At 54.7% G+C, this 114838-nt stretch carries 107 protein-coding genes, 2 tRNA genes, 1 other RNA gene and 2 pseudogenes (2 of these 112 only partly in view); 61 read left to right on the top strand and 51 right to left on the bottom strand.

The window, feature by feature from the left end:
• Positions 1-3, bottom strand: the start of a protein-coding gene (locus PUZ33_RS04360) for a ShlB/FhaC/HecB family hemolysin secretion/activation protein (protein ID WP_274205303.1). 1671 nt of this gene lie to the left of the window's left edge; the window shows 3 of its 1674 coding nt (coding positions 1-3); it begins with the start codon at positions 1-3; its stop codon lies beyond the left edge, outside the window.
• Positions 4-263: 260 nt separating this feature from the next.
• Between PUZ33_RS04360 and PUZ33_RS04355 the strand changes: the two genes are divergently transcribed.
• Positions 264-1433: a DNA repair protein gene (locus tag PUZ33_RS04355; protein WP_045293638.1), complete on the top strand. Its 1170-nt coding sequence runs from the start codon at positions 264-266 to the stop codon at positions 1431-1433.
• On the opposite strand, the gene PUZ33_RS04350 is transcribed toward PUZ33_RS04355, so the two are convergent.
• Positions 1434-2198 (bottom strand): siderophore-interacting protein, encoded by a 765-nt coding sequence (locus PUZ33_RS04350; protein WP_058680993.1) that lies wholly within the window; start codon positions 2196-2198, stop codon positions 1434-1436.
• A gap of 146 nt (positions 2199-2344) precedes the next feature.
• Between PUZ33_RS04350 and PUZ33_RS04345 the strand changes: the two genes are divergently transcribed.
• The gene (locus tag PUZ33_RS04345) at positions 2345-2839 is read left to right on the top strand and encodes a PadR family transcriptional regulator (RefSeq protein ID WP_013098824.1); all 495 of its coding nucleotides are present in this window, start codon (positions 2345-2347) and stop codon (positions 2837-2839) included.
• Here PUZ33_RS04345 and PUZ33_RS04340 read toward each other — a convergent pair.
• Both PUZ33_RS04340 and PUZ33_RS04335 read right to left on the bottom strand, forming a co-directional pair.
• A complete protein-coding gene (locus PUZ33_RS04340) occupies positions 2836-4395 on the bottom strand; it encodes a methyl-accepting chemotaxis protein (RefSeq protein ID WP_058680994.1) in 1560 nt (519 codons plus the stop codon). The two genes, PUZ33_RS04345 and PUZ33_RS04340, sit on opposite strands and share 4 nt — an antisense overlap.
• 336 nt (positions 4396-4731) lie before the next feature.
• A complete protein-coding gene (locus PUZ33_RS04335; protein ID WP_058680995.1) occupies positions 4732-6252 on the bottom strand; it encodes a methyl-accepting chemotaxis protein in 1521 nt (506 codons plus the stop codon).
• A 434-nt stretch (positions 6253-6686) separates the two neighbouring features.
• Here PUZ33_RS04335 and ygjG point away from each other — a divergent pair, with 434 nt between their 5' ends.
• A complete protein-coding gene (gene ygjG, locus PUZ33_RS04330) occupies positions 6687-8066 on the top strand; it encodes a putrescine aminotransferase (RefSeq protein ID WP_013098827.1) in 1380 nt (459 codons plus the stop codon).
• A gap of 38 nt (positions 8067-8104) precedes the next feature.
• Here the strand turns inward: ygjG and PUZ33_RS04325 are convergent, their stop codons facing one another.
• Positions 8105-8707 carry a helix-turn-helix domain-containing protein gene (locus PUZ33_RS04325; protein ID WP_058680996.1) on the bottom strand — a complete coding sequence of 201 codons (603 nt, stop codon included), beginning with the start codon at positions 8705-8707 and terminating at the stop codon, positions 8105-8107.
• 42 nt (positions 8708-8749) lie between these two features.
• On the opposite strand from PUZ33_RS04325, the gene PUZ33_RS04320 reads away from it, so the two are divergent.
• The 10 genes from PUZ33_RS04320 (at position 8750) to pagP (ending at position 17460) form a co-directional block, all read left to right on the top strand.
• Positions 8750-9436 (top strand): B3/B4 domain-containing protein, encoded by a 687-nt coding sequence (locus tag PUZ33_RS04320; protein ID WP_058680997.1) that lies wholly within the window; start codon positions 8750-8752, stop codon positions 9434-9436.
• A gap of 11 nt (positions 9437-9447) precedes the next feature.
• Positions 9448-10296 carry a dihydrodipicolinate synthase family protein gene (locus tag PUZ33_RS04315; RefSeq protein WP_058680998.1) on the top strand — a complete coding sequence of 283 codons (849 nt, stop codon included), beginning with the start codon at positions 9448-9450 and terminating at the stop codon, positions 10294-10296.
• Between the two features lie 232 nt (positions 10297-10528).
• Positions 10529-11254, top strand: a complete 726-nt coding sequence (locus PUZ33_RS04310; protein WP_062676734.1) for a winged helix-turn-helix domain-containing protein — start codon at positions 10529-10531, stop codon at positions 11252-11254.
• Positions 11217-11717, top strand: coding sequence for a hypothetical protein (locus PUZ33_RS04305; protein ID WP_062676733.1), 501 nt, complete (start codon positions 11217-11219; stop codon positions 11715-11717). Before PUZ33_RS04310 ends, PUZ33_RS04305 begins: the two co-directional genes overlap by 38 nt.
• A 440-nt stretch (positions 11718-12157) precedes the next feature.
• Complete coding sequence (locus PUZ33_RS04300; protein WP_013098832.1) at positions 12158-12835, top strand: winged helix-turn-helix domain-containing protein; 678 nt, start codon at positions 12158-12160, stop codon at positions 12833-12835.
• Positions 12836-12955: 120 nt separating this feature from the next.
• Complete coding sequence (locus PUZ33_RS04295; RefSeq protein ID WP_038420667.1) at positions 12956-14395, top strand: basic amino acid/polyamine antiporter; 1440 nt, start codon at positions 12956-12958, stop codon at positions 14393-14395.
• Between the two features lie 21 nt (positions 14396-14416).
• On the top strand, positions 14417-15679 hold the full coding sequence (locus PUZ33_RS04290) for an arginine deiminase (protein ID WP_045293622.1): 1263 nt from the start codon (positions 14417-14419) through the stop codon (positions 15677-15679).
• A 9-nt stretch (positions 15680-15688) separates the two neighbouring features.
• Positions 15689-16159 (top strand): glycine zipper 2TM domain-containing protein, encoded by a 471-nt coding sequence (locus PUZ33_RS04285; protein WP_058681000.1) that lies wholly within the window; start codon positions 15689-15691, stop codon positions 16157-16159.
• Positions 16160-16285: 126 nt separating this feature from the next.
• Positions 16286-16663, top strand: a complete 378-nt coding sequence (locus PUZ33_RS04280; protein ID WP_029883828.1) for a zinc metalloprotease HtpX family protein — start codon at positions 16286-16288, stop codon at positions 16661-16663.
• Positions 16664-16818: 155 nt separating this feature from the next.
• A complete protein-coding gene (gene pagP, locus PUZ33_RS04275) occupies positions 16819-17460 on the top strand; it encodes a lipid IV(A) palmitoyltransferase PagP (protein ID WP_020689405.1) in 642 nt (213 codons plus the stop codon).
• A 171-nt stretch (positions 17461-17631) separates the two neighbouring features.
• Here the strand turns inward: pagP and PUZ33_RS04270 are convergent, their stop codons facing one another.
• A complete protein-coding gene (locus PUZ33_RS04270; protein ID WP_062676732.1) occupies positions 17632-18177 on the bottom strand; it encodes a YfaZ family outer membrane protein in 546 nt (181 codons plus the stop codon).
• A 247-nt stretch (positions 18178-18424) separates the two neighbouring features.
• Here PUZ33_RS04270 and PUZ33_RS04265 point away from each other — a divergent pair, with 247 nt between their 5' ends.
• The 3 genes from PUZ33_RS04265 to PUZ33_RS04255 all read left to right on the top strand — a co-directional run bounded on the left by PUZ33_RS04265 (position 18425) and on the right by PUZ33_RS04255 (position 20545).
• Complete coding sequence (locus tag PUZ33_RS04265; RefSeq protein ID WP_023622126.1) at positions 18425-18682, top strand: hypothetical protein; 258 nt, start codon at positions 18425-18427, stop codon at positions 18680-18682.
• A 12-nt stretch (positions 18683-18694) separates the two neighbouring features.
• Positions 18695-18988 carry a hypothetical protein gene (locus tag PUZ33_RS04260; protein ID WP_020689402.1) on the top strand — a complete coding sequence of 98 codons (294 nt, stop codon included), beginning with the start codon at positions 18695-18697 and terminating at the stop codon, positions 18986-18988.
• 108 nt (positions 18989-19096) lie between these two features.
• Positions 19097-20545 (top strand): alpha/beta hydrolase, encoded by a 1449-nt coding sequence (locus PUZ33_RS04255; RefSeq protein ID WP_058681007.1) that lies wholly within the window; start codon positions 19097-19099, stop codon positions 20543-20545.
• A gap of 139 nt (positions 20546-20684) precedes the next feature.
• Here the strand turns inward: PUZ33_RS04255 and lsrG are convergent, their stop codons facing one another.
• The 6 genes from lsrG to lsrA are packed head-to-tail and all read right to left on the bottom strand — an operon-like array spanning position 20685 to position 26370.
• Positions 20685-20978 (bottom strand): (4S)-4-hydroxy-5-phosphonooxypentane-2,3-dione isomerase, encoded by a 294-nt coding sequence (gene lsrG / locus PUZ33_RS04250; protein WP_045902633.1) that lies wholly within the window; start codon positions 20976-20978, stop codon positions 20685-20687.
• Positions 20975-21862: a 3-hydroxy-5-phosphonooxypentane-2,4-dione thiolase gene (gene lsrF, locus PUZ33_RS04245; protein WP_045902632.1), complete on the bottom strand. Its 888-nt coding sequence runs from the start codon at positions 21860-21862 to the stop codon at positions 20975-20977. The genes lsrG and lsrF overlap by 4 nt, the downstream gene beginning before the upstream one ends.
• Positions 21863-21873: 11 nt before the next feature.
• A complete protein-coding gene (gene lsrB / locus PUZ33_RS04240) occupies positions 21874-22875 on the bottom strand; it encodes an autoinducer 2 ABC transporter substrate-binding protein LsrB (RefSeq protein WP_020689399.1) in 1002 nt (333 codons plus the stop codon).
• Position 22876: 1 nt separating this feature from the next.
• Positions 22877-23854 carry an autoinducer 2 ABC transporter permease LsrD gene (lsrD, locus tag PUZ33_RS04235; protein ID WP_252107674.1) on the bottom strand — a complete coding sequence of 326 codons (978 nt, stop codon included), beginning with the start codon at positions 23852-23854 and terminating at the stop codon, positions 22877-22879.
• The gene (gene lsrC, locus PUZ33_RS04230; RefSeq protein WP_045293618.1) at positions 23855-24886 is read right to left on the bottom strand and encodes an autoinducer 2 ABC transporter permease LsrC; all 1032 of its coding nucleotides are present in this window, start codon (positions 24884-24886) and stop codon (positions 23855-23857) included.
• A complete protein-coding gene (gene lsrA / locus PUZ33_RS04225) occupies positions 24883-26370 on the bottom strand; it encodes an autoinducer 2 ABC transporter ATP-binding protein LsrA (protein ID WP_047361246.1) in 1488 nt (495 codons plus the stop codon). The genes lsrC and lsrA overlap by 4 nt, the downstream gene beginning before the upstream one ends.
• 215 nt (positions 26371-26585) lie before the next feature.
• Here lsrA and lsrR point away from each other — a divergent pair, with 215 nt between their 5' ends.
• The 3 genes from lsrR to PUZ33_RS04210 all read left to right on the top strand — a co-directional run bounded on the left by lsrR (position 26586) and on the right by PUZ33_RS04210 (position 31377).
• Entirely contained in the window at positions 26586-27554 is a 969-nt protein-coding gene (lsrR, locus tag PUZ33_RS04220) for a transcriptional regulator LsrR (protein WP_013098851.1), read from the top strand.
• A 35-nt stretch (positions 27555-27589) separates the two neighbouring features.
• Positions 27590-29170 carry an autoinducer-2 kinase gene (lsrK, locus tag PUZ33_RS04215; RefSeq protein WP_058681003.1) on the top strand — a complete coding sequence of 527 codons (1581 nt, stop codon included), beginning with the start codon at positions 27590-27592 and terminating at the stop codon, positions 29168-29170.
• Positions 29171-29355: 185 nt separating this feature from the next.
• Positions 29356-31377, top strand: a complete 2022-nt coding sequence (locus PUZ33_RS04210; protein ID WP_058681004.1) for an NADPH-dependent 2,4-dienoyl-CoA reductase — start codon at positions 29356-29358, stop codon at positions 31375-31377.
• On the opposite strand, the gene rlmG is transcribed toward PUZ33_RS04210, so the two are convergent.
• A complete protein-coding gene (gene rlmG, locus PUZ33_RS04205) occupies positions 31374-32510 on the bottom strand; it encodes a 23S rRNA (guanine(1835)-N(2))-methyltransferase RlmG (protein ID WP_013098854.1) in 1137 nt (378 codons plus the stop codon). The genes PUZ33_RS04210 and rlmG overlap by 4 nt on opposite strands.
• A gap of 84 nt (positions 32511-32594) precedes the next feature.
• Here rlmG and PUZ33_RS04200 point away from each other — a divergent pair, with 84 nt between their 5' ends.
• The 4 genes from PUZ33_RS04200 (at position 32595) to sstT (ending at position 36836) form a co-directional block, all read left to right on the top strand.
• Positions 32595-33098 carry a YgjP-like metallopeptidase domain-containing protein gene (locus PUZ33_RS04200; protein WP_013098855.1) on the top strand — a complete coding sequence of 168 codons (504 nt, stop codon included), beginning with the start codon at positions 32595-32597 and terminating at the stop codon, positions 33096-33098.
• A 70-nt stretch (positions 33099-33168) separates the two neighbouring features.
• Positions 33169-34167, top strand: a complete 999-nt coding sequence (locus PUZ33_RS04195) for a Gfo/Idh/MocA family protein (protein ID WP_013098856.1) — start codon at positions 33169-33171, stop codon at positions 34165-34167.
• Positions 34168-34418: 251 nt separating this feature from the next.
• Positions 34419-35384, top strand: a complete 966-nt coding sequence (locus PUZ33_RS04190) for a TerC family protein (RefSeq protein WP_013098857.1) — start codon at positions 34419-34421, stop codon at positions 35382-35384.
• 210 nt (positions 35385-35594) lie between these two features.
• Complete coding sequence (gene sstT, locus PUZ33_RS04185; protein WP_038985779.1) at positions 35595-36836, top strand: serine/threonine transporter SstT; 1242 nt, start codon at positions 35595-35597, stop codon at positions 36834-36836.
• Between the two features lie 93 nt (positions 36837-36929).
• On the opposite strand, the gene PUZ33_RS04180 is transcribed toward sstT, so the two are convergent.
• On the bottom strand, positions 36930-38417 hold the full coding sequence (locus PUZ33_RS04180) for a UxaA family hydrolase (protein ID WP_013098859.1): 1488 nt from the start codon (positions 38415-38417) through the stop codon (positions 36930-36932).
• Positions 38418-38434: 17 nt separating this feature from the next.
• Positions 38435-39847 carry a glucuronate isomerase gene (uxaC, locus tag PUZ33_RS04175; RefSeq protein WP_058681005.1) on the bottom strand — a complete coding sequence of 471 codons (1413 nt, stop codon included), beginning with the start codon at positions 39845-39847 and terminating at the stop codon, positions 38435-38437.
• A gap of 473 nt (positions 39848-40320) precedes the next feature.
• On the opposite strand from uxaC, the gene PUZ33_RS04170 reads away from it, so the two are divergent.
• From PUZ33_RS04170 to PUZ33_RS04120, 11 genes are all read left to right on the top strand, one after another.
• Complete coding sequence (locus tag PUZ33_RS04170) at positions 40321-41619, top strand: MFS transporter (RefSeq protein WP_013098861.1); 1299 nt, start codon at positions 40321-40323, stop codon at positions 41617-41619.
• Positions 41620-41760: 141 nt separating this feature from the next.
• On the top strand, positions 41761-42537 hold the full coding sequence (gene exuR, locus PUZ33_RS04165) for a transcriptional regulator ExuR (RefSeq protein ID WP_013098862.1): 777 nt from the start codon (positions 41761-41763) through the stop codon (positions 42535-42537).
• Between the two features lie 343 nt (positions 42538-42880).
• Positions 42881-43543 carry a DedA family general envelope maintenance protein YqjA gene (yqjA, locus tag PUZ33_RS04160; protein WP_013098863.1) on the top strand — a complete coding sequence of 221 codons (663 nt, stop codon included), beginning with the start codon at positions 42881-42883 and terminating at the stop codon, positions 43541-43543.
• A 2-nt stretch (positions 43544-43545) separates the two neighbouring features.
• Positions 43546-43929 carry an EnvZ/OmpR regulon moderator MzrA gene (gene mzrA, locus PUZ33_RS04155; protein ID WP_020689389.1) on the top strand — a complete coding sequence of 128 codons (384 nt, stop codon included), beginning with the start codon at positions 43546-43548 and terminating at the stop codon, positions 43927-43929.
• A 142-nt stretch (positions 43930-44071) separates the two neighbouring features.
• Complete coding sequence (locus PUZ33_RS04150) at positions 44072-44440, top strand: DUF1090 domain-containing protein (RefSeq protein WP_013098865.1); 369 nt, start codon at positions 44072-44074, stop codon at positions 44438-44440.
• Between the two features lie 29 nt (positions 44441-44469).
• On the top strand, positions 44470-44775 hold the full coding sequence (locus PUZ33_RS04145) for a DUF883 family protein (RefSeq protein WP_013098866.1): 306 nt from the start codon (positions 44470-44472) through the stop codon (positions 44773-44775).
• Position 44776: 1 nt separating this feature from the next.
• Complete coding sequence (locus PUZ33_RS04140; protein WP_013098867.1) at positions 44777-45175, top strand: phage holin family protein; 399 nt, start codon at positions 44777-44779, stop codon at positions 45173-45175.
• Positions 45172-45468, top strand: a complete 297-nt coding sequence (locus PUZ33_RS04135) for a YqjK-like family protein (RefSeq protein WP_013098868.1) — start codon at positions 45172-45174, stop codon at positions 45466-45468. Before PUZ33_RS04140 ends, PUZ33_RS04135 begins: the two co-directional genes overlap by 4 nt.
• Positions 45469-45721: 253 nt before the next feature.
• Positions 45722-46114 carry a DoxX family protein gene (locus PUZ33_RS04130; protein WP_013098869.1) on the top strand — a complete coding sequence of 131 codons (393 nt, stop codon included), beginning with the start codon at positions 45722-45724 and terminating at the stop codon, positions 46112-46114.
• A gap of 72 nt (positions 46115-46186) precedes the next feature.
• Positions 46187-47173, top strand: coding sequence for a glutathione S-transferase family protein (locus tag PUZ33_RS04125; RefSeq protein WP_029883513.1), 987 nt, complete (start codon positions 46187-46189; stop codon positions 47171-47173).
• Between the two features lie 105 nt (positions 47174-47278).
• Positions 47279-47644, top strand: coding sequence for a DUF805 domain-containing protein (locus PUZ33_RS04120; protein WP_013098871.1), 366 nt, complete (start codon positions 47279-47281; stop codon positions 47642-47644).
• A 41-nt stretch (positions 47645-47685) separates the two neighbouring features.
• Here PUZ33_RS04120 and PUZ33_RS04115 read toward each other — a convergent pair whose 3' ends face one another.
• On the bottom strand, positions 47686-48588 hold the full coding sequence (locus PUZ33_RS04115; protein WP_014885334.1) for a LysR family transcriptional regulator: 903 nt from the start codon (positions 48586-48588) through the stop codon (positions 47686-47688).
• 104 nt (positions 48589-48692) lie between these two features.
• On the opposite strand from PUZ33_RS04115, the gene PUZ33_RS04110 reads away from it, so the two are divergent.
• Positions 48693-49394: a pirin family protein gene (locus PUZ33_RS04110; RefSeq protein WP_013098873.1), complete on the top strand. Its 702-nt coding sequence runs from the start codon at positions 48693-48695 to the stop codon at positions 49392-49394.
• Between the two features lie 62 nt (positions 49395-49456).
• On the opposite strand, the gene PUZ33_RS04105 is transcribed toward PUZ33_RS04110, so the two are convergent.
• The 3 genes from PUZ33_RS04105 to PUZ33_RS04095 form a co-directional block, all read right to left on the bottom strand.
• Complete coding sequence (locus tag PUZ33_RS04105; RefSeq protein WP_058681006.1) at positions 49457-50758, bottom strand: L-cysteine desulfidase family protein; 1302 nt, start codon at positions 50756-50758, stop codon at positions 49457-49459.
• A 21-nt stretch (positions 50759-50779) separates the two neighbouring features.
• Entirely contained in the window at positions 50780-52111 is a 1332-nt protein-coding gene (locus PUZ33_RS04100; protein ID WP_023621437.1) for an amino acid permease, read from the bottom strand.
• 260 nt (positions 52112-52371) lie between these two features.
• Positions 52372-52782, bottom strand: coding sequence for a Spy/CpxP family protein refolding chaperone (locus tag PUZ33_RS04095; protein ID WP_020689383.1), 411 nt, complete (start codon positions 52780-52782; stop codon positions 52372-52374).
• Positions 52783-53016: 234 nt separating this feature from the next.
• Here PUZ33_RS04095 and PUZ33_RS04090 point away from each other — a divergent pair, with 234 nt between their 5' ends.
• From PUZ33_RS04090 to PUZ33_RS04065, 6 genes and pseudogenes are all read left to right on the top strand, one after another.
• Complete coding sequence (locus PUZ33_RS04090; RefSeq protein ID WP_274205298.1) at positions 53017-55569, top strand: type VI secretion system Vgr family protein; 2553 nt, start codon at positions 53017-53019, stop codon at positions 55567-55569.
• Positions 55566-57113 carry a hypothetical protein gene (locus PUZ33_RS04085; RefSeq protein WP_058680272.1) on the top strand — a complete coding sequence of 516 codons (1548 nt, stop codon included), beginning with the start codon at positions 55566-55568 and terminating at the stop codon, positions 57111-57113. Before PUZ33_RS04090 ends, PUZ33_RS04085 begins: the two co-directional genes overlap by 4 nt.
• Positions 57110-58246, top strand: a complete 1137-nt coding sequence (locus PUZ33_RS04080; RefSeq protein ID WP_058680271.1) for an Imm72 family immunity protein — start codon at positions 57110-57112, stop codon at positions 58244-58246. The genes PUZ33_RS04085 and PUZ33_RS04080 overlap by 4 nt, the downstream gene beginning before the upstream one ends.
• A 15-nt stretch (positions 58247-58261) precedes the next feature.
• Positions 58262-59781, top strand: a pseudogene (gene vgrG / locus PUZ33_RS04075) (type VI secretion system tip protein VgrG).
• Positions 59781-61061, top strand: coding sequence for a VRR-NUC domain-containing protein (locus PUZ33_RS04070; RefSeq protein ID WP_058680268.1), 1281 nt, complete (start codon positions 59781-59783; stop codon positions 61059-61061). Before vgrG ends, PUZ33_RS04070 begins: the two are co-directional and overlap by 1 nt.
• A gap of 12 nt (positions 61062-61073) precedes the next feature.
• A pseudogene (locus tag PUZ33_RS04065) lies at positions 61074-62051 on the top strand (DUF3396 domain-containing protein); the annotation flags it as partial.
• Positions 62052-62093: 42 nt separating this feature from the next.
• Here the strand turns inward: PUZ33_RS04065 and pflB are convergent.
• The 8 genes from pflB to garL form a co-directional block, all read right to left on the bottom strand.
• Positions 62094-64388 carry a formate C-acetyltransferase gene (gene pflB / locus PUZ33_RS04060; protein ID WP_058680266.1) on the bottom strand — a complete coding sequence of 765 codons (2295 nt, stop codon included), beginning with the start codon at positions 64386-64388 and terminating at the stop codon, positions 62094-62096.
• A 15-nt stretch (positions 64389-64403) separates the two neighbouring features.
• Positions 64404-65612: a propionate kinase gene (gene tdcD / locus PUZ33_RS04055; protein WP_058680265.1), complete on the bottom strand. Its 1209-nt coding sequence runs from the start codon at positions 65610-65612 to the stop codon at positions 64404-64406.
• Positions 65613-65642: 30 nt separating this feature from the next.
• On the bottom strand, positions 65643-66974 hold the full coding sequence (gene tdcC / locus PUZ33_RS04050; protein WP_013098878.1) for a threonine/serine transporter TdcC: 1332 nt from the start codon (positions 66972-66974) through the stop codon (positions 65643-65645).
• A 9-nt stretch (positions 66975-66983) separates the two neighbouring features.
• Positions 66984-67973 carry a bifunctional threonine ammonia-lyase/L-serine ammonia-lyase TdcB gene (tdcB, locus tag PUZ33_RS04045; RefSeq protein ID WP_038983796.1) on the bottom strand — a complete coding sequence of 330 codons (990 nt, stop codon included), beginning with the start codon at positions 67971-67973 and terminating at the stop codon, positions 66984-66986.
• Positions 67974-68092: 119 nt separating this feature from the next.
• Positions 68093-69013: a transcriptional regulator TdcA gene (tdcA, locus tag PUZ33_RS04040; protein WP_038983586.1), complete on the bottom strand. Its 921-nt coding sequence runs from the start codon at positions 69011-69013 to the stop codon at positions 68093-68095.
• A gap of 797 nt (positions 69014-69810) precedes the next feature.
• Positions 69811-70189, bottom strand: an RNA gene (gene rnpB / locus PUZ33_RS04035) — RNase P RNA component class A.
• 59 nt (positions 70190-70248) lie between these two features.
• Entirely contained in the window at positions 70249-71139 is an 891-nt protein-coding gene (gene garR, locus PUZ33_RS04030) for a 2-hydroxy-3-oxopropionate reductase (RefSeq protein ID WP_013098882.1), read from the bottom strand.
• Between the two features lie 21 nt (positions 71140-71160).
• The gene (garL, locus tag PUZ33_RS04025; protein WP_013098883.1) at positions 71161-71931 is read right to left on the bottom strand and encodes a 2-dehydro-3-deoxyglucarate aldolase; all 771 of its coding nucleotides are present in this window, start codon (positions 71929-71931) and stop codon (positions 71161-71163) included.
• Positions 71932-72283: 352 nt separating this feature from the next.
• On the opposite strand from garL, the gene garD reads away from it, so the two are divergent.
• Entirely contained in the window at positions 72284-73855 is a 1572-nt protein-coding gene (garD, locus tag PUZ33_RS04020) for a galactarate dehydratase (protein WP_058680264.1), read from the top strand.
• A gap of 98 nt (positions 73856-73953) precedes the next feature.
• Here the strand turns inward: garD and PUZ33_RS04015 are convergent, their stop codons facing one another.
• Positions 73954-74763 carry a DeoR family transcriptional regulator gene (locus PUZ33_RS04015; protein WP_013098886.1) on the bottom strand — a complete coding sequence of 270 codons (810 nt, stop codon included), beginning with the start codon at positions 74761-74763 and terminating at the stop codon, positions 73954-73956.
• A gap of 239 nt (positions 74764-75002) precedes the next feature.
• Between PUZ33_RS04015 and kbaZ the strand changes: the two genes are divergently transcribed.
• From kbaZ to PUZ33_RS03970, 9 genes are all read left to right on the top strand, one after another.
• The gene (gene kbaZ, locus PUZ33_RS04010; RefSeq protein WP_058680263.1) at positions 75003-76310 is read left to right on the top strand and encodes a tagatose-bisphosphate aldolase subunit KbaZ; all 1308 of its coding nucleotides are present in this window, start codon (positions 75003-75005) and stop codon (positions 76308-76310) included.
• A gap of 19 nt (positions 76311-76329) precedes the next feature.
• Complete coding sequence (gene agaV, locus PUZ33_RS04005) at positions 76330-76803, top strand: PTS N-acetylgalactosamine transporter subunit IIB (RefSeq protein ID WP_013098888.1); 474 nt, start codon at positions 76330-76332, stop codon at positions 76801-76803.
• A gap of 10 nt (positions 76804-76813) precedes the next feature.
• Entirely contained in the window at positions 76814-77593 is a 780-nt protein-coding gene (gene agaW / locus PUZ33_RS04000; RefSeq protein ID WP_038983591.1) for a PTS N-acetylgalactosamine transporter subunit IIC, read from the top strand.
• Positions 77583-78461 carry a PTS N-acetylgalactosamine transporter subunit IID gene (gene agaE, locus PUZ33_RS03995; RefSeq protein WP_058680262.1) on the top strand — a complete coding sequence of 293 codons (879 nt, stop codon included), beginning with the start codon at positions 77583-77585 and terminating at the stop codon, positions 78459-78461. Before agaW ends, agaE begins: the two co-directional genes overlap by 11 nt.
• 16 nt (positions 78462-78477) lie before the next feature.
• On the top strand, positions 78478-78912 hold the full coding sequence (gene agaF / locus PUZ33_RS03990) for a PTS galactosamine/N-acetylgalactosamine transporter subunit IIA (RefSeq protein ID WP_029883376.1): 435 nt from the start codon (positions 78478-78480) through the stop codon (positions 78910-78912).
• The gene (nagA, locus tag PUZ33_RS03985) at positions 78909-80042 is read left to right on the top strand and encodes an N-acetylglucosamine-6-phosphate deacetylase (protein WP_062676611.1); all 1134 of its coding nucleotides are present in this window, start codon (positions 78909-78911) and stop codon (positions 80040-80042) included. Before agaF ends, nagA begins: the two co-directional genes overlap by 4 nt.
• Before the next feature lie 246 nt (positions 80043-80288).
• Positions 80289-81437 carry an SIS domain-containing protein gene (locus PUZ33_RS03980; protein ID WP_046887346.1) on the top strand — a complete coding sequence of 383 codons (1149 nt, stop codon included), beginning with the start codon at positions 80289-80291 and terminating at the stop codon, positions 81435-81437.
• 12 nt (positions 81438-81449) lie between these two features.
• On the top strand, positions 81450-82322 hold the full coding sequence (gene kbaY / locus PUZ33_RS03975; protein ID WP_029883379.1) for a tagatose-bisphosphate aldolase subunit KbaY: 873 nt from the start codon (positions 81450-81452) through the stop codon (positions 82320-82322).
• Between the two features lie 20 nt (positions 82323-82342).
• A complete protein-coding gene (locus PUZ33_RS03970) occupies positions 82343-84232 on the top strand; it encodes an enterotoxin (RefSeq protein WP_252107761.1) in 1890 nt (629 codons plus the stop codon).
• A 20-nt stretch (positions 84233-84252) separates the two neighbouring features.
• Here the strand turns inward: PUZ33_RS03970 and PUZ33_RS03965 are convergent, their stop codons facing one another.
• A complete protein-coding gene (locus tag PUZ33_RS03965; protein ID WP_058680260.1) occupies positions 84253-85233 on the bottom strand; it encodes a Fic family protein in 981 nt (326 codons plus the stop codon).
• Between the two features lie 5 nt (positions 85234-85238).
• Entirely contained in the window at positions 85239-86102 is an 864-nt protein-coding gene (gene rsmI, locus PUZ33_RS03960; protein WP_058680259.1) for a 16S rRNA (cytidine(1402)-2'-O)-methyltransferase, read from the bottom strand.
• Positions 86103-86164: 62 nt separating this feature from the next.
• On the opposite strand from rsmI, the gene PUZ33_RS03955 reads away from it, so the two are divergent.
• The 4 genes from PUZ33_RS03955 to dolP are packed head-to-tail and all read left to right on the top strand — an operon-like array spanning position 86165 to position 89874.
• The gene (locus PUZ33_RS03955; protein ID WP_058680258.1) at positions 86165-88324 is read left to right on the top strand and encodes a penicillin-binding protein activator; all 2160 of its coding nucleotides are present in this window, start codon (positions 86165-86167) and stop codon (positions 88322-88324) included.
• Positions 88282-88677, top strand: a complete 396-nt coding sequence (locus PUZ33_RS03950; RefSeq protein ID WP_013098898.1) for a YraN family protein — start codon at positions 88282-88284, stop codon at positions 88675-88677. The genes PUZ33_RS03955 and PUZ33_RS03950 overlap by 43 nt, the downstream gene beginning before the upstream one ends.
• 21 nt (positions 88678-88698) lie before the next feature.
• The gene (diaA, locus tag PUZ33_RS03945) at positions 88699-89289 is read left to right on the top strand and encodes a DnaA initiator-associating protein DiaA (RefSeq protein ID WP_003861754.1); all 591 of its coding nucleotides are present in this window, start codon (positions 88699-88701) and stop codon (positions 89287-89289) included.
• Between the two features lie 9 nt (positions 89290-89298).
• Positions 89299-89874, top strand: coding sequence for a division/outer membrane stress-associated lipid-binding lipoprotein (gene dolP / locus PUZ33_RS03940; protein ID WP_058680257.1), 576 nt, complete (start codon positions 89299-89301; stop codon positions 89872-89874).
• A gap of 49 nt (positions 89875-89923) precedes the next feature.
• On the opposite strand, the gene PUZ33_RS03935 is transcribed toward dolP, so the two are convergent.
• On the bottom strand, positions 89924-90961 hold the full coding sequence (locus PUZ33_RS03935; RefSeq protein ID WP_038420692.1) for a permease: 1038 nt from the start codon (positions 90959-90961) through the stop codon (positions 89924-89926).
• Positions 90962-91001: 40 nt separating this feature from the next.
• The gene (locus PUZ33_RS03930; RefSeq protein WP_013098901.1) at positions 91002-91646 is read right to left on the bottom strand and encodes an NAD(P)H-binding protein; all 645 of its coding nucleotides are present in this window, start codon (positions 91644-91646) and stop codon (positions 91002-91004) included.
• A 128-nt stretch (positions 91647-91774) separates the two neighbouring features.
• Between PUZ33_RS03930 and PUZ33_RS03925 the strand changes: the two genes are divergently transcribed.
• Positions 91775-92293, top strand: coding sequence for a type 1 glutamine amidotransferase domain-containing protein (locus PUZ33_RS03925; RefSeq protein ID WP_013098902.1), 519 nt, complete (start codon positions 91775-91777; stop codon positions 92291-92293).
• On the opposite strand, the gene PUZ33_RS03920 is transcribed toward PUZ33_RS03925, so the two are convergent.
• Entirely contained in the window at positions 92273-92707 is a 435-nt protein-coding gene (locus PUZ33_RS03920) for a YhbP family protein (RefSeq protein WP_013098903.1), read from the bottom strand. The genes PUZ33_RS03925 and PUZ33_RS03920 overlap by 21 nt on opposite strands.
• A 14-nt stretch (positions 92708-92721) precedes the next feature.
• Between PUZ33_RS03920 and PUZ33_RS03915 the strand changes: the two genes are divergently transcribed.
• Entirely contained in the window at positions 92722-93051 is a 330-nt protein-coding gene (locus tag PUZ33_RS03915; protein ID WP_020687335.1) for a GIY-YIG nuclease family protein, read from the top strand.
• Here PUZ33_RS03915 and PUZ33_RS03910 read toward each other — a convergent pair.
• Both PUZ33_RS03910 and ubiT read right to left on the bottom strand, forming a co-directional pair.
• Positions 93038-93541, bottom strand: coding sequence for a GNAT family N-acetyltransferase (locus tag PUZ33_RS03910; RefSeq protein WP_020687336.1), 504 nt, complete (start codon positions 93539-93541; stop codon positions 93038-93040). The genes PUZ33_RS03915 and PUZ33_RS03910 overlap by 14 nt on opposite strands.
• The gene (gene ubiT / locus PUZ33_RS03905; RefSeq protein WP_038420959.1) at positions 93535-94059 is read right to left on the bottom strand and encodes a ubiquinone anaerobic biosynthesis accessory factor UbiT; all 525 of its coding nucleotides are present in this window, start codon (positions 94057-94059) and stop codon (positions 93535-93537) included. The genes PUZ33_RS03910 and ubiT overlap by 7 nt, the downstream gene beginning before the upstream one ends.
• Positions 94060-94270: 211 nt before the next feature.
• Here ubiT and ubiU point away from each other — a divergent pair, with 211 nt between their 5' ends.
• The 3 genes from ubiU (at position 94271) to PUZ33_RS03890 (ending at position 97238) form a co-directional block, all read left to right on the top strand.
• Positions 94271-95266, top strand: coding sequence for a ubiquinone anaerobic biosynthesis protein UbiU (ubiU, locus tag PUZ33_RS03900; RefSeq protein WP_020687338.1), 996 nt, complete (start codon positions 94271-94273; stop codon positions 95264-95266).
• A 7-nt stretch (positions 95267-95273) separates the two neighbouring features.
• Positions 95274-96152: a U32 family peptidase gene (locus PUZ33_RS03895; protein WP_038420694.1), complete on the top strand. Its 879-nt coding sequence runs from the start codon at positions 95274-95276 to the stop codon at positions 96150-96152.
• A gap of 78 nt (positions 96153-96230) precedes the next feature.
• A complete protein-coding gene (locus tag PUZ33_RS03890; protein WP_023621081.1) occupies positions 96231-97238 on the top strand; it encodes a luciferase-like monooxygenase in 1008 nt (335 codons plus the stop codon).
• An 85-nt stretch (positions 97239-97323) separates the two neighbouring features.
• Here PUZ33_RS03890 and mtr read toward each other — a convergent pair whose 3' ends face one another.
• From mtr to PUZ33_RS03830, 12 genes are all read right to left on the bottom strand, one after another.
• Positions 97324-98568, bottom strand: coding sequence for a tryptophan permease (gene mtr, locus PUZ33_RS03885; RefSeq protein ID WP_058680255.1), 1245 nt, complete (start codon positions 98566-98568; stop codon positions 97324-97326).
• A gap of 141 nt (positions 98569-98709) precedes the next feature.
• The gene (locus PUZ33_RS03880) at positions 98710-100605 is read right to left on the bottom strand and encodes a DEAD/DEAH family ATP-dependent RNA helicase (protein ID WP_013098911.1); all 1896 of its coding nucleotides are present in this window, start codon (positions 100603-100605) and stop codon (positions 98710-98712) included.
• Positions 100598-100678: a protein YrbN gene (yrbN, locus tag PUZ33_RS03875; RefSeq protein ID WP_097533792.1), complete on the bottom strand. Its 81-nt coding sequence runs from the start codon at positions 100676-100678 to the stop codon at positions 100598-100600. Before yrbN ends, PUZ33_RS03880 begins: the two co-directional genes overlap by 8 nt.
• A gap of 108 nt (positions 100679-100786) precedes the next feature.
• Complete coding sequence (gene nlpI / locus PUZ33_RS03870; protein ID WP_013098912.1) at positions 100787-101671, bottom strand: lipoprotein NlpI; 885 nt, start codon at positions 101669-101671, stop codon at positions 100787-100789.
• Between the two features lie 108 nt (positions 101672-101779).
• A complete protein-coding gene (pnp, locus tag PUZ33_RS03865) occupies positions 101780-103918 on the bottom strand; it encodes a polyribonucleotide nucleotidyltransferase (RefSeq protein ID WP_013098913.1) in 2139 nt (712 codons plus the stop codon).
• 242 nt (positions 103919-104160) lie between these two features.
• Complete coding sequence (gene rpsO / locus PUZ33_RS03860) at positions 104161-104430, bottom strand: 30S ribosomal protein S15 (RefSeq protein WP_013098914.1); 270 nt, start codon at positions 104428-104430, stop codon at positions 104161-104163.
• 156 nt (positions 104431-104586) lie between these two features.
• A complete protein-coding gene (gene truB / locus PUZ33_RS03855; protein ID WP_013098915.1) occupies positions 104587-105537 on the bottom strand; it encodes a tRNA pseudouridine(55) synthase TruB in 951 nt (316 codons plus the stop codon).
• Positions 105537-105941 carry a 30S ribosome-binding factor RbfA gene (rbfA, locus tag PUZ33_RS03850; RefSeq protein ID WP_003024988.1) on the bottom strand — a complete coding sequence of 135 codons (405 nt, stop codon included), beginning with the start codon at positions 105939-105941 and terminating at the stop codon, positions 105537-105539. The genes truB and rbfA overlap by 1 nt, the downstream gene beginning before the upstream one ends.
• 102 nt (positions 105942-106043) lie before the next feature.
• Positions 106044-108734 carry a translation initiation factor IF-2 gene (infB, locus tag PUZ33_RS03845; RefSeq protein ID WP_013098916.1) on the bottom strand — a complete coding sequence of 897 codons (2691 nt, stop codon included), beginning with the start codon at positions 108732-108734 and terminating at the stop codon, positions 106044-106046.
• A 24-nt stretch (positions 108735-108758) separates the two neighbouring features.
• Entirely contained in the window at positions 108759-110261 is a 1503-nt protein-coding gene (gene nusA, locus PUZ33_RS03840) for a transcription termination factor NusA (RefSeq protein WP_013098917.1), read from the bottom strand.
• A 28-nt stretch (positions 110262-110289) separates the two neighbouring features.
• Positions 110290-110742 (bottom strand): ribosome maturation factor RimP, encoded by a 453-nt coding sequence (rimP, locus tag PUZ33_RS03835; RefSeq protein ID WP_014833432.1) that lies wholly within the window; start codon positions 110740-110742, stop codon positions 110290-110292.
• A 207-nt stretch (positions 110743-110949) separates the two neighbouring features.
• A tRNA-Met gene (locus PUZ33_RS03830) sits at positions 110950-111026 on the bottom strand.
• Positions 111027-111312: 286 nt separating this feature from the next.
• Here PUZ33_RS03830 and argG point away from each other — a divergent pair.
• Positions 111313-112659, top strand: coding sequence for an argininosuccinate synthase (argG, locus tag PUZ33_RS03825; RefSeq protein WP_029883387.1), 1347 nt, complete (start codon positions 111313-111315; stop codon positions 112657-112659).
• 177 nt (positions 112660-112836) lie between these two features.
• On the opposite strand, the gene PUZ33_RS03820 is transcribed toward argG, so the two are convergent.
• The 4 genes from PUZ33_RS03820 to folP all read right to left on the bottom strand — a co-directional run.
• Positions 112837-112923 (bottom strand) — tRNA-Leu (locus tag PUZ33_RS03820).
• Between the two features lie 9 nt (positions 112924-112932).
• The gene (secG, locus tag PUZ33_RS03815; RefSeq protein WP_003861803.1) at positions 112933-113265 is read right to left on the bottom strand and encodes a preprotein translocase subunit SecG; all 333 of its coding nucleotides are present in this window, start codon (positions 113263-113265) and stop codon (positions 112933-112935) included.
• A 223-nt stretch (positions 113266-113488) separates the two neighbouring features.
• Complete coding sequence (glmM, locus tag PUZ33_RS03810; RefSeq protein ID WP_013098919.1) at positions 113489-114826, bottom strand: phosphoglucosamine mutase; 1338 nt, start codon at positions 114824-114826, stop codon at positions 113489-113491.
• Positions 114819-114838 carry the end of a dihydropteroate synthase gene (folP, locus tag PUZ33_RS03805; RefSeq protein WP_020687345.1) on the bottom strand. The gene runs 829 nt beyond the window's last position, so 20 of the gene's 849 nt are visible here — the last part of the coding sequence; its start codon lies off the right edge, out of view — the gene reads right to left on this strand; its stop codon occupies positions 114819-114821. Before folP ends, glmM begins: the two co-directional genes overlap by 8 nt.

Here is a 114838-nt window from a genome sequence, read left to right as displayed (position 1 = left end):
CATCACTGCCACTCCTTGCTAAAAGTCCGTTTTCAGACTTACCTGTCAAAAAACGCGCAACTTATGTCAAAAAGTAAACAGTGTAAATACACACATTTAATTTAAGGTCTATTTTGCTGCATTTTCAGAATTTAGCGGGTGACACTGCGTAAATCTAAAGAAATCCCCCATCGCGCCGATCATCATCCGTGTGTATTATTTCTTGTAGCGTTTCCAACAACTAACCTTAACTCAAATACTTAAGCGCCAAAGCGAAAGGCATCATGAGCACACCGATCAAACGGCTAGAAATCATTAAAAATGCCATTGAACTGGAAGATGACGACATCATTCAGAGCCAGCTGACCCGGCTGAAAAATGAAGCGTTTGACGATGAGCTACAGGCAATCGTCGTGGCGCTTGAGCAGAAAAACTACACTGCGGCCATCGCCGCGATCGTCGCGTGGCTACAAAGCCAGCGTGCCGTGACGCCATGGCGCGATCCGCAGGTCGCCGCGAGCAAACTGGAACTGAAAGCGCTGGAAGAGCGACTGCGCGATCTGATTGACCGCCGTAACGCGCGCGTGCAGCAGCTTGATGAGTTCAACGATCTCTATTTCTCCCGCCTGGGCCCGCTGATGCAGCAGATCCTCGCCCTGCGTAAAACGCTGGCCGAGCTGAACCTGCGCCGTCAGCAGGCTGAGGCGCGTCGTCGCGAGGAAGACTACCGCCGCTGTCAGCGCTACATGGCCCAGGCCGTGGAGGTGCTGGCAACACTCACCCAGCGCTGGCGCGAACTTCCTGCCGATTCCGTACAGGCAGCCGAGGCGCGTAAGCATCTGCAGCAGCAAAGTAACCTGATTGCCAACCTGCTTGCCGAGGCGCTGGAGCTGGAGAGCGGCTTAACGCGTGAGGAAGAGCCTGCGCGTCAGGCGCGTGACGAGGCCAACGAAGAGTACGAGAAATACCGCGAGCAGCATCAGGATGCCGAAGTGCGTCTGCGTAAAGGGAAAGATCTTTCACAAGAGGATCGGGACGAGCTGAAACGGCTCTGGCGGCAGGCGAGCAAGCTGTGTCACCCGGATCTGGTGGCAGACGATTTGAAAGAAGAAGCCAACGCGATGATGGTGCAGCTCAACCAGGCCAAACAGCGTGGAGACGTCAAAACCATTCGTTCTCTGGTGGCGCGCCTGCAGCAGGGCTTCGAGCCGCTGATGGCCAGCGACAGGCTGAACGATCTGGAGCGCATCCGCAAAAAAATGGCTCAGGTTCGCGAGCAGATCGACACCTTAGTGAACGAGCTGGCAGAACTGGAGAAAGAAGAATCCTGGCTGCTGGTGTCGTCGCTCAGCAATATGGAAGCGTACTTCGCGCAGCAGGAAAAGGCGCTGAACGAGGTCCGCGCCTCGCTCGAACATCAGGTGAGCGAAGCGCAGCTCGATTCAGCAGCGTAATTATTTCGCGTGCCAGTACGCGCTGGCACGCACCAGCTGCTGATCGATAGCCTCACTCTCAAACAGTCGGCTCAGGTTTTTAACCACCTTCCCTTCCCCGGTCAGCCAGATAAAGTAATCTTCCGCCGGAACGTTCAGCGACGCCAGCAGCTCAGCCACCGCCTGCTCGCTGTGGCCGATCACCCAGGTGATGTTGAACGCGCTCAGGTGCGCCAGATAATCCTTGTATGATTCATCCCCGACGGTGACCACCGCGTGAATTTCCGGGCGTTTCGGCAAGCTGGCGATGCCTTCCAGGCGGCGACGCAACGCCGGCATCCCGGACTCATCGCACACATACAGCTGCCAGGCGTAATCCTCCGGTACCACCAGCGAACCGCGCGGGCCACCAATCGTCAGCCTGTCGCCCACTTTCGCCTCTAGCGCCCACTGGCTGGCAACCCCGCCGTCATGCACGAAGAAATCAAGCGCCAGCTCGTGCTTCGCGGCGTCGTACAGCGGTGTGTAATCCCGGCTTTGCGGGCGCACGCCGTCGCCCCAGTCAATGCCCTCGTCGGTGACCACCGGTGGCACAAACGTCGTTCCCGGGGCCGGGAAAAACACTTTGGTGTGATCGTCGAAACCGCGGGAGCTAAAGCCCTCCAGCGCCTCGCCGCCTAAAACTATGCGCTGAAAACCAGCGCTTACGGGCTCAACACGGAGCACGGTCAGTTCACGAAAACGCAGTTCGTTACGCACGCGTTGTGGATAGCGGGTGGTTGCCATGTTAAGACCCTTCTCAGGTGAATACGATATATCTAAATTGATTTTAAATGATAATGATTGCTAATCAGCAAGAATGCAAGATCTTTTAGATTGCATCTGAATATATCTTAGATATAGTTTAGATATATCAATTTACGAGGCACACTATGCGACACGAACATGATGGCGGCGGACGTCGACCACGCTTTTTTGGTCACGGCGATCTGCGGCTGGTGATTCTGGATATTCTGACCCGCAACGCGAGCCACGGTTATGAGCTGATCAAAGAGATTGAGAACCTGACCCAAGGGAACTACACCCCGAGTCCTGGCGTGATTTACCCGACGCTGGATTATCTTCAGGATCAGGCATTTATCACCATTACGGAAGAAGAGAATGGGCGTAAGCGCATTGCCATCAATGCGGCAGGACAGCAGTGGCTGGAGGAAAACCAGGAACAGCTTGAGCAGATTCAGGCGCGTATCAAAGCCCGCGCGGTTGGTTTCCAGCTACGCAAAAACCCGCAGATGAAGCGGGCACTGGATAACTTCAAAGCGGTGTTAGATCTGAAGGTGAATCAGGGAGCGCTCAGCGACGCGCAGCTTAAGCAGATCGTTGGCGTGATCGACCGCGCGGCGCTGGAGATCTCCCAGCTGGATTAAGCCGGTGCGTGCTCGCTCACGCGGAAGACGCGTACCAGCTCTTTCAGGTGCATCGCCTGCTCGTTGAGGGAGGCCGCCGCGGCAACAGACTCCTCCACCAGCGCGGAGTTTTGCTGGGTAGTGGCATCAATCAGGCCAATCGCGCTGTTAATCTGCGAGATCCCCTCCGTCTGCTCGTGGCTGGCCTGGCGGATCTCACGCAGGATCACATCCATCTCTTCCACGTTGCCCACCATGCCATTGATAAGCTCGCTCGCCTTCTCGACCAGGTTCATCCCGTCCTGCGTCTGGCTGGTGGAGCTTTCAATCAGCTCACGGATCTCACTGGCTGACGAAGCACTCTTCTGCGCGAGCTGGCGCACTTCACCAGCCACCACCGCAAAGCCACGACCGTGCTCGCCCGCCCGGGCCGCTTCCACCGCCGCGTTCAGCGCCAGAATATTGGTCTGGAAGGCAATGGCATCGATCAGGTCGATGATGTCGGACATCCGGTTCGAGGTCTCGTTAATCAGGCGCATTTTGCTGGTCACCTGCTTCATCATCTCACCGTTGTTTTTGACCACCTTCGCGGCATCTGCCGACAGGTTGGTCGCTTCTCCGGTATGCGAAGCGGTGTTTTTCACCGTCGCGGTGATCTGCTCCATCGAGGCGGCGGTCTGCTCCACAGAGCTGGCCTGCTCTTCCGTGCGCGCGGCCAGATCCTGGTTCCCGGCGACAATCTGCGCGGCGGCGCTGGAGATATTCTCCGAGCCGGTCTGCACCTGCTGCACAATGTCCAGCAGACGCGTTTTCATCTCCATCAGGGCATGCAGCAACAGGCCGGTTTCGTCTTTACCGTGCGAGGTGATACTGCCGGTGAGATCGCCATCCGCAATCGCCGCCGCAAAATCCACGGCCTGGCCCAGCGGACGGGTAATGGAACGCACGATAAACCAGCCAATCAGGCTGCCTGCCGCCACGCTGAAGAGAGTAATGAGGATGAGCAGCAGACGGTTGCTCCTGAAATCACTTTCCACCTGCACCCCGGCGTTCTGCATCTCAGTGTTCTGAATCGCAATCAGCTGCTGCACTTTGGCTTTATAGGCCTGCTGCAGTTTTAGCGTGTTGGTCATCATCTCCTGAACGGCACCGGCGCGATCGTGGTTCTGCACCGCCTGCAAAATACGATACCGCGAGTCCAGATACTGCTGGCGCACGCCGCGTATCTCGGCGAGAACCTGCTGCGATTGTTGATCCTGCAGTGCCTTGTTCAGCTCGCCGAGGATCACCGTGATGTGCTCGCTAATCTCTTTGAGATGCTGCTGCGACTGCGCCGTGTACGTCCCCTGTTCATCCAGCAGCATGAGTTGCTGAGTGCTAATAAATTCCTGGAAGTTGTCGATTAACTGGTTCGCTTTTACCGTGGTCGGATAATCACTGGTAATGATGGATTGCATCCCGTTGTTTGCCCGGTTCAGACTCATTAAAGACAAACTCGCGCTCACCACCATCAGGACAATAAAGAATCCAAACGCCAGAAATAATTTCGTGCCGATTTTTACGTCATGTAAGAACATATTTACTCCATCGATGTGATTATTTCTCAGACGATCACCGTTATCGGTAACGAAACTGCTAACTTTATGACTTTGATCGTTTTTTTATTTCATAACCATCACAATGGATAGGCAGAGGCTATTAATATGGCCGTATCGATCGTTACTCAACTACCAGACGGGGCATTTCTGAAATAGCATCGGGAAAAAATGACTTAGGCAGGGATAAATAACTGAGGCACTTTCTTTAGTTACTTAATATAAAATTAACAATAAATCGCAAGAATAATTACAAATGAAGCGAAGGAAGCCGTTTAATCCTGACAGAATAAACGGCTTTTCTGGAACATTACAGACTCAATGGAGTACCGTCACCGCATCCTGAAGACGTCCGGCACGGTGTTTTACCATCGCGGAGATCTGCGCACTCTCTTCAACCAGATCGGCGTTTTTCTGCGTGATGCTGTCCAGTTCAGCCACCGCGCGGGTTAACTCCGAAAGCCCGGTAGCCTGTTCAGAGGTGGCATGGCTAATCTGCGCGATCAGCTGCGTGACGTTTTTCACCTGCTCAACGATATCATCCATGGTGCGTCCTGCGGCGTGTACCTGCTCGGAGCCGGACTGTACCTTGCTGGCGCTGGCATCAATCAGCTTACGGATATCGTTGGCGGCATTAGCGCTGCGGCTGGCAAGATGGCGAACTTCCCCTGCCACCACCGCAAAGCCTTTGCCCTGCTCACCGGCTCGTGCCGCTTCTACCGCCGCATTCAGGGCGAGGATATTGGTCTGGAAGGCAATATCGTTGATCAGGGTAGTAATGGAGCCGATACGCTGGGTACTGTCGGCGATATCGTCCATGGTTTTGACCACCGTCTGCATCGCGTTCCCGCCTTTGGTCGCCGCACTGCTGGCGGCTACGGAGAGCTTATCCACTTCGGTGGCGGTTTCAGAGTTACTTTGAACGGAGGCCGCCATCTGGTTCATCGTCGCCACGGTCTGCTGCACGTTTGCAACGGTCTGACGCGTGCGGTCGTTCAGATCCTCATTACCCTGCGCCAGCTTGTCGCTGCCGTCGCGCACGCTCACCACCTGGCTTGATACGTCATTGATTAACCAGCGACACATCAGCCCCAGTTGCCCCACCGCGCGAAGGGTCAGGCCCAGTTCGTCGCTGCGGTTCAGGTGCTGCACGCTATTGCACTCGCCGGTTGCCACCTTCAGCGCCTGTCGCGCCACATTCTCTACCGGGCGAACAATCTGCTGTTCAAACAACAACGTGCCCAGCAGCATCATTATCGCTGCTGCGGCCAACGACACCCAGCCAGCTGAGGTTGCCACCAGCGTGGCGGCGAGCGCGCCAAAGAGCACCGCCATCACGCCGCGTACCCGCCAGCGCAGCGGCATTGCCGGTAGTTTTCCGAACCAGCCCTGACGCACCACCAGCCCTTTATGGATCCGTTTGGTACAGCGTCCGGCATTCAGGGCCTTATAGAGTGGCTCCACGGTAGCGATCTCTTCTGCCGTCGCTTTGGTGCGAATCGACATATAGCCGGTGACCTTCCCGTGGCGCACCATCGGCACCGCGTTGGCGCGCACCCAGTAGTGATCGCCATTTTTACGGCGGTTTTTGACAATTCCGCTCCACGGCTCGCCCTGTTGCAGGGTGTACCACATATCGGCAAAAGCGGCTTTAGGCATATCAGGATGGCGCACCAGATTATGCGGCTGACCCATCAGCTCATTAAGCTGATAGCCACTCACCTGAACAAAGGTGTCGTTAGCATGAGTCAGATAGCTGTGGACGTCTGTGGTAGACATTAAGGTGGTGTCATCGTCCAGAAGATATTCATTCTGGGTGACATAGGTTGGAGAGGACATCGTGAGCATCCCTTGCAGGTTATTTGAATGTTAATTTTGTGGTTTATTGTTTTTTCGGCGGTAAACAATTTATCTTTAGTTGTTAAACTTGATGGAGATCGCAGATTTCACTTAAACCGCACTTTTTGTGAGATTTTATAATTGATTGATTTTAAATACTTTCACAATGAAATTATCTGCAAAGGATGATCTGTTAACGCCCACTTAAGTCGCACCGCCTGCACCCCCCTGGTGCAATTGACCCCATCCACGTCTTCCTGCCCCCGTTTTACGTACCGCTAAATCCCGTCTGGAAAACATCGGCATGATTAAATATTGCGCAACATTATTTTAACCTGGCGTTTATCCCGATTTTCGTTAAGTCCGCTGAAGTGGCGTAATCCCTGCAATACTTAACGCAGTATCATGTGATACGCGATCCCCGGGAGCATATTTTGAACAGGTTACCTTCCAGCGCCTCGGCTCTTGCCTGTACCGCGCACGCACTGAATCTCATTGAGAAGCGAACGCTTGATCATGAGGAGATGAAACAACTTAACCGAGAGGTCATCGATTACTTTAAAGAGCACGTCAATCCAGGTTTTCTGGAGTATCGCAAATCTGTTACCGCCGGCGGGGATTACGGAGCCGTAGAGTGGCAAGCGGGAAGTCTGAATACGCTTGTCGACACCCAGGGACAGGAGTTTATTGATTGCCTGGGTGGTTTTGGCATTTTCAACGTGGGGCACCGTAATCCAGTAGTGGTTTCCGCCGTACAGAATCAACTCGCGAAACAACCTCTCCATAGCCAGGAACTGCTCGACCCGCTTCGCGCCATGCTCGCGAAAACGCTGGCAGCCTTAACGCCCGGCAAACTGAAATACAGCTTCTTCAGCAACAGCGGCACGGAATCGGTCGAAGCGGCGCTTAAGCTCGCCAAAGCGTACCAGTCGCCGCGCGGGAAATTCACTTTTGTCGCCACCAGCGGCGCGTTCCATGGTAAATCCCTGGGCGCCCTGTCTGCGACCGCCAAATCCACCTTCCGCAAACCGTTTATGCCGCTGCTGCCGGGCTTCCGCCACGTGCCGTTCGGCGACATTAATGCCATGCGCACCGTGCTCAGCGAATGCCGTAAAACCGGCGATGACGTAGCCGCGGTGATCCTGGAGCCAATTCAGGGCGAAGGCGGCGTGATCCTGCCTCCACAGGGCTATCTGCCTGCCGTACGTCAGCTGTGCGATGAGTTTGGCGCGCTGCTGATCTTCGACGAAGTGCAGACCGGCATGGGGCGTACCGGCAAGATGTTCGCCTGCGAGCACGAGAATGTTCAGCCGGACATTTTGTGTCTGGCGAAAGCGCTCGGCGGCGGCGTAATGCCGATTGGTGCGACGGTTGCCACCGAAGAGGTCTTCTCGGTGCTGTTCGACAACCCGTTCCTGCATACCACCACCTTTGGCGGTAACCCGCTGGCCTGTGCGGCCGCGCTGGCCACCATCAACGTGCTGCTGGAGCAAAACCTGCCTGCGCAGGCGGAGCAGAAAGGCGACATGCTGCTGGACGGTTTCCGTCAGCTGGGACGTGAATACCCGGATCTGATCCAGGAGGCACGAGGTAAAGGGATGCTGATGGCCATTGAGTTTGTTGATAACGAAATTGGCTATAGCTTCGCGAGCGAGATGTTCCGCCAGCGGGTGCTGGTGGCCGGCACGCTCAACAATTCCAAAACCATCCGCATTGAGCCACCGCTGACGCTGACCATTGAGCAGTGTGAGCAGGTGCTGAAGGCGGCACGTAAAGCGCTGGCGGCACTGCGCGTGAGTGTGGAAGAGGCGTAAAAAAAGCCGGGTGGCGCTGCGCTTACCCGGCCTGCTTTTTATCGGTGAAACTCCGCTACCGTCATGGTAAAGCGCAGCACCTTTTTTCCCTCATTGGCATAGCCGTGCGCGGCTTCCGTTTTCGCCACCGCCGATGCCCCGGCAGCAACCTGCGTAACCGTCTCGTCCACCGTCAGGGTTAATATGCCTTCGTTCACGTGCAGCAGCTCAAAGGTGCCCGCCGGATGCCCCGAAGAGGTAAAACGCTCTCCCGGCTGCATCTCCCACTGCCATAGCTCAATCATATCCGGGCCCGCGGTTCCTGCCAGCAGTCTGGCGCGTCCGCCCTTTTCCCCCTGCCACAGCACCGGGATCGCGGCTTCTTCGATAACGTGCACCAGCGGCTCGCTGGAGACGTTAACGATATCCGCCACTGAGATACCGAGCGCGGCAGCCAGCTTGCACAAAATGGCGATGCTGGGGTTGGCTGCGCCCTTTTCGATCTCCACCAGCATGCCTTTGCTGACGCTGGCACGCCGCGAGAGTTCATCCAGCGACAGTTTTTTCTCTTTACGCCAGTTGCGTATGCGGTTCGCTACGGCCAGGCTTACCTGGGCGATATCGGCACCCTGTTCAGTCATTATATTGACTTTTCCAGTCATTGGTCACTACCATGGTATAAAACAGTCAATACAGGATTATTTATGTCTCTCGTTACGCCGTCAATAGACCCGCGCCTTGCCGCAATTGCCCCGGGCTTTCGGGCGCTGAGCATTCTGGTGGAAGCTGCGCCGGTTACCCACCCGGAAGTCGCTCCGGCCGTGCTCATGCAAGCCTGCCAGCAGATGCTTAATGATGATGTGCCGTGGGCTGACGCGCACCTTTCCGGCTGGGATGAGGTATTTAAGGCCTTCGGCGCAAAACCGAAACGTACGCCCTGCTCGGCATCCGCCTTACGTAAGCGGGTCTTAAAAGACGGCTCGCTGCCACCGCTCGATCCGGTGGTGGATATCTACAACGCGGTGAGCATTCGCTACGCCATCCCGGTTGGTGGAGAAAATCTTGCGACTTATTCAGGCGCGCCGCGCCTGACTCTGGCGGACGGCAGCGAGCCGTTTGATACCTTCAAAGAGGGGCAGCCGGTGGTGGAATACCCGGAGCCGGGCGAGGTTATCTGGCGCGACGACCTCGGTGTTACCTGCCGTCGCTGGAACTGGCGCCAGGGTATACGGACGCGTCTTGACAGTCAGGCGCAAACCATGTGGTTTATTCTGGAAAGTCTGCCGTCAATGCCGCTTACGGCACTGGAAGAAGCCGGAGCGGATCTGATTGATAACCTGCAATGTCTGATGCCGGGTGCAGTGGTGCACAGGCAGTTACTGACCCTGTAAGAGGATAAAAAATGTTTCGTGGAGTCAGCGCATTTCCGTTAACGCCCCTGAAAAACGGCACGTTTGATGAGCAGGCCTTTACGCATCTGCTCTCTCCTGTGGTTGAGGCAGGCGTGGATTCACTGGGCATTCTTGGCTCGACCGGGAGCTATGCCTATCTGACCGTTGAAGAGCGTGCCCGGGTGACACGCTGTGCGGTGGAACATGCCGGTAACATACCGGTTATCGTCAGCATCGGCGCAATGCGGCTGGACGATATTCTGCGTCTGGCTGACAACGCGCAAACGGCCGGAGTCTCCGGCGTGCTGATGGCACCCGTGTCGTACCAGCGATTAACGGATGAGGAAGTATTTAAGCTCTATGAAACGGTGACCCGCCAGCTCTCCGTACCGCTGTGCATTTACGATAACCCTGCCACGACCGGTTTTGCGTTTAGCGATGAATTGCTGTTTGCCGTCGCGTCTCTGCCAAATGTGGGCTCCATCAAGCTTGGCCGCGTGCCGGAGGACCTGTCGCAGGTACGTGCCCGGCTTCCTGATACGGTCACACTGGGTATCGCCGGTGACTGGCGGGCAGCCTCAGCCCTGCAGGCCGGGTTTGACGTCTGGTATTCGGTTCTCGCGGGGTTGTTCCCAAAAGCGGCGCTGGCGATAGCGCGTTCGGGGAAAAGTACAGAGTCAGAACGGTTAGAGCCGCTATGGGATCTGTTCCGTCGTTACGGTAGCGTAAGGGTCATCGCGGCAGCGGCGGAAATGAGGGGAAAAGTGGCAACACCCGGCTTGCCGTTCCCGTTGCAGGCAATTCAGGGAGAGCCGCGCGAGGCGCTTTCAGCGATCCTTGCGGAATTGGAACTGGCCTGAAAAACGCCGGGTGGCGCTGCGCTTACCCGGCCACACCGCATCATTCATAAAGTAATCATTCTCAGGAATGGTTGAGAAAGCAACGTCCCCACCCTCGCAGTTTGTCCCTCTGTCTACGTGTAATTAACCCGGTAAAAATACGTCTTCTCGACTCTTAATAGAAATCAGAAGATTGAATAATAGTAGCGCTAAAATTATAATGCGTAGATTCATTTGCGAGGACGTTTAAGCTATGCAGTACCTACTTGACGGGATAGTGCATTATAATGATGAATCGCGCATTTTAACCGATAATAAACGCGAAGTTGAGCTTTCACTGGCGACGTCGCGATTATTAAATGCACTTATTGACGCCAATAATTCTCAGGTCAGCCGTACTGAACTCCTTGAAAAAGTCTGGGAAGAACATGGTCTGGTTGCTTCTGATAACAACCTGAACCGAAACATATCTCTGTTGCGAAAAGCATTTCTTGAATTCTCGCTTGAAGACAAAATCGAAACAATACCAAAGCAAGGATTTGTACTGCACTGTCAGTGTACTCGTGTTAGTACTACACGTAGTAGCACGTACGAAAAATTTAAAAAAATCTGTTCCTCCCACAAAGGTTTTTACATTAGCACAATAGCATTAACCGTTTTAATGGTGAGCACCATCACTGCCTTTTATTTGTACCATTTAAACGATAGCACTATGCATAAATATAAGTCAGTCGGATTATGCGATGTCTATACTGACGAAAATGGCGTCAAACAAGAGAATATTGACTCATTTTTTAATACAAATTTAGGGCAAAGAATCGCATTAAAATGCCAGCAATATCCCCAAAATATCTATTTTGATGACAACAGAGCGCCTTTAAAAAGCAAGGTGTACTCAACTCACATTGCCCTGTGTGGCAAACAAAATACAGGGAAAGGACATGAATGCGAAAACTTCGTCAATATTAACAACAATTAATATTGTTTTATGCCTGTTGATGCTTCCCTTGCTTGCAATGGGAATATACAAGCTTGTTGGTGTTTATGATTACCTACCGATGAACTGTATGTCGACGGTACATATCAACTATGAAGATTCAAATAATGTCCAGCAAGGGATTAATGGAAATATCAAAATTGTTTTCCACATTACCAACGATGGTCTCGTCACGGTCAGCGAATACGGCACGTTGAACTATTATGGTAAAGAGTACCTTGTCGATCGTACAGGAAACATGACCATTGACACAGACGTGCAAAACGGATTCCATAAAGTTACGAAAGGTAAATTTCTTGCTAATCCGCAGGATAATGCACCTTCTGTGCTGATTGAAAAACTCACCACCAGCCAGCCTGTCCTGCACTATAAGATCCAGAAGCTTGACCCCAAAACCTGGAGAATAAGCGATTTGCAGCGTGCCATATTTATTTGCCGAAAATGAGTTTATTGACGCAAGCACATGACTCATTGTGCTAATGTTATGATTGCAAGACAGATGTATAGATTGTTAAATCAAAAAATAAAACTCGCACTTAACTCTTAACAAAAATCCAACCAGAAAGCAATTGGAGCAACCATACGTTCATCTAAACAAACACTCTACACGCCAAAAAAGCAGAACAAAAACCTTATTAAATGTGATTTTTCTTGATTTAATTCTACTTCCTCTGCTTTTCTCATACTCTTCCCTTCACTTCTTTTATTCTGCATTTTTTTATTTTGTATTTCTAATACCCCTCATAAAAGAATTGTTTGAATTTATTTCGAAAGTATTATTTAGCCAACTTTTTGGTGACGATGCTTTTATCTGTAAAGCATAGAAATCCATTTCATAAAATGTCAAAAACCCTAACAGGCGAAGCAACAAAGTGAGAGGAAGATATGCGCGTGTTAATATTAGATCCTAACATTATAAATCAGCATTATTTGAAAACCCAAATTGAAGAGGCAGGTATTTTAACTGATGTATCTTCGAGTATTGAGGAAGTGGAAATGTTTATGTTTTCAAATAAAGCTGAACTCCTGATTATGGCATCTGAAACGCTTTCCACTGCTGAGTTACAGGCGATTCGTAAGTGGCGACGCGAAGGGCGCACTATCCGCATCATGATCCTTAACAGCAGCAACGATATTGAACACAAGGTGAAAGCGTTTGAAAGCGGCGCTGACGATTATGTTGTCAAGTCTAGTCATATTGAAGAGATTATCATCAGAATTTGGGTTTTAGTACGCCGGAATTATCTCACCCCTTCCAGCCGTATTACTGCAGGTAATTTAGAACTCGACTTAAACAGCAAGGTACTCTTCATCAACAAGCAAAAAATTCGACTGACCCGTTTTGAATTTGAAATTATGAAGCTACTGGTGAAGAACAAAGGCAAAGCGCTGAGCAAACGTAAAATCATGAAACATCTCTACCACGACTGGATGGGTAAAGAAAACAATACCGTCGAGGTGCTTATTGGTCGTCTGAGAAAGAAATTGGCACCCTACAACAGCGGGCAAATCAGAAATCAAAGAGAAGAGGGTTATTATTACGATCTAAACGGTGCGATCTGAGTTACACCCAGCCCCTGTGCTGCCTTGATGGCATAAAAATTAACTTCATTTAAGTACGGTATATTTAACGCTTTTAAACTCACACTTCATCAATCACAGCTTCATTGTTAAGAAAATTATATGAACAAATCTACGACCAATACGCTATCGCTTTGGTCTTTAACGACGCTTGTCGTCGGAGCGATGATCGGAGCGGGTATATTTTCATTACCTGCTGCATTCGGACGAGCAACCGGTGGGCTTGGTGCAATTATTGCCTGGGTGATTGCCGGTGGCGGTATGCTGATGCTGGCATTTGTATTCCAGAACCTTGCGCAAAGAAAGCCTGAACTCAATGCGGGCGTCTTTAGCTACGCTAAAGCCGGTTTCGGCGAATATCCGGGCTTCATTTCGGCACTCGGTTTCTGGGCGGGTACATGTATCGGCAACGTATCCTATTTTATTTTAATTAAATCAACATTAGGCGCTTTTTTCCCTGCATTTGGCGAAGGTAATACGCTGCTGGCAATCGCTGTCTCATCAGTTGTTTTATGGTCTTTTCATCTCCTGGTATTGCGGGGTATTAAAGAAGCGGCCTTTATCAATACCCTGGCCACCTGTGCCAAGATCATCCCTATTTTTGTATTTATCGCCATTCTGATAATGGCATTCAAAAAAGAGATGTTTATGCTTAATTTCTGGGGCGGGGCCGCCGGAGAGCCACCTCTCTTCAGATCAATCTTTTCCCAGGTCAGAAGCACCATGTTGGTGACCGTATTCGTATTCCTTGGAATCGAAGGGGCAAGTATTTACTCGCGTTATGCAACTAACCGGAAAGACGTTGGCCTGGCGACCGTATTCGGCTTCATCGGGGTGCTGTGCTTACTGATGTTAGTCACCATGCTTTCTTATGGCGTTATGCCCCAGGCCGAGCTGGGAGCCTTACGGCAACCCTCAATGGCCGGTGTTCTCGAAAGCATAGTGGGACGCTGGGGCATGATTTTCATCAGCGTGGGATTAATTATCTCTGTCCTCGGAGCCTATCTTTCCTGGTCATTGCTCGCTGCGGAGGTTATTTATTCCGCGGCGTTGAAAAAGAGCATGCCTGCCGTTTTTGCACGCGAGAATCGCTGGCGCGTTCCCTCTTCAGCCGTATGGTTGACGAATATCTCGATACAGCTGTTCTTAATTATCACTTTTTTCAGCGATTACGCATTCCTGTTAGCCCTTGAGCTAACCAGCGCGATGACGCTTATCCCCTATCTTCTGGTTGCCGCGTATAGCCTGAAGCTGGTTATTACACGAGAAACCTACGAACAGTGCACAAAGGGATATTATAAAGACCTGGTGATCTCTGTCATTGCCACTGCCTATGCCTCGTTGATGATTTATGCCGGCGGATTAACGTATGTGCTGCTGTCCGCCGTTATTTATGCGCCTGGCACACTGCTTTATTACATTGCTAAGCGTGAGCAAAACAAAAAAATATTCTCTGGTACGGAACGAATATTATTTACCGCCATCGTGCTCGCGGCTTTGGCCTGTATTTATGGAATTATAAACGGAAATATTACCATTTAATTACTCTCTTAAGGAGATACTATGCAAGATATACCACTGGGTGTTCACTCCGAGGTCGGCCAGTTACGCAAAGTGATGGTATGCGCCCCTGGGTTAGCACATAGCCGTCTTACGCCGGGCAATTGCGATCGACTGTTATTTGATGATGTCATGTGGGTAGAGCGTGCCCGTCAGGATCATCTCGATTTTATTAACAAAATGCGCGGATGCGGTGTTGACGTTGTTGAGATGCATGATCTGCTCTCCGAAACGCTGGCTAACCGTCAGGCACGCAACTGGCTCATCGAACAGCAGATTACTGCTGATGAAATCCCGTTGGGTTTGCTTAATGAAACACGCTCGTTCCTGGATTCGTTACCCGCAGATCGGCTGGCTGAGTTTATGATCGGCGGGCTTTCAACCTATGATTTGCTGAACAGACACAGGGGCGATAAAGAAGAACTTGAACTCGTCGGAAGAGCGACAGGGCTGCGTGAATATTTGCTCCCGCCGTTGCCGAATACGCTTTATACGCGAGATACCACCAGCTGGATTTATAACGGGGTTACGCTTAATCCCCTTTACTGGCAGGCTCGCCGTGAAGAAACGTTACTGACCACTGCTATCTATAAGTTCCATCCGGACTTCACCCGTCAGACGATCAATACATGGTGGGGAGATCCAACGCGTTATCACGGATCCGCCACCCTTGAAGGCGGCGATGTTATGCCTATTGGCAACAAGACCGTTTTAATCGGTATGAGCGAACGAACGTCCTATCAGGCCATTGCCCAGCTTGCATCTGCCCTGTTTTCGAACCCGTTTAGCCATGTCGAGCGCGTTATTATTGCCGCGATGCCGAAGCTCAGAGCGGCGATGCACCTGGATACCGTATTCACCTTTTGTGACAGAGATTTAGTGACGCTATATCCCGCCATTGTTGATCAAATCGAAGTCTTTTCACTGATTAAGGACGACTCCCCAGGCGGAATGCGTCTGGAGCATTATTCAGAGCCGTTAACAGAGGTGGTAGCCAGGGCACTCAATTTACGCTCGCTCAGGGTCGTTGAAACCGAAGGCAATGTTTACGACACCGAGCGTCAGCAATGGGATAGCGGAAATAACGTGGTCGCCATGTCTCCAGGTGTCGTTATCGCCTATGACCGCAATACCAAAACAAACGACCGTTTGCGTAAAGAAGGCGTTGAGGTCATTGAAATTGTTGGGAGTGAATTAGGGCGTGGACGCGGTGGCGGCCACTGTATGACATGTCCATTAATTCGTGATGCCGTTGATTACTCATAAGGAAGAGAGATGTTTAAACGTTCTGTTTTAATTTTAGCCGGTTTGCTGGCATTGGCTGGCTGTACTGAAAAACCCGTTGGTTCTGCCCATCATGCAAGTGCTGCGCTTTCCGGTCAGGTGATGGCGCTGTCGCACGGCACAATCACAGGGGTGAGATACATCACAATCCAAAACGACACCGGAAGCAGCGCTGCCGGTACAGTCGGGGGCGCGTTGATTGGCGGTGCTGCCGGTAATGCTATTGGTGGCGGAAGCGGCCGTCTGCTGGCGACGGCTGGCGGTACCGTTGCTGGCGCGATGGCAGGACAGTCGATACAACGAGGAATGGCGCGACATAATGCGGCTGAACTCTTTATTCGTCCTGATAACGGGCAAGAGTTCGTCACCGTGCAGCCTGCCCGTGAAGGTGAATTTGTCGTAGGGCAACGTGTAAATATTACCTCGCATCGCGGTCAGGTAACGATCTCTCCAGCTCAATAACACGCTTTATCATATCTGCCACAACAGGATAATTGTCCTTTTCATTAAGGATGAAAATTTTTTGTGGCAGGTTTTTATCTTTTATTCATTCCATGTGACCATTTATATCCTTAAGAGGGCATCATTGTGACGACTCATCTATTACAATTTTGGAATATGGCAGCCACCCTGTTTTCTATATTCTTTTTTATTGCGTATCTGTTTGTTATTTTCCAGATCGTTACTGATTTATTCCGTGACAATACACTCAACGGCTTCTTTAAATCGCTCTGGATAATGCTGTTACTTTTCATCCCGCTGATCACCTCTGTTTTTTATCTCATTCTGAGAGGTAAGGGAATGGCCAAAAGACAACGTGCTTACAGACTGGATGCGAATGCCGCAGCACAATATAGTCTTTGTAAATCACCAGCGGAACAAATATCAGACGCCAAAAAACTATTAGACCAGGACGTTATTAGCCAGGAGGAGTTCGAACTCCTTAAAAAGAAAGCCATAAATTAAATCACAATGACTAAGGATGGCGTAATATCCAACCTTAGTCATTTCGTTTTAGAAAATCAGTCATCTCTGGCGCTATTAACAATTCGTCTCATGTTTTGTTAATGCGCTGGCCTATTTATTATTTTTAACTACTTTTATCCACTGGAGCGTTCGCAATGAAAAGCACTACCCCCTGGCAGCCCTGTAAGGAAAAAATCGACTTTATCGGCGGCTTTTATCATTTATTTTTGTTGATTTGCTCTGTTTTACTCTGGAGCGGGTTACTTCTTTTTGCCACACGTGCCTATGGCCAGACTCATGCTGATGAAAATGCAGCAAGCTGGGGCAGCAGGATTGTTTCCGATATTACGCAAACCTGGACAGATTATGATAGCCACGATATTTATCTTCCTTTTATCAGCTGGCATAACCGGTTCATGTACGATAAAGAAAAGACCGATCGCTATAATGAAATGCCCTGGGGTGCCGGAGTGGGTGTTTCTCGTCATCACAGCAATGGCAACTGGAGTGCACTGTATGGAATGGTGTTTAAAGACTCACATAATGAGTGGCAACCGGTCACCGGCTATGCATGGGAGAAAGGATGGCATCCAGGCCAACAAAAAGATTTCAGGTTGGGATTAGGGGTGACCGCCGGGATAACGGCGCGTAAAGATATGGGCAACTACATTCCCTTACCGATTATATTCCCGCTTTTTTCAGCGAGTTATAAAAATGTGAACATCCAGTTCACCTATATTCCTGGCACCTATAATAACGGAAACGTACTCTTCGGGTGGTTACGTTACAACCTGTAGCAGGGCTCAGCCCTGCATTACACTCTCGGTCTTTTTACTATCAGCGCAGGAAAGGAAATGTTTTAAGAGAAGAAGGAAGAAGAGTATCTGGATAAAAAGGAGGGTAAAGAAAAATGACTGGATTATATGCAACGACTCACCGCGAGCGTAGGGCTCGCGGTGAGTGTTTGTTTAGAATTGAAGTGCGGCGCCCAGGTAAGCACCATCAAGCAGCGTATGATTAGGCGTACCGGATTTACCATGAACGCTAATATGACGGTAACCCGCTTTGAGTTTCACCTCATCTCGTACCTGCCAGGCCAACCCTGCATCAACTTCAACATAGTTTTCGACGGCATTGTTCAGGCCACGTGGCGCGGTATAACCTTCACCATAGGCATACACCTCATCGCTAAAATGGACACGAACCCCGCCACCAATCGGTGCCGCAAATCCATTATCACCTTTCTTAGGCGCCATATAGATGGCCTTGGCACCTGCGTATAGATCGGCTTTACCCAGAGACACCTGATAACCCAGGCCGGCACCGCCAGAATTACGGCCATCATTATAATTGTTAGCCCAGTTTGCAGTATAAAAAATACCGGTCGGCTCAGGCGCAATCAGTGCATTTAACTCCGTATGTTGTGTACCTAACTGAGCGCCAATTTCAGCGGCGTTAGCACCAACAGAAATAGTTGAAAGAATTGCCACTACTGTGAGTGTTTTTTTAAACATTTGTTATCACCTAATTTACATTAAAAAAAAGAAGTCAGAACCTTAAACAAGCTCTGTCTGGTGGCTTATTTTAGGGGGCGATGTTATATGAATTTCAAACAAACAAGAGATCCTCACTCACCATACTCTCATTCATTAATCAGCGAGGTGGCAGCTGCGCACGCTATAAAATGACGTGTGTTTAAGTTCCATCTATCTTTTCGCACTAGAATGCCTCTTTATTTTCACCGAAACCAGTGAGGAAACCATGTTCCCGGAAGAAAATATCAGACGGCCCAAAAAACCAAACTTTATCCGTTATCTTTTTCTGTTCAACCTTTTATTGCTGCCCCTTTTCATGATTGTGGCACGCCTGGTCTGGGGACAGGATTTCTTTTCTGTTTCTCCCAATGGCGCTTTGTTCTGGCCGGGTGCTGTCTCGCACGTTTTGTTGCTGGGCGGGGTTTGGTTGTTTTTAGATGTTCTGTTTATGATTTGGTTTTACCTTACCAACAAAAAAAACTGAGGAGCAACGCTTATGCTGCTATTTATTTCATGGCTTTTTGCATTAGTTGGCAGTGAATTACTGCTGTTACAGATCAACTCAGTAAGCATTATCATGCCTCTCTTATATTTATCTATGGGGATAATGTATTTATATCAAAAGAATAAAATAAGGAATATGTTATGGCTGGATGCAAACTTAAAAAAAACACGCATCCTCAACCTCAAGGTTCTGTTTGTGGCAGCGCTTAGTATTATGTTATCTATCGTCGCGCATATCAATTTCGCCATTAACTCCTTGCTGATCATGCAATGGTTAAAAGCATAGTTTATGCGATGTCCATATCTTTATTCTGTGCCCCCATCATCAACCACGCTGCGCTTTAAAACCTAAATACAGCAGATATCAGGTTGAATATCTATGTTTAGAGGATTTATGCGCAAGAAAAGTATTAGAGTGTTGAAGCGTTGTATTTTTATCCTTTTGGGCTTCACGCTTTGTGCAATGACAGGCCTGTTTTATTGGGTACAGCGTAGCGGCGAACTCCAGCCCTGGCATACTTTTGTCCCTAATGAATTACGCGAAAACGAGATCGATCGGGCCGACTGGGATGACTATATCAATGCTGAAAACGCCCTCTTCATGGAGGTGCATAACAATGTCGTTATGAAGCAAACCGATCAGGATACAACGAGTTTAAATCGTTATAACCCGTCAAGCCCGGTATTTCCGGACACCCTTCCCACAGACTGGAATCGATCCTATATCATGCGCCCACAGGCGGAACCGAGAGGGGCTGTGGTGTTACTGCATGGACTTACGGACTCCCCTTACAGCCTGCAGCATATTGCCCGGCTCTATCAAAAAGAAGGGTTTGTCGCCATCGGGATCCGTCTACCTGCCCATGGAACCGTACCCGGGGCATTAACGGATGTAAAATGGCAGGACTGGCTGGCAGCAACGCGTCTTGCGGTGCGCGAGGCAACAAAAATGACCCATGCGGATGCGCCGCTGCATATTGTTGGTTTTTCCAATGGTGGGGCGCTGGCCATGAAATATGCCATCGATGCCCTTGATGATGAGAGCCTGAAGAAGCCACAACAAATTGTCCTGATTTCTCCCATGATAGGCATAAGCCGCTTTGCTCGGTTTTCGGGAATGGTCGAATGGACAGCCTTTCTCCCGGCCTTTTCTCGTGCGGCCTGGTTAGGTCTGGTACCAGAATTTAATCCTTTTAAATATAACTCTTTTCCCGTGAATGGTGCGCGGCAGGCTTATCTTCTGACTGAGACATTGAAACGGGACCTTACGCGACGCAAGTCATCGGCTGGCTGGAAAGATCTTCCTCATGTGCTTACGTTTCAGTCCGTTCTTGATTCCACAGTCAGTACCCGGGCAGTGCTGGACGTGCTCCATCATAATCTACCGGATAACGATAGCGAACTGGTGTTGTTTGATATTAATCGTGCGGTCAATTTTCGTGCACTGTTTCGCCACTCTTCGGATCGCGCGCTATCACACTTACTGGCAACACCACAGCGTACTTACACGACGACTATCGTCAAAAACGCCTCTTCAGAGAGTATGAACATGGTCGCTTCGACGCACTTAGCACACTCAACAACAGCAGACGTGCAGCCCCTTAATGTGCGCTATCCGAGAGATGTTTTTTCACTCTCTCATGTCGCCCTCCCGTTTCCTGTCCATGACTCTTTATATGGAAGTGAACCCTATGAACCGAATCACTATGGTCTGAGTCTGGGTGTTTTACGCGTCAGAGGGGAGCGAGCGGTACTGCTGGCAGATATGGACTCCTTAATGCGTATCACCTCGAATCCGTTCTATCCCTATCTGATTGAAAGGATTGCTGGCGTCATAAGATAATGGAAGAGGCGTTTTTTAACGTCAGCTCATCGTTGGGGATAGATGAAATAAAAGACAACCGGCGCCAGAGTATAACATTCGTTATTCTTCGCATCTTTCACCACTATCCCCATTGAATCGCTGGCTGCCGGTTAATTTGTCACTCCGGCAGCAGCCCCACAAAACTGCGTTTTTTGCGCGGCTCCGACATCAGCTCTTCGAGCTTATCCACGCAGGCCAGGTAGTGCGGCGTTTTTTTATGCGCCAGCACCGCCTCTTCGTCTTTATAGGCCTCGTAGATAAAGAACCGGGTTTTCACCCGGGGGTCCTGCAATACGTCAAAACGCAGGTTTCCCGGCTCCTGAATCGCGCCCTCGTGGTTGGCGCGAAACACCTTCAGAAACTCGTCCACCCGCTCGGGTTTGATGTTGATCTCCACTAACGTCACGTTCATTCTGCTTCTCCCTGTTTCTCTTCCTGCCAGAACTGGAACGCCTCCCGGGCGCTCAAGTTCTCGTGAACCACTTTCTTCACCGCCTTCAGCATGGCGAGCGGCGCGCTGGACTGGAATATGTTGCGCCCCATGTCCACGCCGGAGGCTCCCTGGTCAATCGCGCGCCAGCACATCTCCAGTGCCTCGTGCTCCGGCAGCTTTTTCCCCCCGGCGATGACGATCGGCACCGGGCAGCTGGCGGTCACTTTTTCGAATCCTTCATCCACATAGTAGGTTTTAACAAACTGCGCCCCCATTTCGGCGGCAATACGGCTGGCGAGCGAGAAGTAACGCGCATCGCGCGCCATCTCCTTGCCGACGCCCGTCACCGCCAGCACGGGCATCCCGTAGCGTGCCCCCGCATCCACCAGCTTGATGATGTTATTGATCGACTGATGCTCGAATTCACTGCCAATGTACACCTGCGCCGCCACCGCACAGACGTTCAGGCGCAGCGCGTCTTCCATTGCCACTGCCACGCACTCGTTCGACAGCTCGCCCAGAATTGAGTTACCGCCGGAGGCGCGCAGGACCACCGGTTTATTGGTGGCGGCCGGTACGGTGCTGCGCAAAATACCGCGGGTACACATCAACACGTCGGTTTCGGCGAACAGCGGCGCGATAGAGAGATCGATACGCTCAAGACCGGTGGTCGGCCCCTGGAAGTAACCGTGGTCAAAGGCCAGCATCACCGTGCGGTTGCTTTTTGGGTTGAAGATGCGCGAAAGCCGGGACTGCATGCCCCAGTCCAGCGAGCCACAGCCCTTCAGGGTGAACGGTACATTTTGCTGCGGTGTACCGATGCCAAAATCCTTACCGTCTTTAATGTCGTCTAAATCAGCCATTTGCTCCCCCGTCAGAAATCGTATTTGTTGATGTTCTCTTTGGTGAACACCACGCGCTCTGGCAGCAGCACGATGCCGTTGCCTTTTGCTTCATACTGGTAGCCCTGGACGCTGTTCGGCTCGACCTTCAGCGTACCGATATCTTTTACCTCCACGCTGTCGCCGACGTTAAGATCGCCTTTTTTCAACAAACGATCGGCGACATTGACCGCAATTTTGCCCTGTTGCACCACATCCCACAGGCCGAAGGCTTTAACCGTGCCGCGCTCGACGTACGGACGCATGACGTTAGGCGTACTGAATCCGACAATCGCCACCCCTTCCCGCTTCAGGTTTTCCGCCGCCTGCGCCGCGGCAGGCAGAGCGTTGGCATCCGGGGCGATGATCGCATCCAGATCCGGGTATGCTTTTAAGATCCCTTCGGCGGTTTGCAGGGATTTGGTGGCGTCGTTATAGCCAAACTGGGTGGTCACTATCTGCCACTGGGGATGATCTTTTTCGATTTTGGCCTTCGCCTCTTTCACCCACTGGTTCTGGTCGGTGACGGTCGGGCTGGAGTAGAAGAACGCCACTTTGGCATTCGGTTTTGTCACCTGCTTCCCGGCCATCTCCACCAGCAGGCCACCGAGCTGCTCCGGGGTACCCTGGTTGATGTAGATGCTGCGGCACTCCGGTTTGGTGTCGGAATCCCAGGTCAGCACTTTGACGCCGCGCTGCATGGCGCGCTTCAGCGCCGGGCAGAGGCCATCCGGCGACACGGCGGAGACGATAATGGCGTTATAGCCCTGGTTGACGAAATTATTGATGAGCTGCACCTGGCCGGAGACGCTCGGCTCGGTTGGGCCGTCGTAGGTGACGTCCACGCCGAGGTCTTTCCCCGCCTCTTTCGCGCCATTGCCGCCGCTGGTGAAGAAGCCCACCCCCACCAGCTTCGGGATAAAGGCGATGCGGTCCGCCGCCTGCGCCGAGGCGAAGCTGAGGGCCATTGCCAGGACTATCAGTTTTGTTTTCATCTTACGCTCCGGATAGTTTTCTAAAGAGAGAACGCACCCATTCACGGTGCAGACTCAGCGAACGTCCCATCACCACCACAACCAACAGCGCCCCTGACAGCGCGCTCGACACCTGGTTGGGGATGCCGACCATCTGTAACCCCTGCTGCAGGTACCCCACCAGCAGCGCTGCCAGTGCCGTACCGATAACCGAACCTGACCCGCCATAAATATTCGCCCCGCCGAGTACGGCAGCGGTGAGGGCTGGCATCAGCAGATCGCGCCCCAGATCCGAGCGCGCGGAACCGAAATAGGAGACCATCACCAGCGCGGCAATGGCCGAGGCGACGCCCACCAGGCCATACAGCGCGTAGGGCATGCCGTTAACCGACAGCGCCGCATAGCGCGCGGCGCGCGGGTTCTGGCCGATTAAGAACAGATGCCGCCCAAAGCGCCCGCGGTGGGTAATCAGCCAGAAGAAGAGCGTAATGAGCGCAAACAGCACCAGCGGAACGGGCAGACCTGACACGGTCAGGTTAGCGAACGCGGTAAAACTGTCCGGGAAGCGGCCGATGCCCTCATAGCCCGTCGCGCCCGCCATGCCGGAGAGCAGCAGCGCCCCGCCGCCGTAGAGGTAGAGCGTGCCGAGAGTGATAACTAAAGGGCTGATACCCGTGTAGTGGATCAGCGCCGCATTCACCAGCCCGCACAGCAGGCCCAGCAGCAGCGTCAGAGGAATGGCGACCGCCATCGGCCAGCCCGATTGCATCATCACCCCCAGCGCAATGGTGCACAGGCCAATGGTTGAACCGAGGGAGATATCGATCCCGCCGCTGATAATCACCAGCGTCAGCGGCAGCGCCACAATGCCGATGCAGATAAAATCGCTGGTGCTGAACAGCAGCATGTTGATGTCGAGCATCCGCGGGTTGATGGCGCCAAAGAGCAGGATCTCCAGCACCAGTAAGATCAGCAGCGCGCTTTCCCAGTTAAGCTTCATTTACGCCACCTCTTTTTTGCGTTTGGGAAATGGGGTGACGTGCTTTCCCCCTCTGTTACCCGGCTGGAAGCGACCGTATTTCAGCGCCCGCTGATGACGCGCCAGCGCCTGGCGCAGACGCCCGTCGAGCACCAGCACGCCCAGCAGCACCAGCCCGGCGATAAAGTCATTCCACCACGCCGGGAGCTTAAACAGCACCAGTACGGTGTCGATTTGCGTCAGGAAAAAGGCCCCAAGCAGTGCGCCAATCAGCGTGCCCGTCCCGCCCAGCAGCGAAATGCCGCCGAGCACGCAGGCGGCGATGGCTTTCATCTCCAGCCCGCTCCCGGTCTGGTTTGGCACAAAGCCAATCTGCGCGGCAAAGACAATCCCGGCGCAGGCCGCCAGCATGCCGTTGAGAGTAAAGGCGATCATCCGCGTGCGGTTGACCGCCACGCCCAGCTGGCGCGCGGCGGCAAGGTTATCGCCCACGGCATAGAAATCGCGTCCAAACGCGGTACGCGAGAGCGTCCACGCGCCGATGGCGGCCAAAAACAGCACCACCATGCCGAGCGGCGAAATGCCCACGGCTATGGGTTCAGAAAGGGATTTCAGCCCCGGCGGTAACCCTTCAATCCACTTTCCACCGGTCCAGAGCAGCATCGCCCCGCGATACAGCCCCAGCGTGCCGAGGGTGGCGACAATCGCCGGGATGCGCAGCGCCACCACCAGCAACCCGTTGAACGCCCCTGCCAGCGCGCCGACAGACAGCGCGAACAGCATCGACACCGGCAGGCTGTAGCCATTGTTCAGCGCCACGCCGACGGCGATGGCGGAGAGCCCCACGGTGGAGCCCACGGAGACGTCAATATTGCGGGTCAGCATCACCAGCGCGGCGCCAAGCGCCAGCAGGATCAGGATTTGCGCGCTGGCGAAGATCATCCCCAGCGTCTGAAGGCTCAGGTACGCCGGATTAAGCGCCACCAGCACGGCAAACAGCGCCAGAATGGCGAGAAACGCGCTCAGCTCGCGGTTTTTCAGTAACGTCTTCATGATTGTCCTCCGAACGCCAGCGCCATCATCCGATCGAGGCTGACGGCATGGCGCGGCAACTCGCCGCTGAGCACGCCCTGGTGCATCACCAGCACGCGATCGGCAAGGCCAGGAAACTCATCGAGATCGCTTGAGATCATCAGCACCGCCACGTTCTGCGCGGCCACGCTTTTGATGAGCTGGTAGATATCAGCACGTGCCGACACATCCACGCCGCGCGTCGGTTCATCGACGATCAGCAGTAACGGGTTGGCTTCCAGACAGCGGGCCAGCAGCACTTTCTGCTGATTCCCGCCGGAGAGGGTGCGCACGGTTTGATCCGCATGGTTGAGTTTGATCCCCAGCGCACGGTGGTAACGCTCCACCACCGCGGACTCCCGCTTGCGCTGCTGCCAGAGAGACGGCTCGTTCAGCGCCACGGTGTTCCAGCGGATGGGTGCATCCAGGAACAGGCCGGACACCTGCCTGTCTTCCGGCAGATAAACCAGGCCTTTGTCCAGCCGGGCGCCCACGCTCTCGTGAGTGATCTCCTGATTCTCCAGCCAGACCCGTCCGCCACGCACCGGACGCAGGCCGTAGAGTGTCTCGGCAAATTCGGTGCGCCCGGATCCGACCAGCCCGGCCAGACCGACGATCTCGCCTGCGTAGATCTCAAGCGAGAGATCGATAAACCCCTCCCCGGTAAGATCGTCCACGCGCAATACCGGAAAATCCTGCGGCTGGGTGCGACGGTTTCCCGGCAGCGCCAGCCAGAGTTTTTGCGCATCGCTTAAGCCTTTCTCCCGGCTCACCGGCGTCATGGCGGCAATCAGCGCGTTATCGTCGAACTGCGCGGTTTCCCCGCTGAGCACTACGGCACCGTCGCGCATCACCGAGACGTGGCTTGCCAGCTGGCGGATCTCCGGCAATTTATGCGAGATAAAGACGATACCGACGCCCAGATCCTGCAGGGCGCGGATCTGGCGAAACAGACGTTCGGTTTCACCCGGCGTAAGGGAGGCCGTGGGTTCGTCGAGGATCAGGATCGTCGCGTTACGCATCAGACCGCGCAGGATCTCCACCATCTGCTGATCCGCCACTTCCAGCGTGCTGGCGATCGCGTCGAGATTTAGCTGGCACTGCAGCTGCTGCAGCTTCTCCGTCAGCCGATTCTCTCTTTCCCGTTCACGCGGCAGGCGGAAAAGGATGTTTTCCCGCACCGTCAGATTGGGGAACAGGAGCGGTTCCTGAGGCACCAGATAGATACCTAACTTATGGGCCTGCACGGGCGTGAGCCGCGCATATGAATGACCTGCTACGGAAAGTTCACCGCTGTCCGGCGTCTCCACCCCGGCGATGATCTTCATCAGCGTCGATTTACCCGCGCCGTTCCCGCCCATCAGCGCATGCACCTGGCCCGCAAGCAGCGTGAAATCAATGCCTTTCAAAACCGGCACCCCGGAAAACTGCTTGCAGATGGCTCGTGCTTCGATAAGTGGGGTCATCATCGCTCCGCTATTGAACAAATGATTTTTAGATTTAATAATGTTCAAAAGCGTAGACGGTGAACTATATTTACAACCGTGCAGGGATCACAGTTTTATCGATTAAGATCCAACTGAACCAGAAACTATCTAAAAGATCCGTTTTGCCGCGTGGCTCACATTTTCGACCTGCGCCGTCACGAACATATGATCTAAATTTTTATAAGAGTTCAATTATGAGCGATAAACGCACTGCGGAAGAAGGTCGGTTTGCCGGGCTGGCACTGGCGGAAGAGGAGCTGGTTGCCCGCGTGGCCTGGTGTTACTACCACGACGGATTGACGCAAAACGACATTGGCGAACGGCTCGGCCTGCCGCGCCTGAAGATCTCTCGCCTGCTGGAGAAAGGTCGCCAGTCCGGGGTGATCCGCGTGCAGATCAACTCCCGCTATGAGGGCTGTCTGGCACTGGAAACCGAACTGCAGCAGCGCTTTGGGCTAAAGCTGGTGCGCGTGCTGCCAGCACTGAATACCCCGCCAATGAACGTGCGGTTAGGCATTGGTGCCGCGCAGTCGTTAATGGGCGTGCTGGAACCCGGCCAGCTGTTAGCGGTGGGATTTGGTGAAACCACCATGAGCAGCCTGCAACATTTAAGCGGCTTTATCAGCTCGCAGCAGATCCGCCTGGTGACGCTCTCCGGCGGCGTGGGGCCCTATATGACCGGTATCGGCCAGCTGGACGCGGCATGCAGCGTCAGCATGATCCCCGCCCCGCTTCGCGTCTCCTCCGCCGAGGTGGCCGGGATCTTAAAACGTGAAACCAGCGTACGGGACGTGATCCTCGCCGCAACGGCCGCCGACGTGGCGGTGGTCGGGATTGGGTCCGTGAACCAGCGTCGTGATGCAACGATATTGCGCTCAGGCTACATCAGCGAAGGTGAACAACTGATGTATGCCCGTAAAGGGGCCGTCGGCGACATTCTCGGTTATTTCCTCACTGCCGAAGGAGAGTGCGTTGAGGAGCTGGAGATCCACAAAGAACTGCTGGGCGTCACGCTTGATGAACTGGCGCAGTTACCTACCATCGTCGGCGTGGCTGGCGGTGTTGAGAAAGCCGATGCGATTTACGCCGCACTGAAAGGTCGCCGTATCAATGGCCTGGTGACGGAAGAGACAACAGCCCGCGCGGTGCTGGCCCTGACGTAACGGGGTAAGCCCTGCGCTAACAACGAGGCAAACTCATGAGTTACCTTTTAGCGTTAGATGCAGGGACAGGCAGCGTGCGTGCCGTTATTTTCGATCTGCTGGGCAACCAGGTTGCCGTGGGTCAGGCCGAGTGGCAGCACCTGAGCGTGGAAAATGTGCCGGGCTCGATGGAGTTCGACCTCAATACCAACTGGCGGCTCACCTGCCAGTGCATCCACCAGGCGCTGGATCGCGCGCACCTGAGCGCGGCGGATATCCAGTCCGTCGCCTGCTGCTCCATGCGCGAAGGGATCGTGCTGTATGACCGCAACGGTGAGGCCATCTGGGCCTGCGCCAACGTCGACGCCCGCGCCAGCCGCGAGGTGGCCGAACTCAAAGAGATCCACGACAACCAGTTTGAATCCGAAGTGTACGACGTTTCCGGCCAGACCCTGGCCCTGAGCGCCATGCCGCGTCTGCTGTGGCTGGCGCACCATCGCCCGGATATCTATCGCAAGGCTGCCACTATTACCATGATCAGCGACTGGCTGGCGGCGAAGCTCTCCGGCGAGCTGGCGGTCGATCCATCAAATGCGGGCACTACGGGGATGCTGGATCTCTTCTCCCGCGACTGGCGGCCAGCGCTGCTGGATATGGCCGGGCTGCGCGCCGATATCCTCTCTCCGGTGAAAGAGACCGGCACCGTGCTGGGCGCTATCACCCATGATGCCGCACAGCAGAGCGGCCTGCGTGAAGGCACCCCTGTGGTGATGGGCGGAGGCGACGTACAGCTGGGCTGTCTGGGGCTGGGCGTGGTCCGCGCCGGGCAAACGGCGGTGCTGGGTGGTACCTTCTGGCAGCAGGTGGTCAATCTGCCGCAGGTGCGCACCGATCCTGAGATGAATATTCGCGTGAACCCACACGTTATCCCCGGTATGGCGCAGGCGGAGTCGATCAGCTTCTTCACCGGCCTGACCATGCGCTGGTTCCGCGACGCCTTCTGCGCGGAAGAGAAGCTGATCGCCGAACGTATGGGGATGGACACCTATTCCCTGCTCGAGGAGATGGCGAGCCGGGTGCCCGCGGGTTCGCATGGCGTGATGCCCATCTTCTCCGACGCGATGCATTTTAAGCAGTGGTACCACGCCGCCCCGTCGTTTATTAACCTCTCCATCGACCCGGAAAAGTGCAACAAAGCGACGCTGTTCCGCGCGCTGGAAGAGAACGCGGCGATTGTCTCGGCCTGCAACCTGGCGCAAATCTCACGTTTCTCCGGCGTTAACTTCGAGAGCCTGGTGTTTGCCGGAGGCGGTTCGAAGGGGGCGCTATGGAGCCAGATTTTAAGTGACGTCACCGGTTTGCCGGTGCGCGTACCGGAAGTGAAAGAGGCCACGGCGCTGGGCTGCGCCATTGCCGCCGGAGCCGGGGCCGGACTGTTTGCGGATATGGCCACCACCGGCGAGCGGCTGGTGAAATGGAGCCGCGAGTTTACCCCGAACCCGCAGCACCGGGCGCTGTACGATGGCATGATGCAGAAGTGGCAGGCGGTGTACGCCGACCAGCTCGGTCTGGTGGACAGCGGGCTGACGACGTCGATGTGGCAGGCGCCGGGGCTGGTGCGGGCAGCAGCGCCGTAAAAAACGCCGGATGGCGCTGCGCTTATCCGGCCTACGGTTTTGTAGCCCCGGTAAGCGCAGCGCCACCGGGGAAGTTCTTTGAGATCTATCACAATCATTCGATCCCGCTTTTACCTTTCCGCTGCCGCTGGCTAAATTAGTAACTCATCCGACCACATAACAATAATTTTACACTGGAAGAGACTATGAGCCGCTACCCGTCGCTATTCGCCCCCCTCGATCTGGGGTTCACAACGCTCAAAAACCGCGTGTTGATGGGCTCAATGCATACCGGGCTGGAGGAGCATCCGGACGGGGCCGAGCGTCTGGCGGCCTTTTATGCCGAACGCGCGCGCCACGGGGTGGCGCTGATCGTCACCGGGGGTGTGGCTCCCGCGCCATCAGGCGTGGGGATGGAAGGCGGAGCGGTGCTTAACGATGCGTCACAGCTGCCGCACCATCGCATTGTGACCGATGCCGTTCACAGCGAAGGCGGTAAAATTGCCCTGCAGATCCTGCATACCGGGCGTTATAGCTATCAGCCCAATCTGGTGGCACCGTCGGCCATTCAGGCACCGATTAACCGCTTCAAGCCGCATGCCCTCAGCCACGATGAAGTGTTGGCGCTGATTGACGACTTCGCCCGCTGTGCGGCGCTGGCGCGTGAAGCAGGCTATGACGGCGTCGAGGTAATGGGCTCCGAGGGCTATCTGATTAACGAATTCCTCGCCGCCCGCACTAACCAGCGTGACGACGAATGGGGCGGCGATTATGCGCGACGCATGCGCTTTGCCGTCGAAGTGGTACGCGCCGTGCGCGAACGTGCGGGCGCTGACTTTATTATCATCTTCCGCCTGTCGATGCTGGATCTGGTGGAAGGCGGCGGGACGTTTGACGAGACCGTCCAGCTGGCGCAGGCGATTGAAGCCGCCGGTGCCACCCTCATCAACACCGGGATTGGCTGGCACGAGGCGCGCATCCCGACTATCGCCACGCCGGTACCGCGCGCGGCATTCACCTGGGTTACGCGCAAGCTGAAAGGCAAAGTGTCTGTTCCGCTGGTGACCACTAACCGTATTAACGATCCGCAGGTGGCGGATGATGTCATCTCACGCGGCGATGCCGATATGGTGTCGATGGCGCGTCCGTTCCTGGCAGATGCAGAACTGCTTTCCAAAGCGCAAAGCGGGCGGGCGGATGAGATCAACACCTGCATCGGCTGTAATCAGGCCTGTCTGGATCAGATCTTCGTCGGGAAAGTGACCTCCTGCCTGGTTAACCCCCGCGCCTGCCATGAAACCAAAATGCCGGTGCTCCCGGTAGACAAATCAAAACGCCTGGCGGTTGTTGGGGCGGGCCCCGCGGGGCTGGCGTTTGCGGTAAATGCGGCGTCGCGCGGGTACAGCGTGACGCTGTTCGATGCCGCAGGTGAAATTGGCGGGCAGTTTAATATTGCCAAACAGATCCCCGGCAAAGAGGAGTTCTATGAAACACTGCGCTACTACCGCCGGATGATCGAGCTAACGGGTGTGGATCTGCGGCTCAACCAGTGGGTAAGTGCGCCAGATCTGCTGGATTACGACGAGGTGATCCTGGCGAGCGGGATCGCCCCGCGCACGCCTGCGATCGAGGGTATCGATCATCCTAAAGTGCTGAGCTATCTCGATGTGCTGCGCGATAAAGCGCCGGTTGGGGAAAACGTGGCCATTATCGGCTGCGGTGGGATTGGCTTTGATACCGCCATGTATTTAAGCCAGCCGGGCGAGGCCACCAGCCAGAATATTGCCGAATTTTGCGTGGAATGGGGCATCGACACCAGCCTGAGCCAGTCCGGCGGCCTGCGTCCGGAAGGGCCACAGCTGCCGAAAAGCCCACGGCAGATCGTCATGCTGCAGCGCAAAGCAAGTAAGCCGGGTGAAGGACTGGGGAAAACAACCGGCTGGATCCACCGCGCCACCCTGCTTTCGCGCGGCGTGAAGATGATCCCGGCGGTGAGCTATCAGAAGATCGACGACGACGGCCTGCACGTCACGATCGGCGGTGAGCCACAGCTGCTGCGCGTGGATCATGTGATTTTATGTGCCGGGCAGGAGCCGAAGCGCGATCTGGCGGATCCGCTGCGTGAGGCAGGTAAAACGGTGCATTTGATCGGCGGATGCGATGTGGCAATGGAGCTGGATGCGCGGCGGGCCATTGCGCAGGGCACCCAGCTTGCACTGGTTATTTAGCGACGACGTCCCAGCTTCACCGCTTTCAACACCACGAACTTGTTGTTGGTGGCGATGGTGACGCAGTTACCGAAAATCTTCTTCAGCTTGTGGAAGTAGTCCAGGTGACGGTTCGCCACAATATACAGCTCGCCGTTGATTTTCAGGCAGCGGCGCGCATGGTGGAACATCTCCCACGCGACGTTATCCGTCAGGGCGTGCTTCTGGTGGAACGGTGGGTTGCAGAACACGGCGTTGAAGCGGAAAGGCTCTACGCCGGACAGCGCGTTATTGATCATAAACTCACAGCGATCCAGCGCCTCTGGCATGTTGGTTTCCACGTTCAGACGGCTCGAGGCTACCGCCATTGGCGATTCGTCGCTGAAGACCACGCTGGCTTGTGGGTTCTTTGCCAGCAGCGTCAGGCCAATCACGCCGTTACCGCAGCCGAGATCCACAATCTCCCCTTCCAGATTTTCCGGCAGATGTTCAATAAAGAAACGTGCGCCGATATCAAGGCCGGTACGTGAGAAGACGTTCGCATGGTTGTGGATGGTCCAGTCGGTACCTTCCATCTTCCAGCTCAGCGTCTCTGGCGCGTCAGCCAGTTCCGGCGCGCTGAAGGTACAGTTGATCAGGCGCGCTTTTTTCCAGGCCAGCGTCGTGGTGGTCGGGCCCAGCACTTTCTCGAACAGCTCCAGCGTTGAGGTATGAATATCACGCGCCTTCGCGCCCGCGATGATGCGCGTCTCTGGCGTGACGACTTTCCGTAATGCACGCAGTTGCTGCTCCAGCAACGCCATGGTTTTTGGCACTTTGATCAGCACCACGCCCGGCGCCTGCGGGTAGTCTGCGGTGCTGTCGAGGAACTTCACGCTGGATTCATCGAGATCGTTGTGACGCAGGTTTTCACGCGTCGCCAGCTCGCTTAAGTATGAATCGCCAATGCTGTAAGGCGTGTGCGCCGCCAGGGCGCAGCCCAGCGCTCCGAAGGCATCATTCAGGATCAGAACCGGGCCGCGAATTTCAGTGTCATCCAACTGTTGCAGCAGATATTCATCCGCCGCTTCCCACGCCTGAAGCGGGTTAACGTCGTCCGTCTCCGGGAAACGTTTAAGGTTGAGTGAACGGAAACCGTTGTCTAAGTGGCTCATCGGCCCTCCTGAATGGTAAAATTTGGCGTTATCCCTGAAAAGGGTGCGTGAGTATACCCGTTTTCAACTTATTTTGGGGTTTTGATGAACCAGCTGACTTATCTCCAGGGCTACCCGGAGCATTTGCTCTCCCAGGTACGCACGTTAATTGCCGAGCAAAAACTGGGGGCGGTGCTGGAAAAACGTTATCCCGGCACGCACGATGTCGCGACCGATAAGGCCCTCTGGCAGTATACGCAGGATCTCAAAAACCGGTATCTGAAGAGTGCGCCACCCATCAATAAAGTGATGTACGACAACAAGATCCACGTGCTGAAAAACGCGCTCGGCCTGCATACGGCCATTTCACGCGTACAGGGCGGTAAGCTAAAAGCAAAAGCCGAGATCCGCGTCGCCACCGTCTTTCGCAACGCACCGGAAGCCTTTCTGCGGATGATCGTGGTGCACGAGCTGGCGCACCTGAAGGAAAAAGAGCATGACAAGGCGTTCTATTCCCTGTGCTGCCATATGGAGCCACAGTACCATCAGCTGGAGTTTGATACCCGTTTGTGGCTTACGCATTTATCGTTAAAGAGTAATGCGCAGTAGCGCACTGGTTTTGCAACAATCACGTGCTACAGTGGCTAAAGGTTCCCCGCTATGGAGTACGTAAACGTTTATGATACGTTTCGCAGTCATTGGTACGAACTGGATCACGCGCCAGTTCGTCGACGCCGCCCACGAAACCGGCAAACTTAAGCTCACCGCCGTCTATTCCCGCAGCCTTGAACAGGCGCAGGCCTTCGCGAACGATTATCTGGTTGAACATCTGTTCACCTCGCTTGATGAGATGGCGCAAAGCGACGCCATTGACGCGGTCTATATTGCCAGCCCGAACGCCCTGCACTTCCCGCAAACCCGGCTCTTCCTCAGCCATAAAAAGCATGTCATTTGCGAGAAGCCGTTGGCCTCGAATATCGAGGAAGTGGAAGCCGCCATTCAGTGCGCCCGCGACAACCAGGTGGTGCTGTTCGAAGCGTTCAAAACCGCCAGCCTGCCGAACTTCCTGCTGCTACAGCAGTCTTTGCCGAAGGTGGGCAAAGTGCGCAAAGCCTTTATTAACTACTGCCAGTACTCGTCGCGCTACCAGCGTTATCTGGACGGCGAGAACCCGAACACCTTTAATCCGGCCTTCTCCAACGGCTCGATTATGGACATCGGTTTCTATTGCCTGGCCTCTGCGGTTGCCCTGTGGGGCGAGCCGCACGGCGTTACGGCCACTGCCAGCCTGCTGGAGAGCGGCGTGGATGCGCACGGTGTCGTGGTGCTGGATTACGGTGATTTCAGCGTCACGCTGCAGCACTCCAAAGTGAGTGACTCCGTCCTGCCAAGTGAAATTCAGGGTGAAAACGGATCGCTGGTTATCGAGAAGATTTCCGAATGCCAGAAGCTGAGCTTTGTGCCGCGAGGCGGTAAAGCGCAGGAGCTGACGCAGCCTCAGCATATTAACACTATGCTCTATGAGGCAGAGGTCTTCGCCCGTCTGGTGGAAGACAACGAAGTGAATCACCCTGGGCTTGCGATAAGCCGCACCACGGCGAAGCTGCAAACGGAAATCCGTCGCCAGACCGGCGTGGTTTTCCCGGCTGACGGCGTGAGCACAGAAGCTATCGCGTAAAGCTGTGTAATGAATGACTGAGGACCATTGACGAAACTGATGGTCTGACATATTTTGTTACGAGCAAAGGGGAGTAACTTCCTTGCCGGTGGATCGTCATTACGATGCGTGCAAAACCGCATCCGGTCGCCGGGCAACCTTCGTGGTTGTAAGTGAGACCTTGCCGGAAGGCGAGGTCTATGCATAAAAAGCTAACGGCTATCGTCTTCTGACCATGGCCGTTTTTGTTTTTTATGTGTAAGGAAAATAGTATGCATTCTGTCGGCACTCCAATGTTGTGGGGCGGATTCGCGGTTGTCGTGCTCATCATGCTGGCAATCGACCTCTTTTTGCAGGGCCGTCGCGGCGAGCACGGCATGAGCGTCAAGCAAGCCGCCGTCTGGTCGCTGGTGTGGGTATCCCTCTCACTCCTTTTCTGCGCCGCCTTCTGGTGGTATCTGGCCTCGACCGAAGGCCGTGCGGTGGCTGATCCTCAGGCGCTCGCCTTCCTCACCGGTTATCTGATTGAAAAAGCGCTGGCGGTTGATAACGTCTTCGTCTGGCTGATGCTGTTCAGCTACTTTGCCGTGCCTGCTGCCCTGCAGCGTCGCGTGCTGGTTTACGGCGTGCTGGGGGCAATCGTCCTGCGTACCATCATGATCTTCGCCGGAAGCTGGCTGATAACCCAGTTCGAATGGCTGCTGTACGTCTTTGGCGCGTTCCTGCTGTTCACCGGGGTTAAAATGGCGCTGGCGAAAGAAGACGAAACCGGTATTGGTGATAAGCCGCTGGTGAAGTGGATCCGTGGTCATCTGCGCATGACGGACAAAATCGAGAGCGAGCATTTCTTTGTCCGCAAGAATGGCCTGCTGTTCGCCACCCCGCTGCTGCTGGTACTGATTCTGGTGGAGCTGAGCGATGTGATCTTCGCCGTGGACAGTATCCCGGCTATCTTCGCCGTTACCACCGACCCGTTCATTGTGCTGACCTCTAACCTGTTCGCTATTCTCGGTCTGCGTGCGATGTACTTCCTGCTGGCAGGCGCGGCTGAGCGCTTCTCAATGCTGAAGTACGGTCTGTCGGTGATCCTGGTGTTTATCGGTATCAAGATGCTGATTGTCGATTTCTACCACATCCCGATTGCCATCTCGCTCGGCGTGGTGTTTGGCATTCTGCTGGTAACGCTGATTATCAATACCTGGGTTAACCGCCAGCACGATAAAAAGCAGCAGGCGTAGTGCGTTTTGCCGGGTGGCGCAGCGCCACCCGGCACTTTCGTTAATCAATAGTTAAAAAAAATGACGCAACACGTAAAATCCAGCATTTTACTCTTCCGCCTTTCCTCGCTTTCCCTGATACTCAACCAGGCAAACAAATACTTACATCCGGACATAAATGTGCCTTAGAGCACAGCCAGGATGGAACGCAATTTCACTCAGGAATAACGTATGAGCACACAATCACGCGGTCTGTTCGCGCGCCTGGCGCAGGGCAGCCTTGTAAAACAAATTCTGGTCGGGTTGGTACTGGGTATTCTGCTGGCTATGGTGTCAAAACCTGCTGCAGAAGCCACGGGGCTGCTTGGAACCCTTTTCGTTGGCGCACTGAAAGCCGTGGCACCGGTACTGGTTCTGATGCTGGTCATGGCGTCGATTGCCAACCACCAACACGGACAAAAAACCAACATTCGGCCGATCCTCTTCCTGTATCTTCTGGGCACCTTCTCCGCTGCCTTAACCGCCGTGGTATTTAGCTTCCTGTTCCCGTCTACGCTGCACCTGACCAGCGCGGCCGGTGATGTCACGCCGCCATCCGGGATTGTGGAAGTGCTGCGTGGCCTGCTGATGAGCATGGTCTCCAACCCAATCACGGCGCTGATGAACGCAAACTACATTGGCATCCTGGTCTGGGCAATTGGGCTGGGCTTCGCGCTGCGTCATGGTAATGAGACCACGAAAAACCTGGTTAACGATGTCTCGAACGCCGTGACCTTCATGGTGAAAATCGTTATTCGCTTCGCCCCAATCGGTATTTTTGGTCTGGTCTCCTCTACGCTGGCAACCACCGGTTTTGACGCGCTGTGGGGCTACGCACAGCTGCTGATGGTCCTGGTTGGCTGCATGCTGCTGGTGGCGCTGGTAGTTAACCCCCTGCTGGTGTTCTGGCAGATCCGCCGCAACCCGTATCCACTGGTAATGACCTGCCTGCGTGAAAGCGGCGTGTACGCCTTCTTTACCCGCAGCTCTGCAGCTAACATTCCGGTTAACATGGCGCTGGCGGAAAAACTGAATCTGGATCGTGATACTTACTCCGTGTCTATCCCGCTGGGTGCAACCGTGAACATGGCGGGCGCGGCGATCACCGTCACCGTGCTGACCCTGGCGGCAGTGCATACGCTGGGTATCGCGGTGGATCTGCCTACGGCGCTGCTGTTGAGCGTGGTGGCCTCGCTGTGTGCCTGTGGCGCATCCGGCGTGGCGGGCGGCTCTCTGCTGTTGATCCCGCTGGCGTGCAATATGTTTGGTATCCCGAACGAAATTGCCATGCAGGTGGTCGCAGTCGGCTTCATTATCGGCGTGCTGCAGGATTCCTGTGAGACGGCGCTGAACTCTTCTACCGACGTGCTGTTCACCGCTGCGGCCTGTCAGGCGGAAGATGCGCGTTTAGCGAAGAACGCATTACGAGGTTAACAGCAAAACGGCAACCCTGAGGTTGCCGTTTTTAGTGTTTGTCCCCTCTCCCGTGGGAGAGGGTCAGGGTGAGGGCACCGGCCCGCACCCAACTTACAACGTCACCCCACTCTTAAAGATCGCCAGCTCACGGAAGTCGTTTTTCTCGTTGCAGGTCTGCTTGCCGTTGGCAAATTCCACAATACTGTCCACAAACTCCGTCAGCAATTCAGGCATTGCTTTACCGTGAATGAGCTGACCGGCATCAAAGTCGATCCAGTGCTTTTTCTTCGCCGCCAGTTCACTGTTGGTGGCAATTTTGACCGTCGGGACAAACCCGCCGTACGGCGTACCGCGGCCGGTGCTGAACAGCACCATGTGGCAGCCGGCACCGGCCAGCGCGCTGGTGGCAACCGCATCGTTCCCCGGGGCGCTCAGCAGGTTCAGTCCGTGGGTTTTCAGGCGTTCGCCGTAGCGCAGGACATCCACCACCTGGCTGGCGCCCGCTTTCTGGGTACAACCCAGTGACTTCTCTTCAAGCGTGGTGATCCCACCTGCTTTGTTACCCGGCGACGGGTTCTCATAAATCGGCTGGTTATGAGCGATGAAGTACTGTTTGAAATCATTCACCATGGTGACCGTTTTCTCAAACGTCGCTTCATCACGGCAGTGGCTCATCAGGATACGCTCGGCACCGAACATCTCCGGCACTTCCGTCAGCACCGTCGTTCCCCCGTTGGCGATCACATAGTCCGAGAAGCGGCCCAGCATCGGGTTCGCGGTGATCCCGGAAAGACCGTCCGAGCCACCACACTCCAGCCCAAACTTAAGCTCGCTCAGCTTGCCTGGCTCACGTTTATCGTGGCGCATCGCCTCATACAGCTGGTGCAGTTGCTCAACGCCCGCTTCCACTTCATCATCCTGATGCTGACACACCATAAAGTGCACGCGCTCAGGGTCAAACTCGCCCAGCGTCTCCCGGAAGGCATCCACCTGGTTGTTCTCGCAGCCCAGGCCAATCACCAGCACCGCCCCCGCGTTCGGATGACGCACCATGTTTTGCAGCATGGTACGGGTGTTGATGTGATCGTCACCCAGCTGTGAACAGCCGTAGGTGTGGCTGAACAGGTGCACGCCGTCAATGCCTTCGGCATCGTGAGTCTCTTTCAGGAAACGCGTCTGGATTTGACGCGCGATCCCATTCACGCAACCGACGGTCGGGAGGATCCAGAGTTCGTTGCGGATCCCTACCTCACCGTTGGCGCGGCGGTAGATCTGCACCTCACGATCCGCCGCCTGCTCCTCTTGCGCATGGAAATCAGGTTGATAGCTGTACTCGTCCAGATCGCTCAGATTGGTGCGGGTATTGTGGGAATGAATGTATTCACCCGGCGCAATATCCGCCAGCGCATGGCCAATCGGTAAACCGTACTTCACCACGTTCTCCCCTTTCATAATGGGGATCAGGGCAAACTTATGTCCACGTCCAATGGCCTGGCGCAACGTGACCGATTGATTACCGAAAGTGACCTCTGTTCCTTCGGTCAGATCTGCCAGCGCGACGCCGACGTTATCCAGCGAATGGATTTTGATGTAGTGCATATCAACCTCAAACGGGCTTAGTTCAGTTCAATGGCGAAGTAGTCACGCGCATTGTTAAAGCAGATGTTTCTCACCATCTCGCCAAGCAGCTGGATATCCGCCGGTGCTTCGCCCGCGTGCACCCAGCGGCCAATCATCTGGCACAGAATGCGGCGGAAGTATTCGTGGCGGGTGTAGGAGAGGAAACTGCGGCTGTCGGTCAGCATGCCGACAAAGCGGCTTAACAGACCCAACTGCGCCAGCTGCGTCATCTGACGCTCCATGCCATCTTTCTGGTCATTGAACCACCAGCCGGAGCCGAACTGCATCTTGCCCGGCATCCCTTCCCCCTGGAAGTTGCCGATCATGGTGCCCAGCACTTCGTTATCGCGCGGGTTCAGGCAGTAGAGGATGGTTTTGGGCAGCAGGTTTTGCTCGTTCTGTTTGCTCAGCAGTTTAGAGAGCGCTTCGGCCAGCGGACGGTCGTTGATGGAGTCAAAGCCCACGTCCGCGCCCAGCAGTTTGAACTGACGCTGGTTGTTATTACGCAGCGCGCCAATGTGGTACTGCTGCACCCAGCCGCGACGGGCATATTCAGCGCCAAGGAAGACCAGTACCGCAGTTTTGAACTGGGCGACTTCATGTTCGTTCAGGGCTTCACCGGAGAGACGGCGCGCCAGAATGCTATCCAGCTCGGCTTCGTTAGATTCTGCAAACAGCACCACATCCAGCGCATGGTCAGAGACTTTACAGCCGTGTGCCGTAAAGTGATCCAGACGTTTGATCAACGCGCTCTGCAGGTCCGCAAAACGACGGATGTCGGTGTCAGAAACCTCGCCCAGCTTCACCATATAGTCGCTAAAAGTGTCGAGTTCGATGTTAAAGGCTTTATCCGGACGCCAGCTTGGCAGCACTTTGATATCAAACGCGGTGTCTTTTGCAATGACCGCGTGATGTTCAAGCGAGTCGATCGGGTCGTCGGTGGTGCCCACCATCTTCACGTTCATCTGCTTCATGATGCCGCGCGCGGAGAAGTTATCCTGTGCCAGCAAGTCGTTGCACTGCTCCCAGATCTCATCCGCCGTAGCCGGTGAAAGCAGCTTACCGGTAATGCCAAACGGACGGCGCAGTTCGAGGTGCGTCCAGTGATAGAGCGGGTTACCGATGGTCTGCGGCACGGTAGCCGCCCAGGCATCAAATTTCTCGCGGTCGCTTGCGTCGCCGGTACACAGGCGTTCAGCGACGCCGTTGGTGCGCATGGCGCGCCATTTATAGTGATCGCCCTTCAGCCAGATGTCATACAGGTTTTTAAAACGGTAATTGTCGGCAACCTGCTGCGGCGGTAAATGGCAGTGGTAATCAAAAATGGGCTGGTCTTTTGCGTAGTCGTGATACAGGCGGCGGGCAAATTCAGTGTCTAACAGAAAATCGTCGGTCATAAACGGTGTCATTATCGTCTTCCTCGTAACGGGAGCGGCAGAAAGCTTATGTTCAGATGCTGCAAAGTTATCACACCAATTTCCAGAGCCTGAGGTTTTTTTCGTGAGTTGGATCAATAAACCCGGACAAAAAAATTACCCCGAATGAGGTAAACCCTTCTGCAGACCGCATCAGAACTGGCTTCACCTGCGCCAGATAATGCCCCTACAAAGAATCATACATTTGTGATGTCACTCACCTTTTAAAGTTGTATGACAAGTTATCTTTTCGCCGTCGCAAACACGCAGCCGACGGAATGCATTACCGGTGTCAGACATCGGATTTAACGGTACGGAAACCGACTTATGCACGCTTATTTATGGCAAGGTTCGGGCCGTTCCGGGACGTTCTCCCGGTTACGCCCCTCCCGTTACACAGCCCTCCCCCAAACCGGTGAGAGGTTGCCGTGCCCTGGCACGGAAATAACATAACGATGAGGTTTTAGATGCGTAAAATTAAAGGGTTACGTTGGTATATGATCGCACTGGTGACGCTCGGCACCGTGCTGGGCTACCTCACGCGTAACACCGTGGCAGCCGCCGCGCCCACGTTGATGGAAGAGCTGCACATCTCCACGCAGCAATACTCCTACATCATTGCCGCCTACTCCGCGGCTTATACCATCATGCAGCCTGTTGCAGGCTATGTGCTGGACATTCTCGGTACCAAAATCGGTTATGCCTTCTTCGCCATCGCCTGGGCGGTATTCTGCGGTGCAACGGCGCTGGCAGGCAGTTGGGGTGGCCTGGCGCTGGCACGCGGCGCGGTAGGTGCGGCGGAAGCGGCGATGATCCCGGCAGGGCTGAAAGCCAGCTCTGAATGGTTCCCGGCAAAAGAGCGTTCTATTGCGGTCGGTTACTTCAACGTCGGCTCGTCCATCGGGGCGATGATTGCCCCTCCTCTGGTGGTGTGGGCCATCGTCATGCACAGCTGGCAGATGGCGTTTATTATCTCTGGCGTACTGAGCTTTGCCTGGGCCATGGCGTGGCTGGTGTTCTATAAACACCCGCGTGACCAGAAAAAACTGTCTGAAGAAGAACGCGAGTACATCATTGGCGGTCAGGAAGCGCAGCACCAGACCAACAACGGCAAAAAAATGTCCGTCTGGCAGATCCTGGGGACCCGTCAGTTCTGGGGTATCGCGCTGCCACGTTTCCTGGCTGAACCAGCCTGGGGCACCTTTAACGCCTGGATCCCGCTGTTCATGTTTAAGGTCTATGGCTTTAACCTGAAAGAGATCGCCATGTTCGCCTGGATGCCCATGCTGTTCGCTGACCTGGGCTGTATCGTGGGTGGTTACCTGCCGCCACTGTTCCAGCGCTGGTTTGGGGTGAACCTGATTGTTTCCCGTAAGATGGTGGTGACCATGGGCGCACTGCTGATGATTGGCCCGGGGATGATCGGCCTGTTCACCAGCCCGTACGTGGCTATCGCCCTGCTGTGCATCGGTGGTTTTGCACACCAGTCGCTCTCCGGTGCGCTGATTACCCTCTCGTCTGACGTGTTCGGCCGTAACGAAGTGGCAACGGCCAACGGCCTGACCGGGATGGCCGCCTGGACCGCAAGTACCCTGTTTGCGCTGGTGGTGGGTGCGCTGGCGGATACCATCGGTTTCAGCCCGCTGTTTGCGGTACTGGCTATCTTCGACCTGATGGGGGCAGTCGTTATCTGGACGGTGCTGAAAAGCAAATCTGCCGACGAACTGGCGAAAGAGTCCCTCGGGGGACCGGCGACGCAGAGTTAGCATTGCTGTGCCGGGTGGCGCTGCGCTTACCCGAGCTATAAAACCAGCCGCCTCCGGGCGGCTTTTTTAATGGCAAAATCTGGAGAGTGGCATGCAAAAGTGGTATAACAAATCATCCGCCGTACCCTGCCTGGAGCGCATATGGAAATCACCGAACCACGTCGTTTATATCAACAACTTGCTGCCGAGCTGAAAGATCGCATCGAGCAAGGGGTCTATCTTGTCGGTGACAAACTCCCCGCTGAGCGCTTCATAGCCGATGAAAAAAACGTGAGCCGCACCGTGGTGCGTGAAGCGATCATCATGCTCGAAGTGGAAGGTTACGTTGAGGTTCGCAAAGGTTCCGGCATTCATGTGATTTCTAATCAGCCTAAACACTCTCCTGTTGCGGACGAAAGCCTGGAATTTGCCAGCTATGGTCCGTTTGAGCTGCTCCAGGCCCGCCAGCTCATTGAAAGCAACATTGCGGAATTTGCGGCAACCCAGGTGACCAAGCAGGACATCATGAAACTGATGGAGATCCAGGAGAACGCCCGCAAGGAAAAATGTTTCCGCGATTCGGAGTGGGATCTGCAGTTCCACGTTCAGGTGGCACTGGCAACGCAAAATACCGCGCTGGCCGCAATTGTAGAAAAAATGTGGACTCAGCGCGTTCACAACCCGTACTGGAAAAAACTGCACGATCATATCGATTCACGTACGGTGGATAACTGGTGTGACGATCACGACCAAATCCTCAAGGCGCTGATTCGTAAAGATCCCCACGCCGCGAAACTGGCCATGTGGCAGCACCTCGAGAACACCAAGCAGATGCTGTTCAATGAGACAAGTGACGACTTCGAATTTAACGCCGACCGTTATCTTTTTGCGGATAATCCTGTCGTTCACCTCGATACCGCGTCAAGTCAGGCAAAATAGTTTGCCTCCGTGCTGGCAGGCGCTTCGCTGCGCCTTCCCGCGCTTATGGGTAAGCAAAACATATATAGTGTCAGCCTTTGTAAATCCCCTCGCTCACTTCCAGGGCTTACGCCAAAATCATCACACCCTGCAAATTCTGTGACGCAGAACGTTGGGCTTTGTTACAATTGGATTCAATTCCTTATTTTGTAAGTTAGTGCTTGCTAACCAGCCAATTAACAGGGAACAGTGTTGGCCACACCGCAATGTGTCCGCGAGCGACCATAATGAAATCACAACAATGTCGCCGTGCTGTTTGTCCCGGATAACAGGCGTGACGTTAACCGATTTCCAGGAACACTGAATGGAACTTTTGACCCAACTACTGAATGCCCTCTGGGCTCAGGATTTCGAAACGCTGGCCAACCCTTCCATGATTGGCATGCTCTATTTTGTCCTGTTTATGATCCTGTTCCTTGAGAACGGTCTGCTGCCTGCGGCCTTTTTGCCAGGCGACAGTTTGCTGGTGCTGGTCGGCGTGCTGTGTGCCAAAGGGGCGATGGCGTTTCCGCAAACCATTTTTTTACTGACCGTCGCCGCCAGCCTCGGCTGCTGGGTGAGCTACATCCAGGGACGATGGCTTGGCAATACGCGGATCGTGCAGAACTGGCTTTCGCACCTTCCGGCGCATTATCACCAGCGGGCGCACCATCTTTTCCATAAGCACGGCCTTTCCGCACTGCTGATTGGCCGCTTTATTGCGTTTGTACGTACTTTGTTGCCGACCATCGCGGGTCTGTCAGGTCTCAGCAGCACTCGCTTCCAGTTCTTTAACTGGATGAGTGGCCTGCTGTGGGTGCTGATCCTCACCACGCTGGGCTATGCGCTGGGTAAAACGCCGGTCTTCATGAAGTATGAAGATCAGCTGATGTCATGCCTGATGCTGCTGCCTGTCGTCCTGCTGGTCTTCGGCCTGATCGGTTCGCTGGTTGTCCTGTGGAAGAAAAAATACGGAGCCAGGAGCTAACCATGGTTATCTCAGCGCTCTCCCTGCGTCGTTGTGCGTACGCACTGATCGCCCTGGTGCTTATCAGCGCCATGCTTCTGGTCTGGAGCGCGCTTTCGCATCAGGAATCTACGCTGGCCATTCGCCCGGTTAATCAGGGTGTCAGCGTACCGGATGGGTTTTCTGTCTGGCACCATCTGGATGCCAACGGGATCCGCTTTAAAAGTATCACCCCACAAAATGATGTGTTACTGATCAAGTTTGACTCCCGTGCGCAGAGCGCGGCCGCGAAAGTGGTTCTTGACCGCACGCTGCCGCAGGGATACATCATTGCCCAGCAGGACGATGACAGCCGGCCAGCGGCCTGGCTGTCGCTGATTCGCGATACGTCGCATCGATTTGGATAATTACCAGGATTCCGAATCTTTTCACTCACTTTGGTGAATCCCCCGTTTACTTACTATGCTTAAGTACGCGGAGCACCCCTCAAATGTTCTCCGCTTAGTCTGGATAGCGGCGTATGCCGCAACACAATGGAAGGTTTCGATAATGAAATTCCGCATTACTCTGGCTTTGGCCCTTTTATCTTTAAGCACTGCCTCCTTCGCCACTTCTCTCTGTCAGGAGAAAGAGCAGGATATTCAGCGTGAGATCGGTTATGCCGAAAAGCACAACAATCAGCATCGTGTTGAGGGGCTGAAAAAAGCGCTGAGCGAAGTGAAAGCGAACTGTTCAGACAGCCAACTGCGTGCCGATCACCAGAAAAAAATCGCTGAACAGAAGGACGAGATAACCGAGCGTCGTCACGACCTGCAGGAAGCGAAAGAGAAAGGGGATGCGGAAAAAATTGCCAAGCGCGAGAGAAAGCTGAAAGAAGCGCAGGACGACCTGAAAGCGCTGGAAGCTCGCGATTATTGAGTTAACGGAAATCTCAACAGGAGAAAATCATGTCAAAAGATACGACGTCTGAACATCTGCGCGCTGAACTGAAATCCCTGGCTGACACCCTTGAAGAGGTGCTGAACTCCTCCGCCGATAAGTCAAAAGAAGAGGTCAGCAAATTGCGCAGTAAAGCGGAGCAAGCGCTGAAAGAGAGCCGTTATCGCCTGGGTGAAACCGGTGATGCGCTGGCAAAACAGACCCGTGAAGCCGCAGCGCGTGCTGACGAATATGTTCGCGATAATCCGTGGACGGGTGTCGGTATTGGTGCCGCAATCGGTGTGGTACTGGGCGTACTGCTGACGCGTCGTTGATATGGAAGATCCTCGTCACGCACAAGGGCCTGCTAACAACGTCCTCGGCATCGGCCAGCGTATCTTAACGACGCTGGTCGGGATTGCCGAAACGCGCGTCCGGCTGGCAGTGGTAGAGCTGGAAGAGGAGAAAGCCAACCTCTTCCAGATGCTGCTGATGCTTGGACTGACCATGCTCTTCGCCGCGTTTGGTCTGATGAGCCTGATGGTACTCATCATCTGGGCCATCGATCCGCAATATCGACTCAACGCGATGATTGCCACCACCGTCGTTTTGCTGGTTGCAGCACTGATTGGCGGTATCTGGACGATGCGCAAAGCGCGTAAGTCCACTTTCCTGCGCCATACGCGCCAGGAGCTGGCGAACGATCGCGCTCTGCTGGAGGATGACAAGCCGTGAGCGATAAAGCCGAACGTGAAAAGCGAAAAGCCTTTCTGTTAAGTCAGATCCAGCAGCAACGGCTGGATCTGTCTGCCAGCCGTCGCGACTGGATTGACGCGACGCGTCGGTTTGACCGTGGCTGGAACACCTTCCTGAGCCTGCGTTCCTGGGCTCTGGTTGGCAGCAGTGTGATGGCAATCTGGACGATCCGTCATCCGAATATGCTGATCCGTTGGGCCCGACGCGGCTTTGGTGCCTGGAGCGCCTGGCGCCTGGTGAAAGCGACGATTCGCCAGCAGCAGCTTCGGTGATAAAAGCAAAACGGTAACCCTGGTTACCGTTTTTTGTTTTTACGCCCTCTCCCTGTGGGAGAGGGTTGGGGTGAGGGCACCAGCGCGCTCCTGCCCTTACTCAATATCTTTGAAAAAGATTGACAGTTTTCCTTGCTAACAATCGCCAACCGTCACGTTTATGATGCTCTCCATCGACAGCAAAGACGCGGTATCTACCCGAATTTGCAGACAAATAATGTTCAGCCGCTGATGTGGTTTCCTGGAGAGTAAAATGAAAAAATTAGAAGATGTTGGTGTACTGGTAGCACGTATTCTGATGCCAATTCTGTTCATCGTTGCAGGTTGGGGCAAAATCACCGGTTATGCAGGTACCCAGCAGTATATGGAAGCCATGGGTGTTCCGGGCTTTATGCTGCCACTGACCATTCTGCTTGAGTTCGGCGGCGGCCTGGCGGTACTGTTCGGCTTCCTGACCCGTACCACGGCGCTGTTTACTGCGGGCTTCACCCTGCTGACGGCGTTCATCTTCCACAGCAATTTTGCTGAAGGCGTGAACTCCCTGATGTTCATGAAAAACCTGACCATCGCGGGTGGCTTCCTGCTGCTGGCTGTCACCGGCCCGGGCGCATACAGCATCGACCGCGTTCTGAATAAGAAATGGTAAGCACGCTATACTGAATAAACACAAAGCGAGGAGACCTCTCCTCGCTTTTGCTATCTGACGGAGGAGAAAAAAATGGGACAACTCGTAGACGGCGTCTGGCAGGATGTCTGGTATGACACCAAATCCACCGGTGGACGCTTCAAGCGCTCTGTTTCGGCCTTCCGTAACTGGCTTACCGCCGATGGTGCTGCCGGCCCGAGTGGCGAAGGTGGCTTTGCGGCCGAGAAAGATCGTTATCACCTCTATGTTTCCCTCGCCTGCCCATGGGCGCACCGCACGCTGATTGTGCGCAAGCTGAAAGGCCTCGAATCCTTAATTCCGGTGTCGGTGGTGAACCCGCTAATGCTGGAAAACGGCTGGACGTTCGACCGTGATTTCCCTGCTGCGACGGGTGATGAACTGTATCATCACGATTTCCTCTACCAGCTTTATCTGCGCGCCGACCCGCACTACACCGGGCGCGTCACCGTACCGGTTCTGTGGGATAAGAAAAACCAGACGATTGTCAGCAATGAGTCTGCGGAGATCATCCGCATGTTCAACACCGCCTTCGACGCCCATGGCGCGCGCGCCGGGGATTACTATCCGGTTGAGCTGCGAGACAAAATCGATGAGCTGAACAGCTGGATTTACGACAACGTTAATAACGGCGTTTACAAGGCCGGTTTTGCCACCAGCCAGGAAGCCTACGACGAAGCGGTTGGAAAAGTCTTTGAATCTCTTGAGCGTCTGGAGCAGATCCTCGGCCAGCACCGCTATCTGACGGGCGATCGTCTGACGGAAGCGGATATCCGCCTGTGGACGACGCTGGTTCGCTTTGATCCGGTCTATGTCACCCACTTTAAGTGTGACAAACACCGCATCAGCGATTATCTGAACCTGTATGGTTTCCTGCGCGACATCTACCAGATGCCGGGAATTGCCGAAACGGTCGATTTTGACCATATCCGCACCCACTATTTCCGCAGCCACAAAACCATTAACCCGACGGGTATTATCTCCATCGGGCCGTGGCAGGATCTGAATGAACCCCACGGGCGCGACGTTCGTTTTGGATAAATATTAAGGGCATCGTGAGATGCCCTTTTTTAATTCACAATCTCCATCTATCCTTACCTCGATCGCTTAGAAAACAAGTGATTGACTGATAAATGAGGCAAGGAAATGGATTGGTATTTAAACGTACTGCGCAACTACATTGGATTTGGTGGCCGCGCGCGCCGCAAAGAGTACTGGATGTTCATTCTGGTGAACTTCATTTTTGCTCTGGTGCTGAGCATCGTGGATAAAATTCTGGGCTGGGAGTGGGCGAGTGGGGAAGGCGTCCTTACATCGATTTATGCCATCTTTATTCTTCTGCCGTCCTGGGCCGTACAGTTCCGCCGGCTTCACGACACAGATCGTTCCGCATGGTGGTTACTGCTGCTGTTAATTCCGGTAGTGGGGTGGATTGTGATTTTAATCTTCAACTGTCAGAGCGGGACGCCGGGTGAAAACCGCTTTGGTCCGGATCCGAAGATCGGCGCGTAAATTTATGCCCGATGGCGCTTAGGCACATCGGGCTTACTCTTTTATTTGTTGTGATGCGCAAAGAGCTTTGGAATTTCTCGCAAACACCACGACTTCGCTTCGCCCATGCTGTCGCGACGCCACGCCATAATGATATCCACTTCGCTGGTGTACTCCGGGCTGACAACGCGCAGACGCCCTTCAGCAATGTCTTTTTCAACAAACGGATACGGCATGGTCGCTACGCCCAGTCCTGCCAGCAATGCCTGGCGCTTATCTTCCAGCGATGTGACCGTCAGACGCGGCTGTTTATCCAGCAACTGCACCGTTAGCACCGGACGTTCGCGCGCGGTATCCGCAACCGCCACGCCCCTGTACTTCACGCGCGTCACTTCAGAAAGCGGCTCCGGCTCCTGGTGAATCGGGTGATTTGGCGCGGCAACGTAAACGTTCATCACGCTGTAGAGTTTGCGGGAGTTGATCTCAGACGATGAACGGAAGTGCATATCCGGCGCAATCACGATATCCGCCCTGCCCGTCTCCAGACGCTCCCACGCGCCTGCCAGCACCTCGGTGATGATTGAAAGCTGCGTGTTCGCTTTGTCTGCCAGCCTGTCCACCAGCGGGAATAACGCCTCGGTAGGCACCAGAGCCTCAGTGACCAGCGTCAGGTGGGTTTCCCAGCCGCGTGCCAGCGCCTCGGCGTCCGTCGTCAGTTTATCCGCGGCTTCCAGCAGTACGCGACCACGTTCCAGCAGCATCCGTCCAACGTTCGTGAATTTTGTTCGATGACCGGAACGGTCAAAGAGCACCACGTCCAGCTCTTCCTCCAGCTTTTGCATGGTATAGCTGAGCGCAGACGGAACGCGCCCCAGTTCATCTGCCGCGGCGGCAAAGCTGCCACGCCTGTCAATCGCGTCCATGACGCGAAGCGCCTCAAGCGTCAATGCTCTCTCTTTAGCCATCTCGTTCTCATTCAGGAAATTTGAACATACCGGGCAGAATATCTGGCTAACAATGAAGCGTCCATACCTTTACCATTGTTTTAGTGTAAAGAGAGGTCAAGTTTATGATTACGACAAGAACAGCTAAACAGTGCGGACAAGCCGATTTCGGTTGGCTGCAGGCCCGCTACACCTTTTCCTTTGGACACTACTTTGACCCTAAACTCCTCGGTTACGCTTCACTGCGCGTGTTAAATCAGGAAGTACTCGCCCCGGGTGCCTCCTTCCAGCCGCGTACGTATCCGAAAGTCGATATCCTGAACCTGATCCTGGAAGGCGAGGCAGAATACCGCGATAGCGAGGGCAATCATGTCCAGGCAAAGGCTGGCGAAGCGCTGTTAATTTCCACGCAGCCGGGCATTAGCTATAGCGAGCATAATCTCAGCAAAGACAAAACGCTGACCCGCATGCAGTTGTGGCTGGATGCCTGCCCTGAGCGGGAAAATCCGCTGGTGCAAAAAATCGATCTGCAGAGCGAAAAGCAACAGCTGATCGCTTCTCCGGACGGGAGCAAAGGCAGCCTGCAACTGCGTCAGCAGGTGTGGCTGCACCATATTGAACTGAAGAAAGGTGAACAGGCGAGCTTCCAGCTTCATGGCCCGCGCGCCTACCTGCAATCGATTCACGGTACGGTGCATGCGGTAACGCACACGGAAGAGAAAGAGGCGCTCACCTGCGGCGACGGGGCATTTATTCGTGATGAAGCGAATATTACGCTGGTGGCCGATACGCCGCTGCGTGCGCTGCTGATTGATTTGCCGGTGTAGAGAATGCCCTCACCCTAACCCTCTCCCACAGGGAGAGGGAACCGATCGAGCCCCTGAACTCGCTATACCTTACTCGCCATAATCTCAATAATCTGCCGGTCCGTTGCCTGCATTGAGCGGCACGCTAACGCGCACAGGTTCGAGATAGACTGTTCCACATCGTGCGCCACAATCCCTTCATTGCCCGTCACGGCAGACTCATCCAGCGCCATCATCACCGCTTTCCAGGCACTGCTGACGCTGGTTGAGACTTTCATCGCGCAGCTGTTGGATGCACCGTCGCAAATCATCCCGCTGACGTCACCGATCATACTGCTGATGGCCATCGCGATCGTTTGATAGTTTCCCCCCATCAGCCAGGCCATGCCGGCTGCCGCCCCCATCGCTGCGGTTGTCGCAGCGCACAGCGCCGACAGGCGCGGAAGCTGGGCGTGGATATAGATCGCCGAAAGATGGGACAGCATCAGCGCTCTGGCCAACCGTTCCTCATCAGCCTGAACGTGCTCCGCCACAACCACTACCGGCATGGTGGCGGTGATCCCCTGATTGCCGGACCCCGAATTGCTCATCGCCGGAAGCGTAGCACCGCCCATTCGGGCGTCAGAGGCCGCGCTGGTGCGGATAACAATGTCCGAGCCAACATCCTTCGCCATCCATCCGCGCATGCGCTGCTTATTCAGCGTCGCGCCAATATGCAGCCCCCATTTTCCGCTCAGCCCTTCACGAGAAAGGGCATCGTTAAGCTGCCCCGCCTGCAGAATAAAGCGGATCGCCTCACACGGAACCTGCTCCACGAACGTGAGGATCGCCGACAGCGTGGTGTGAGAGAACACCTCCAGCGGATCGTCACCCGCCTCTCCCGGCTGTTCATCACGGGTGAAGCGTGTTTCGCCCTCACAGACCACCTCCACCACGCGAGTATGCCCGCCTGCGATGGTCACCATGGCCGAGGCCTCTCCGGCATAAACACAGGCGCGCGAATAGAGGATTTCCTCGCACGGCACCTGCAGTTTCACCTGGACCTGACCCGCATTGAGCAGGGCTTTGGCGCGTTCCAGCGCATCGGCTGACGCCCCTTTTAGCACCTCCAGCCCGGCGCGGGCATTCCCGCCCGTCGCTCCCAGCGCCGCCGCAATGGGTAGCCCGACCATGCCGGTGCCGGGTACCGTTACGCCAAGCCCGTTTTTCATCAGATTGGGCGATACCCATGCTTCAATGCGCGTTACCTCACCGGGCAGGTGCTCAGCGGCTATCGCACAGGCCAGCGCCAGAGAGATGGGTTCAGTGCACCCCAACGCAGGTTTAACCTCTTCCTGCACCGCGCGAATAAAATGATTCCATAAAGGGTTAGTTTGCTCAGACATCGTTACGACCTTAATTGCTCCTCAGGAGAATGCGAGGAAAGGAGAAACACAAAGCAGCAGCCCGGTAATGATGATAATCACCAGTGATACGCCTTTATATTTATGCAGAGCGGGTACCTTGTAGACCAGCCATGCAGGGATCAGACAGCCCACCATGCCGAAGATGGGGCTGCAAATAGACGTGAAGCTCAGCACCGGCGCGTTTAACACAATCGCGCTCCAGGCCAGCAGGATGGCGAACAGCATAATCCCACGCTGGACGGTGTTTTCATTGATTTTCTCTGCCGGCATTTTGCGACGCAGGATGTTCATCACGATGCCCTGCGTGGCCTCGCGAAAGCCAAGATAGACGCCGAAGAAGGCCGTCATAACAGCAAAGATATTGAGGATCACGCTGACAATTTTGACCCAGCCCGCACCCTCTCCGCTGATAAACTGCGCCGCAATCGCCAGCGCTGAGATGTTCTGCTCATAGGCTTTGACCGCTTCATCGTGCCCCATCGCCAGTGTGAAGGAGACGGCGTAGAAGAATACCGTCACAAACAGCACGCCAAAGGCGATATTCATGGCCCGTAGCGCTTTATGACGCGCCACCTCAACGGACTTTTCCCGTGAACGGTAGGAGATCACCATCGGGCTTAAGGTCTGAATAAACAGAATTGAGGTTAAGGTAAAGGGAAGCGTAATGATGGCATTTTTAATCAGCAGCCCCATAGGCGGCAGCATGCCTACGTTGGCTAAATGCCAGAGGCCAATCATCGACAAGCCCAGCGCGGCAACCACAAATAGCTTGGTCAACACCATCAGGCTGGAGACTTTAAACAGCAGCTTTTCACCGCGGGAAGAGATGGCCACCAGAATACAGATCAGCACTAACCCGTAGAACGGGTTTTCTGAGAGTAGCCCGTCGGTAATGCCAAAGGTTTGCAAATAAGAGGCGCTGTCGTTGGTAATGGCGGTGGAATAGACAAACATCCAGATGACCAGCATCACAAAATAGAGTGCGCCTAATAAGATGCCCCAGTTTTTCCCGAGATATCCGCTAATGACGCTCGGATAATCTTTGCATTCCGGTGATTCCGCCAGCGTATTAATAAACAGGCGCTGGAATAAATACATCGCCGGATATCCAATCACGGACGAGAGCAAAAAGACCCACAGCCCCATTAATCCGACCTGCACCGGGAGAAAAACAATCCCCGCGCCGATGGCCATCCCGATACTCATGATGACCCAGCCCGTATCGGTACTGTCGAACTTGATCGCCTCGCGCCATTCGCTCTCACGCATTCCCGCCCGCCTTGCCGCGGGGGAATCATTCACAATCACACTGCTGTTTGTAGCCGTATCCATAAGGCACTCGCTTTTTTGTAGGGTAAGACATTGTTTTTATGTTGTTCTTATCGCCAGCGATAGCGAGTAAGAGGAGTGCAGGTGCGTATTATTGGTGTGGGAAAATAGTAACCGGAGCGAAGGAGAAAAAAGTCACAAGATAAATAAGGATATTCTTTTTTTAGAGGAAATTTTGCTTCGTGGTGAGGCTTTTTAGCGAGTAATTTCTAAAAGTGACGGCAATCAAGAAATAAATACCCGCGTCATGCGCGGGTACGACATTACTCTGCCAGCGCGTTAGCCATATCGGTTCTGATCTGTTTACGCTGTTCCGGCGTCAATACCTGGCTGACGTCGAAGTAATATTTCACGCGATAATAACGGGTTTGCTCCTCAATTTTACTGAAAGCGGCAAGCTGGCTTTTCACCGTACTTTCATCCCATTTACCCGCCTGGAACATGTCGATCAGTGCGCCGTTCTTCACGCCGGTCATCGGGATCATGCTGACATTTTGTTCCAGCTGTTTGTGGAGATCGTCAATCTTCTTAACCTGGTCATTGCTGAGCTTCAGGTGCTGTACCAGCGGATCCTGCGATGGAGCTGGAGCAGCTTCCACATTTGCGGCCTGCGCCGTGAAACTGCATGCCATCAGAGACGCAGCGACCACAGCAATACGGGTCATTTTCATCATCTTACTGTCCTTACATTCTGTTAGCGGGAAAAGCAGGAGCATTGTTTTTCAAGAGCGGATGAATATGTGTGAGTAATTATATAAACAATTTTGTATGTTTAGCGGGCTTGTTTATTTATCCCCTTCTCTTCATGCCCTATACCGCTATTCTCACTTAATAAGATCATGCATTTACAATAAATTTGCGTTATGTAACCATCCCGATTTAACCACACATAAAATCAGGTCTTTGTTATGGATAACTGGCTGGTGCTTTTCGACGGACAGACCCGCTACACCCTGGAGATAAACGACTCACCCGTCACGCCCGACGTGCTGCGCTTTCAGGGCCGCGAGGCGCTCAGCGAGCCCTTTCGCTGGACCATCGATTTCACCACCCTGCAGAACAATCTCGCCCCTGAAGACGTGCTGATGAAATACGCCACCCTGCGGATGCGCAGCGGCAAGGCGGTGCACGGCATCATCACCCGCCTGGAGTGGATTTCCACCACCGCTGACCAGTCTCATTACCAGGTGGTGCTCAGTTCCCGTCTGGCGCTGCTCAGCCGCACCCGCCAGTGCCGCATTTTCCAGCACCAGCCGGTGCCGGAGGTGGTGGAGCAGGTACTGCGCCAGCATGGATTTGAAGGCGCAGATTTCGATTTCCGTCTGGAGCGTATATACCCGGTGCGGGAGCTGATTACCCAGTGGCGGGAGACGGACCTCGAATTTATTCAGCGCATACTTTCAGAGGTGGGGATTTTCTGGCGCACGGAAATGGACGAGGCGCGCGGGCTGGATATATATATTTTTGCCGACAGCCAGCTGAACTACCGGTTTGACGTACGCCTGCCGTACTGCGAGCCGTCCGGGCTGTATGACGGGGCACAGGAGTCGGTGTGGGACGTGCGCACCCGGTATAAGGTGGTGCCGGGCATGGTCAGCGTACGGGATTACAACTACCGTACCGCCGGAACACCGGTGGACGCCACGGTGAGCGTGCGCAGTGACGCGGTGACCACCGGAGAGCACTACCGCTACGCAGAGCCTTACCGGGAGGCGGGCGACGATGCTGACCCGGAGCCGGAGACCGAATCCGGTGCCTTTTATGCCCGTATCCACCATGAGCGGGAGCTGAACGCCTCGGCGCGTGTTCATCTGGAGAGTAACGCCGCCGGCCTGCTGCCGGGCCAGGTGCTGGAGCCGCAGGGCGAGGTGATTCGTGCGCTGCAGGAGGGCGTGGTCATCACGGAGGTGAAGTACCACGCCGCCCGCGACACCCGCCTGCACGTGTCCGTCGACGGGATGCCGTACACGGAACGTTACTGCTTCCGCCCGGCGGAAACAGCGCGCCCGGAGGTACACGGTACGTTGCCTGCCCGCATCGAGAGCCGGGAGAAGCACGACATCTGCGCGCACCTGGATGAACAGGGGCGCTACCGCGTCAGGCTGGATTTCGACCGGGACGAGGCAGAGCAGGGATTCGCGTATCTGTGGCTGCGGATGGCGAAGCCGTACAGCGGTGGGACGTACGGCTGGCACATGCCACTGACCGACGGCACCGAAGTGGCCATCGCGTACAGCAACGGCGACATCGACCTGCCGTATATCTCCCACGCCCTGCACGATTCTGAACACCCGGACCACGTCACCCGCGACAACCACACCCGCAATGTGCTGCGCACGCCCGCGAACAATAAGCTGCGCATGGAGGACCGGCGCGGCGAGGAGCATATCAAACTCGCCACGGAGTACGGCAAAACCCAGCTGAATACCGGGCATCTGGTGGATGCGCAGGCGAAACCCCGTGGCAAGGGGTTTGAACTCAGAACCGATGAGTATGGCGTGATTCGCGTCGCAAAAGGGCTGTTTATCACCGCGGACGGGCAGCAGAAGGCGGCGGGTGAAGTACTGGAGATGGAGACCGCCCTGAAGGAAATCGACGTCTGCCTGCAGCAGCTCCGGCAACTGGAGAAGGCGGCGGAGCAGGCGCAGGCGCTGAAGGCGGACATTGACAGCCAGATACAGATGTTTGACAAGCGCCTGAAGCCGCTGAATGAAACCCTGCTGTTCTCCGCGCCGGAAGGAATGGCATTCACCAGCGGTGAGCATATGCAGATGACCGCCGCGAAGAATGTTGCCATTAACGCCGGAGGCGATATCAGCACCGGCGTCACGGGCAACATGACGGCGCTGGCGGGAGAAAAGCTCGGGCTGTTCGCCAGAACGGGTCAGCTGAGCCTGAAAGCCAGCGAAGGCCCGGTGGAGATGCAGGCGCAGAACGGGAAGATGGCGCTGTTTGCAGAGAAAAAGCTGACGATGAGCTCAGCGAGTGACATCTCGTTTGCCGGGAAGAAACGCATCACGCTGACTGGCGGCGGGAGCTACCTGCGGCTGGAGGCGGGGAAGATTGAGTACGGCACCCTGGGGACATACCTGCGCCGGGTGAAAAGGACGATGGCGGCGGGGGCGGCTTCACAACAGCCGGAAATGCCCTGGCTTGCCGCTCCGGTTAAATACTCTGCCGCTGCACTGATGCAGTATCTGTATCACGACGATGCCCCGGTAGTGGGCGCGCCTTTCACAGCGACTCTGGCCGATGGCGTTGTCAGGAAGGGTAACCTTGACGGCGCGGGATATCTGCATCTGGAAGACGTTCCGCCGGGGAGTGTGCAGGTGGAGTTCGGGCCGGATACCCGGAATTATTTACGAAAAAATAAAACTGAGAATCAACAGTTCACCGGAACCTCTCTGAGCGAGGCAGATATTGACTCACTGATAGCAAAACACAGCGGAGGTGTGGAATGAGCGGGATGAGTGCCGCCTGGTTTAAGGAAACCAGCCTGGAAACCGGACAGTGGATCTGGGGTACGCTTCAGGGGGCATTTAATGAAAAACAGACCATCGGGCAGATCATCGTTGATGCGGCGATCGGCATGATCCCGCTGGTCGGTGATGTGACGGCAGTGCGCGATCTGATTGCTGTTTCGATGGGACTGGCAAAAGAACCGAAGAAACGGGAAAGCGTGAGTGAATGGGTATTTCTGGTAATCCTGCTGTTTGCGCTAATCCCGGTAATTGGCGGCGTGATAAAAGGTGTTGGACGTCTGGCCCTGCGTGTGACAACAAAAGCAGCAGAGAATGTGGAAACCCTTGGGGCTGTGATTAAGTTTCTGAACCGTATCGGCGAAGGTGATGCGGTGAAGTGGCTGAATAAGCTGAATGTCGTTGAGTATCAGGCGCAGTTGATTGAAAAGATGAGTGATTTTTGCAACACGATGATCACCGTAATCAATCAGATCCTGAAGGCCCGGGTCGGGCAGATGCTGCCGGAGAAATGGCAGGCGGACTTACTCTGGGTACGGGATGGTTTTGCGGCACTGCAACCGCTGGCGGCGAAAATGATCCCACAGGCGCTGAAAGAACTGGATGCGAAACTGCGGGTGTTGCAGGCGCTGGTGTACAAAGGAGAAATCCATACCATAGCAACGGGAACAGGACGCGCTGAAGTCCGGCGTGAGGCTGAGGCGTATTTGATTGAACGCCCGCTGCGGGAAGCGCCGAAGCAGGGGACGCGGTATCCGAGTGTTCATGCCGAGGAGCGACATGAAATGACATTGCGGCGGAAATATTCAAAAGCTGGTTACCCGGATTTATTCGCCCGACTTCCGGAGAAAAGCCCGGCATTTGGTAAGTCGTTAGTCTACGCCAATATCGCTTCTTTCAGCGGTGAAATTACTGCCAAAAGCGCCCGTGAGATGGGCGGTAGCACGATTTTTCGTGCTTTTGGTAATCCGACTGATTTAGCGCCCTATGGCTCGTGGGCTGCTGGTGGATTCTGGGGCTACCAGAAAGTATCGGGCAGTGCAGAAGAGTGGCGGCAGTTATCAGCAGTCCTGGATGAGTGGAACGGTAACGGCTTTTTAGTGGTGCTGCACCTACCGGAAGATCTGGCGAACCGTATGCCGGGTTCTAACGCCTGGCACGGTAAGATCGCCGAACAGTTCGGGAAAGAGATTCCCGCCCAGTATCTGCAAGGCGGGGGCGAGCAGGTGATTATTAATCTGGATGAGATGCTGAAACAGGAACTGAATCGGGTTGGTGAGCAGGTGAAAGCTACCGGCAGGGTAGCCAGTACTGACATTAACGGCGTAAAAGCTGAGTTTTATCCGACGGGCTGGCAAGACGTGGAAGGTGTTCACGGTTACAGCAAGCCCGAGGGAATTGAACCGCCCTATGCCACCACTACCCGGGATCTGCATGATGATGAACTGCGCAGCAAGGTGGTGGACAGAACGATTGTTAATGCAGCTCGTATTGAGCGCCAGACCACTACAGGAAGTGAGCAATGATTACGATTGAAAAAACAAAATACCCGATGAGTGATGACCAGGTACGCCGCCGATTGTTCTGGCTGCTACAACGACTGAGCAGTTACACCCTGTGGCAGCGCAAACGGGATGCCTGGGCATATTTTGTGCAGAAATATGAAGAGGCACTGAAAACTTGGCCGGAGGATAAATCGGCGGGTTTTCATCCAAAGAATATTATCTGGGCCTATGATGCCCTGCGTCTTTATGACGAAGGGTTACCGGAACTGGCGACAGGTAACCGGCAGGTATGGCAAATTAATACAGGGGTATTTGATCAGCTTGACCGACCGATAGATTTAATTAATTCATTTTTTTATTTGCCTTGTCATGAACGCGGAGGTCAAGAGGAATCGTATCCACCTGAAATAGAAATATTGAATAAATTAAAAAATGCTGCAGAATTCAGAGGAGACAATCTGCTGTATCCGCCGCATGATAATAGTTGTAATATTCTTGATGCAGCATATTTACTGGACCCGGTGAAATATAACCATCATTTTAAGATGTTGCCTTATCCGGTTTTCCCGAAAAAACTCCCCCCCGTTCCTGAGCATAGCGATATCATTATTAAAACCGATGACCCGGTTCCCTGTGACGGTATATGGGAGCCAGTAAAAATTCAGTACAGCCATAAGTTACTGGTGATTAAAGATGGTATTAGTGGATTTAAAAACCTCGGTGCTTATAACTATTTTATCCGTGGCATGAATGCCCCCCGCCAGGTTTATTACGATGTGTTGATTGAAAGTGATAAAGAAATGGTGATATCCGATAATCCCATCCGTCATCGTGATGTTCACTGGCGTCTGGTCTGGGAAGATACCCGCTACTGTGACGGCATTATTCCTGATGAATCAGAATATTTTCTGGATGATGCGCCAAGTAAACATATTACCTGCGCAAGTGGGGAACGTTGCCCGCATTCAGGCCGCTGGGCGACCATAACCGGAGGGCATCAGCAGTTTACTGATATTCAGGCCGGGCAGTTGATGCCGGAAGCGACAAAATATCAGAGCGATATGTACGCGGCTGAAATTCATCTTCCGGCGATATGGAGCCTTTTAAACCGGGAGGACGGAGGCAGTGTTTATATAAAACCAGGAGATGATTAAATACTGGTTTTCGCTATGGGCAACTGGCTGGCGCTGTTTGACGGACAGCCCTGTTATCATCTGGAGATTAACGACAGCTCGGTAAAACTCGATGCACTGAACTTCACCGGGAATGAAGCCCTGAGCGAGCCATTTCAATGGGGAATCGACTTCACCACCCCACAGAACAATCTCGCCCCGGAACAGGTGCTGATGAAATACGCCACCCTGCGGATGCGCAGCGGGAAGGCGGTGCACGACATTATCACCCGCCTGGAGTGGATTTCCACCACCGCTGACCAGTCGCATTACCAGGTGGTGCTCAGTTCCCGTCTGGCGCTGCTCAGCCGCACCCGCCAGTGCCGCATTTTCCAGCACCAGCCGGTGCCGGAGGTGGTGGAGCAGGTACTGCGCCAGCATGGACTTGAAGGCGCAGATTTCGATTTCCGTCTGGAGCGTGTGTACCCGGTGCGGGAGCTGATTACCCAGTGGCGGGAGACGGACCTCGAATTTATTCAGCGCATACTGTCAGAGGTGGGGATTTTCTGGCGCACGGAAATGGACGAGGCGCGCGGGCTGGATATTTATATTTTTGCCGACAGCCAGCTGAACTACCGGTTTGACGTACGCCTGCCGTACAGCGAGCCGTCCGGGCTGTATGACGGGGCACAGGAGTCGGTGTGGGACGTGCGCACCCGGTATAAGGTGGTGCCGGGCATGGTCAGCGTACGGGATTACAACTACCGTACCGCCGGAACACCGATGGACGCCACGGTGAGCGTGCGCAGTGACGCGATGACCACCGGAGAGCGTTTGAAAAGCGCCTGAAGCCGCTGAATGAAACCCTGCTGTTCTCCGCGCCGGAAGGGATGGCATTCACCAGCGGTGAGCACCTGCAGATGACGGCCACAAAAAACGTTGCCATCAACGCCGGAGGCGATATCAGCACCGGCGTCACGGGCAACATGACGGCGCTGGCGGGAGAAAAGCTCGGGCTGTTCGCCAGAACGGGTCAGCTGAGCCTGAAAGCCAGCGAAGGCCCGGTGGAGATGCAGGCGCAGAACGGGAAAATGGCGCTGTTTGCAGAGAAGAAGCTGACGATGAGCTCGGCGAGCGACATCTCGTTTGCGGGGAAAAAGCGCATCACGCTGATTGGCGGCGGGAGCTACCTGCGGCTGGAGGCGGGGAAGATTGAGTACGGCACCCTGGGGACGTACCTGCGGCGGACAAATCGGACGATGGCGGCGGCACCAGCCACAATGCCGTTAAAGATGCCCCGGCTGGGCACCTCGTATATCTATTCCGCAATCTATCAGTTACAGGATGAGCAGAGCACCCTTCTGGCAGGTAAACCCTACAGGCTCACAACACCTTCCGGGCAGACTGCGACAGGTTATACCGATGACGAAGGGAAAACGGTGCCCGTATATACCCGCAATCAGGAAAACGTCGAACTACACGTTGTGCAGAAAAAACCGCAGCCACAGGAAACGCTGTGGTTTATCGGTGACGGCTCAGAGCAACAAATGGAAACTGAACTCAGGGAGCAGCCATAATGGAACTACCGGATTTACCCACATCGCCTGACTCGCCCGATATTCCCTCGGGCAAAAACAACCAGCCGTGGGACTGTACCACCACCGGCGTCGAGATGGTGGAGAAGCAGTCGCAGCTGCCGACTGAGAACAACCGTCAGTATCTGCATATCAAGGTTGAATATGCGATGCGCTTTCCTCGCCTGTCGGCAAAAATTCGTCGCAACAACAAAAGCTATCAGATGAGCCTAAAGCAGCTGATGATGAGTGGACTCATCCGCGCAGATGAAATCGCGGCACAATACTACTGGTGGTACAAAGCGGAAGTACCGTTTGATATCCGCACCACGCCGCCCCGCCCTTATCTCAGCAGTACGCAGACAGGGCCGGGCAGACGGCATACCACCAATCCTTTTCCCGAACCGGGAAAAGGCATTTATCGCCGTCCGGACGTGATTATTGTGAAGAACAAGCATGACCGCTGGCCGGGGCTTGCGGGGCCAGATACCGAGGGAGTGATGCATGCGGATAATCTGGAGCGGCTGGTGGAGGTTAAATTTCCGGAGGATGAGTTTAAGCAAGGGCAGTACGATGACTATATGCTGATTGTTGGCGGGCCAGGAAATGAAGAACGAATGACTATCCTGGAGATCCACGACTGCCGCCCACAGGAGCAGCAGTGGAGCGACCAGGTGGTCAACGTAACCCTGCAGAACTGGGTGAAAAGCGGGGCGAAATACTGGCCGCTGTTCCTCTATCCCCCCATTTTTACCCCGCGTCCGCCAGATGTGCCAGCGCCTGCCCGAATCCAGCCGTGGACCTATGTGGGTGATACCGTTGCCGATCTCAGTGAAGGAGCCATACGCGGCATCGCCGAAGGCTGGAGTGCGCTGTCAAAAGAGATGCAGCAGAAACTCCAGCGCGCTGCGGGCTGGCTGAACGACAGCGGCGAGTGGGTCTATTTGCAGGGCAGCCAGGCATGGCGCTGGGCCAGCCGGACCGGTCTTGTGGTGGCCTCCTGGACGGACGCGCAGCTGCGTGCCGCCTGGCGGGAGATCCAGCAGGCGACTGATATGACGCTTGAGATGTTAAACCAGGTGGACTGGGTTCAGGTGCTAACCGATGCGGCTACCGCCATAGGGGTCATACTGGTGGCGGTCTGCGTTGGGGTGCTGGTAGTGACGCTGGGTATCCCGGAAGCCATTATCGGTGCCTTTTTACTGATTGTACGCCTGGCGATAAGCGCCTGGGGGGCGCTGGCAGCGGTCCTCGGCGCAGGAACCGTGGCGGTAGCCCAATAATAGGGAGTGAAGATGTTAAAGGATCTGGAACTAAACTATATCGAAAAATGGCTGCCGGAAGCATCGGTGAAATACAAAGACGGCAGCCCGGCGGTCAATCTCGGGCTGATTATCACCGTATTTTTTAAAAACGGCCATACGCCGGATGTCCGCCGCAAAATGGTGGAATGTGTGGATCGTTATTACGAGGAGTTTAAGCTGTATCTGAAGAAAACCATGGCACCGAAGTGGGTTGGCATTACAGATAAAAACTATCAGAAAAAACGGCAGCAGATCCTGGACTCAACGCCTGAGGAGATCTTTTCCTGGTATTTGGGAAGCGTCGATACGGATTACCATGCTCCGGATTATGAAATTCTTATTATGGGAAAACGTATATTCCACAATGAAAATAACCGCTCCGTTATTAAACTGATTTTTCCCCTTTCCCTGTTAAAAGAGCCGGACGGTAAGGAACGGTATGAATCCTGGCTGGTGTGGTTATGTAACACTTTTAAAGTTGAAAGCGGCTATGCAGGACTGTCATTTATTCTGCCCTATGCCTTTGAACGGATGTTCCCATATGAGTATGCCCTGGCACAGCGCTTTTCCGGTGTAATGGTGGACTCTCTGGGCACACTGGAAGGCGGGGAGGCGGTTGAAGGACTCAAGGGTGCCTGCTGGTACACTATTCTGGGTACGCCGTGGCTGGAAAAGCTCGGAGGAAAAGGCACAGTCACACGCCGCCTGGTGAAAACACCGGAAATCAGCCTGCTCCCCTATTGCAACGGGGTCATTATGAAAGCCGGTGAGTTACCTCCGTCACTGGGGGAAAAGCAGACGGAAAGCCTTCCTCCCTTACTGGTAAAAGTGAACCAGATTATTCGCCCGATTCGTTATGACGGGCATAAGGGGCTGCATTTCTATTCAGAATACGAAAATCACCAGTTTGATGAAGTATCCTCCATGAAGTGGTTTGCCCGCTTCGATGAGGCCAGCGCCCTGCTGGAATGAAAAAGCCCCCTTTTTATTAAGGGGGCTGAATGACATATTTTACATCGCCTGCGTAAACGTCCTTGAAATCACATCCTGCTGCTGCTCGCGCGTCAGGGCATTAAACCGCACCGCATACCCCGAAACGCGGATCGTCAGGTTCGGGTAATTTTCCGGGTGCTCAATGGCGTCCAGCAGCATTTCCCGGTTCATGACGTTGACGTTCAGATGCTGCCCGCCCTCGATGGCTGTTTCGTGGTGGAAGTACCCGTCCAGCAGCCCCACAAGGTTGGTTTTGCGTACCAGCTCGTCCTTGCCCAGCGCCTGCGGCACGATGGAGAAGGTGTAAGAGATCCCATCCTTGGCGTAGGTGAACGGCAACTTGGCAACCGAGGTTAACGACGCCACTGCCCCTTTTCTGTCACGTCCGTGCATTGGGTTGGCACCCGGCGCAAACGGCGTGCCGCCCCGGCGTCCGTCTGGCGTGTTGCCGGTCTTCTGGCCGTACACCACGTTCGAGGTGATGGTCAGGATCGACTGGGTCGGCACCGCGTTACGATAGGTTGGTAACGCCTGAATTTTCTTCATAAAGCGCTCCACCAGGTCACAGGCGATGCTGTCCACGCGATCGTCGTTGTTACCGTACTGCGGATAATCCCCTTCAATGACAAAATCGACCGCCAGACCGGTATGGTCGCGCACCGGTTTCACCGTCGCATATTTAATGGCCGACAGGGAATCGGCGGCCACCGACAGTCCGGCGATACCGCAGGCCATGGTGCGGTAGACGTCCCGATCGTGCAGCGCCATCAGCGAGGCTTCGTAGCTGTACTTATCATGCATGTAGTGAATGAGATTCAGCGCACTGATGTACTGTACCGCCAGCCAGTCCATAAAGTGATCCAGGCTCGCCATCACGGTGTCGTAGTCCAGCACCTCGTCCAGCAGCGGCGCGGTTTTCGGCCCGACCTGGATCTTCAGCTTCTCATCCACCCCGCCGTTGATCGCATACAGCAGCGTTTTGGCGAGGTTGGCGCGGGCACCAAAGAACTGCATCTGCTTGCCGATCACCATCGGGCTGACGCAGCAGGCAATGGCGTAGTCGTCGCTGTTGAAGTCGGCACGCATCAGATCGTCGTTCTCATACTGCAGCGACGAGGTGACAATCGAGACCTGCGCGGCGTATTTCTTGAACGCGATCGGCAGTTGTTCAGACCACAGGATCGTCAGGTTTGGCTCTGGCGCAGGCCCCATGGTGTGCAGCGTGTGCAGATAGCGGAAGCTGTTTTTGGTCACCAGCGTGCGGCCGTCCAGCCCCATTCCGCCAATCACCTCCGTCGCCCAGATCGGATCGCCAGAGAAGAGCGTGTCGAACTCCGGCGTACGCAGGAAACGCACCATGCGGATCTTCATGATGAAGTGGTCGATAAGCTCCTGGGCCTGTACCTCGCTAAGGCGTCCGGCCTGCATATCGCGTTCAATGTAGATATCGAGGAATGACGCGGTACGCCCCAGCGACATCGCCCCACCGTTCTGGGATTTCACCGCGGCCAGGTAGGCAAAGTACAGCCACTGCACCGCTTCCTGCGCGTTCATCGCCGGACGCGAGATATCAAAGCCGTAGTTCGCCGCCATCTGCTGGATCTGCAGCAGCGCGCGCTTATGCTCCGCCAGCTCTTCGCGCAGGCGGATCGTCGCCTCCAGATCCTCGCCGCGTTCCAGTCTCGGCTGCAGATCCGCGAACTGCAGTTCACGCTCACGCACCAGATAGCTGATGCCGTACAGCGCCACGCGGCGGTAGTCGCCGATGATGCGCCCGCGTCCGTAGCCGTCCGGCAACCCGGTCAGTACGCCCGATTTACGGCAACGCATCATCTCCGGTGAGTAGACGTCAAACACGCCCTGGTTATGGGTTTTACGCAGGTCGGTAAACAGGTATTCGAACTGCGGATCCATCTCGCGGCCGTAGGCTTCGAACGAGCTGCGGATCATGTTGATCCCACCATACGGATGCAGGGCACGCTTGAGCGGCTTATCGGTTTGCAGGCCGACGATGGTCTCCAGCTCCCGGTCGATATAGCCCGGTCCGTGAGCGGTAATGGTAGTGGCGATGTTGGTATCGAAATCCACCGGGGCGTGGGTGGCATTTTCCTGGCGAATCCCCACCATCACCTTTTGCCACAGCGCCGTCGTTGCTGGCGTCGCCTGCGCGAGGAAAGTTTCGTCGCCTTCATAAGGGGTGTAGTTATGCTGAATAAAATCGCGCACGTTAACGGCGTCTTTCCATTCTTCACCGCGAAACCCGGCCCATGCGTCGCTGTAAGGCGCAACGCGCGTATCAATCATTACTTTCATGAGATTCTCGCTCTGTCAGGCGTAAGCCGCAGCCGGGGTAACCTTCCCAAGACGGAGGGCGTCCAGCGCGATCATTTTTTCTTCATTGGTAGGGATCACCGCACACGCCACGCGGGACGTATCGGCGCTGATGATGCGTTCACCCGCGCTGCCAGGCAGGGCGTTGCGGGTCTCGTCGAGGATGAGGCCAAAGACCTTGAGATGTTCTGCTACCAGCCTGCGGATGAGCGTAGAGTTCTCGCCAATCCCTCCGGTAAACACCACCCCGTCCAGGCGATGCAGCGACGCCGCGTGGCCGGCGATATGCCGTGCAATGCGGTGCACAAAGGTATTTATCGCCAGCTGCGCCCGCGGATTTCCCTCGCGCCAGGCTTTTTCCAGCGTCCTGAGATCGGCGGAAATCCCGGAGATCCCCAGCAAGCCAGATTCTTTGTTAACCACACGCTCCAGATCCTCGAACGACTGGCCGGTTTGCTGGGCAATCCACGCCATCGCGCCAAAATCCACGTCACCACAGCGCGTGCCCATCATCAGCCCTTCCAGCGGCGTCATCCCCATCGAGGTATCAACGCTTTTGCCATTACGAACCGCGCAAATCGACGCGCCATTACCCAAGTGGGCAATCACTAACCCGCTGTCGTCCGGCGAAAGCCCGAGAAGCGTATGCGCCTGCCCGGCAACGTAGCGGTGGGAAGTGCCGTGAAAACCGTAGCGCCGCACGCCCAGCTCCTCAAAGTAACGGTACGGCAACCCGTACAGATACGCCTGCGGCGGCAACGTCTGATGGAAACTGGTGTCAAACACCGCTACCTGCTGAACGTTAGGGAACAGGCGTTCCGCCGCTTCTACACCGCTTAAGTTGGCGTAGTTGTGCAGTGGTGCCAGAGAAGAAACCTGGCGGATCTCGTTGATAACCTGCTCCGTGATAAGGGTCGACTCGCTGAAGCGTTCACCGCCGTGGGCAATGCGGTGGCCAATTAAGGCCACGCTGCTCATCAGGTCACGCTTCTCCAGCTCCAGGGCGATGGCAGCCAGCGCCCCTTCGTAGTCATGGTGAGCCAGTGTGGCTGGCTCACCCCCGTTCACGGAAATAAAGGCTTTTTCAGTGTTGATACCGTCGGCAATGCCCGTCATCAGGGCATCGCAGCTGCTGGCATCGAGCACTGAAAACTTAACAGAGGACGAACCGCAGTTAATAACCAGTACAACCGGAAACTCAATCATGGTGTGACTCCGCTCTTCCTGAGCATTGATTTAGAACAGTTTGTAAACGATATTCAGGATGGTCAGCAGGCCGACAACGGTGACGAAGATGTTCTCGGGTCTGCCCTTATACTTCGCCATTGCCGGGGCTTTGCGGATGGCATACATCGGCAGCAGACACAGCAGAGAAGCGATGATGGGTGCTCCCATGGCCTCAATAAGGTCCAGAATGTTCGGGTTGGCATACGCGACAACCCAGGTGGAGCCCATGATGAAGACCATGCTGATGGTGTTCAGTTTGCCCACCGAGACCTTCTTCTTATCGCCCTTATACCCGAACTTCAGGATCAGGCCGTTCAGCCCTTCCAGCGTGCCCAGATAATGGCCGAAGAAAGATTTGAAGATTGCGACCAGCGCGATGATAGAGGCGCCGTATTCCAGCACCGTCGCAAACGTCGATTTGGTGCCTGACATCGACGCAAAATGGTTCGCCAGATAAGAGAGCACCGGAATGTTCTGCGCTTTGGCATCAGCCATGTTCTGCGGAGAGAGCGTAAACAGGCAGCTAAAGGCGAAGAACATCACCACGGCGACCATCAGCAGGCTGGCGCGGCCGATGATTCTGGAGCATTTCTGCTCGGTGAAGTCTTTACCGAACTCCGGTTCGTACTCTTCGCGCTTGGAGACCACAAACGAGGAGACAATCGGCGAGAAGTTAAAGGAGAAGACCATGATGGAGATCCCCAGCCACACCGTCACCAGTATGCCATCATGGCCGGTGAAGGCGATATCGCTCAGGTTAACCTGGTCGATCACCGCCGAGTTCCAGTAAGGGATCAGCGACAGGGAAATCAGCACCAGACTGGCGATAAACGGGAATACCAGATAGCTCATGACCTTCACCATCAGGTCTTTACCGAACCAGATCACAAAGGCCATCAGCAGCAGCAGGAACAGCGCCACCACGCCGCGGTTTAGCGCCGGCATCTGGAGCTGGTTTTCCCAGAAGGTCATAAAGGTGTTGGTAATGGTGACGCCGTAAATCCACAGCAGCGGGCAAATGGCGAAGAAGTAGAGGAACGTGATGACCACTCCGCCTGTTTTACCAAAATGCTCCTCCACCGTTTCGGTGATATTGCCGGAAACGTTGCTACCGGACAGGCACAGACGCGCCAGCGCGCGGTGGCAGTAGAACGCAATCGGGAACGCGAGAAGCAGCATCAGCAGGATAGGGATCAAGCCGCCAAAACCTGCACGAATAGGGAAGAACAGCACGCCTGCGCCAATGGCGGTACCAAACAATCCCAGCGTCCAGGTGGTGTCTGACTTACGCCAGGAGGACGTTTTTGTCTGGCCAACGATAATGCTTTCAGTGTTGCTCATAGGTCATCCTTATGCGTCAACGAAGCCGGTAATTTGGGAAACACGAGAGAGATCGATATTGCCGCCGGAAATAATGCAGACGGTTTTGCGCCCCTGAATATAATGGTCGAGCTTGCCGCTCAATAACGCCGCGCAGGCCAGCGCCCCCGCCCCTTCGGTCACCACTTTGTTTCGCTGAATTAACGCAATCATGCTGTTGCGAATATCGTCTTCGCTGACCAGCACAATGTCGTCGACTAATTCACGAACAATTTCGAAGGTTAATTTACCCGGACGAGAAACGTCGCAGCCGTCTGCTAATGTGCCGGTAACCCGATGGTTAATAATTTCACCCGCCTGATACGACGCCGCCATACCGTGAACGTTTTCAGACTGTACGCCGATAATATTAATGGTCGGGTTAATCGATTTTATTGCCGTTGCGATGCCAGCAATTAACCCGCCACCGCCGATCGGCACAATGACGTTATCCACATCGTATAAATCTTCTAGAATTTCGAGGCCGATAGTACCCTGGCCAGCGATCACTTTTGGGTCATCATAAGGCGGGATAAAAATACGCCCTTCCATCTCGACGATTTCGCTCACTTTGGCGATTGTGTCGTTGAAGTTCTCGCCGTGCAGCACCACTTCCGCCGAGTAGTCACGCGTGGCGGCAACTTTGGATTTTGGCGCGCCCATCGGCATCACCACTTTGCCGTCGATGCCGAGCATGGCACAGGAAAGGGAGACGCCCTGCGCATGGTTTCCCGCAGAGCAGGCCACAACACCTTTACGTCTTTCAGCATCGGTCAGCGAGCTTAATTTATTAAACGCGCCGCGAATTTTGAAGGAGCCGGTACGCTGCATATTTTCAAACTTCAGAAAGATTTCACCCTTACAGCGTTCGCTGAGATAATTCGAGCGAGGCATGCCGGTTTTATATATCTTTCCTGCCAGTCGTTTTCTGGCGTCCTGAATATCTTCAATGGTTACCGGGAGATCGTAGGTAATATGCATAATATCCTCGTTATAATAATTCATTCTTTTCGGGCAAAGTCAGGGTATCAGAGCACAACTAAAATAAGCTCTGGGGTGTTTTTCAAAAAATAGGCAGTACTTATTTGGAAATTAATTATTCATCGTCGTCGTTCACTGGTCAGTGACGCATATTGTTTCGCCAGCTCAACTAACACTGACGCTGATTTTTTAATTCTGTAATTTTTTGACCACACGGCGGCATAGCGTGCCACCGGTAATTCATCTTCCACTGGCAGTACAATAAACTGGTCTGAACCGAACGGCGCAATCATGTCGCGGGGGATCACCGTCAGGTAGTCGGCATTGAGGACAAGGTTATAAATGGTGACGACGGAATCGGTCTGGACGATGTTTTCAATACTGATGTGGTTGTCTTGCAGGGTGGTCAGAAGTTCTTTGTAGTAGCCCATGTCGGTTTGCGGCATCACCCACTGCTCATGGGTGAGCGATGCCAGTGTCGTCGGGGCGGTGCACGTTCGTGATTTGCTGGCCACCAGCACAAATTCAGACTCGAACAGCGGCTCGACATGCAGATCCTGCAGCAGCATTTCATCACTCAGCGTGCCGATGGCAAAGTCCAGCCGCCCGTCACGAATGGCGGGAAGGAAAGAAGAGAGCTGTGCTTCATACATGGAGACCCGCGCTTTCGGGAATACTTCCTTGAATTTTTTGATCATTTCAGAGAGGAACGTGAAGCCAATCAGCGAGGGATAACCAAACGAGACGTCCATGACGGTGCTAAAACTGAGGCTGTTAATCTCGCTCACCATGTTTTTCATCTCACGGGTGATCGACTCTGAGTACGAGAGCAGAACCTGGCCCGCCGCCGTCAGTTTTACGCCCGTGTTTTTACGCACCATCACTTCCACACCGAAGTAAGATTCGATGTCACTGATAATTTTGCTGACGGCGGGTTGCGTCAGACCCAGTTGTCTTGCTGCAGAACCTATGGAGCCACTTTTAATGACTTCCTGAAATACCACGAGGTGCTGTGTTTTCGGTAGAATAATAGTGTTCATAATATTCTGCGCTTATTTCCCTATGACGGGGTGGATTCTACTCAATATTGTTTCAGGGGGTATGTGCTGTTACTCACAATTTGCCTTTTCGTACCCTTACCAGGAACTACCAAACCCCATTAAAATCCTTTTAAATCAATAAAATACAACCAACCAAATACGCTATTACGCTGATATTGATCAACAAAAATGGCGGTAATAAATTTATTTTATGGCGATAACCCGGATAAATTTTGCTGCGTTTAAAAAATCAATAAAGACTATCTTTCAGGCAATTAAAGAACAATAAATAGCCATTATTCATGTGAAACATTCTTTCAGTTTTTCGAAATTTACGGGCGTAATTTGACAGAGGTTCGGGAAAGAGTGGAATACGTCACACATTCTTAGGGTGAATGTTTTTAATTTCAAAATATGCATATCAAATAAGAAAACATTCGGGATCATCCAGTTAACATTCATAACAAATTAATCATACTCAGAATTCAGGATTTTTTAGCGGTAAATTTTGTGATAACGATCAGGATTAGACAGCAGAGCGGCAATGAATGGAGAAAACAGTGAAATGTGCTTAATGTCGCAAATATGAGAATTGGTGTCGTTTGGGGGGTTGCCGGGTGGCGCTGCGCTTAACCTGCGTACATGCCCCATTAAGCAAAAACCCCGCCGAAGCGGGGTTCTCTAAGAAGTTGAAGCTGACCGATAAGCCGCGTTCTTTCATAGAAAGCGGAGTGGACAGTCATTCATCTCTTTTAGCGCAGATAGCAAAAACCCCGCCGAAGCGGGGTTTTCTAAGAAGTTGAAGCTGACCGATAAGCCGGGTTCTGTCGTGGACAGTCATTCATCTAGGCCAGCAATCGCTCACTGGCTCAAGCAGCCTACCCGGGTTCAGTACGGGCCGTACCATGTGAACCCCTATTTGGCCTTGCTCCGGGTGGAGTTTACCGTGCCACGGACTGTTACCAGCCGCGCGGTGCGCTCTTACCGCACCCTTTCACCCTTACCTGATCCCACTTGCGTGGGCCATCGGCGGTTTGCTCTCTGTTGCACTGGTCGTGGGTTTCCCCCCCAGGCGTTACCTGGCACCCTGCCCTATGGAGCCCGGACTTTCCTCCCCTCCGCCCGTCTCCACCCGAAGGTGGACGACGACGAAGCGGCGACTGTCTGGTCAGCTTCGGCGCGCAGTATAGTGGGTTTGCACGCCGCTGTCACCCTTGGCTGTAGGGAAGCCGAAATTAACGGGAGACTTCCACCTTCGCCAGTTTTTCGTAGTAGCACGCAATGGCACTGTGGTCAGCGGTGCCCAGGCCATCGGCACGTAGCGCCTGCATCATCTCCATGACGGCGGCGGTCAGCGGCAGTTGGGCCCCTACGCCGTGTGAAGTGTCCAGCGCGTTAGCCAGATCTTTAATGTGCAGGTCGATACGGAAACCGGGTTTGAAGTTACGATCCATCACCATCGGCGCTTTAGCGTCCAGCACCGTGCTACCCGCCAGCCCACCGCGGATCGCCTGGTAAACCAGATCCGGGTTGACGCCCGCTTTGGTGGCCAGAGTGAGCGCCTCCGACATGGCGGCAATATTCAGCGCCACAATCACCTGGTTTGCCAGCTTGGTTACGTTACCCGCGCCAATCTCCCCGGTGTGCACCACGGAACCGGCCATCGCTTTCATCAGATCGTAGTATTTGTCAAAAATCGCCTTATCGCCGCCGACCATGACCGACAACGTACCGTCGATGGCTTTCGGTTCACCGCCGCTCACCGGGGCATCGAGCATCTCGACGCCTTTCGCTTTCAGCGCCTCGCTGATTTCCCGGCTGGCCAGCGGTGCGATGGAGCTCATGTCGATCAACACCAGGCCCGGCTTCGCGCCGTCGATAATGCCGTTCTCACCCAGCGCGACCTCTTTTACATGGGGAGAGTTTGGCAGCATGGTGATAATGACATCGCACTGCTCGGCAATCGCTTTGGCTGTGGTGGCGGTTTCTGCGCCAGCCGCCATCACTTCGGCCACGGCCTGCGAATTATGGTCTGAAACCACCAGGGAGTATCCTGCTTTGATGAGGTTTTTACTCATTGGTTTGCCCATAATGCCGAGGCCAATAAAACCCACTTTCAGCGTCATAATCTGTTTTCCTCAAGATGGTTATTTTTTAAAAGCGTCCGCTAATTTCTGCGTCGCAGAACGGAATACGCCGAGGTCGCTGCCGACGGCAACGAAGGTCGCGCCCCACTCCAGATAGCGGCGTGCGTCTGCTTCAACCGGCGCCAGAATGCCACACGGTTTGCCGTGCGCTTTGGCGCGGGCAAAGATGTGCTGGATGGCGCGCTGCACATCCGGGTGACCCGCATTGCCCAGGTGCCCAAACGCGGCCGCCAGATCGCTTGGGCCGACGAAAATGCCGTCCACGCCCTCGGTGGCGGCGATGGCATCCACGTTATCGACACCCTGCTGACTCTCAATCTGTACCAGAATAGTGATGTTGCTGTTGGACTGCGCAAAGTAGTCCGGTACGGTGCCAAACATGTTGGCGCGATGCGAAACGGAGACGCCGCGGATCCCTTCCGGCGGATAGCGTGTTGACGCCACGGCCTGTGCCGCCTCCTCCTGCGTTTCGACAAACGGGATCAGGAAGTTGTAGAAGCCGATATCCAGCAGGCGCTTGATGATCACCGGCTCGTTCGTGGGGACGCGGACCACCGGCGCGCTCTGGCTGCCTTTGAGCGCCATCAGCTGCGGAATAAAGGTGCTGATATCGTTCGGCGCATGCTCGCCATCAAGCACCAGCCAGTCGAACCCCGCCAGACCCAGCACTTCGGTGCTGATTGGGTTTGCCAGTGCGGACCAGCATCCAATTTGAATCTGGTGCGCCGCAAGCGCCGCTTTAAATTTATTTGGGAAGATAGCGTTATTCATCGTATTTACCTTTTTAATTCCGCAGCCCTGGTCAGTATATTTATTACCAGCGTTATATTTATTCTCTATTTCAGCGTGATAAAATCGTCATTCAGTATAATCGCCACTTTCCGGCAGCACATTGTTTTAATGCTCAAGTGTTACGCTCTGTTTCAATAATATTTTGAGCATATGCACAAACCACTGGGCGCTGATGCACAGAATCAGCCATTACTGGTTCGGGAGCGATCGCGATCACATTCTCACGTTCTGTCTCCTGACATGCTCTATTTTCGCAAGCTGCGTTTTTATTTTTGCCATAAGAAAATTGGCTGTATTTATTATCAAATTCTTTGCTGGAGAATATTGAACAATGGCCGACATTGAAATTCGACAAGCGTTGCCGACGGCGTTCTATATAAAAGTTCACGACACGGATAATGTGGCAATTATTGTGAACGACAATGGCTTAAAAGCCGGAACCCGCTTCCCGGATGGCCTGGAGCTGATTGAACATATTCCGCAGGGGCATAAAGTGGCGCTGGTGGATATCCCGGCCCAGGGTGAAATCGTGCGTTATGGTGAAGTCATTGGCTATGCCGTCCGTGCCATTCCGCAAGGCAGCTGGATTGATGAGTCTCTGGTTGAGTTGCCAGAAGCCCCACCGTTGAACACCCTGCCGCTGGCGACCCGCGTCCCGGAGCCGCTGCCACCGCTGGAAGGGTACACCTTTGAAGGCTATCGCAACGCAGACGGCAGCGTTGGAACCAAGAATCTGCTCGGCATTACCACCAGCGTTCACTGTGTGGCAGGCGTGGTGGATTATGTGGTGAAACTCATCGAGCGCGATCTGCTGCCAAAGTACCCGAACGTTGATGGCGTGGTGGGGCTGAATCACCTTTACGGCTGCGGCGTGGCGATCAATGCCCCTGCGGCCGTGGTGCCAATCCGAACTATCCACAATATCGCCCTGAACCCGAACTTTGGTGGCGAAGTGATGGTGATAGGCCTGGGTTGTGAAAAGCTACAGCCTGAGCGCCTGCTGCAGGGCACCGAGGATGTAAAAGCCATTCCGGCCGATGAGGCCAGCATTGTACGTCTGCAGGACGAACACCACGTTGGTTTCCGTTCGATGGTTGACGATATCCTTGAGGTTGCAGAGCGTCATCTGGCTAAACTCAATACGCGTCAACGTGAGACCTGCCCGGCTTCCGAGCTGGTGATTGGTACACAATGTGGCGGCAGCGATGCGTTTTCCGGCGTGACCGCCAACCCGGCGGTGGGTTATGCCTCCGACCTGTTTGTTCGCTGCGGGGCCACGGTGATGTTCTCTGAAGTGACAGAAGTGCGAGATGCCATCCATCTACTCACGCCACGCGCCATCAACGAAGAGGTGGGCAAACGCCTGCTCGAAGAGATGGCCTGGTACGATAATTACCTCGATATGGGAAAAACCGACCGCAGCGCCAACCCCTCTCCGGGGAACAAAAAAGGGGGCCTGGCGAACGTGGTGGAAAAAGCGCTCGGCTCTATCGCCAAATCCGGTCAAAGTGCCATTGTAGAAGTCCTCTCGCCGGGCCAGCGCCCAACGAAACGCGGCCTGATCTACGCGGCAACCCCGGCCAGTGACTTTGTTTGCGGCACCCAGCAGGTGGCTTCCGGTATTACGGTGCAGGTCTTTACCACCGGACGCGGTACGCCGTACGGCCTGATGGCGGTGCCTGTTATTAAAATGGCGACCCGCACTGAGCTGGCTAACCGCTGGTATGACCTAATGGACATTAACGCAGGCACCATCGCCACCGGGGAAGAGAGCATAGAAGAGGTAGGCTGGAAGCTGTTCCACTTTATTCTGGATGTGGCGAGCGGCAGGAAGAAAACCTTCTCGGACCAGTGGGGGCTGCACAATCAGCTGGCGGTGTTTAACCCGGCACCGGTGACGTGATAGCCCCTCACCCTGCCCTCTCCACAGGGGAGAGGGTAAAAACCGCACCGAGCAGTCCCCTCTCCCCTGTGGGGAGAGGGTTAGGGTGAGGGGAGAAACTACCCTTTCACCAACACCACATCGATCCCGCTTTTACGCAACCCATCCAGGCTCTCCGCCGGAATGCCTTCGTCGACAATAATCATATCAATCCGTTGTGTATCAATGATTTTATGCAGGCTCGAGCGGTTAAATTTGCTGGAGTCGGTCACGACAATAATACGCTCTGCCACTTCGCACATCCGGCGGTTGAGGCGCGCCTCGTCTTCGTTGTGCGTGCTCACACCGCGATCGAGATCGATGGCGTCAACGCCCAGGAACAAAAGATCGAAGTGATAATTCTGTAATGACTGCTCCGCCTGGTCGCCATAGAAGGATTGCGACTGACGGCGCAGATGCCCGCCTGTCATCAGCAGTTCCACTCCTTCCGCTTCCAGCAAAGCGTTCGCGACGTTCATGCCATTGGTCATGGCAATCACATCCGTGTGCTGGCGCAGCATTCGGGCAATTTCAAATGTTGTGGTACCCGAATCCAGAATGATGCGATGCCCTGGCTTTACCAGTTCTGCGGCAACCTTCGCGATGCTGCGCTTCACGGCAGTATTCAGCGAGCTTTTATCTTCAACGGAGGGTTCAACGCCCGGCACATTGCCTTCGCAAATCAACGCGCCGCCATAGGCGCGAACGGCGATACCTTGCTTCTCCAGAAAAGCCAGATCGTTGCGGATCGTGACCGTCGACACGCCGTATAAATGGGAAAGATCGTTAACCTGTACGCTTCCCTGCGCCCGCAACCGCTGAATGATCTGCTCTCGCCTTTCACTGGTGCCGGTGATGCGCTTTTCCGCGGAGGAATCAGTGCTGCTCATACGCGATCCTTTATAAATAAACTTTCGTTTCATTTCGTTTTGCCTATTAAGGCCTTTCTTTTAGGGGAATGCAAGCCCCATCTACCGTTCTTACCCTCCCCTTCCCGACGCTGAAACCTTTCATTGCGTTTCTTTTGTGAAACAGATCGGAAAACTATTATCTTTCGTTTTATTTTTATACCACCATAATGCAGTATCAAATGAAACAAAACGAAAGATGAATACCATCACCATCCGAAATGGAGAGGAAAGTGAAACATCTGACTGATATGGTGGAACAACATAAACGGGGGAATACAAACGGGATTTATGCCGTCTGTTCCGCACATCCATTAGTACTTGAAGCTGCAATTCGTTACGCCCATTCGCAACAAACGCCGCTGCTGATTGAAGCAACCTCAAACCAGGTCGATCAGTTTGGCGGTTACACCGGCATGACGCCCGCCGACTTTTACGGGTTCGTCCGCAAGCTGGCGGACTCTCTTGGCTTCCCCGCGTCACAGCTGATCCTCGGCGGCGACCACTTAGGGCCAAACCGCTGGCAACACCTGCCCGCGCAGGAAGCGATGTCCAATGCTGACGATCTTATTAAAAGCTATGTCGCAGCCGGGTTCAAAAAGATCCACCTCGACTGCAGTATGTCCTGCGAGGATGATCCGGTTCCTTTGACCGACGCGATCGTCGCCGAACGCGCGGCACGTCTGGCGAAAGTCGCCGAACAGACCTGCCGTGAACAGTCTGGTGAATCCGATCTGGTCTATGTCATTGGCACTGAAGTCCCCGTGCCGGGTGGCGCGCACGAAACGCTTACCGAGCTTGAAGTCACCACGCCGGACGCGGCTCGCGCGACGCTTGAGGCGCATCGTCATGCGTTTGAAAAGGAAGGGTTAGGTGACATCTGGCCACGCATTATTGGCCTGGTGGTTCAGCCTGGCGTGGAGTTCGACCATGCGCACGTCTGTGACTACCAGCCGCAAAAAGCCCATGCCCTGAGCACCATGGTTGAAGCCTACGATACGCTGGTTTTTGAAGCGCACTCTACCGACTACCAGACGCCACAGGCGCTTCGCCAGCTGGTAAAGGACCACTTCGCCATTTTAAAAGTCGGCCCGGCCCTTACCTTCGCTCTGCGTGAGGCACTCTTTGCGCTGGCTGCCATAGAAGAAGAGCTGCTGCCAGCGAAAGCCAGCTCGGGCCTGCGTCACGTGCTGGAAAACGTGATGCTCGATCGGCCGGAATACTGGCAAAGCCACTACCATGGCGACAGCAACGCACGCCGCCTGGCGCGTGGCTACAGCTACTCTGACCGCGTACGCTACTACTGGCCGGACAGCCAGATTGACGATGCCTTTGAACGTTTGGTGCGTAACCTGGCGGACGAACCGCTACCGTTGCCGCTGATTAGCCAGTATCTGCCGTTGCAGTACAGCAAAGTTCGCGAGGGGGCTCTCAAGTCAACGCCGCGAGAACTCATCATCAACCACATTCAGGACATACTTCAGCAGTACCACGCCGCCTGCGAAGGCGTAACGACTCAGCATGCATAATTAAAAAGAGGAAAAAGCTATGCCAAACATTGTCTTATGCCGAATTGATGAACGTCTGATCCACGGTCAGGTGGGCGTGCAATGGGTGGGGTTCGCGGGGGCGAACCTGGTACTGGTCGCGAATGACGAGGTGGCAGAGGATCCGGTTCAACAGAACCTGATGGAAATGGTGCTCGCGGAGGGGATCGCCGTGCGTTTCTGGTCTTTGCAAAAAGTGATCGACAACATTCATCGCGCCGCTGACCGCCAGAAAATTCTGCTGGTCTGTAAATCTCCCGCTGATTTTCTGAAGCTGGTTGAGGGGGGCGTGCCCATCACCCGTATCAATGTAGGAAACATGCACTACGCCAGTGGCAAACAACAAATTGCCAAAACGGTATCTGTAGACGCGGACGACATAGCCGCCTTCAACGGCCTGAAAGCGGCCGGGGTGGAATGCTTCGTTCAGGGCGTTCCAACAGAGACTGCTTTGGATCTCTTTAAACTGCTTTGAGGGATTCACAATGGAAATCAGTCTGTTGCAGGCTTTCGCGCTGGGGCTTCTCGCCTTTATCGCGGGTCTGGATATGTTTAATGGCTTAACACACATGCACCGTCCGGTCGTACTCGGGCCGCTAGTTGGCCTGATCCTTGGCGATCTGCACACCGGGATTTTAACCGGCGGGACGTTAGAGCTGGTCTGGATGGGTCTGGCACCGCTCGCGGGCGCACAGCCGCCAAACGTCATTATCGGCACCATCGTCGGGACCACGTTTGCCATCACCACAGGCGTGAAACCGGATGTCGCCGTCGGGGTCGCCGTGCCGTTTGCCGTCGCGGTACAGATGGGAATTACTTTCCTCTTCTCGGTAATGTCCGGCGTGATGTCCCGCTGCGATCGCATGGCGGCTAATGCAGATACCAACGGCATTGAACGGGTTAACTATCTGGCTCTGCTGGCACTTGGCCTCTTCTATTTCTTGTGCGCATTTCTGCCCATTTACTTTGGTGCGGAGCACGCGAAAACCGCCATTGATGTGCTGCCGGAGCGCCTGATTGATGGCCTTGGCGTCGCGGGCGGCATCATGCCTGCCATTGGCTTTGCCGTGCTGCTCAAAATAATGATGAAAAACGTCTACATCCCCTACTTCATTATCGGTTTTGTCGCTGCGGCCTGGCTCAAGCTTCCGGTTCTGGCGATTGCCGCTGCCGCGCTGGCCATGGCTTTGATAGACCTGATGCGTAAATCACCTGAACCGGCGGCGCCTGCAGCCCAGAAAGAGGAATTCGAAGATGGCATCTAATCACACAACATTACCGGGCGTGTCTGAAAGTGAAGAGACGCTGCTGACCGGCGTCAATGAAAACTTCTACGAAGACCAGAGCATCGGTGCCGAACTGACCAAAAAGGACATCAACCGCGTCGCCTGGCGTTCTATGCTGCTGCAGGCCTCATTCAACTATGAACGTATGCAGGCCTCCGGCTGGCTTTACGGGTTACTGCCTGCGTTGAAAAAGATCCATACCAACAAGCGCGATCTGGCACGCGCCATGAAAGGTCACATGGGGTTCTTTAATACCCACCCGTTCCTGGTGACCTTTGTTATTGGCATTATTCTGGCGATGGAACGCTCCAAACAGGATGTAAACAGCATCCAGAGCACCAAAATTGCCGTCGGTGCGCCGCTTGGCGGCATTGGTGACGCCATGTTCTGGCTGACCCTGTTGCCTATCTGCGGCGGTATCGGCGCCAGCCTGGCGCTGCAAGGTTCGATTCTGGGTGCGGTGGTGTTTATCGTGCTGTTTAACGTGGTGCATCTCGGCCTGCGTTTTGGCCTGGCGCATTACGCTTACCGGATGGGCGTCGCAGCCATTCCGTTGATCAAAGCCAATACTAAAAAGGTCGGCCATGCGGCTTCCATCGTCGGGATGACGGTAATCGGTGCGCTGGTGGCAACCTATGTTCGTCTCAATACCACACTCGAAATCAAAGCCGGGGATGCGGTCGTTAAACTGCAGGCTGACGTTATCGATAAGCTGATGCCTGCGTTTCTGCCGCTGGTCTACACCCTGACCATGTTCTGGTTAGTGCGTCGTGGCTGGAGCCCGCTGCGGCTGATTGGTATCACCGTGGTGCTGGGTGTTGTCGGTAAATTCTGTCACTTCCTGTAAAAACAAAGAGGTTGCGATGTTAGGCATTATTTTGACGGGTCACGGTGGATTTGCCAGCGGGCTTGAGCAGGCTATGAAGCAAATCCTCGGCGAGCAGCCGCAGTTTATCGCCATCGATTTTCCGGAAACCTCCACCACCGCGCGGCTGACAGCGGAGCTTGAGCAGGCGGTGAGCGAGCTCGATGCCCGGCACGATATTGTGTTCCTTACCGATCTGCTGGGCGGGACGCCGTTTCGCGTTGCTTCTACGCTCGCTATGAAAAGACCGGGCAGCGAAGTGATCACCGGCACCAACCTGCAATTGCTGCTGGAGATGGTGCTCGAACGTGAGGGTCTGAGCAGCGAAGCGTTTCGTCGGCAGGCGCTGGAGTGTGGTCACCGTGGTCTGACGAGCCTGGTAGATGAGCTTGGCCGCTGTCGCGAGGAAGCTCCCGCTGAGGAAGGGATATGAGTCAGCTACTGCGCGCGCGGCGGGTACTGACCGAACAGGGCTGGCTGGATGACCACCAGCTTCGTATCGAGAACGGCGTTATCACGGCGATTGAACCTGTCCCTGCGGGGGTTAACGCTCGCGATGCCCGGCAGCTTTGTCCGGCGTACATCGATATTCACGTTCATGGTGGCATGGGTGTGGATGTGATGGATGACGCCCCCGATGCGCTGAACGTTTTGGCTCTTCATAAAGCACGTGAAGGCGTCGGGGCATTTTTGCCCACGACGGTCACCGCGCCGCTGGAGGCGATTCACGGCGCACTCACGCGGATCGCCCGACGCTGTCAGTCAGGCGGCCCTGGCGCGCAGATTCTGGGCAGCTATCTGGAGGGCCCGTACTTTACGCCGCAGAACAAAGGGGCGCATCCGCCTGCACTGTTTCGTGAACTGGATATCGCCGAGCTGGACGCGTTGATTGCGGTATCGCACAACACGCTGAAGGTGGTGGCACTGGCACCGGAAAAGCCCGGCGCGCTACAGGCCATTCGCCACCTGAAGCAGCGGGGTATCCGTGTGATGCTGGGCCACAGTGGCGCCACGTACGAGCAAACCCTCGCCGCCTTTGACGCCGGTGCAGACGGACTGGTGCACTGCTTTAACGGTATGACGGGGCTGCACCACAGAGCGCCGGGTATGGTCGGTGCCGGGCTGACGGACAAACGGGCGTGGCTGGAGCTTATTGCCGACGGTCATCATGTTCATCCGGGCGCCATGCGTATATGCAGCTGCTGTGCGAAGGACCGCGTGGTGCTGATTACCGATGCCATGCAGGCGGCAGGTATGCCGGACGGGCAGTATATGCTCTGTGGCGAAGAGGTCACAATGCACCACGGCGTAGTGAAAACCGCCTCCGGCGGGCTGGCGGGAAGCACGCTGTCGCTGGATGCCGCCGTCAGGCATATGGTGGAACATGCGGGCGTGACAGCAGAAGAGGCTATTCATATGGCTTCGCTGCATCCTGCCCGCCTGCTGGGCATTGATCATCAGCTTGGCTCCTTAGCGCCAGGGAAACGCGCCAATATTATTGCGCTGGATGACGGTTTACACCTTCAGCAGATCTGGATTCAGGGCCAGGCTCTCCCCCTTTAGCCCTTTTATTGTGTCTCCTTTTGGCTTTATGGCGCCAAACCGTAAGGCCTTTCTTTTCCTTTCCTTAAGTTTACCCTTTCCTTTCGCGATCACACTTTTCGTTTTATTTCTTTTCTTTCATTGAACTTTCGATTTCTTTTCTATAGATTTTATTTAACTGCTTAAGTGAACAAGTGAAACGAAACGAAAGATAGCGACACATTTGCCAGCGTCTGATGTGGAATTCACACGACTAAGGACTGAGTTATGCCACAGATCACTCCCACCGCCACCACCGGCACCTGGACCGAAGAAGAGATCCGCCAGCAGCCTGCCAGCTGGATCCGCTCGCTCCACAACATCGATAATTTGCGCTCCTCGATTGACAGTTTCCTGACGCCACTGCTGCGTAAGCACGATCTGCGGATCGTACTGACCGGCGCGGGCACGTCCGCGTTTATAGGCGATATCATTGCGCCATGGCTTGCGAGCCACACCGGGAAAAACATCAGCGCCGTTCCGACAACCGATCTGGTCACAAACCCGATGGATTACTTCAGCCCTGCACATCCGCTGCTGCTGATCTCATTTGCCCGTTCCGGTAACAGCCCTGAGAGCGTCGCCGCCGTTGAGCTGGCCAATCAGTTCGTGCCGGAGTGCTACCACCTGTCGATCACCTGTAACGAGGCGGGAAACCTGTATCAGAGCGCTATCGACAGTGATAACGCCTGTGCCCTGCTGATGCCTGCCGAAACGCACGATCGCGGTTTCGCGATGACCAGCAGTATCACCACCATGATGGCAAGCTGCCTGGCCGTATTCGCGCCAGAGACGATCAACAGCAACACCTTCCGCGACGTGGCCGATCGCTGTCAGGCGATCCTCACCTCACTTGGTGATTTCCGCCATGGCGTATTTGGTAACGAGCCCTGGAAACGGATCGTCTACCTGGGAAGCGGTGGCCTGCAGGGGGCGGCGCGGGAATCGGCGCTGAAGGTACTGGAACTGACCGCGGGCAAGCTGGCGGCATTCTACGATTCCCCAACGGGGTTCCGTCACGGGCCTAAGTCGCTGGTAGATAACGAAACGCTGGTGGTGGTGTTTATCTCCAGCCATCCGTATACGCGTCAGTACGATCTGGATCTTCTGGCCGAATTGCGTCGCGATCGCCAGGCCCTGCGCGTTGTCGCCATCGCCGCTGAAAACGATCCGGTGATTGAAGCGGGCCCGCACATCCTGCTGCCGCCTTCACGCCCGTTTATTGATATGGAACAGGCGTTCTGCTTCCTGATGTACGCCCAGGTCTTTGCGCTGTCCCAGTCCCTCAGCGTGGGCAATACACCCGATACGCCATCCGCCAGCGGCACGGTCAACCGCGTGGTACAGGGCGTTGTTATTCACCCGTGGCAGGCTTAAGAGGATCGCATCATGAGCATTATCTCAACGAAATATCTTCTGCAGGACGCACAGGCAAAAGGCTACGCCGTACCGGCGTTTAACATCCACAACGCAGAGACGATCCAGGCGATCCTCGAAGTGTGTAGCGAGATGCGATCGCCGGTGATCCTCGCAGGCACGCCGGGCACGTTCAAACATATTGCCCTGGAAGAGATCTACGCCCTGTGCAGCGCATATTCATTAACTTACGACATGCCGCTGGCGCTGCATCTCGATCATCACGAATCCCTCGACGATATTCGTCGCAAGGTTAACGCTGGCGTGCGTAGCGCGATGATCGACGGCAGCCACTATCCGTTTGAACAAAACGTGAAGCTGGTGAAATCGGTAGTCGATTTCTGCCACCTCAACGACTGTAGCGTCGAGGCTGAACTGGGCCGTCTGGGCGGCGTGGAAGATGACATGAGCGTCGACGCGGAGAGTGCATTTCTCACCGACCCGCAGGAAGCGAAACGCTTTGTCGAACTGACCGGCGTGGATAGCCTCGCCGTCGCCATCGGCACCGCACATGGCCTGTATACCAAACGCCCTAAAATTGACTTTCAGCGCCTGGCCGAGATCCGCGAAGTGGTCACCGTGCCGCTGGTGCTGCATGGCGCGAGCGATGTGCCAGATGAGGATGTACGTCGCACCATCGCGCTGGGTGTGTGCAAAGTCAACGTGGCGACCGAGCTGAAAATCGCCTTCTCTGACGCAGTGAAAGCCTGGTTTGCTGAAAACCCGCAGGGTAACGATCCGCGTTTTTATATGCGGGTCGGAATGGATGCCATGAAAGAGGTGGTCAGGAGCAAAATTACCGTGTGTGGCTCGGCAAACCGCTTGCTGCTTCCGACAGAAGCCTGATGAAAAAGGATCTTACCCTGATGAAAAAAATCCTCACCCTATCCATGCTTGCCCTGTGTGTTTCCCATAGCGCGATAGCAGCGAATTACACCCTTAATAACGACAACATTGCCCTGTCATTTGATGACGCGAACTCGACGGTCGTGGTGAAGGACACCAGGGCTAATCATCCGCTGACGCCGCAGGAGCTGTTCTTTCTGACGCTGCCGGACGAGACTAAAATTCACACGGCGGATTTTAAGGTCAAACATGTCGAAAAACAGGACAGTGGAATTGTCGTCGACTTCACCCATCCTGACTTTAACGTGACGGTGAAGTTGAACCTGGTGAAGGGCAAATACGCCAGCATCGACTACACCATCGCCGCCGTCGGGCAGCCACGGGATGTGGCGAAAATCACCTTCTTCCCGACCAAAAAGCAAGCTCAGGCACCTTACGTAGATGGGGCAATTAACAGCTCGCCGATTATCGCAGACTCGTTCTTTATCCTGCCGGATAAACCCATCGTTAACACGTACGCCTATGAAGCGACGACCAACCTCAATGTGGAGCTGAAAACCCCCATTCAGCCGGCAACACCGGTCAGCTACACCACCTACTTCGGTACCTTCCCGGAGACCAGCCAACTGCGCCGTAGCGTAAACCAGTTTATCGATGCCGTGCGTCCGCGTCCGTATAAACCTTACTTACACTACAACAGCTGGATGGATATCGGCTTCTTTACACCGTACTCCGAGCAGGATGTGCTGGGGCGGATGGACGAATGGAACAAGGAATTTATTGCCGGGCGGGGTGTCGCGTTGGATGCTTTCCTGCTTGACGATGGCTGGGATGACCTTACCGGGCGATGGCTGTTCGGCCCGGCTTTCAGCAAAGGTTTTGGCAAGGTACGGGAGAAAGCAGACAGCCTGCACAGCTCTGTTGGCCTGTGGCTCTCGCCATGGGGCGGATATAACAAACCGCGCGATACGCGCGTCTCGCATGCAAAAGAGTACGGTTTCGAAACGGTAGACGGTAAGCTGGCGCTGTCAGGCCCGAATTATTTTAAAAATTTTAATGAGCAGATCGTTAAGCTTATCAAAAACGAGCACATTACCTCGTTCAAGCTCGACGGGATGGGTAATGCCAATTCGCATATTAAGGGCAGCCCGTTCGCCTCGGATTTTGACGCCTCTATTGCACTGCTGCATAACATGCGCAGCGCCAATCCGAATTTGTTTATTAACCTGACGACCGGTACTAACGCCAGCCCATCCTGGCTGTTCTACGCCGATTCCATCTGGCGTCAAGGAGACGACATCAACCTGTACGGCCCCGGCACACCGGTGCAGCAGTGGATGACCTATCGCGATGCGGAGACGTATCGCTCTATTGTGCGTAAAGGTCCGCTATTCCCGCTGAACTCCCTGATGTATCACGGGATCGTCAGCGCGGAGAATGCGTATTACGGTCTGGAGAAGGTGCAAACGGACAGCGATTTTGCTGACCAGGTCTGGAGCTACTTCGCCACCGGCACCCAGCTGCAGGAGCTGTATATCACCCCTTCAATGCTCAACAAGGCGAAGTGGGATACCCTGGCGCAGGCTGCCAAATGGTCCCGGGATAACGCCAGTGTGCTGGTGGATACCCACTGGATTGGCGGAGACCCAGCGGCGCTTGAGATCTACGGCTGGGCGTCGTGGAATAAAGACAAAGCCATTTTTGGATTACGAAACCCGTCGGATAAGCCGCAAAGCTATTATCTGGATTTGACGAAAGATTTCGAAATCCCGACCGGAGATGCGACGCCGTTTAGCCTGAAAGCGGTCTATGGCAGTAACGCCACAATACCGGAAGAGTATAAAAACGCGGTGGTGATTACCCTCAAACCGCTGGAAACGCTGGTGTTTGAGGCGATGCCAGAAAAATAAAACGTGATCGGCTGAGCAGGTTAAGGCATGACCTGCCAGCTTCCTCCTTTCCTGGCTCCCAGGCGCTTTAGTTTCCCTTTTGTTTGCAAGGCGCTGAGATAGCGTTCCACAGTGCGGGAAGTGACACCTAGCATGGATGCTAACATCGCTGCGGACATCTGCGGTTGAACGGTAAGAAGCTCAAGAATAGTCGTTTCCTTTTCCGACATCTCTTCCGACATTTTTCCCGACATAACCGACGGTGCCCCTATGCCCTCCCGCAACGCTTCAGCCATATTCTGAAGCATAAACTCTATAAATGCGGTGCAATCACTCGCCCGGTCACATTCTCCCAAAATCTGATAATAGCGATCCTGCTGAAAATGAATCAGTGTCTCAACTGGCAGCCAGGCAAGCTCAGAGCGCCACTGACTCAGAATCAACGTTTGCCACAGCCGCCCCATACGACCATTCCCATCAGAAAATGGATGGATGAATTCAAATTCGTAATGGAAGACCGAGCTGGTAATCAGTGGATGGAGTTCGGTTTCTTTTAACCAGGCAAGCAGATCAGCAATAAGCCGGTTAATTTGGGAAGCGGGTGGAGCCATATGGACCAACTGATTCCCGCGATATACGCCAACGTCCCCCATTCTGAGCTTGCCAGGGTTATCAACCAGACCAAGCATTAATAACCGGTGTGCACTGAGTAAGTCTTTGAGCGTCCAGGGCCTCCATTCAGGCAATTTCTCATAAGCCAGAATCGCGTTACGCACTTCCTGAATATCTTTTTCAGGTGCGAGCACGCGTTTACCCTCCATGATTGCCGTTACTTGTCCGGTCGTCAGAGAGTTATGTTCAATGGCCAGAGAAGCCTGGATGGTGCGGATTCGGTTCTCTTTACGCAGTAACGGAGAGGTTCTTCCTGAATGCGCCGCCCAGTGCCCTAATAGCTCACCAATCTCAACAACCTGATTGAGTATCGATGGTGTGATCGTGAAAGGAGGCTGGTAGCGGCTCATATCACTTACTCCCCCTGCTGCTCCAGCGCATATTTATAGAGCGCATTCTTCTTCACGCCGTGGATTTCTGCCGCCAGTGCTGCCGCTTTCTTAAGCGGCAATTCAGCCTGTAGCAGTGCCAGAGTACGCAGCGCATCGGCAGGCAGTGCGTCCTCCTCCGCTTTATGCCCTTCGACAATCAGCACCATCTCACCCTTGCGACGGTTTTCGTCCTCTTTCACCCACGCCAGCAGTTCGCCGACCGGCGCGCCGTGAATGGTTTCCCAGGTTTTGGTCAGCTCGCGCGCCAGCACCACGTAGCGGCGCTCTCCCCAGACGGTCACCATATCTTCCAGGCTTTCCAGCAGGCGATGCGTGGATTCGTAGAAAATCAGCGTACGCGGTTCAGCTTCCAGCTCTTTTAACACGTCACGGCGGCCTTTGGATTTGGCGGGCAGGAAACCTTCATAGCAGAAACGATCGGACGGTAGGCCCGCTGCGCTCAACGCAGCAATCGCAGCACACGGCCCCGGCAGTGGGACCACCCGGATCCCGGCTTCACGGCAGGTACGCACCAGATGGTAGCCCGGATCGTTAATCAGTGGCGTACCGGCGTCAGAGACGAGCGCAATGTTCTGCCCCTCTTTGAGCTTCGCCACCAGCGTTTCTGCTTTTTGCTGCTCATTATGATCGTGCAGGGCGAAGAGACGAGCGTTAATCGCAAAGTGTTGCAGCAATAAACCGGTATGCCGGGTATCTTCAGCAGCAATTAAATCAACAGCTTGCAATACGGTTAGTGCACGTTGGGTAATATCAGACAAATTCCCGATAGGAGTAGGTACAATATAAAGCTGGCCTTGAGAATTCTCTGCCGTTTCGTGTTGTTTCATTGTTTCGTCCGTATTGCCGATTTAATATTGAGCATTGCGTAAAAAAAATCACTGGATACAGTATGGTACCGTTAACGTTTCTTCGAAAAAAAGCCACGCGCAGCGTGCCGCTTCTGCTGGCAGCCCTGATCTTTGCAGGCTGTGGCACCCAGGCACCTGACCAGAGCACGGCCCATCTGCAGGGATCCGCTCAGGCTGATTCTGGCTTTTATCTGCAACAAATGTCGCAAAGCTCAAATGATACCAGGATCAACTGGCAATTACTCGCCATTCGTACACTGCTGAAAGAGGGCAAAACCCAGCAGGGCGCCGAACTGTTCAACCAGCTTCCGCACGAGCTTAACGATGCCCAGCGTCTTGAGCAGAGCCTGCTCTCTGCCGAGCTGAAAGTCGCGCTGAAAGATTATGCCGCCGCGAAAAAGATCCTTGGCGACATCGACGTGAGCGCGCTGGATAAAAATCAGCAGGCCCGTTTCTGGCAGGCGGGTATTACCGCTGAGCAGGGACGTCCTTCCCTGACGCTGCTGCGGGCGCTGATCGCCCAGGAGCCGCTGCTCGGCGGTGCGGACAAGCAGAAAAATATTGATGCCACCTGGCAGGCGCTCGCCTCAATGACCCAGGAACAGGCGCAGGCGCTGGTCATCAATGCTGATGAAAACGTGTTGCAGGGGTGGCTGGATCTGCAACAGATGTGGTTTAACAACCGCAGCGATCCAAAGATGCTGAAAGCCGGTATTACCGACTGGCAAACGCGCTACCCACAAAACCCGGGCGCGAAAATGCTGCCGACACAGCTGGTGAACGTGCAGAACTTTAAGCCTGCCTCCACCAGCAAAATCGCCCTGCTTCTGCCGTTGAACGGCCAGGCGGCGGTATTTGGCCGCACCATTCAACAAGGTTTTGAAGCGGCGAAGAACGGTACCACGCCAGTGACCGGCAGTGCAGTTCCGGCGCAGGCAGCTCAGGCGGCAAACGTGAACGACGTTGTCAGCCCTTCCGCCGCGGAAACCAGCGACCTGACCACAGCACAAACGCCGCCGCAGGGGACGATGCAGAACCCGGTGACGGCACCGACCACACCAGCGGCCGCAGCACCCGCGCCTGCGACTCCGGTAGAGACACAATCCGCACCGGCGACGGAGCCTGCGACATCGGAGCAACCTCAACCGCAGACCACTGAGCCCGTAGCACAACCTGCCGCTCAGCCTGCCGCCCAGCCACAGGCCGTAGCCACCACCAGCGCTAACCCGGGCGCTGAGCTGAAAATCTATGACACCAGTTCTCAACCGCTCGATCAGGTTCTGGCGCAGGTGCAACAGGACGGTGCCAGCATCGTTGTGGGTCCGCTGCTGAAAAACAACGTCGAAGAGTTGATGAAGAGCAACACTGCGCTGAACGTGCTGGCGCTCAACCAGCCTGAACAGGTTCAGAACCGCGCCAATATCTGCTATTTCGCCCTCTCTCCGGAAGATGAAGCCCGCGATGCGGCGCGTCATATTCACGAGCAAGGGAAACAGTCTCCGCTGCTGCTGATCCCTCGCAGTACGCTGGGCGATCGCGTCGCCAACGCCTTTGCCGAAGAGTGGCAGAAGCTGGGCGGCGGCATCGTGCTGCAGCAGAAATTCGGCTCCGTCTCTGAACTGCGCGCGGGCGTTAACGGCGGCGCGGGTATTGCGCTTAACGGCAGCCCGGTGAGTGCAAGCCTGCCACAGCAGCAGAGCGTGACGATTGGCGGTCTGACCATCCCTGCCCCACCTACCGATGCGCAGATTAGCGGTGGCGGTAAAGTGGATGCGGCCTATATCGTCGCTACGCCACAAGAGATTGCCTTCATCAAGCCGATGATCGCCATGCGTAACGGCAGCCAGAGCGGCGCCACGCTCTACGCCAGCTCTCGCAGCGCACAAGGCACCGCAGGCCCGGATTTCCGCCTGGAGATGGACGGCCTGCAGTACAGCGAAATTCCGATGCTGGCGGGCAGCAATCCGGCCCTGATGCAGCAGGCGCTGAGCGCAGTCCGTAACGACTACTCGCTGGCGCGTCTGTACGCGATGGGCGTCGATGCCTGGACGCTGGCGAACCACTTTACCCAAATGCGTCAGGTGCCGGGCTTTGAGCTAAACGGCAATACCGGCGATCTGACGGCCACTCAGGATTGCGTGATTAACAGGAAGTTATCATGGCTCAAATACCAGCAGGGACAAATCGTCCCGGCCAGTTAAGCCGTAAAGAGACCGGCGACGCCTGGGAATTAAAAGCGCGTCGCTGGCTTGAGGGCAAGGGACTGCGCTTTATCGCCGCTAACGTTCGCGGACGTGGCGGCGAAATCGATCTGATCATGAAAGAGGGTCAGGTCATTGTGTTTGTGGAAGTACGCTACCGACAGTCTTCCCGTTTTGGCGGTGCTGCCGCCAGCGTGACACCCGCCAAACAACATAAATTATTACAGACTGCCCACTTGTGGCTTGCCCGCCATAATGGGAGTTTTGATACTGTGGATTGCCGGTTCGATGTGTTAGCCTTCACCGGAAACGAGATCGAATGGCTGAAAAACGCTTTTGGCGAAGACGCATAATTAAGATTTAAAAGGGATAACGTGCTCGAAAGAATTAAAGTGTGCTTCACAGAAAGCATTCAGACTCAGATTGCCGCGGCAGAAGCCCTCCCTGACGCAATCTCTCGCGCCGCCATGACGCTGGTGCAGTCCCTGCTCAATGGCAACAAAATCCTCTGTTGTGGCAATGGCACGTCCGCTGCCAACGCACAGCATTTTGCTGCCAGTATGATCAATCGTTTTGAAACAGAACGCCCCAGTTTACCTGCCATTGCACTTAATACCGATAATGTGGTCTTAACAGCGATTGCTAACGATCGTCTGCATGACGAGATTTACGCTAAGCAGGTGCGTGCCCTGGGCCATGCGGGCGATGTGCTGCTGGCCATCTCCACGCGCGGCAATAGCCGTGACATTGTCAAAGCCGTCGAAGCCGCCGTTACTCGCGATATGACTATCGTTGCTTTAACCGGCTATGACGGGGGCGAGCTGGCGGGCCTGCTGGGGCCGCAGGATGTGGAAATCCGCATTCCGTCTCACCGTAGCGCACGCATTCAGGAGATGCATATGCTCACGGTGAACTGCTTATGTGATTTGATCGATAACACGCTTTTCCCTCACCAGGATGATTAAGGAGTTCTCATGAAGGCTTTATCGACCCTCGCAGTCCTTATGTCTGCATTACTGCTGCAGGGATGTATCGCTGCGGCTGTTGTGGGTACCGCTGCCGTCGGCACCAAAGCAGCGACCGATCCGCGCACCGTTGGCACCCAGGTAGATGACGGCACGCTGGAGCTGCGCGTCAACAGTGCGCTGTCGAAAGACGAGCAAATTAAGAAAGAAGCGCGCATCAACGTGACGGCTTACCAGGGCAAAGTGCTGCTGACAGGCCAGGCACCAAATAGCGAACTCTCCAGCCGCGCAAAACAGATCGCGATGGGCGTAGAGGGCACTGCGGAAGTCTTCAACGAAGTCCGTCAGGGGCAGCCAATCAGCCTTGGTACCGCCTCCAATGACACGTGGATCACCACGAAAGTCCGTTCCCAGCTGCTGGGTTCAGACCAGGTGAAATCATCCAACGTGAAAGTGACGACCGAAAACAGCGAAGTGTTCCTGCTGGGCCTGGTTACCGATCGTGAAGGGAAAGCGGCGGCCGATATCGCCAGCCGGGTGAGCGGCGTGAAACACGTCACCACCGCATTTACTTACATTAAGTAATTCCCACCTGACTGTAAGCCCGGTGCGTGCTCGCGCCACCGGGCTTTTTTCACAGAAGCGCAATACCCCCCACAATCACCCCACTCAACGCCACCAGCCCTGCGGTGAGCCACAGCGCTTTCGCCGGGAATGACTTACGCAGCATGATAAGCGACGGCAGGCTGATGGCAGGCAAGGTAATGAGCAATGCCAGTGCCGGTGCGGTGCCCATGCCAGCCAACATCATGGTCTGCACAATCGGAATTTCAGCCGCCGTTGGGATCACAAACAGACAACCGGCAACGGCCATCGCAATGACCCACATCAGGGTATTGTTGATGGCGCCGTCGGCATGCGGGAATAGCCAGACACGTGCGGCCCCGAGCACCAGCACCGCCAGGATATACACAGGAATGGTGCTCCAGAAAAGCTGCCACAGAGCATTCCCCCAGCGCGCAAAGAAGCTTCCCTGTGGCTCGCTGACATCAAGCTCAATGGCGGCCGGTTCAACGGCGTTATCTTTCACCCATTTCTGCACCAGCGTTGCCACCACCAGCACCGTCAGCAGACCGGCCACCAGGCGGATAAAGGCGAAATGCCAACCCAGCACAAAGCCCATAAACACCAGCGTTGCCGGGTTTAACAGCGGGTTGCCCATCCAGAACGCCAGCGCACCGCCCATAGAGACTCGCTGACGGCGCATACCGGCAGCAACAGGCGCGGCACAGCACGAACACATCATGCCCGGCAGGGAGAAAATGGTCCCCAGCAGGGTGCCCTGAAAACGTGGCTGCCCCAGGGTTTTCACCAGCCAGTGACGCGGGATAAGCACCTGGATCAACGAGCCCAGAATGACGCCTAATACGGCGGCTTTCCAGACGGCAAGGAAATAGACCATGGCATAATCCCACGCCGCGCGAAGCGGGCTGGAATCAGCGTGAGCGAGAATAGATTTACCGATGCTGTGCGTTTCGGCGGCAGTGAAGGCTTTACCGTAGTACGGCTGCCATTTCACATACCAGAGGCCGATAATGACCACGAGAAAGAAGAGCGCGGGCTTCCACCATTGGACAGGTGTTGCCGCCTGAGATGAAGACTGACCAGTCATAGCATTCCCCGGAGAGTGTTATTTAATTAGCCGGGGGAGTTTACGCCTCGCCCTGCGCGATTTCACGCAGTTTCGCCGAAGGGATGATATTCACTCCCTCCTGCGATGGTGACAGCCCCTCTTTTAACATCGCACGCGCCACGTCGCGCGCCTCGATGGATTTCCAGTTACCGGGGAGAATGCGGAACAACGGGGCAAACATCGACTCGTTAAAACGACGCTCGTCGCGATGCCCCAGCAGCATGGAGGGACGGACTATTGTCAACCGCTCCCACTTCTGGGCAATCAGGGCCTCTTCCATCTCGCCCTTCACCTTACTGTAAAAGAACGGCGAACGGGCGCTGGCGCCCAGCGAGCTGACCACCACAAAATGGGTGGCACCCAGCTTTTTCGCCGTTAGCGCCGTATCGACCACCAGCGTATAGTCAGCATGAACAAACGCCTCTTTACTGCCCGCCTCACGCCGCGTTGTCCCGAGGCAGCAAAAGGCGATATCGATGGGATCCTGCACCTGCGCCAGTGCGTCGGTCAGCTGTGGATCGTGAGGATTAAAGACGCCAGAAATGTCCGCCAGCGGTCGACGTGTCGGGGCCGCAATGTAGTTCACCCTGCGATCCTGGATCAGCAGCCGCAGCAGATGATCGCCCACCAGCCCGGTTGCCCCCGTAATCAGTACCTGACTCATTTCATCCCCTTTACAGAATAGTCCGTTTGCGAACTCAGCATGGTCAACCACACTTAGAAGTCTGTTACCGGTAAGTATTTACCACAAACGGGAAAAAAACAGTCTGAAGCGAAAACAACGGAGGAAGCATGGGTAAAAAAATCGCAGTCCTGATTACCGACGAGTTTGAAGATTCAGAATTCACCTCACCTGCTGAGGCGTTCCGCAAGGCGGGACATGAGGTCATCACCATTGAGAAAGAGGCGGGAAAAACGGTGAAAGGCCATAAGGGCGAGGCCAGCGTGACCATCGATGAGACCATCGATAACGTCAGCCCGTCTGATTTTGATGCCCTGCTGTTACCCGGAGGTCATTCACCGGACTCCCTGCGCGGCGACGAGCGCTTCGTAACGTTCACCCGCGATTTTGTCTCCACAGGAAAACCGGTCTTTGCTATCTGCCACGGTCCGCAACTGCTTATCAGCGCGGATGTGGTGCGCGGGCGTAAACTCACTGCCGTGAAACCGATCGTTGTCGATCTGAAAAACGCGGGGGCCGAGTTTTACGATCAGGAGGTGGTCAACGACAAAGACCAGCTGATCACCAGCCGAACCCCGGACGATCTGCCGGCGTTCAACCGCGAAGCGCTACGCCTGCTCGGCGCGTAGCCAGTGCAGCTTTTTGCCAAAGCCCAGCGTGTTGTCGGTAAATTTCAGCTCATCAAGGCGGATTTCCCACACCGGGGCTTTTAAGGCGGCGGCTACCGGAAAGCGGCGCGTATAGTGCTTACGGCGCGCGTCGCTCTCTTCACCATCCAGACGACGGATCTCCCCTTTAAACTGCACCCCACGGATCAGTGCCACCGTTTTAGGCTGACCGTTAACTGTCCCTGCCACCTTCGCCTGCTGACCGGTCATCTGCGCATGGCGCGTTTTATCTTCACTCATCACATAAAACGCAACGCGCTCAGGGTCATAATAGTAAAACGCATTCGCGCACCACATTTCACCGTCGTCATACACGCACCAGGTGACAACATGCTGTTTCGCCAGCCAGCGGTTAATGGCAGCCAGAGTTTCCATTTTCGTTCTCTCTCATGCTATGGTGCGTTCACCTTAACATACTGAATCTGTTTACCGTGTGCTGGTTTCTCTATCTTGTCCGTACCGCCGATAACGCTCTCTACACCGGGATCACGACCGATGTGGCGCGGCGTTTTCTTCAGCATCAAACGGGAAAAGGGGCAAAAGCGCTGCGGGGGAAAGGAGAATTGACGCTCGCCTTTTCTGCCCCCGTGGGTGACAGATCGCTGGCGTTAAGAGTGGAATACCGCATTAAGCAGTTGACGAAGCGCCAGAAAGAGCGCCTCGTCACCGGAGACGGATCGTTTGAGGCGCTGTGTGAAAGCCTGATTAGAAGCGATTAAAATGGTCGTGATACTCCACGAGGCCATTTACGCCGTTGAGCGCGTCATCCGCCAGACGGTGCACCTGGAAGGCAGTTTCGGTTCCCGGCCAGCGACAGCGGAGATCGTACTGCGCCGCCGGCTCGAAACCCAGGCGACCATAGAAAGCAGGATCGCCCAGCGTCACCACCGCGGCATAGCCAAACTCATTGAGCGAGTCCAGCCCCTCATACACCAGCTGACGTGCCAGCCCTTGTCCACGATAGTGTTCATCTACCGCCAGCGGCGCCATTCCTACCCACTGTAATTCTTCACCCTGAACGGTTACCGGGCTGAAGGCAACGTAGCCCACCACCTGACCTTCGTCATCGGTGGCAACCAGCCCCAGCGTGATCAGGCCGTCTTCGCGGAGATCGTGGACCAGTTGGGCTTCTGCGTCGCTCGCAAAAGAGCGGCGTAACAACGCATCGATACCCGGTGCATCAATCCCAATTTCGACTCGAATCAGCATGGCTCACCTACTGAAGTGTGTTTACTGTCAGGCGGGGTTTTCAGCCCGGCCTCAACGAAATCTGCCATTTGCATTAACATCACGCGCAGCGCTTTTGGCATCTGCTCTAGCTCAATGGCATCCATTAAATTTTTGACGTACAGACCCAGTTCCGTATCGCCTTCAATGACCAGACGGCGCTGGAAAAAGAGGGTATCCGGATCCTGCTTACGCGCGGCGATCATCAGCAGATCGCAGGCGTCGGCGCTAAAGCTCACATCCGCGTCGGCGGACTGGCGCACAATCAGCTGGTCATTCTCGACGGAGGTAAACCAGCGCAGACCGATATCACGCACTTCAATGCTTAACCAGCGGCCTTCCAGGAACGCCAGTTCGCCTTCCTGCAGCGCCTGGCGGAACTGCCAGCTCAGGAGCTGCTCCAGCACTTGACGTTTAAGCGCGAACGGCGCCAGTTTTACCGGCACGCTCAGCATTGATGGACCAAATTGTACGAGACGTGAACGCAGTTTATCCAGCACGAGCTTTACTCCCTGATAGCGATAGTCCGGGTATTTTGCCATATCCGGAGGAGAACATAGCGGCGTAAATCAACAAACCGTCGTCCGGTGTACCTCATTATTGGTGCCATCAATACGCCATTAGCTGCCTTAAATCAAAAATTGTCGCGTATGGGTTAATTAAAATCCCAGCTCGTTAACATTTTTGCTCTCGACGACATCAGGATAAATTATGGAGCTGCTCTGCCCTGCCGGAAACCTTCCGGCGCTTAAGGCGGCCATCGAAAATGGGGCCGATGCGGTCTATATCGGGCTGAAAGATGATACTAACGCCCGCCATTTTGCTGGCCTCAACTTTACGGAGAAAAAGCTTCAGGAAGCCGTTAACTTCGTACATCAGCACCGCCGCAAATTGCATATTGCCATCAATACCTTTGCCCATCCTGATGGCTATGCCCGCTGGCAGCGCGCGGTGGATATGGCAGCACAGCTGGGTGCCGATGCGCTGATTCTGGCCGACCTCGCCATGCTAGAGTATGCGGCAGAACGCTATCCTCATATTGAGCGCCATGTCTCTGTTCAGGCCTCTGCCACCAACGAAGAGGCGATACGTTTTTATCATCAAAACTTTGACGTGGCCCGGGTGGTTTTACCGCGCGTGCTCTCTATTCATCAGGTTAAGCAACTCGCGCGCGTCACGCCAGTGCCGCTGGAAGTTTTTGCCTTTGGTAGCCTGTGCATCATGGCTGAAGGCCGCTGCTATCTCTCCTCGTATTTAACCGGTGAATCCCCTAATACCGTTGGTGCCTGCTCGCCTGCCCGCTTTGTTCGCTGGCAGCAAACGCCACAGGGGCTGGAATCTCGCCTGAATGAGGTACTGATTGACCGCTATCAGGACGGTGAAAACGCTGGCTACCCGACGCTGTGCAAAGGCCGCTATCTGGTTGACGGCGAGCGTTATCACGCGCTGGAAGAACCCACCAGCCTCAACACGCTGGAACTGCTGCCGGAACTGCTAGCCGCTAATATTGCCTCGGTGAAGATTGAAGGTCGCCAGCGCAGCCCGGCCTACGTCAGTCAGGTGGCGAAAGTCTGGCGTCAGGCCATTGACCGCTGCATGGCAGATCCGCAGAACTACGCCCCGCAATCGGCCTGGATGGAGACGCTCGGCGCAATGTCTGAAGGCACCCAAACCACGCTTGGCGCGTATCACCGTAAATGGCAGTGAGATAACCATGAAATATTCATTAGGACCGGTGCTCTACTACTGGCCAAAAGAGACGCTGGAAGATTTTTATCAACAGGCCGCGACGAGCAGCGCCGATGTGATTTACCTTGGCGAAGCGGTATGCAGCAAGCGCCGTGCCACCAAAGTGGGCGACTGGCTGGAGATGGCGAAAAGCCTGGCCGGTAGCGGCAAACAGGTAGTGCTCTCTACGCTGGCGCTGGTACAAGCCTCATCTGAACTGGGTGAGCTGAAGCGCTACGTGGAGAACGGCGAGTTTCTGCTGGAGGCCAGCGATCTGGGCGTGGTGAATATGTGCGCCGAACGCAAGCTGCCGTTTGTCGCGGGCCATGCATTGAACTGCTATAACGCCGTGACCCTGCGCCTGCTGCTGAAACAGGGGATGACGCGCTGGTGCATGCCGGTAGAGCTGTCGCGTGACTGGCTGGTAAACCTCCTGAACCAGTGTGACGAGCTGGGTATTCGCAACCAGTTTGAAGTGGAAGTGTTGAGCTATGGCCATCTGCCGCTGGCGTACTCTGCCCGCTGCTTCACTGCCCGCTCTGAAGATCGCCCGAAAGACGAGTGCGAAACCTGCTGCATCAAATACCCGAACGGACGCAGCATGCTGTCGCAGGAGAATCAGCAGGTGTTTGTCCTGAACGGCATTCAGACCATGAGTGGTTATGTGTATAACCTTGGTAACGAGCTGGCGTCGATGGACGGACTGGTGGACATGGTGCGTCTGTCCCCGCTGGACACCAGCGTGTTTGCCATGCTGGATGCTTTTCGCGCCAATGAAAACGGCGCATCGCCGCTGCCGCTGACGGCAAACAGTGACTGTAACGGCTACTGGAAGCGGCTGGCCGGACTGGAGCTGCAGGCCTGAAAAAGGCTCACTTTGTTAACAACGGTTATCATTATTTAATGCAGTATTAAAGATTGACCGTCGACAAAGTGAGCTGTTATGACTGACAAAACCCTTCCGTTTTCGGTGCTGGATCTGGCGCCGATCCCACAAGGCTCCTCGGCAAGAGAAGCCTTTTCGCACTCTCTCGATCTGGCTCAACTGGCCGAAAAGCGTGGCTATCACCGTTACTGGCTGGCGGAGCATCACAACATGGTCGGCATCGCCAGCGCCGCCACCTCGGTGCTGATTGGCTATCTGGCCGCGAACACCACCACCCTGCACCTGGGTTCCGGTGGCGTGATGCTGCCAAACCATGCTCCGCTGGTGATCGCCGAGCAGTTTGGTACGCTGAATACCCTCTACCCGGGCCGTATTGATTTAGGCCTTGGCCGTGCGCCAGGCAGCGACCAGCCCACCATGCGCGCCCTGCGTCGCCATATGAGCGGTGACATCGACAATTTCCCGCGTGATGTGGCTGAACTGGTGGACTGGTTCGATGCGCGTGACCCGAACCCGCACGTGCGCCCGGTGCCGGGCTATGGCGAGAAGATCCCGGTATGGCTGTTAGGCTCAAGTCTTTATAGCGCGCAGCTTGCTGCACAGCTGGGGCTGCCCTTCGCGTTCGCCTCCCACTTCGCACCGGATATGCTGCATCAGGCGCTGCATCTCTACCGCACGAACTTCAAACCTTCTGAAAGGCTGGAGAAACCGTACGCGATGGTGTGTATCAACATCATTGCCGCCGACAGCAATCGCGATGCGGAATTCCTGTTTACCTCCATGCAGCAGGCGTTTGTGAAGCTGCGTCGCGGTGAGACCGGCCAGCTTCCACCGCCGGTGGAGAATATGCATCAGCTGTGGTCAGCTTCCGAGCAGTATGGTGTTCAACAGGCGCTGAGCATGTCGCTGGTGGGAGATAAAGCGAAGGTGCGTCACGGGCTTGAAGCGGTGCTGCGCGAAACGCAGGCTGATGAGATTATGGTTAACGGCCAGATTTTCGATCATCAGGCGCGTTTGCACTCGTTTGAGCTGGCGATGCAGGTGAAAGAGGAGTTGGTGGGGTAGTTTTTTTGCCCGGTGGCGCTTCGCTTACCGGGCCTACGGGATCGCGTAGGCCGGATAAGGCATAGCCGCCATCCGGCACAAAAACTTACTGATATACCGGCAACAGATTAAAGCTCGACAGCACGTGAACCAGCGCGTTACCAACACCAAACACCAGGATCAGTACAATCATCGGTTTACCGCCCCAGACGCGGAATTTCGGGCTACCGAAGCGCTGACGGGATTTACGCGCCAGCAGCGCTGGCACAATTGCCGCCCAGATGGTAGCCGCCAGACCGGCATAGCCAATGGCGTACAGGAAGCCGTTCGGCCACAGCAGACCGCCCACCATCGGTGGCAGGAAGGTCAGCAGTGCGGTTTTGAAGCGCCCCATCGCGGAGTCATCAAAGCCAAACAGGTCCGCCAGATAGTCAAACAGGCCGAGCGTCACGCCGAGGAAAGAGCTCGCAACCGCAAAGTTGGAGAATACCACCAGCAGCAGATCCAGACTACGGCTGTTCAGTACGCCGCTCAGCGCCTGCACCAGCACATCTATATTCCCGCCCTTCTGCGCAATGCCGATAAACTCAGGACGCGGAATGTTGCCCATCGTCCCCAGCAGCCAAATCACATACAGCCCCAGCGCCAGCAGCGTACCGTAAACCAGGCACTTGACGATTGTCCGCGGGTCTTTGCCGTAGTACTTCATCAGGCTCGGTACGTTGCCGTGGTAGCCAAACGACGCCAGACAGAACGGCAGGGTCATCAGCAGATACGGCGTATACGACGTATTGGTTTCAGCCACGTTAAACAGTGTTGACGGGGTAACGTGCCCCAGCAGGCTACCGAAGGTCAGAAAGAAAGTGATGACCTTTGCGCCCAGTACGATGGCCGTCATCCGACTTACCGCTTTGGTACTCATCCAGACGATAAACGCGACACCCAGCGCAAAGCACAACCCGGCCAGACGCGCCGGAACGTTCAACGACATCTCCGAAAAGGTGTGATGCAGAATCGAGCCGCTTGCTGAGATATACGCGTAGGTCAGGATGTAGAGCACAAACGCGATGGAAAGGCCGTTCACCAGGTTCCAGCCTTTACCCAGCAGATCTTTCGTGATGGTGTCGAAGCTGGAGCCAATGCGGTAGTTCAGGTTGGCTTCAAGGATCATCAGCCCTGAATGGAGCATACAGAACCAGGTGAAGACCAGCGCAGCCAGCGACCAGAAGAACCACGCACCGGACATGACCACTGGCAGGGAGAACATCCCGGCACCAATAATGGTTCCGCCGATGATCACCACGCCGCCAAGCAGCGAAGATGACGTTTGGGTGGTGGTTAGTGTCGCCATACAGCCATATCTCCAGTCAAAAATGTGGTTTGCATTTTAATGTGCTGCACTGTACCAGTACAAGAGTACAAAGGGAATAAAAAAAGCCCCGATAGTCTTTATCGGGGCTGTATATATTACTTTACGTCAGAAACGAAAGGCTTACGCGTCACCAAAACGACGACGGCTGGTGCCTTCTTCACGACGTGGGCCACGGCTATCACGGCGTTCACCGGAGAAACGACGGCCTTCACCACCGCGACCTTCGCTGCGACCGCCTTCACGACGCTCGCCACCGAAACCGCGACCACCGCCACGACGTTCGCCGCCACGGTCAGGACGTGGCTGTGCATCGCCCAGCAGCTGCATGTTCATCGGCTTGTTCAGGATGCGGGTGCGAGTAAAGTGCTGCAGTACTTCGCCCGGCATGCCTTTTGGCAGCTCGATGGTGGAGTGAGATGCGAACAGCTTGATGTTACCGATGTAACGGCTGCTGATGTCGCCTTCGTTCGCGATCGCACCAACGATATGACGAACTTCAACACCATCATCACGGCCCACTTCAATGCGGTACAGTTCCATTTCGCCAGCGTCACGACGCTCACGACGTGGACGGTCTTCGCCACCACGCTCTGAACGGTCACCACGTGGGCCACGATCGTTACGGTCACCACGGCGTTCGAAGCGATCGTCACGATCGCGGAACTCACGACGAGGACGCATCGGTGCATCTGGTGGCACGATCAGGGTACGTTCGCCCTGTGCCATCTTCAGCAGTGCTGCAGCCAGCGTTTCGATATCCAGCTCTTCGCCTTCAGCGGTTGGCTGAATCTGCGCCAGCAGCGCACGGTACTGATCCAGATCGCTGCTTTCCAGCTGCTGCTGGACTTTCGCGGCGAATTTTTCCAGACGGCGTTTGCCCAGCAGTTCTGCGTTTGGCAGCTCCGCTTCCGGAATGGTCAGCTTCATGGTGCGTTCAATGTTACGCAGCAGACGACGCTCGCGGTTCTCAACGAACAGCAGGGCACGACCCGCACGACCTGCACGACCGGTACGGCCGATACGGTGAACGTAAGACTCGGAGTCCATTGGGATGTCGTAGTTTACAACCAGGCTGATACGCTCAACGTCCAGACCACGTGCTGCCACGTCGGTTGCAATCAGGATATCCAGACGACCGTCTTTCAGACGCTCCAGCGTCTGCTCACGCAGAGCCTGGTTCATGTCGCCATTCAGCGCTGCGCTGTTGTAGCCGTTACGCTCCAGTGCTTCAGCCACTTCCAGGGTCGCGTTTTTGGTACGAACGAAGATGATCGCCGCATCAAAATCTTCCGCTTCCAGGAAACGCACCAGCGCTTCGTTTTTGCGCATGCCGTACACAGACCAGTAGCTCTGGCTGATGTCCGGGCGAGTGGTAACGCTGGATTGAATGCGCACTTCCTGCGGCTCTTTCATGAAGCGGCGGGTAATGCGACGGATTGCTTCTGGCATGGTGGCAGAGAACAGAGCGGTCTGGTGACCTTCCGGGATCTGCGCCATGATGGTTTCTACGTCTTCGATGAAGCCCATACGCAGCATTTCGTCGGCTTCATCCAGTACCAGACCGCTCAGTTTAGAGAGATCCAGTGTACCGCGTTTCAGGTGATCCAGCAGACGGCCCGGCGTACCGACAACAATCTGTGGGCCCTGGCGCAGGGCGCGTAACTGCACGTCATAACGCTGGCCGCCGTACAGGGCTACCACGTTTACGCCGCGCATGTGTTTAGAGAATTCCGTCATCGCTTCCGCAACCTGAACCGCCAGTTCACGGGTTGGAGCCAGGACGAGGATCTGCGGTGCACGCAGGTCCGGATCAATGTTGTTCAGCAGCGGCAGCGAGAATGCTGCGGTTTTGCCGCTACCAGTCTGGGCCATGCCCAGCACGTCACGACCAGAGAGCAGATGTGGGATACATTCTGCCTGGATCGGAGATGGTTTTTCGTAACCGAGATCGTTAAGAGCTTCAAGGATAGGAGCCTTCAGGCCCAGATCTGCAAAAGTGGTTTCGAATTCAGCCATGTAGTACGAGTGCCTCAATGTCAATGGCGGCCAGTCTACTTAGCTCATCGTGAAAATGATCTGCAATTTTCATTGAAAAGTGTGAACCGGCTCAAATTAGGTGTATTGACGAACAACAACGCCCTCACCAGTGAAGGTGATGGCAATCAAAAAGATTACGGGCTGATGTTTATGTCGTCAGCTATTGCTGGTCCGATTCTGCCAGGTCATCTTGCTCCTGGCCCAAGAGCGATAATTCCAACAATGCATAACGGTGCTCAACGAAGTTGTGTACGTTGTTAGCAACCGCTAATTTGAACAGTGCCGTAGCGCTGTCCTTATCCCCCAGACTTAGGTAGTACTTACCTAAATAGAAGTTGGTTTCACTGAGATGCTCAGCGAGCGAGGTGTTATCCGTTGCGTCCGCCTTGAGGCGTTCCATCAGCGTTGCTTCGCTAATGTTGCCCAGGTAGAACTCGACAATGTTCCATCCCCACTGTTCCTTGTCCGATTTGTCGAAGCGCTGTTTCAGTGCCTCTTTTGCCTGCTTCTCATCGAGCTTCTGCTCAACGATGTAAAGCCACAGGCTACGGAAAGGATCATTAGGATCGTCTTGATAAAACGCCAGCAGATCATCTTGCGCTAACTTATCACGACCGCCGTAATACAATGCGATACCGCGATTCAAGTGCGCGTAGTTGTAAGTTGGATCAAGCTCAAGTACAGAATCAAACGCTTCATAGGCAGCATCAAAATTGCCTGCCTGCGTTAAATAAATGCCTAAGTAATTGAATACTTCAGGCATATCAGGTCGGATAGCCAGCGCTTGTGAGAAATCATTTCGCGCTAATGCCCTCAGACCGAGACTATCATACAACACTCCGCGCTCATATAAAAGCTGTGCGCGTTCGTCATCGGTTAAAGCCCGACTGGCAAGAATTTGTTCCATGCGTGCCAGAATCACTTCCTGCTGCAAAGTCGGTTGCAATGGCACTGCGAGGACTTCGCTCTTACGCCAGGCAGAGTTGCTGCATCCTGCCAGCGTTAAAGCTGTCGCAACGAAACACCAGCGCAAAAAAGGCTTCATTTCCCACTCCCGAAGACAACTATTGGATGAACGTCCTGTCCCCCGGCGGCTTAACAAGGCGTCCTGCCTGATAATGGCCCTCCGCGACGCGGAGGGCAAATGGCAACCTTACTCGCCTTGCTGTTCTGCTGCCGGTGCTTCTGGCGCAGCAGCTGGCTGAGACTGCTCGGTTGCTTCTTTAATGCTCAGACGGATACGGCCCTGGCGGTCAACTTCCAGAACTTTAACCGGTACTTCCTGACCCATCTGCAGGTAATCGGTCACTTTCTCAACGCGCTTGTCAGCGATTTGAGAGATGTGTACCAGACCTTCTTTACCGCCACCGATGGCAACGAACGCGCCAAAGTCAACGATACGGGTCACTTTACCATTGTAGATACGGCCCACTTCGATTTCTGCAGTGATTTCTTCGATGCGACGAATCGCGAATTTCGCTTTTTCGCCGTCGGTCGCTGCGATCTTCACAGTACCGTCATCTTCGATTTCAATGGTGGTGCCGGTCTCTTCGGTCAGCGCACGGATCACGGAACCGCCCTTACCGATAACATCTTTGATCTTGTCTGGATTGATCTTGATGGTGTGAATACGCGGAGCGAATTCGGAGATATCACCGCGTGGCGCGTTGATAGCCTGTTCCATCACGCCCAGGATGTGCAGACGCGCACCTTTTGCCTGGTTCAGAGCAACCTGCATGATCTCTTTGGTGATGCCTTCAATTTTGATATCCATCTGCAGTGCAGAGATACCGTCGCGGGAACCCGCTACTTTGAAGTCCATATCGCCCAGGTGGTCTTCGTCGCCCAGAATGTCAGACAGAACAACAAAGTTGTCGCCCTCTTTCACCAGACCCATTGCGATACCCGCAACGGCGGCTTTGATTGGCACGCCTGCATCCATCAGCGCCAGAGAGGCACCACACACGGAAGCCATGGAAGAAGAACCGTTGGATTCGGTGATTTCAGAAACCACACGAACGGTGTACGGGAATTTGTCTGCGTCTGGCATCACTGCCAGCACGCCGCGCTTCGCCAGACGACCGTGACCAATTTCACGACGCTTAGGCGAACCCACCATACCGGTTTCCCCTACGGAGTACGGAGGGAAGTTATAGTGGAACAGGAAGCTGTCAGTGCGCTCGCCCATCAGCTCGTCGATGATCTGTGCGTCACGTGCAGTACCCAGGGTCGCGGTAACCAGCGCCTGCGTTTCACCACGGGTGAACAGCGCAGAACCGTGAGTACGTGGCAGTACGCCAGTACGCACGTCCAGACCACGGATCATGTCTTTTTCACGGCCATCGATACGCGGCTCGCCAGCCAGTACGCGGCTACGAACAACGTTTTTCTCGATTGCGTGCAGAATTTCGCTCAGCTCGTTAGCATCCAGCGTTTCGTCTTCAGCAACCAGCGTGGCGATGGTTTCGTCTTTGATCACGTCAACCTGAGCATAACGCTCCTGCTTGTCGGTGATACGATATGCATCGCTCAGACGCGCTTCAGCCAGTGCAGCAACGCGTGCGTTCAGCGCGTCGTTAGCGGCTTCAGGCTGCCAGTCCCAACGTGGTTTACCGGCTTCTTTCACCAGCTCGTTGATGTTCTGGATAACAACCTGCTGTTGGTCGTGGCCGAAGACCACAGCGCCCAGCATCTGGTCTTCGCTCAGTAGCTCTGCTTCAGACTCAACCATCAGAACGGCGGCTTCCGTACCGGCAACAACCAGGTCCAGCTTACTTTCTTTCAGCTCTTCCTGAGTCGGGTTCAGCACGTACTGGTCGTTGATGTAACCAACACGCGCGGCACCGATAGGACCATTGAATGGAATACCGGACAGAGACAGCGCAGCGGAGGCACCGATCATCGCAACGATATCCGGGTTAACCTGTGGGTTAACGGAAACCACGGTCGCGATAACCTGCACTTCGTTTACGAAGCCTTCCGGGAACAGCGGACGAACCGGGCGGTCAATCAGACGCGCGATCAGGGTTTCGCCTTCGCTTGGACGGCCTTCACGACGGAAGAAGCCACCCGGGATTTTACCGGCAGCGTAAGTACGCTCCTGGTAGTTAACGGTCAGTGGGAAGAAGTCCTGACCTGGTTTAGCTTTTTTCTGGCCAACAACGGTCACGAATACCGCGGTGTCATCCATGCTTACCATAACGGCAGCAGTAGCCTGACGTGCCATCATGCCGGTTTCCAGCGTGACGGTATGCTGACCATACTGGAATTTACGAACGATCGGATTCAGCAAAATTCTGTCCTTTCTTAAATGTTTGACAGCACACCACCGGTGTGCTGACGATTTAACCCGACCTTCTTCGCATCCTCGCGACTAATGACAACCAACACCCCCATGGGTGAAGCCTCTCATTAGCCGCGCGAACCTCTGCAAGGAAGATCATTTATAGCAACAATACAATAGTTTCCAGTGAATTGCTGCGGTCCGGTTGAAAAAAGGGGCCATCAGGCCCCCTTTTCTGAAACTCGCAAGACTTAGCGACGCAGACCCAGACGCTCGATCAGCGCGGAGTAACGTGCAACATCTTTACGTTTCAGGTAGTCGAGCAGTTTACGACGCTGAGAAACCATACGCAGCAGACCACGACGGCTGTGGTGATCTTTTTTGTGCTCTGCAAAGTGACCCTGCAGGTGGTTAATCTGTGCAGTCAGCAGTGCAACCTGAACTTCGGTAGAACCGCTGTCGTTAGTACCACGACCAAACTCAGAAACGATTTTAGCTTTAGCTTCAACGCTTAGAGACATTTTCAAACTCCAAAGTATAAAGAATGTAAGGATGCCGATCTCTAATTCAGCGATCCCCGTATACGCCCCGCAAAATTGTTAAACAATTTGCCGGACGTTAAGCCGCGATATTCTACTCGCCTCACCGGTTTACCGCAAGGTGAGCTGATATCGCCGTCAGCCTTCGACCGGGTATTCCACCACCAGACGGCGGGGCGCAACGCGTCCTTCACCGTCCATTTCACCCATGCCGATAAACTTACCGTCATCCCCTTCGGTCACGCGTACCAGGCCTTCCAGCGGTGCATTCGTGGTCCGAACCGGGTTTCCGTTCTTAAAGTAAACGGACGATGTTAAAGGAAGATTAACAACCGGGAAGTCGGCCGCTGGGCTATCCATCGGCATCAGCAGCGGGTCAAGCAAATCTGCCGCGGCAACACCCTGCGCTTGCGCCTGTTCAACCAGCGCGTGCAGATGTTCAAGGGTCACCATCCGCTCAACCGGATATTTACTGACGGCCAGGCGACGCAGGTAGATAACATGCGCACCGCAGCCCAGCTTCTCGCCCAGGTCGTCGATAATGGTGCGAATATAGGTACCTTTCGAACAGTGCACTTCCAGCTCCAGTTCGTCACCCTCGTGGCGAATAAAGAGCAGTTCATACACGGTGATCGGGCGGGCTTCACGCGGCACTTCAATACCCTGGCGCGCATATTCGTAGAGCTTTTTACCCTGATATTTCAGTGCAGAATACATCGACGGCACCTGCAGCGTATCGCCACGGAAGCTCTCCAGCGCCGCATCCAGTTGCTCTGCGCTAAACGTCACAGGACGCTCTTCCACCACCTGACCATCGGCATCGGAGGTGTCCGTGCGCTGGCCCAGCCTGGCGATAACGCGATAACGTTTATCGGAATCCAGCAGGTACTGAGAAAACTTTGTTGCCTCCCCCAGGCAGATGGGCAGCATGCCCGTCGCCAGGGGGTCCAGCGCGCCTGTATGGCCCGCACGGTTGGCATTATAAATACGCTTCACTTTTTGCAGCACGTCGTTGCTGGATGCGCCCTGGGGTTTATCCAGCAGCAGCACACCATGCACGTCGCGGCCACGACGACGAGGACGACTCATCAGTCCTCCTTGCTGTCGTCCGCCGGGTTAACACGACGTTCGTCGTCATGTTTCACCACGCTGGTCACCAGGTTGGACATACGCATACCTTCGACCAGGGAGTTGTCGTAGAAGAAGGTCAGCTCAGGCACGATACGCAAGCGCATCGCTTTGCCGAGCAGAGAGCGGATGAAACCAGAGGCTTCCTGCAGCGCTTTAATGCCATTTTTCACTGCCGCTTCGTCCTGATCGTTCAGGAACGTCACGAACACTTTGGCATACGCGAGGTCACGGGACATCTCCACGCCGGACACGGTGGTCATCATGCCCACTCGCGGATCTTTAATTTCGCGTTGCAGAATGAGCGCGATCTCTTTCTGCATTTCCTGCGCTACGCGCTGCGGGCGACCAAATTCTTTCGCCATAATAAATTCTCCAGACAAAAAAGGGGCTAAAGCCCCTTTTTGAAATTATTGCCGGGTGGCACGAGGCGATCCCGGCCGACATATGGACCTATCCCAACAGGATTAGTCGATGCTGCGTTGGATCTCGATGATTTCGAACACTTCGATCATATCGCCAACGCGAACGTCGTTGTAGTTCTTCACGCCGATACCACATTCCATGCCGTTACGGACTTCGTTAACGTCATCTTTGAAGCGGCGCAGAGATTCCAGCTCGCCTTCGTAGATAACCACGTTGTCACGCAGTACGCGGATTGGGTTGTGACGCTTGATGGTACCTTCGGTAACCATACAGCCCGCGATCGCACCGAATTTCGGTGATTTGAACACATCGCGCACTTCGGCCAGACCGATGATCTGCTGTTTCAGCTCTGGAGACAGCATACCGCTCATCGCTGCTTTCACTTCGTCGATCAGGTTATAGATGACGGAGTAGTAACGCAGATCCAGGCTTTCTGCTTCGATCACGCGGCGAGCAGACGCATCAGCACGCACGTTGAAGCCAACCAGAATGGCGTTAGAGGCAGCCGCCAGGGTTGCGTCGGTTTCGGTGATACCACCTACGCCAGAACCGATGATCTTCACTTTAACTTCGTCAGTAGACAGTTTCAGCAAGGAGTCGGAGATCGCTTCCACAGAACCCTGAACGTCAGCTTTCAGTACGACGTTCACTTCGTGAACTTCGCCTTCAGCCATGTTCGCGAACATGTTCTCGAGTTTAGATTTCTGCTGACGAGCCAGTTTAACTTCACGGAATTTGCCCTGACGGTACAGTGCAACTTCACGCGCTTTCTTCTCGTCACGCACAACGGTCACTTCGTCACCGGCAGCCGGCACACCGGACAGACCGAGGATTTCCACTGGAATGGATGGACCTGCTTCCAGCACTTCCTGACCCAGTTCGTTACGCATCGCACGAACACGACCGTATTCGAAACCACACAGGACGATATCGCCTTTATGCAGTGTACCTTCGCGAACCAGAACGGTAGCCACCGGGCCACGGCCTTTATCCAGGAAGGATTCGATGACCGCGCCGCTCGCCATACCGTTACGGATCGCTTTCAGCTCCAGAACTTCAGCCTGCAGCAGGATCGCGTCCAGCAGCTCGTCGATACCAGTACCTGCTTTCGCAGACACGTGTACGAACTGGCTTTCACCGCCCCACTCTTCTGGCAGGATGCCGTACTGGGACAGTTCGTTTTTAACACGATCTGGATCCGCTTCTGGCTTATCGATCTTGTTCACTGCAACCACAACCGGCACACCCGCCGCTTTCGCGTGCTGGATAGCTTCGATGGTCTGTGGCATGACGCCATCGTCTGCAGCAACAACCAGAACAACGATATCTGTCGCCTGAGCACCACGAGCACGCATTGAGGTAAACGCGGCGTGGCCTGGGGTATCCAGGAAGGTGATCATACCGTTGTCGGTTTCTACGTGATATGCACCGATGTGCTGGGTAATACCACCCGCTTCACCGGAAGCCACTTTCGTAGAACGAATGTAGTCGAGCAGAGAGGTTTTACCGTGGTCAACGTGACCCATGATGGTCACAACTGGCGCACGCGGTTCTGCCGCAGCACCGGTATCACGGTCGCTCATTACTGCTTCTTCCAGCTCGTTTTCACGACGCAGGATAACTTTGTGGCCCATCTCTTCGGCAACCAGCTGTGCGGTTTCCTGGTCGATCACCTGGTTGATGGTCGCCATTGCGCCCAGTTTCATCATCGCTTTGATGACCTGAGAGCCTTTAACCGCCATTTTGTTCGCCAGATCGCCAACGGTGATGGTTTCGCCGATCACAACGTCACGGTTAACGGCCTGAGCTGGCTTCTGGAAGCCCTGCTGCAGGGAAGAACCTTTACGCTGTTTGCCGCCTTTACCGCCACGCACGGCTGCACGCGCTTCTTCACGGTCAGCTTTAGACTCGGCGTGTTTGTTGCCTTTTTTCGCCGGACGCGCTGCTTTCGCATTGCGACCACGGCCACGGCCGCCTTCTACTTCACGGTCGTTATCATCTTCAGCCTGACGCGCGTGCTGAGAAGTGGTCACGTGATAGTCGCTGGTATCTTCAGACTGCTCAGCGGTATCAATACCGTTCTTCTCGTTTTCTTCTGCCATACGGCGCGCTTCTTCAGCCACACGACGCGCTTCTTCTTCAAGCTTGCGGCGTGCTTCTTCTTCGGCTTTACGCTTCAGTTCGGCAGCTTCATTTTCACGACGGGCTTTTTCAGCCTGGGCGGTTTTGGTCATTTCGTCTGTCTGTTGATTGCTCACTTTGTCTTTTTCCGCAGCTTCACGCTTCACTTTTTCACTTGCGTCGCGTTTCGCTTTTTCTGCGGCCTCACGTTCAGCTTTTAATTCTGCCTCACGTTTGGCAGTTGCTTCTGCCTCACGCTGAGCTTGTTCTTCCGCTTCACGCTGTGCCTGCTCTTCCGCGGCAAGGCGCTCTGCCTCTTGCGGATCACGTTTTACAAAGGTGCGCGTCTTGCGGACTTCAATTTGTACCGATTTACTTTTGCCACCGGTACCTGGAATATTCAACGTGCTGCGCGTTTTGCGCTGCAGCGTCAGCTTGTCAGGCGCAGAGCCGTGTTCACGGTTGAGGTGCGCTAACAAGGTTTGTTTTTCGTTTGCCGTCACTGAGTCATCAGCGGTCTTCGGGATCCCTGCATCAGCAAATTGCTGTACCAGGCGGTCTACGGAGGTCTGAATCTCAGCAGCCAGCGATTTTACAGTTACATCAGTCATGCTGTTCCTTCCTGCTACAGTTTATTACGCTTCGTCGCCGAACCAGCAAATATTACGTGCGGCCATGATGAGTTCGCCGGCTTTCTCGTCGGTTAAACCTTCGATATCAGCCAGGTCATCAACGCCTTGCTCAGCGAGATCTTCCAGCGTACAAACACCACGGGCAGCCAGCTTGAACGCAATCGCACGATCAAGACCTTCCAGATTCAGCAGGTCATCAGCCGGCTTTTTATCGCCAAGGCTTTCTTCCTGAGCCAGTGCCAGGGTGGTCAGTGCGTTTTTAGCGCGTTCACGCAGGGCTTCAACGGTTGGTTCATCCAGACCGTCAATTTCCAGCAGCTCTTTCATTGGCACATAGGCCAGTTCTTCCAGCGTAGAGAAACCTTCTTCTACCAGAACCGTGGCGAACTCTTCGTCAATGTCCAGGTATTTCGTGAAGGTATCGATCGCCGCATGGGCTTCAGCCTGATGCTTGGCCTGCAGGTCATCAACGGTCATCACGTTGAGTTCCCAGCCGCTCAGCTGTGACGCCAGGCGTACGTTCTGACCGTTACGGCCGATTGCCTGCGCCAGGTTACCCGCTTCAACAGCGATATCCATGGTGTGTTTGTCTTCGTCAACAACGATAGACGCTACATCCGCCGGAGCCATTGCGTTGATCACGAACTGCGCCGGGTTGTCATCCCACAGAACGATATCGATACGTTCGCCGCCCAGCTCGGTAGAGACCGCCTGAACACGCGCACCACGCATACCGACGCAAGCACCGACCGGGTCGATACGCTTGTCGTTGGTTTTCACCGCAATTTTCGCGCGGGAGCCCGGATCGCGAGCCGCCGCTTTAATTTCGATAACTTCTTCGCCGATTTCCGGCACTTCGATACGGAACAGTTCAACCAGCATTTCTGGTTTAGAACGGGTCACGAACAGCTGTGCACCACGCGCTTCAGGGCGAACGGCATACAGCACACCACGGATACGGTCGCCAGGGCGGAAGTTTTCACGCGGCAGCATGTCTTCACGGAGAATCACAGCTTCAGCGTTGCCCGGCATCCCTTCGGATTTGATCTCCAGAGAGATGTTGTCGCGGTTCACTTTCTTCACCACGCCAGTGATGATTTCGCCTTCCTGATCGCGGAACTGATCGACAACCAGCGCACGCTCGGCTTCGCGAACTTTCTGCACGATAACCTGTTTTGCGGTCTGGGTGGTGATACGGTCGAAGGTCACAGATTCAATCTGATCTTCAACATAGTCACCAACGTTCAGGCTTTCGTCTTCAAAACGCGCCGCTTCCAGGGTGATCTCTTTGGTTGGCTGGGTCACTTCTTCAACGATTACCCAACGACGGAATGTATCGAAGTCACCGCTTTTACGATCGATTTCTACGCGAACATCGATCTCTTGTTCGTATTTTTTCTTGGTTGCTGTAGCCAGTGCACTTTCCAGCGCTTCGAAAATCTTTTCACGCGGCAGTGATTTCTCGTTGGAGACGGCTTCAACAACAGCCAAAATTTCTTTGTTCATCGCGGGCTTTTCACCTCAATCCAGACTGTTAAAAGTGGGGAACCAGGTTCGCCTTCTGGATATTACTCAGCGCGAACACTTCATCTTTGCCTTCGACTGTTACCGTGATCATTTCACCATCAACGGCTTTGATAATTCCCTGCCATTTACGGCGGTTCTGTACGGCCATACGCAGAACGAGAGCCACTTCTTCACCGGTAAAGCGCACATAGTGCTCGGCCGTGAACATCGGGCGATCGAGGCCAGGTGAGGAAACTTCCAGGTTGTACGCAACGGTAATTGGGTCTTCAACATCAAGAACCGCACTCACCTGGTGGCTAACATCAGCACAATCATCAACATTGATGCCATCTTCACTATCAATATAGATGCGCAGCGTCGATGTGCGGCCGCGAACGAATTCGATGCCGACCAGTTCGTAGCCCAGTGCTTCGACCGGTGCAGTAATCATCTCTGTTAATTTTTGCTCTAATGTGGACAAGCCCACCCCCAAGACATAAAAAAAGGGCGTAAAGCCCAGTTATTCTGTAGTCAGATAACAAAAAACCCCGATAAATCGGGGCTTTAGATAACTGAACCCTATAGCCACAACTGTGGCCTGGAGCACTCTCCGAAAGAATTTTTTCAAATCCAGCTACGAAGGCTCTGAGTCTTCACAGTATATTTGAAAAATGACTTTATGGGAAAGTGGTTGCGGGGGCCGGATTTGAACCGACGACCTTCGGGTTATGAGCCCGACGAGCTACCAGGCTGCTCCACCCCGCGCCTGAAACGTGGCAAATTCTACGCGTTTTGGACAGAATTTGCAAATAATGCTGGGATTTGGTACCGAAGACGGGACGTAAAACCGGCGTTTAGTATATTGATAGTGAGCCCCATCTGTCAACTCAGTTTCCGCCAGGGCATACGGAGGGAAATTTTTACAAAAAACGCACGAGTCTCTTCCGGTCATCGACAAAAGATGATTAAATGAATACTCACTTATTTTGCATAAACATGCATCGAGAGCGAAAGCGGTCTCTAATCAGTCAATCACGCAGGGTTTTATTTTATGACGACGATTCTCAAGCATCTTCCGGTAGGACAACGTATTGGCATCGCTTTTTCAGGCGGCCTGGATACCAGCGCTGCACTGCTGTGGATGCGTCAAAAGGGAGCGGTTCCGTATGCATATACTGCGAACCTGGGTCAGCCGGATGAGGACGACTATGATGCCATTCCTCGTCGTGCTAAAGAGTATGGCGCAGAGAACGCACGTCTGATTGATTGTCGTAAGCAGCTGGTTGCCGAAGGTATTGCTGCTATCCAGTGTGGCGCGTTCCATAATACCACCGGCGGTCTGACCTATTTCAACACCACCCCACTGGGCCGTGCCGTGACCGGCACCATGCTGGTTGCCGCCATGAAAGAAGATGGCGTGAACATCTGGGGTGACGGCAGTACCTATAAAGGCAACGACATTGAACGTTTCTATCGTTATGGCCTGCTGACCAACGCCGAGCTGCAGATTTACAAACCGTGGCTGGACACCGATTTTATCGATGAGCTGGGCGGCCGTCATGAAATGTCTGAATTTATGATCGCCTGCGGCTTCGACTATAAAATGTCCGTCGAAAAAGCCTACTCCACTGACTCCAACATGCTGGGCGCAACGCACGAAGCAAAAGATCTGGAGTTCCTGAACTCCAGCGTGAAAATCGTTAACCCAATCATGGGCGTGAAATTCTGGGATGAAAGCGTCAAAATCCCGGCAGAAGAAGTGACCGTGCGTTTCGAGCGTGGCCATCCGGTTGCCCTGAACGGCAAGACTTTCTCTGATGATGTGGAACTGATGCTGGAAGCGAACCGCATCGGCGGTCGTCACGGCCTGGGTATGAGCGATCAGATCGAAAACCGTATCATCGAAGCGAAAAGCCGTGGCATCTATGAAGCCCCGGGGATGGCGCTGCTGCACATTGCCTATGAGCGTCTGCTGACCGGCATTCACAACGAAGATACCATCGAGCAGTATCACTCCCATGGCCGTCAGTTGGGTAAACTGCTGTATCAGGGCCGCTGGTTCGATCCACAGGCACTGATGCTGCGTGATGCCCTGCAGCGTTGGGTGGCAAGCGCTATCACTGGCGAAGTCACTCTGGAACTGCGTCGCGGGAATGACTACTCCATCCTGAACACCGTGTCTGACAACCTGACCTACAAAGCAGAACGTCTGACTATGGAAAAAGGTGAATCCGTATTCTCACCTGATGACCGTATCGGTCAGCTGACCATGCGTAATCTGGATATCACCGATACCCGTGAGAAGCTGTTCAACTACGTTGAGAATGGCCTGCTGTCAGCCAGTTCCGGTAACGGCCTGCCGCAGGTTGAAAACCTGGAGCACAGCGATAAGAAGTAATCGCTGATGTGAAGTGTAAAAGGCGTCCGATGGACGCCTTTTTTGTGGCCTTTTGTAGGGCGGGTAAGCGCAGCGCCACCCGCCATTTTGCCCGGTGGCGCTGCGCTTACCGGGCCTACGATCGATAAAAAATACAAACAAAAAAAGACGTCTTTCGACGTCTTTTTTCTGGAATATTGGTACCGAGGATGGGACTCGAACCCACAAGCCCGTTAGGGCACTACCACCTCAAGGTAGCGTGTCTACCAATTCCACCACCTCGGTACGGAATACTTACTGCGGGATATCGCTGGTTGGCTTAGCCGGTGCAGCTGGCTGAGTCTGCTCAGTTTTCGCTGGCGCGCTCAGGTTTTCCCACTCGCTTCCTTTGCTGGTCTTGTTGCTGTTGATATTGCCAAGCACCAGGCTGATGATAAAGAACAGCGTAGCCAGAATCGCTGTGGTACGGGTCATGAAGTTCGCAGAACCACTTGAACCGAACAGCGTACCGGAAGCGCCTGCTCCGAAGGAGGCTCCCATATCAGCGCCTTTACCTTGCTGCAGCATAATCAGCGCTACGAGAGCGATGGCTACAATAAGGAAAATAACTAAAAGAGCTTCGTACATAATCAACCTGTTCCTTGCGGATTTGCCGCATACCAATGCTTCGACCAATTAGCAGGATTTTTGTTTCCCACTGAAGCGGGTGTGAATACTAACCAAAGCGAATGACCTTCGCAAGGGCAATTTTGACGCATTGTATCAACTGCAGAAAAAAACAGCAAAAAGCCATTAAATGCTTAAAACTAAGGCGGCAAGCGCCGCCTTTTTAAACACTTACTGTGAAAAGTTATGCAGCTTTTACAGCATCTGCAATACGGTGCGCAAATTCAGTCACCTGCGCTTCGTCTTCGCCTTCCACCATCACGCGGATCAGCGGTTCAGTACCTGACTTACGCAGCAGGACACGCCCACGGTTGCCAAGCGCAGCTTCAACGTCTGCCATCACCGCTTTGACGTTATCATTTTCCAGCGGATCGCCTTTGCCTGCGGTGAAGCGCACGTTCACAAGGATCTGCGGGAACATTTTCATGCCGCTGCACAGATCGTGCAGGCTCATATGGTTACGTGCCATCGCGGCAACAACCTGAAGCGCTGCCACAATGCCGTCACCGGTGGTGGTTTTGTCGAGCAGGATCACATGGCCGGAGTTTTCAGCGCCAATGCGCCAGCCTTTCTCCTGCAGTTTTTCCAGCACGTAGCGGTCACCCACCTTCGCGCGAACAAACGGGATCCCCAGCTGTTTCAATGCCAGCTCCAGACCCATGTTGCTCATCAGCGTGCCAACCGCACCGCCGCGCAGCTGTCCCTGACGCAGACCTTCACGCGCAATAATGTAGAGGATCTGGTCGCCATCGACCTTGTTCCCTTCGTGGTCAACCATGATCACACGGTCGCCGTCGCCGTCCAGGGCAATACCCAGGTCCGCTTTTTCTGCCAGCACGCGTGCCTGCAGGGCACGAACGTCCGTCGCACCAACCTGTTCGTTAATGTTCAGACCATCAGGCTCACAGCCGATGGTGATCACCTTCGCCCCCAGCTCGCGGAAAACATTCGGCGCAATGTGATACGTCGCGCCGTTTGCACAGTCCACCACAATTTTGAGGTGAGCCAGGCTTAGCTCGTTCGGGAAGGTCCCTTTGCAGAATTCAATGTAACGGCCAGCCGCATCGACAATACGGTTTGCTTTGCCCAGCTCAGCGGAATCAACACAGGTGATCTCTTTTTCCATTTCGGCTTCGATCGCCTCTTCCACATCATCCGGCAGCTTGGTGCCATCGATGGAGAAGAACTTGATACCGTTATCATAGAACGGGTTATGTGAGGCTGAAATCACGATGCCGGCTTCCGCGCGGAAGGTACGCGTCAGATAGGCGACAGCAGGTGTTGGCATTGGGCCAGTAAAGGATGCTGAAAGCCCGGCAGCGGCGAGACCGGCTTCCAGCGCAGACTCCAGCATATAGCCGGAAATGCGGGTGTCTTTGCCAATGATGATCTTACGCGAGCCATGACGTGCCAGAACCTTGCCAGCAGCCCAGCCAAGCTTAAGCACAAAATCAGGGGTGATTGGAGCATCGCCTACGCGCCCACGGATACCATCGGTACCAAAATATTTACGATTACTCATAGCGTTTCTTTT

It is taken from the genome of Enterobacter cloacae complex sp. 2022EL-00981 (assembly GCF_028737495.1).
In the GTDB taxonomy this organism is placed as follows: domain Bacteria; phylum Pseudomonadota; class Gammaproteobacteria; order Enterobacterales; family Enterobacteriaceae; genus Enterobacter; species Enterobacter cloacae.
Note: the sequence above shows the minus strand (reverse complement) of the source record. Positions and strands in the feature narration are given on the sequence as shown.

Excerpts from the sequence above, each read along its gene's own strand:
- PUZ33_RS04125 (WP_029883513.1), top strand. The coding sequence starts at position 46,187 with ATGGGACAACTCGTAGACGGCGTCTGGCAGGATGTCTGGTATGACACC.
- PUZ33_RS04260 (WP_020689402.1), top strand. The coding sequence starts at position 18,695 with ATGCTGCTATTTATTTCATGGCTTTTTGCATTAGTTGGCAGTGAATTA.
- sstT (WP_038985779.1), top strand. The coding sequence starts at position 35,595 with ATGAGCACACAATCACGCGGTCTGTTCGCGCGCCTGGCGCAGGGCAGC.
- lsrB (WP_020689399.1), bottom strand. The coding sequence starts at position 22,875 with ATGAAAACAAAACTGATAGTCCTGGCAATGGCCCTCAGCTTCGCCTCG.
- PUZ33_RS04140 (WP_013098867.1), top strand. The coding sequence starts at position 44,777 with ATGGAAGATCCTCGTCACGCACAAGGGCCTGCTAACAACGTCCTCGGC.
- tdcD (WP_058680265.1), bottom strand. The coding sequence starts at position 65,612 with ATGATTGAGTTTCCGGTTGTACTGGTTATTAACTGCGGTTCGTCCTCT.
- PUZ33_RS04290 (WP_045293622.1), top strand. The coding sequence starts at position 14,417 with ATGCAAGATATACCACTGGGTGTTCACTCCGAGGTCGGCCAGTTACGC.
- garR (WP_013098882.1), bottom strand. The coding sequence starts at position 71,139 with ATGACGCTGAAAGTGGGTTTTATTGGCCTCGGCATTATGGGCAAACCA.
- lsrK (WP_058681003.1), top strand. The coding sequence starts at position 27,590 with ATGAGTTACCTTTTAGCGTTAGATGCAGGGACAGGCAGCGTGCGTGCC.
- mzrA (WP_020689389.1), top strand. The coding sequence starts at position 43,546 with ATGGTTATCTCAGCGCTCTCCCTGCGTCGTTGTGCGTACGCACTGATC.
- nusA (WP_013098917.1), bottom strand. The coding sequence starts at position 110,261 with ATGAACAAAGAAATTTTGGCTGTTGTTGAAGCCGTCTCCAACGAGAAA.
- PUZ33_RS04265 (WP_023622126.1), top strand. The coding sequence starts at position 18,425 with ATGTTCCCGGAAGAAAATATCAGACGGCCCAAAAAACCAAACTTTATC.
- lsrD (WP_252107674.1), bottom strand. The coding sequence starts at position 23,854 with ATGAAGCTTAACTGGGAAAGCGCGCTGCTGATCTTACTGGTGCTGGAG.
- kbaZ (WP_058680263.1), top strand. The coding sequence starts at position 75,003 with ATGGAGAGGAAAGTGAAACATCTGACTGATATGGTGGAACAACATAAA.
- PUZ33_RS04090 (WP_274205298.1), top strand. The coding sequence starts at position 53,017 with ATGGATAACTGGCTGGTGCTTTTCGACGGACAGACCCGCTACACCCTG.
- PUZ33_RS04170 (WP_013098861.1), top strand. The coding sequence starts at position 40,321 with ATGCGTAAAATTAAAGGGTTACGTTGGTATATGATCGCACTGGTGACG.
- PUZ33_RS04115 (WP_014885334.1), bottom strand. The coding sequence starts at position 48,588 with ATGGCTAAAGAGAGAGCATTGACGCTTGAGGCGCTTCGCGTCATGGAC.
- uxaC (WP_058681005.1), bottom strand. The coding sequence starts at position 39,847 with ATGACACCGTTTATGACCGACGATTTTCTGTTAGACACTGAATTTGCC.
- garD (WP_058680264.1), top strand. The coding sequence starts at position 72,284 with ATGGCCGACATTGAAATTCGACAAGCGTTGCCGACGGCGTTCTATATA.
- PUZ33_RS03925 (WP_013098902.1), top strand. The coding sequence starts at position 91,775 with ATGGGTAAAAAAATCGCAGTCCTGATTACCGACGAGTTTGAAGATTCA.
- PUZ33_RS04085 (WP_058680272.1), top strand. The coding sequence starts at position 55,566 with ATGAGCGGGATGAGTGCCGCCTGGTTTAAGGAAACCAGCCTGGAAACC.
- PUZ33_RS04080 (WP_058680271.1), top strand. The coding sequence starts at position 57,110 with ATGATTACGATTGAAAAAACAAAATACCCGATGAGTGATGACCAGGTA.
- lsrF (WP_045902632.1), bottom strand. The coding sequence starts at position 21,862 with ATGGCTGATTTAGACGACATTAAAGACGGTAAGGATTTTGGCATCGGT.
- agaE (WP_058680262.1), top strand. The coding sequence starts at position 77,583 with ATGGCATCTAATCACACAACATTACCGGGCGTGTCTGAAAGTGAAGAG.
- PUZ33_RS03895 (WP_038420694.1), top strand. The coding sequence starts at position 95,274 with ATGAAATATTCATTAGGACCGGTGCTCTACTACTGGCCAAAAGAGACG.
- PUZ33_RS04190 (WP_013098857.1), top strand. The coding sequence starts at position 34,419 with ATGCATTCTGTCGGCACTCCAATGTTGTGGGGCGGATTCGCGGTTGTC.
- PUZ33_RS04210 (WP_058681004.1), top strand. The coding sequence starts at position 29,356 with ATGAGCCGCTACCCGTCGCTATTCGCCCCCCTCGATCTGGGGTTCACA.
- PUZ33_RS03950 (WP_013098898.1), top strand. The coding sequence starts at position 88,282 with ATGGCTCAAATACCAGCAGGGACAAATCGTCCCGGCCAGTTAAGCCGT.
- PUZ33_RS04070 (WP_058680268.1), top strand. The coding sequence starts at position 59,781 with ATGGAACTACCGGATTTACCCACATCGCCTGACTCGCCCGATATTCCC.
- PUZ33_RS04325 (WP_058680996.1), bottom strand. The coding sequence starts at position 8,707 with ATGACTGGAAAAGTCAATATAATGACTGAACAGGGTGCCGATATCGCC.
- nlpI (WP_013098912.1), bottom strand. The coding sequence starts at position 101,671 with ATGAAGCCTTTTTTGCGCTGGTGTTTCGTTGCGACAGCTTTAACGCTG.
- argG (WP_029883387.1), top strand. The coding sequence starts at position 111,313 with ATGACGACGATTCTCAAGCATCTTCCGGTAGGACAACGTATTGGCATC.
- PUZ33_RS04130 (WP_013098869.1), top strand. The coding sequence starts at position 45,722 with ATGAAAAAATTAGAAGATGTTGGTGTACTGGTAGCACGTATTCTGATG.
- agaW (WP_038983591.1), top strand. The coding sequence starts at position 76,814 with ATGGAAATCAGTCTGTTGCAGGCTTTCGCGCTGGGGCTTCTCGCCTTT.
- PUZ33_RS04015 (WP_013098886.1), bottom strand. The coding sequence starts at position 74,763 with ATGAGCAGCACTGATTCCTCCGCGGAAAAGCGCATCACCGGCACCAGT.
- PUZ33_RS04285 (WP_058681000.1), top strand. The coding sequence starts at position 15,689 with ATGTTTAAACGTTCTGTTTTAATTTTAGCCGGTTTGCTGGCATTGGCT.
- PUZ33_RS04150 (WP_013098865.1), top strand. The coding sequence starts at position 44,072 with ATGAAATTCCGCATTACTCTGGCTTTGGCCCTTTTATCTTTAAGCACT.
- PUZ33_RS04255 (WP_058681007.1), top strand. The coding sequence starts at position 19,097 with ATGCGCAAGAAAAGTATTAGAGTGTTGAAGCGTTGTATTTTTATCCTT.
- lsrR (WP_013098851.1), top strand. The coding sequence starts at position 26,586 with ATGAGCGATAAACGCACTGCGGAAGAAGGTCGGTTTGCCGGGCTGGCA.
- yqjA (WP_013098863.1), top strand. The coding sequence starts at position 42,881 with ATGGAACTTTTGACCCAACTACTGAATGCCCTCTGGGCTCAGGATTTC.
- nagA (WP_062676611.1), top strand. The coding sequence starts at position 78,909 with ATGAGTCAGCTACTGCGCGCGCGGCGGGTACTGACCGAACAGGGCTGG.
- PUZ33_RS03980 (WP_046887346.1), top strand. The coding sequence starts at position 80,289 with ATGCCACAGATCACTCCCACCGCCACCACCGGCACCTGGACCGAAGAA.
- PUZ33_RS04100 (WP_023621437.1), bottom strand. The coding sequence starts at position 52,111 with ATGGATACGGCTACAAACAGCAGTGTGATTGTGAATGATTCCCCCGCG.
- rpsO (WP_013098914.1), bottom strand. The coding sequence starts at position 104,430 with ATGTCTCTAAGCGTTGAAGCTAAAGCTAAAATCGTTTCTGAGTTTGGT.
- PUZ33_RS04200 (WP_013098855.1), top strand. The coding sequence starts at position 32,595 with ATGAACCAGCTGACTTATCTCCAGGGCTACCCGGAGCATTTGCTCTCC.
- agaF (WP_029883376.1), top strand. The coding sequence starts at position 78,478 with ATGTTAGGCATTATTTTGACGGGTCACGGTGGATTTGCCAGCGGGCTT.
- PUZ33_RS04145 (WP_013098866.1), top strand. The coding sequence starts at position 44,470 with ATGTCAAAAGATACGACGTCTGAACATCTGCGCGCTGAACTGAAATCC.
- PUZ33_RS04350 (WP_058680993.1), bottom strand. The coding sequence starts at position 2,198 with ATGGCAACCACCCGCTATCCACAACGCGTGCGTAACGAACTGCGTTTT.
- lsrC (WP_045293618.1), bottom strand. The coding sequence starts at position 24,886 with ATGAAGACGTTACTGAAAAACCGCGAGCTGAGCGCGTTTCTCGCCATT.
- PUZ33_RS04180 (WP_013098859.1), bottom strand. The coding sequence starts at position 38,417 with ATGCACTACATCAAAATCCATTCGCTGGATAACGTCGGCGTCGCGCTG.
- mtr (WP_058680255.1), bottom strand. The coding sequence starts at position 98,568 with ATGGCGACACTAACCACCACCCAAACGTCATCTTCGCTGCTTGGCGGC.
- garL (WP_013098883.1), bottom strand. The coding sequence starts at position 71,931 with ATGAATAACGCTATCTTCCCAAATAAATTTAAAGCGGCGCTTGCGGCG.
- rbfA (WP_003024988.1), bottom strand. The coding sequence starts at position 105,941 with ATGGCGAAAGAATTTGGTCGCCCGCAGCGCGTAGCGCAGGAAATGCAG.
- PUZ33_RS04105 (WP_058681006.1), bottom strand. The coding sequence starts at position 50,758 with ATGTCTGAGCAAACTAACCCTTTATGGAATCATTTTATTCGCGCGGTG.
- PUZ33_RS04345 (WP_013098824.1), top strand. The coding sequence starts at position 2,345 with ATGCGACACGAACATGATGGCGGCGGACGTCGACCACGCTTTTTTGGT.
- PUZ33_RS04120 (WP_013098871.1), top strand. The coding sequence starts at position 47,279 with ATGGATTGGTATTTAAACGTACTGCGCAACTACATTGGATTTGGTGGC.
- dolP (WP_058680257.1), top strand. The coding sequence starts at position 89,299 with ATGAAGGCTTTATCGACCCTCGCAGTCCTTATGTCTGCATTACTGCTG.
- PUZ33_RS03880 (WP_013098911.1), bottom strand. The coding sequence starts at position 100,605 with ATGGCTGAATTCGAAACCACTTTTGCAGATCTGGGCCTGAAGGCTCCT.
- tdcA (WP_038983586.1), bottom strand. The coding sequence starts at position 69,013 with ATGAACACTATTATTCTACCGAAAACACAGCACCTCGTGGTATTTCAG.
- PUZ33_RS04355 (WP_045293638.1), top strand. The coding sequence starts at position 264 with ATGAGCACACCGATCAAACGGCTAGAAATCATTAAAAATGCCATTGAA.
- secG (WP_003861803.1), bottom strand. The coding sequence starts at position 113,265 with ATGTACGAAGCTCTTTTAGTTATTTTCCTTATTGTAGCCATCGCTCTC.
- tdcB (WP_038983796.1), bottom strand. The coding sequence starts at position 67,973 with ATGCATATTACCTACGATCTCCCGGTAACCATTGAAGATATTCAGGAC.
- pflB (WP_058680266.1), bottom strand. The coding sequence starts at position 64,388 with ATGAAAGTAATGATTGATACGCGCGTTGCGCCTTACAGCGACGCATGG.
- PUZ33_RS03970 (WP_252107761.1), top strand. The coding sequence starts at position 82,343 with ATGAAAAAAATCCTCACCCTATCCATGCTTGCCCTGTGTGTTTCCCAT.
- PUZ33_RS03935 (WP_038420692.1), bottom strand. The coding sequence starts at position 90,961 with ATGACTGGTCAGTCTTCATCTCAGGCGGCAACACCTGTCCAATGGTGG.
- PUZ33_RS04340 (WP_058680994.1), bottom strand. The coding sequence starts at position 4,395 with ATGTTCTTACATGACGTAAAAATCGGCACGAAATTATTTCTGGCGTTT.
- PUZ33_RS04270 (WP_062676732.1), bottom strand. The coding sequence starts at position 18,177 with ATGTTTAAAAAAACACTCACAGTAGTGGCAATTCTTTCAACTATTTCT.
- rlmG (WP_013098854.1), bottom strand. The coding sequence starts at position 32,510 with ATGAGCCACTTAGACAACGGTTTCCGTTCACTCAACCTTAAACGTTTC.
- pagP (WP_020689405.1), top strand. The coding sequence starts at position 16,819 with ATGAAAAGCACTACCCCCTGGCAGCCCTGTAAGGAAAAAATCGACTTT.
- PUZ33_RS04295 (WP_038420667.1), top strand. The coding sequence starts at position 12,956 with ATGAACAAATCTACGACCAATACGCTATCGCTTTGGTCTTTAACGACG.
- PUZ33_RS04335 (WP_058680995.1), bottom strand. The coding sequence starts at position 6,252 with ATGTCCTCTCCAACCTATGTCACCCAGAATGAATATCTTCTGGACGAT.
- PUZ33_RS03930 (WP_013098901.1), bottom strand. The coding sequence starts at position 91,646 with ATGAGTCAGGTACTGATTACGGGGGCAACCGGGCTGGTGGGCGATCAT.
- PUZ33_RS04195 (WP_013098856.1), top strand. The coding sequence starts at position 33,169 with ATGATACGTTTCGCAGTCATTGGTACGAACTGGATCACGCGCCAGTTC.
- PUZ33_RS04310 (WP_062676734.1), top strand. The coding sequence starts at position 10,529 with ATGCAGTACCTACTTGACGGGATAGTGCATTATAATGATGAATCGCGC.
- PUZ33_RS04320 (WP_058680997.1), top strand. The coding sequence starts at position 8,750 with ATGTCTCTCGTTACGCCGTCAATAGACCCGCGCCTTGCCGCAATTGCC.
- PUZ33_RS04305 (WP_062676733.1), top strand. The coding sequence starts at position 11,217 with ATGAATGCGAAAACTTCGTCAATATTAACAACAATTAATATTGTTTTA.
- PUZ33_RS03915 (WP_020687335.1), top strand. The coding sequence starts at position 92,722 with ATGCTATGGTGCGTTCACCTTAACATACTGAATCTGTTTACCGTGTGC.
- tdcC (WP_013098878.1), bottom strand. The coding sequence starts at position 66,974 with ATGAGCAACACTGAAAGCATTATCGTTGGCCAGACAAAAACGTCCTCC.
- PUZ33_RS03890 (WP_023621081.1), top strand. The coding sequence starts at position 96,231 with ATGACTGACAAAACCCTTCCGTTTTCGGTGCTGGATCTGGCGCCGATC.
- PUZ33_RS04110 (WP_013098873.1), top strand. The coding sequence starts at position 48,693 with ATGATTACGACAAGAACAGCTAAACAGTGCGGACAAGCCGATTTCGGT.
- yrbN (WP_097533792.1), bottom strand. The coding sequence starts at position 100,678 with ATGAAAATTGCAGATCATTTTCACGATGAGCTAAGTAGACTGGCCGCC.
- kbaY (WP_029883379.1), top strand. The coding sequence starts at position 81,450 with ATGAGCATTATCTCAACGAAATATCTTCTGCAGGACGCACAGGCAAAA.
- ubiU (WP_020687338.1), top strand. The coding sequence starts at position 94,271 with ATGGAGCTGCTCTGCCCTGCCGGAAACCTTCCGGCGCTTAAGGCGGCC.
- truB (WP_013098915.1), bottom strand. The coding sequence starts at position 105,537 with ATGAGTCGTCCTCGTCGTCGTGGCCGCGACGTGCATGGTGTGCTGCTG.
- agaV (WP_013098888.1), top strand. The coding sequence starts at position 76,330 with ATGCCAAACATTGTCTTATGCCGAATTGATGAACGTCTGATCCACGGT.
- PUZ33_RS04300 (WP_013098832.1), top strand. The coding sequence starts at position 12,158 with ATGCGCGTGTTAATATTAGATCCTAACATTATAAATCAGCATTATTTG.
- PUZ33_RS03910 (WP_020687336.1), bottom strand. The coding sequence starts at position 93,541 with ATGCTGATTCGAGTCGAAATTGGGATTGATGCACCGGGTATCGATGCG.
- glmM (WP_013098919.1), bottom strand. The coding sequence starts at position 114,826 with ATGAGTAATCGTAAATATTTTGGTACCGATGGTATCCGTGGGCGCGTA.
- lsrG (WP_045902633.1), bottom strand. The coding sequence starts at position 20,978 with ATGAACGTGACGTTAGTGGAGATCAACATCAAACCCGAGCGGGTGGAC.
- PUZ33_RS04315 (WP_058680998.1), top strand. The coding sequence starts at position 9,448 with ATGTTTCGTGGAGTCAGCGCATTTCCGTTAACGCCCCTGAAAAACGGC.
- lsrA (WP_047361246.1), bottom strand. The coding sequence starts at position 26,370 with ATGACCCCACTTATCGAAGCACGAGCCATCTGCAAGCAGTTTTCCGGG.
- PUZ33_RS03920 (WP_013098903.1), bottom strand. The coding sequence starts at position 92,707 with ATGGAAACTCTGGCTGCCATTAACCGCTGGCTGGCGAAACAGCATGTT.
- PUZ33_RS03955 (WP_058680258.1), top strand. The coding sequence starts at position 86,165 with ATGGTACCGTTAACGTTTCTTCGAAAAAAAGCCACGCGCAGCGTGCCG.
- PUZ33_RS04095 (WP_020689383.1), bottom strand. The coding sequence starts at position 52,782 with ATGATGAAAATGACCCGTATTGCTGTGGTCGCTGCGTCTCTGATGGCA.
- infB (WP_013098916.1), bottom strand. The coding sequence starts at position 108,734 with ATGACTGATGTAACTGTAAAATCGCTGGCTGCTGAGATTCAGACCTCC.
- rsmI (WP_058680259.1), bottom strand. The coding sequence starts at position 86,102 with ATGAAACAACACGAAACGGCAGAGAATTCTCAAGGCCAGCTTTATATT.
- PUZ33_RS03965 (WP_058680260.1), bottom strand. The coding sequence starts at position 85,233 with ATGAGCCGCTACCAGCCTCCTTTCACGATCACACCATCGATACTCAAT.
- exuR (WP_013098862.1), top strand. The coding sequence starts at position 41,761 with ATGGAAATCACCGAACCACGTCGTTTATATCAACAACTTGCTGCCGAG.